General features: G+C 62.3%; 104 protein-coding genes (2 of these 104 only partly in view). 55 read left to right on the forward strand and 49 right to left on the reverse strand.

Translation table 11 applies throughout. The features are described 5' to 3' along the window. Window positions 1-454, forward strand: partial view of a ZIP family metal transporter gene (locus D8M36_RS06670; RefSeq protein ID WP_161970221.1) — the 3' portion only. Its footprint begins 320 nt before the window's first position; the window shows 454 of its 774 coding nt (coding positions 321-774); its start codon lies off the left edge, out of view; the stop codon is at window positions 452-454. 72 nt (window positions 455-526) lie between these two features. Beyond that, on the forward strand, window positions 527-2,761 hold the full coding sequence (locus D8M36_RS06675) for an NADP-dependent isocitrate dehydrogenase (RefSeq protein WP_065247493.1): 2,235 nt from the start codon (window positions 527-529) through the stop codon (window positions 2,759-2,761). A gap of 20 nt (window positions 2,762-2,781) precedes the next feature. Here D8M36_RS06675 and D8M36_RS06680 read toward each other — a convergent pair whose 3' ends face one another. The 3 genes from D8M36_RS06680 to D8M36_RS06690 form a co-directional block, all read right to left on the reverse strand. Continuing rightward, window positions 2,782-4,692, reverse strand: a complete 1,911-nt coding sequence (locus D8M36_RS06680) for a potassium transporter Kup (RefSeq protein WP_074297382.1) — start codon at window positions 4,690-4,692, stop codon at window positions 2,782-2,784. 151 nt (window positions 4,693-4,843) lie between these two features. Beyond that, on the reverse strand, window positions 4,844-5,338 hold the full coding sequence (tpx, locus tag D8M36_RS06685) for a thiol peroxidase (RefSeq protein WP_074297383.1): 495 nt from the start codon (window positions 5,336-5,338) through the stop codon (window positions 4,844-4,846). 111 nt (window positions 5,339-5,449) lie between these two features. Beyond that, window positions 5,450-6,457, reverse strand: a complete 1,008-nt coding sequence (locus D8M36_RS06690) for a PPK2 family polyphosphate kinase (protein WP_065247490.1) — start codon at window positions 6,455-6,457, stop codon at window positions 5,450-5,452. Between the two features lie 421 nt (window positions 6,458-6,878). Here D8M36_RS06690 and D8M36_RS06695 point away from each other — a divergent pair, with 421 nt between their 5' ends. After that, complete coding sequence (locus tag D8M36_RS06695; protein WP_065247489.1) at window positions 6,879-7,337, forward strand: hypothetical protein; 459 nt, start codon at window positions 6,879-6,881, stop codon at window positions 7,335-7,337. A 185-nt stretch (window positions 7,338-7,522) separates the two neighbouring features. Here the strand turns inward: D8M36_RS06695 and D8M36_RS06700 are convergent, their stop codons facing one another. Then, complete coding sequence (locus tag D8M36_RS06700) at window positions 7,523-8,809, reverse strand: MFS transporter (protein WP_238638407.1); 1,287 nt, start codon at window positions 8,807-8,809, stop codon at window positions 7,523-7,525. 1,260 nt (window positions 8,810-10,069) lie between these two features. On the opposite strand from D8M36_RS06700, the gene D8M36_RS10350 reads away from it, so the two are divergent. Further along, on the forward strand, window positions 10,070-10,333 hold the full coding sequence (locus tag D8M36_RS10350) for a ribbon-helix-helix protein, CopG family (RefSeq protein ID WP_065247487.1): 264 nt from the start codon (window positions 10,070-10,072) through the stop codon (window positions 10,331-10,333). A gap of 385 nt (window positions 10,334-10,718) precedes the next feature. Here D8M36_RS10350 and D8M36_RS06710 read toward each other — a convergent pair whose 3' ends face one another. Then, window positions 10,719-11,978: an MFS transporter gene (locus tag D8M36_RS06710; RefSeq protein ID WP_065247485.1), complete on the reverse strand. Its 1,260-nt coding sequence runs from the start codon at window positions 11,976-11,978 to the stop codon at window positions 10,719-10,721. A gap of 185 nt (window positions 11,979-12,163) precedes the next feature. Here D8M36_RS06710 and D8M36_RS06715 point away from each other — a divergent pair, with 185 nt between their 5' ends. Next, on the forward strand, window positions 12,164-13,099 hold the full coding sequence (locus D8M36_RS06715) for a DUF808 domain-containing protein (protein WP_126847729.1): 936 nt from the start codon (window positions 12,164-12,166) through the stop codon (window positions 13,097-13,099). Between the two features lie 19 nt (window positions 13,100-13,118). On the opposite strand, the gene D8M36_RS06720 is transcribed toward D8M36_RS06715, so the two are convergent. Then, window positions 13,119-13,631 carry a phosphoribosyltransferase gene (locus tag D8M36_RS06720; RefSeq protein WP_065247483.1) on the reverse strand — a complete coding sequence of 171 codons (513 nt, stop codon included), beginning with the start codon at window positions 13,629-13,631 and terminating at the stop codon, window positions 13,119-13,121. A 224-nt stretch (window positions 13,632-13,855) separates the two neighbouring features. Between D8M36_RS06720 and D8M36_RS06725 the strand changes: the two genes are divergently transcribed. After that, window positions 13,856-16,483, forward strand: coding sequence for an MMPL family transporter (locus D8M36_RS06725; protein WP_126847731.1), 2,628 nt, complete (start codon window positions 13,856-13,858; stop codon window positions 16,481-16,483). 53 nt (window positions 16,484-16,536) lie between these two features. Then, complete coding sequence (locus D8M36_RS06730; RefSeq protein WP_126847733.1) at window positions 16,537-17,181, forward strand: hypothetical protein; 645 nt, start codon at window positions 16,537-16,539, stop codon at window positions 17,179-17,181. Window positions 17,182-17,190: 9 nt separating this feature from the next. Here the strand turns inward: D8M36_RS06730 and D8M36_RS06735 are convergent, their stop codons facing one another. Continuing rightward, the gene (locus D8M36_RS06735) at window positions 17,191-18,426 is read right to left on the reverse strand and encodes a threonine/serine exporter family protein (RefSeq protein WP_161970223.1); all 1,236 of its coding nucleotides are present in this window, start codon (window positions 18,424-18,426) and stop codon (window positions 17,191-17,193) included. A 354-nt stretch (window positions 18,427-18,780) separates the two neighbouring features. Here D8M36_RS06735 and D8M36_RS06740 point away from each other — a divergent pair, with 354 nt between their 5' ends. Beyond that, entirely contained in the window at window positions 18,781-20,379 is a 1,599-nt protein-coding gene (locus D8M36_RS06740) for an inorganic phosphate transporter (protein ID WP_126847736.1), read from the forward strand. Here D8M36_RS06740 and D8M36_RS06745 read toward each other — a convergent pair. Then, window positions 20,376-20,906: a GNAT family N-acetyltransferase gene (locus D8M36_RS06745; RefSeq protein WP_161970224.1), complete on the reverse strand. Its 531-nt coding sequence runs from the start codon at window positions 20,904-20,906 to the stop codon at window positions 20,376-20,378. The two genes, D8M36_RS06740 and D8M36_RS06745, sit on opposite strands and share 4 nt — an antisense overlap. A 257-nt stretch (window positions 20,907-21,163) precedes the next feature. Between D8M36_RS06745 and D8M36_RS06750 the strand changes: the two genes are divergently transcribed. Continuing rightward, the gene (locus D8M36_RS06750) at window positions 21,164-22,096 is read left to right on the forward strand and encodes a DUF2382 domain-containing protein (RefSeq protein ID WP_126847740.1); all 933 of its coding nucleotides are present in this window, start codon (window positions 21,164-21,166) and stop codon (window positions 22,094-22,096) included. 153 nt (window positions 22,097-22,249) lie between these two features. Here D8M36_RS06750 and D8M36_RS06755 read toward each other — a convergent pair whose 3' ends face one another. Next, on the reverse strand, window positions 22,250-22,678 hold the full coding sequence (locus tag D8M36_RS06755) for a tetratricopeptide repeat protein (protein WP_126847742.1): 429 nt from the start codon (window positions 22,676-22,678) through the stop codon (window positions 22,250-22,252). A gap of 344 nt (window positions 22,679-23,022) precedes the next feature. On the opposite strand from D8M36_RS06755, the gene D8M36_RS06760 reads away from it, so the two are divergent. The 4 genes from D8M36_RS06760 to D8M36_RS06780 all read left to right on the forward strand — a co-directional run bounded on the left by D8M36_RS06760 (window position 23,023) and on the right by D8M36_RS06780 (window position 26,116). Next, complete coding sequence (locus tag D8M36_RS06760) at window positions 23,023-23,556, forward strand: hypothetical protein (RefSeq protein ID WP_126847744.1); 534 nt, start codon at window positions 23,023-23,025, stop codon at window positions 23,554-23,556. A 544-nt stretch (window positions 23,557-24,100) separates the two neighbouring features. Beyond that, window positions 24,101-24,811, forward strand: a complete 711-nt coding sequence (locus D8M36_RS06770) for an ASCH domain-containing protein (protein WP_126847745.1) — start codon at window positions 24,101-24,103, stop codon at window positions 24,809-24,811. 62 nt (window positions 24,812-24,873) lie between these two features. Further along, a complete protein-coding gene (locus D8M36_RS06775; RefSeq protein ID WP_126847747.1) occupies window positions 24,874-25,662 on the forward strand; it encodes a class I SAM-dependent methyltransferase in 789 nt (262 codons plus the stop codon). A gap of 100 nt (window positions 25,663-25,762) precedes the next feature. Beyond that, window positions 25,763-26,116 (forward strand): VOC family protein, encoded by a 354-nt coding sequence (locus D8M36_RS06780; RefSeq protein WP_126847749.1) that lies wholly within the window; start codon window positions 25,763-25,765, stop codon window positions 26,114-26,116. Window positions 26,117-26,248: 132 nt separating this feature from the next. Here D8M36_RS06780 and D8M36_RS06785 read toward each other — a convergent pair whose 3' ends face one another. The 5 genes from D8M36_RS06785 to D8M36_RS06805 all read right to left on the reverse strand — a co-directional run bounded on the left by D8M36_RS06785 (window position 26,249) and on the right by D8M36_RS06805 (window position 31,059). Beyond that, on the reverse strand, window positions 26,249-27,040 hold the full coding sequence (locus tag D8M36_RS06785) for an ABC transporter ATP-binding protein (RefSeq protein WP_126847751.1): 792 nt from the start codon (window positions 27,038-27,040) through the stop codon (window positions 26,249-26,251). Continuing rightward, entirely contained in the window at window positions 27,037-27,984 is a 948-nt protein-coding gene (locus tag D8M36_RS06790; protein ID WP_161970225.1) for a FecCD family ABC transporter permease, read from the reverse strand. The genes D8M36_RS06785 and D8M36_RS06790 overlap by 4 nt, the downstream gene beginning before the upstream one ends. An 83-nt stretch (window positions 27,985-28,067) precedes the next feature. Further along, window positions 28,068-29,015 (reverse strand): FecCD family ABC transporter permease, encoded by a 948-nt coding sequence (locus D8M36_RS06795; RefSeq protein WP_238638408.1) that lies wholly within the window; start codon window positions 29,013-29,015, stop codon window positions 28,068-28,070. Window positions 29,016-29,057: 42 nt separating this feature from the next. Further along, the gene (locus D8M36_RS06800; RefSeq protein ID WP_126847756.1) at window positions 29,058-30,110 is read right to left on the reverse strand and encodes an iron-siderophore ABC transporter substrate-binding protein; all 1,053 of its coding nucleotides are present in this window, start codon (window positions 30,108-30,110) and stop codon (window positions 29,058-29,060) included. 52 nt (window positions 30,111-30,162) lie between these two features. Continuing rightward, window positions 30,163-31,059, reverse strand: a complete 897-nt coding sequence (locus D8M36_RS06805) for a siderophore-interacting protein (protein WP_126847758.1) — start codon at window positions 31,057-31,059, stop codon at window positions 30,163-30,165. Between the two features lie 216 nt (window positions 31,060-31,275). Here D8M36_RS06805 and D8M36_RS06810 point away from each other — a divergent pair, with 216 nt between their 5' ends. From D8M36_RS06810 to D8M36_RS10415, 8 genes are all read left to right on the forward strand, one after another. Continuing rightward, window positions 31,276-33,867 carry an excinuclease ABC subunit UvrA gene (locus D8M36_RS06810; RefSeq protein WP_126847760.1) on the forward strand — a complete coding sequence of 864 codons (2,592 nt, stop codon included), beginning with the start codon at window positions 31,276-31,278 and terminating at the stop codon, window positions 33,865-33,867. 438 nt (window positions 33,868-34,305) lie between these two features. Then, window positions 34,306-34,587: a type II toxin-antitoxin system RelE/ParE family toxin gene (locus D8M36_RS06815; RefSeq protein WP_096883180.1), complete on the forward strand. Its 282-nt coding sequence runs from the start codon at window positions 34,306-34,308 to the stop codon at window positions 34,585-34,587. Continuing rightward, window positions 34,574-34,876 (forward strand): HigA family addiction module antitoxin, encoded by a 303-nt coding sequence (locus tag D8M36_RS06820; RefSeq protein WP_065247466.1) that lies wholly within the window; start codon window positions 34,574-34,576, stop codon window positions 34,874-34,876. Before D8M36_RS06815 ends, D8M36_RS06820 begins: the two co-directional genes overlap by 14 nt. A gap of 136 nt (window positions 34,877-35,012) precedes the next feature. Then, window positions 35,013-35,294: a nucleotidyltransferase domain-containing protein gene (locus D8M36_RS10485; protein WP_375545358.1), complete on the forward strand. Its 282-nt coding sequence runs from the start codon at window positions 35,013-35,015 to the stop codon at window positions 35,292-35,294. A 309-nt stretch (window positions 35,295-35,603) separates the two neighbouring features. After that, window positions 35,604-37,130: an Abi family protein gene (locus D8M36_RS06830; RefSeq protein WP_065247465.1), complete on the forward strand. Its 1,527-nt coding sequence runs from the start codon at window positions 35,604-35,606 to the stop codon at window positions 37,128-37,130. Between the two features lie 106 nt (window positions 37,131-37,236). Beyond that, complete coding sequence (locus tag D8M36_RS06835; protein ID WP_126847762.1) at window positions 37,237-38,661, forward strand: ApeA N-terminal domain 1-containing protein; 1,425 nt, start codon at window positions 37,237-37,239, stop codon at window positions 38,659-38,661. Between the two features lie 330 nt (window positions 38,662-38,991). Further along, window positions 38,992-39,162, forward strand: a complete 171-nt coding sequence (locus D8M36_RS10150; RefSeq protein WP_164497577.1) for a hypothetical protein — start codon at window positions 38,992-38,994, stop codon at window positions 39,160-39,162. Then, the gene (locus tag D8M36_RS10415) at window positions 39,110-39,388 is read left to right on the forward strand and encodes a HepT-like ribonuclease domain-containing protein (RefSeq protein WP_082991051.1); all 279 of its coding nucleotides are present in this window, start codon (window positions 39,110-39,112) and stop codon (window positions 39,386-39,388) included. Before D8M36_RS10150 ends, D8M36_RS10415 begins: the two co-directional genes overlap by 53 nt. Before the next feature lie 114 nt (window positions 39,389-39,502). Here the strand turns inward: D8M36_RS10415 and D8M36_RS06845 are convergent, their stop codons facing one another. Next, window positions 39,503-41,665, reverse strand: a complete 2,163-nt coding sequence (locus tag D8M36_RS06845; protein WP_126847764.1) for a KAP family NTPase — start codon at window positions 41,663-41,665, stop codon at window positions 39,503-39,505. A 186-nt stretch (window positions 41,666-41,851) separates the two neighbouring features. Between D8M36_RS06845 and D8M36_RS06850 the strand changes: the two genes are divergently transcribed. After that, on the forward strand, window positions 41,852-42,247 hold the full coding sequence (locus D8M36_RS06850) for a GNAT family N-acetyltransferase (RefSeq protein ID WP_065247461.1): 396 nt from the start codon (window positions 41,852-41,854) through the stop codon (window positions 42,245-42,247). 101 nt (window positions 42,248-42,348) lie between these two features. Here the strand turns inward: D8M36_RS06850 and D8M36_RS10355 are convergent, their stop codons facing one another. Beyond that, window positions 42,349-43,323, reverse strand: a complete 975-nt coding sequence (locus tag D8M36_RS10355; protein WP_082991050.1) for a GNAT family N-acetyltransferase — start codon at window positions 43,321-43,323, stop codon at window positions 42,349-42,351. A 512-nt stretch (window positions 43,324-43,835) separates the two neighbouring features. Here D8M36_RS10355 and D8M36_RS06860 point away from each other — a divergent pair. Together D8M36_RS06860 and D8M36_RS10360 are read left to right on the forward strand one after the other, a co-directional pair. Continuing rightward, window positions 43,836-44,378 (forward strand): DUF488 domain-containing protein, encoded by a 543-nt coding sequence (locus D8M36_RS06860; protein ID WP_034372426.1) that lies wholly within the window; start codon window positions 43,836-43,838, stop codon window positions 44,376-44,378. 439 nt (window positions 44,379-44,817) lie between these two features. Beyond that, complete coding sequence (locus tag D8M36_RS10360) at window positions 44,818-44,946, forward strand: hypothetical protein (protein ID WP_034372423.1); 129 nt, start codon at window positions 44,818-44,820, stop codon at window positions 44,944-44,946. A gap of 93 nt (window positions 44,947-45,039) precedes the next feature. Here D8M36_RS10360 and D8M36_RS06870 read toward each other — a convergent pair whose 3' ends face one another. Beyond that, the gene (locus tag D8M36_RS06870) at window positions 45,040-46,563 is read right to left on the reverse strand and encodes a SulP family inorganic anion transporter (protein ID WP_065247460.1); all 1,524 of its coding nucleotides are present in this window, start codon (window positions 46,561-46,563) and stop codon (window positions 45,040-45,042) included. Between the two features lie 197 nt (window positions 46,564-46,760). Here D8M36_RS06870 and D8M36_RS06875 point away from each other — a divergent pair, with 197 nt between their 5' ends. The 5 genes from D8M36_RS06875 (at window position 46,761) to D8M36_RS06900 (ending at window position 51,976) form a co-directional block, all read left to right on the forward strand. After that, window positions 46,761-47,144 (forward strand): MerR family transcriptional regulator, encoded by a 384-nt coding sequence (locus tag D8M36_RS06875; protein WP_034372417.1) that lies wholly within the window; start codon window positions 46,761-46,763, stop codon window positions 47,142-47,144. Window positions 47,145-47,386: 242 nt separating this feature from the next. Next, window positions 47,387-47,893: a flavin-dependent oxidoreductase gene (locus tag D8M36_RS06880; protein WP_238638409.1), complete on the forward strand. Its 507-nt coding sequence runs from the start codon at window positions 47,387-47,389 to the stop codon at window positions 47,891-47,893. A gap of 27 nt (window positions 47,894-47,920) precedes the next feature. After that, window positions 47,921-48,280, forward strand: coding sequence for a Cd(II)/Pb(II)-sensing metalloregulatory transcriptional regulator CmtR (gene cmtR, locus D8M36_RS06885; protein WP_126847766.1), 360 nt, complete (start codon window positions 47,921-47,923; stop codon window positions 48,278-48,280). Continuing rightward, window positions 48,277-50,169, forward strand: coding sequence for a heavy metal translocating P-type ATPase (locus D8M36_RS06890; protein ID WP_126847768.1), 1,893 nt, complete (start codon window positions 48,277-48,279; stop codon window positions 50,167-50,169). The genes cmtR and D8M36_RS06890 overlap by 4 nt, the downstream gene beginning before the upstream one ends. A 1,411-nt stretch (window positions 50,170-51,580) precedes the next feature. Further along, window positions 51,581-51,976: a VOC family protein gene (locus tag D8M36_RS06900; protein ID WP_106507303.1), complete on the forward strand. Its 396-nt coding sequence runs from the start codon at window positions 51,581-51,583 to the stop codon at window positions 51,974-51,976. A gap of 103 nt (window positions 51,977-52,079) precedes the next feature. Here the strand turns inward: D8M36_RS06900 and D8M36_RS10365 are convergent, their stop codons facing one another. The 6 genes from D8M36_RS10365 to ychF all read right to left on the reverse strand — a co-directional run bounded on the left by D8M36_RS10365 (window position 52,080) and on the right by ychF (window position 57,001). Beyond that, window positions 52,080-52,421 (reverse strand): GNAT family N-acetyltransferase, encoded by a 342-nt coding sequence (locus tag D8M36_RS10365; RefSeq protein WP_274542647.1) that lies wholly within the window; start codon window positions 52,419-52,421, stop codon window positions 52,080-52,082. A gap of 12 nt (window positions 52,422-52,433) precedes the next feature. Continuing rightward, entirely contained in the window at window positions 52,434-52,628 is a 195-nt protein-coding gene (locus D8M36_RS10370; protein WP_238638410.1) for a hypothetical protein, read from the reverse strand. Next, complete coding sequence (locus D8M36_RS06910; RefSeq protein WP_126847772.1) at window positions 52,625-53,050, reverse strand: type II toxin-antitoxin system VapC family toxin; 426 nt, start codon at window positions 53,048-53,050, stop codon at window positions 52,625-52,627. Before D8M36_RS06910 ends, D8M36_RS10370 begins: the two co-directional genes overlap by 4 nt. Continuing rightward, window positions 53,047-53,280, reverse strand: a complete 234-nt coding sequence (locus D8M36_RS06915; RefSeq protein WP_126847773.1) for a FitA-like ribbon-helix-helix domain-containing protein — start codon at window positions 53,278-53,280, stop codon at window positions 53,047-53,049. The genes D8M36_RS06910 and D8M36_RS06915 overlap by 4 nt, the downstream gene beginning before the upstream one ends. A gap of 221 nt (window positions 53,281-53,501) precedes the next feature. Further along, entirely contained in the window at window positions 53,502-55,715 is a 2,214-nt protein-coding gene (locus tag D8M36_RS06920; RefSeq protein WP_161970227.1) for an AAA family ATPase, read from the reverse strand. 200 nt (window positions 55,716-55,915) lie between these two features. Beyond that, window positions 55,916-57,001 carry a redox-regulated ATPase YchF gene (gene ychF / locus D8M36_RS06925; protein ID WP_126847777.1) on the reverse strand — a complete coding sequence of 362 codons (1,086 nt, stop codon included), beginning with the start codon at window positions 56,999-57,001 and terminating at the stop codon, window positions 55,916-55,918. A gap of 89 nt (window positions 57,002-57,090) precedes the next feature. Here ychF and D8M36_RS06930 point away from each other — a divergent pair, with 89 nt between their 5' ends. The 7 genes from D8M36_RS06930 (at window position 57,091) to pcp (ending at window position 67,107) form a co-directional block, all read left to right on the forward strand. Next, a complete protein-coding gene (locus tag D8M36_RS06930) occupies window positions 57,091-58,290 on the forward strand; it encodes a DNA recombination protein RmuC (RefSeq protein ID WP_126847779.1) in 1,200 nt (399 codons plus the stop codon). A gap of 127 nt (window positions 58,291-58,417) precedes the next feature. Further along, window positions 58,418-62,980 carry a lamin tail domain-containing protein gene (locus D8M36_RS06935; protein WP_126847781.1) on the forward strand — a complete coding sequence of 1,521 codons (4,563 nt, stop codon included), beginning with the start codon at window positions 58,418-58,420 and terminating at the stop codon, window positions 62,978-62,980. Window positions 62,981-63,128: 148 nt separating this feature from the next. After that, a complete protein-coding gene (gene xseA, locus D8M36_RS06940) occupies window positions 63,129-64,412 on the forward strand; it encodes an exodeoxyribonuclease VII large subunit (protein WP_238638411.1) in 1,284 nt (427 codons plus the stop codon). Window positions 64,413-64,433: 21 nt separating this feature from the next. Then, entirely contained in the window at window positions 64,434-64,703 is a 270-nt protein-coding gene (locus D8M36_RS06945; protein ID WP_126847783.1) for an exodeoxyribonuclease VII small subunit, read from the forward strand. Window positions 64,704-64,808: 105 nt separating this feature from the next. Beyond that, entirely contained in the window at window positions 64,809-65,522 is a 714-nt protein-coding gene (locus D8M36_RS06950) for a DUF969 domain-containing protein (RefSeq protein ID WP_126847785.1), read from the forward strand. Continuing rightward, window positions 65,519-66,448: a DUF979 domain-containing protein gene (locus D8M36_RS06955; protein WP_126847787.1), complete on the forward strand. Its 930-nt coding sequence runs from the start codon at window positions 65,519-65,521 to the stop codon at window positions 66,446-66,448. The genes D8M36_RS06950 and D8M36_RS06955 overlap by 4 nt, the downstream gene beginning before the upstream one ends. Window positions 66,449-66,462: 14 nt before the next feature. Next, window positions 66,463-67,107 (forward strand): pyroglutamyl-peptidase I, encoded by a 645-nt coding sequence (pcp, locus tag D8M36_RS06960; RefSeq protein WP_126847789.1) that lies wholly within the window; start codon window positions 66,463-66,465, stop codon window positions 67,105-67,107. 77 nt (window positions 67,108-67,184) lie between these two features. On the opposite strand, the gene D8M36_RS06965 is transcribed toward pcp, so the two are convergent. Both D8M36_RS06965 and D8M36_RS06970 read right to left on the reverse strand, forming a co-directional pair. Beyond that, window positions 67,185-67,826 carry a hypothetical protein gene (locus D8M36_RS06965; RefSeq protein ID WP_126847791.1) on the reverse strand — a complete coding sequence of 214 codons (642 nt, stop codon included), beginning with the start codon at window positions 67,824-67,826 and terminating at the stop codon, window positions 67,185-67,187. Window positions 67,827-67,832: 6 nt separating this feature from the next. Further along, window positions 67,833-68,378, reverse strand: a complete 546-nt coding sequence (locus D8M36_RS06970; protein WP_161970228.1) for a DUF4245 family protein — start codon at window positions 68,376-68,378, stop codon at window positions 67,833-67,835. Window positions 68,379-68,529: 151 nt separating this feature from the next. On the opposite strand from D8M36_RS06970, the gene D8M36_RS06975 reads away from it, so the two are divergent. Then, a complete protein-coding gene (locus tag D8M36_RS06975; RefSeq protein WP_126847795.1) occupies window positions 68,530-69,471 on the forward strand; it encodes a carbohydrate kinase family protein in 942 nt (313 codons plus the stop codon). A 1-nt stretch (window position 69,472) separates the two neighbouring features. Then, complete coding sequence (locus tag D8M36_RS06980; protein ID WP_126847797.1) at window positions 69,473-70,885, forward strand: class II fumarate hydratase; 1,413 nt, start codon at window positions 69,473-69,475, stop codon at window positions 70,883-70,885. Between the two features lie 6 nt (window positions 70,886-70,891). Here the strand turns inward: D8M36_RS06980 and D8M36_RS06985 are convergent, their stop codons facing one another. Together D8M36_RS06985 and uppS are read right to left on the reverse strand one after the other, a co-directional pair. Further along, window positions 70,892-72,205, reverse strand: coding sequence for a PhoH family protein (locus tag D8M36_RS06985; RefSeq protein WP_126847799.1), 1,314 nt, complete (start codon window positions 72,203-72,205; stop codon window positions 70,892-70,894). 182 nt (window positions 72,206-72,387) lie between these two features. Continuing rightward, window positions 72,388-73,161 (reverse strand): polyprenyl diphosphate synthase, encoded by a 774-nt coding sequence (gene uppS / locus D8M36_RS06990; protein ID WP_126848028.1) that lies wholly within the window; start codon window positions 73,159-73,161, stop codon window positions 72,388-72,390. A gap of 131 nt (window positions 73,162-73,292) precedes the next feature. Between uppS and trhA the strand changes: the two genes are divergently transcribed. Next, window positions 73,293-74,069 (forward strand): PAQR family membrane homeostasis protein TrhA, encoded by a 777-nt coding sequence (trhA, locus tag D8M36_RS06995; RefSeq protein WP_238638412.1) that lies wholly within the window; start codon window positions 73,293-73,295, stop codon window positions 74,067-74,069. On the opposite strand, the gene D8M36_RS07000 is transcribed toward trhA, so the two are convergent. Then, complete coding sequence (locus D8M36_RS07000; RefSeq protein ID WP_126847803.1) at window positions 74,066-74,335, reverse strand: hypothetical protein; 270 nt, start codon at window positions 74,333-74,335, stop codon at window positions 74,066-74,068. The two genes, trhA and D8M36_RS07000, sit on opposite strands and share 4 nt — an antisense overlap. After that, entirely contained in the window at window positions 74,332-75,174 is an 843-nt protein-coding gene (gene mca, locus D8M36_RS07005) for a mycothiol conjugate amidase Mca (RefSeq protein WP_065248689.1), read from the reverse strand. Before mca ends, D8M36_RS07000 begins: the two co-directional genes overlap by 4 nt. A gap of 190 nt (window positions 75,175-75,364) precedes the next feature. Between mca and D8M36_RS07010 the strand changes: the two genes are divergently transcribed. Together D8M36_RS07010 and greA are read left to right on the forward strand one after the other, a co-directional pair. Further along, entirely contained in the window at window positions 75,365-75,772 is a 408-nt protein-coding gene (locus D8M36_RS07010) for a DUF4307 domain-containing protein (RefSeq protein WP_065247432.1), read from the forward strand. Window positions 75,773-75,995: 223 nt separating this feature from the next. Further along, complete coding sequence (gene greA / locus D8M36_RS07015) at window positions 75,996-76,484, forward strand: transcription elongation factor GreA (protein ID WP_065247431.1); 489 nt, start codon at window positions 75,996-75,998, stop codon at window positions 76,482-76,484. 141 nt (window positions 76,485-76,625) lie between these two features. On the opposite strand, the gene D8M36_RS07020 is transcribed toward greA, so the two are convergent. Further along, window positions 76,626-77,900, reverse strand: coding sequence for an AI-2E family transporter (locus tag D8M36_RS07020; protein ID WP_126847806.1), 1,275 nt, complete (start codon window positions 77,898-77,900; stop codon window positions 76,626-76,628). A gap of 125 nt (window positions 77,901-78,025) precedes the next feature. Between D8M36_RS07020 and D8M36_RS07025 the strand changes: the two genes are divergently transcribed. The 3 genes from D8M36_RS07025 to D8M36_RS07035 are packed head-to-tail and all read left to right on the forward strand — an operon-like array spanning window position 78,026 to window position 82,428. After that, window positions 78,026-79,843 (forward strand): hypothetical protein, encoded by a 1,818-nt coding sequence (locus D8M36_RS07025; RefSeq protein ID WP_126847808.1) that lies wholly within the window; start codon window positions 78,026-78,028, stop codon window positions 79,841-79,843. A 33-nt stretch (window positions 79,844-79,876) separates the two neighbouring features. Continuing rightward, on the forward strand, window positions 79,877-80,665 hold the full coding sequence (locus D8M36_RS07030) for an ABC transporter ATP-binding protein (RefSeq protein WP_065247428.1): 789 nt from the start codon (window positions 79,877-79,879) through the stop codon (window positions 80,663-80,665). Continuing rightward, entirely contained in the window at window positions 80,650-82,428 is a 1,779-nt protein-coding gene (locus D8M36_RS07035; RefSeq protein WP_126847810.1) for a hypothetical protein, read from the forward strand. The genes D8M36_RS07030 and D8M36_RS07035 overlap by 16 nt, the downstream gene beginning before the upstream one ends. Before the next feature lie 405 nt (window positions 82,429-82,833). Here D8M36_RS07035 and D8M36_RS07040 read toward each other — a convergent pair whose 3' ends face one another. The 7 genes from D8M36_RS07040 to glmS form a co-directional block, all read right to left on the reverse strand. Further along, window positions 82,834-83,376 (reverse strand): PKD domain-containing protein, encoded by a 543-nt coding sequence (locus D8M36_RS07040; protein ID WP_238638413.1) that lies wholly within the window; start codon window positions 83,374-83,376, stop codon window positions 82,834-82,836. Between the two features lie 469 nt (window positions 83,377-83,845). After that, on the reverse strand, window positions 83,846-84,523 hold the full coding sequence (locus D8M36_RS07045; protein ID WP_126847812.1) for a DUF6318 family protein: 678 nt from the start codon (window positions 84,521-84,523) through the stop codon (window positions 83,846-83,848). 195 nt (window positions 84,524-84,718) lie between these two features. Then, window positions 84,719-85,159, reverse strand: coding sequence for a GNAT family N-acetyltransferase (locus D8M36_RS07050; RefSeq protein ID WP_238638414.1), 441 nt, complete (start codon window positions 85,157-85,159; stop codon window positions 84,719-84,721). 74 nt (window positions 85,160-85,233) lie between these two features. Further along, window positions 85,234-85,950, reverse strand: coding sequence for a tRNA (adenosine(37)-N6)-threonylcarbamoyltransferase complex dimerization subunit type 1 TsaB (gene tsaB, locus D8M36_RS07055; protein WP_126847816.1), 717 nt, complete (start codon window positions 85,948-85,950; stop codon window positions 85,234-85,236). A 1-nt stretch (window position 85,951) separates the two neighbouring features. After that, window positions 85,952-87,718 (reverse strand): alanine racemase, encoded by a 1,767-nt coding sequence (alr, locus tag D8M36_RS10205; RefSeq protein ID WP_126847818.1) that lies wholly within the window; start codon window positions 87,716-87,718, stop codon window positions 85,952-85,954. Then, window positions 87,715-88,164 (reverse strand): holo-ACP synthase, encoded by a 450-nt coding sequence (locus D8M36_RS07065; protein ID WP_065247422.1) that lies wholly within the window; start codon window positions 88,162-88,164, stop codon window positions 87,715-87,717. Before D8M36_RS07065 ends, alr begins: the two co-directional genes overlap by 4 nt. A gap of 43 nt (window positions 88,165-88,207) precedes the next feature. Then, window positions 88,208-90,076 (reverse strand): glutamine--fructose-6-phosphate transaminase (isomerizing), encoded by a 1,869-nt coding sequence (gene glmS / locus D8M36_RS07070; RefSeq protein WP_126847819.1) that lies wholly within the window; start codon window positions 90,074-90,076, stop codon window positions 88,208-88,210. A gap of 71 nt (window positions 90,077-90,147) precedes the next feature. On the opposite strand from glmS, the gene coaA reads away from it, so the two are divergent. Next, window positions 90,148-91,155 carry a type I pantothenate kinase gene (gene coaA / locus D8M36_RS07075; RefSeq protein ID WP_126847821.1) on the forward strand — a complete coding sequence of 336 codons (1,008 nt, stop codon included), beginning with the start codon at window positions 90,148-90,150 and terminating at the stop codon, window positions 91,153-91,155. A 197-nt stretch (window positions 91,156-91,352) separates the two neighbouring features. Here the strand turns inward: coaA and glmM are convergent, their stop codons facing one another. The 5 genes from glmM to truA all read right to left on the reverse strand — a co-directional run bounded on the left by glmM (window position 91,353) and on the right by truA (window position 96,713). Continuing rightward, on the reverse strand, window positions 91,353-92,726 hold the full coding sequence (glmM, locus tag D8M36_RS07080) for a phosphoglucosamine mutase (RefSeq protein WP_126847823.1): 1,374 nt from the start codon (window positions 92,724-92,726) through the stop codon (window positions 91,353-91,355). Window positions 92,727-92,793: 67 nt separating this feature from the next. Further along, window positions 92,794-94,386 (reverse strand): aspartate:alanine exchanger family transporter, encoded by a 1,593-nt coding sequence (locus D8M36_RS07085; protein ID WP_238638415.1) that lies wholly within the window; start codon window positions 94,384-94,386, stop codon window positions 92,794-92,796. 87 nt (window positions 94,387-94,473) lie between these two features. Continuing rightward, window positions 94,474-94,965 (reverse strand): 30S ribosomal protein S9, encoded by a 492-nt coding sequence (rpsI, locus tag D8M36_RS07090; protein WP_065247418.1) that lies wholly within the window; start codon window positions 94,963-94,965, stop codon window positions 94,474-94,476. 44 nt (window positions 94,966-95,009) lie between these two features. Further along, a complete protein-coding gene (gene rplM / locus D8M36_RS07095; protein WP_126847825.1) occupies window positions 95,010-95,453 on the reverse strand; it encodes a 50S ribosomal protein L13 in 444 nt (147 codons plus the stop codon). 354 nt (window positions 95,454-95,807) lie between these two features. Continuing rightward, window positions 95,808-96,713, reverse strand: a complete 906-nt coding sequence (gene truA, locus D8M36_RS07100) for a tRNA pseudouridine(38-40) synthase TruA (protein ID WP_126847827.1) — start codon at window positions 96,711-96,713, stop codon at window positions 95,808-95,810. A 36-nt stretch (window positions 96,714-96,749) separates the two neighbouring features. On the opposite strand from truA, the gene purD reads away from it, so the two are divergent. From purD to pflA, 5 genes are all read left to right on the forward strand, one after another. Then, complete coding sequence (gene purD, locus D8M36_RS07105) at window positions 96,750-98,054, forward strand: phosphoribosylamine--glycine ligase (protein ID WP_126847829.1); 1,305 nt, start codon at window positions 96,750-96,752, stop codon at window positions 98,052-98,054. Then, a complete protein-coding gene (locus tag D8M36_RS07110; RefSeq protein WP_126847831.1) occupies window positions 98,051-98,965 on the forward strand; it encodes a phosphoribosylaminoimidazolesuccinocarboxamide synthase in 915 nt (304 codons plus the stop codon). Before purD ends, D8M36_RS07110 begins: the two co-directional genes overlap by 4 nt. A gap of 158 nt (window positions 98,966-99,123) precedes the next feature. Beyond that, complete coding sequence (locus tag D8M36_RS07115; protein ID WP_065247414.1) at window positions 99,124-101,241, forward strand: pyruvate formate lyase family protein; 2,118 nt, start codon at window positions 99,124-99,126, stop codon at window positions 101,239-101,241. Between the two features lie 99 nt (window positions 101,242-101,340). After that, window positions 101,341-101,592, forward strand: a complete 252-nt coding sequence (gene grcA2 / locus D8M36_RS07120) for an autonomous glycyl radical cofactor GrcA2 (protein WP_055089418.1) — start codon at window positions 101,341-101,343, stop codon at window positions 101,590-101,592. A 164-nt stretch (window positions 101,593-101,756) separates the two neighbouring features. Beyond that, window positions 101,757-102,623: a pyruvate formate-lyase-activating protein gene (pflA, locus tag D8M36_RS07125; RefSeq protein WP_126847833.1), complete on the forward strand. Its 867-nt coding sequence runs from the start codon at window positions 101,757-101,759 to the stop codon at window positions 102,621-102,623. Here pflA and D8M36_RS07130 read toward each other — a convergent pair. Next, window positions 102,620-103,363 (reverse strand): MBL fold metallo-hydrolase, encoded by a 744-nt coding sequence (locus D8M36_RS07130; RefSeq protein ID WP_126847835.1) that lies wholly within the window; start codon window positions 103,361-103,363, stop codon window positions 102,620-102,622. The two genes, pflA and D8M36_RS07130, sit on opposite strands and share 4 nt — an antisense overlap. 117 nt (window positions 103,364-103,480) lie before the next feature. On the opposite strand from D8M36_RS07130, the gene purS reads away from it, so the two are divergent. After that, window positions 103,481-103,738: a phosphoribosylformylglycinamidine synthase subunit PurS gene (gene purS / locus D8M36_RS07135; RefSeq protein WP_126847837.1), complete on the forward strand. Its 258-nt coding sequence runs from the start codon at window positions 103,481-103,483 to the stop codon at window positions 103,736-103,738. Then, entirely contained in the window at window positions 103,738-104,466 is a 729-nt protein-coding gene (purQ, locus tag D8M36_RS07140) for a phosphoribosylformylglycinamidine synthase subunit PurQ (RefSeq protein WP_074297668.1), read from the forward strand. The genes purS and purQ overlap by 1 nt, the downstream gene beginning before the upstream one ends. On the opposite strand, the gene D8M36_RS07145 is transcribed toward purQ, so the two are convergent. The 4 genes from D8M36_RS07145 to D8M36_RS07160 form a co-directional block, all read right to left on the reverse strand. Then, entirely contained in the window at window positions 104,463-105,638 is a 1,176-nt protein-coding gene (locus D8M36_RS07145) for a class I SAM-dependent methyltransferase (protein WP_126847839.1), read from the reverse strand. The genes purQ and D8M36_RS07145 overlap by 4 nt on opposite strands. An 84-nt stretch (window positions 105,639-105,722) precedes the next feature. After that, window positions 105,723-106,979: a formamidase gene (gene fmdA / locus D8M36_RS07150; protein ID WP_126847841.1), complete on the reverse strand. Its 1,257-nt coding sequence runs from the start codon at window positions 106,977-106,979 to the stop codon at window positions 105,723-105,725. Between the two features lie 45 nt (window positions 106,980-107,024). Then, the gene (locus D8M36_RS07155; RefSeq protein ID WP_126847843.1) at window positions 107,025-107,312 is read right to left on the reverse strand and encodes an FmdB family zinc ribbon protein; all 288 of its coding nucleotides are present in this window, start codon (window positions 107,310-107,312) and stop codon (window positions 107,025-107,027) included. A 150-nt stretch (window positions 107,313-107,462) separates the two neighbouring features. Then, window positions 107,463-108,404, reverse strand: coding sequence for a MaoC/PaaZ C-terminal domain-containing protein (locus D8M36_RS07160; protein ID WP_126847844.1), 942 nt, complete (start codon window positions 108,402-108,404; stop codon window positions 107,463-107,465). Window positions 108,405-108,492: 88 nt separating this feature from the next. On the opposite strand from D8M36_RS07160, the gene purL reads away from it, so the two are divergent. The 3 genes from purL to D8M36_RS07175 all read left to right on the forward strand — a co-directional run bounded on the left by purL (window position 108,493) and on the right by D8M36_RS07175 (window position 114,073). Continuing rightward, on the forward strand, window positions 108,493-110,787 hold the full coding sequence (purL, locus tag D8M36_RS07165; protein WP_126847846.1) for a phosphoribosylformylglycinamidine synthase subunit PurL: 2,295 nt from the start codon (window positions 108,493-108,495) through the stop codon (window positions 110,785-110,787). A gap of 93 nt (window positions 110,788-110,880) precedes the next feature. Then, window positions 110,881-112,920 (forward strand): S-layer homology domain-containing protein, encoded by a 2,040-nt coding sequence (locus tag D8M36_RS07170; RefSeq protein ID WP_126847848.1) that lies wholly within the window; start codon window positions 110,881-110,883, stop codon window positions 112,918-112,920. After that, entirely contained in the window at window positions 112,907-114,073 is a 1,167-nt protein-coding gene (locus D8M36_RS07175) for a polysaccharide pyruvyl transferase family protein (protein WP_126847850.1), read from the forward strand. Before D8M36_RS07170 ends, D8M36_RS07175 begins: the two co-directional genes overlap by 14 nt. A 111-nt stretch (window positions 114,074-114,184) precedes the next feature. Here D8M36_RS07175 and rplQ read toward each other — a convergent pair whose 3' ends face one another. Both rplQ and D8M36_RS07185 read right to left on the reverse strand, forming a co-directional pair. Further along, window positions 114,185-114,703: a 50S ribosomal protein L17 gene (gene rplQ, locus D8M36_RS07180; protein WP_126847852.1), complete on the reverse strand. Its 519-nt coding sequence runs from the start codon at window positions 114,701-114,703 to the stop codon at window positions 114,185-114,187. Window positions 114,704-114,733: 30 nt separating this feature from the next. After that, window positions 114,734-115,343, reverse strand: the 3' portion of a protein-coding gene (locus tag D8M36_RS07185) for a DNA-directed RNA polymerase subunit alpha (protein WP_055089393.1). Its footprint extends 392 nt past the window's final position; 610 of the gene's 1,002 nt are visible here — the last part of the coding sequence; its start codon lies beyond the right edge, outside the window; its stop codon occupies window positions 114,734-114,736.

Consider the following 115,343-nt stretch of genomic DNA (forward strand, 5'->3'; position numbering starts at 1 on the left):
AGCACTTTTGCGCACGGGCCTCATCACGGCTCTCGCACTCACCGCGCACAACATTCCCGAGGGGTTCGCGACGTTTTCGAGCGCACTCCAGGACACCGCGTTCGCACTCCCGCTCGCTGGCGCGATCGCGCTGCACAACATCCCCGAAGGGGTCGCCGTCGCCGCCCCCATCCTCCACGCGACGGGGTCACGAACGAAGGCCATCGCCGCGACAGCGCTCTCGGGGCTGTCCGAACCAGCCGGAGCCCTCGCGCTCTACGGGCTCCTCACCGCCACGGGGCACGCCGCGAACCTCGAATGGGCAAACCCCCTCATCGCAGGGGTGATGATCGCAATCAGCGCGGTCGAGCTCCTCCCCCTCGCCTACACGCACTCTCGGCTCACGCGAACCCTCACGTGGTGTGGCATCGGTGCGCTTGTCATGGCGGCGAGCCTATGGGCGCTCGGCGGCTGAGCACGAGGTTTGCACCCCGCCGCGGCCTGGTACGTTTGAGAAGTTCGTGACCGTCACCGCGAGGAGAAACTGATGTCCGCCATCATGTACACCATCACTGACGAAGCCCCCATGCTTGCGACCGCCTCGCTCCTGCCAATCGTGCGTGGCTTCGCCTCGAAGGCTGGCGTCGACATCGAAACCCGCGATATTTCACTCGCCGCTCGCATCCTCGCCGCATTCGCGGACCGCCTCCCCGAGGACCAACGCGAACGTGATGCACTCGCCGAGCTCGGCGCCCTCGCGCGCACCGCAGAGGCGAACATCATCAAGCTTCCCAACATTTCGGCCTCGGTTCCGCAGCTCAAAGCCGCGATCGCCGAACTTCAGGCACGCGGTTACGACCTCCCCGACTACCCGGATAGCCCCGAAACCGACACCGAACTCGACGTCCGCGCGCGATACGACGCCGTCAAAGGCTCCGCCGTCAATCCGGTGCTCCGCGAAGGCAATTCTGACCGCCGCGCGCCGCGTGCAGTCAAAAACTTCGCGAAGGCCCACCCGCATCGCATGGGCGAGTGGAGTACCCACTCGCGCACCGAGGTCGCCACCATGAGCGAAGGTGACTTCCGCTCGAGCGAACGAAGCTTCGTCGTTCACGGCGACAAAACCTTCCAGATCGTCCATGTCGCCACCGACGGCACCGAAACGATCCTCAAAAACGCCGTGACTGCCGAGGATGGCGACATTATTGACGCAAGTGTCATGAGCATCGGTGCCCTGGAGCAATTCCTCACCGCTCAGATTGAGAGGGCCCGCGAGCGCGACGTTCTGTTCTCGCTCCACCTCAAGGCCACGATGATGAAGGTCAGTGACCCCGTCATCTTCGGTCACGCGGTGCGCGCGTTCTTCCCCGAGGTCTTCACGCGGTTCGGGGCAAAACTCGAGGATGCGGGACTCTCGGCAAACAACGGTCTGGGCGCGATCCTCTCGGGCCTCGAGGCGCTCGATGCCGAGACCGCCGAGGCGATTCGCACGCTTGTGAGTGACCGCCTCGCCGAGGGGCCCGAGCTCGCGATGGTCGACTCGGATCGCGGCATCACGAATCTTCACGTGCCGAGCGACGTCATCGTGGATGCGAGCATGCCCGCGATGATCCGCACGGGCGGAAAAATGTGGGGGTCCGACGGCGCCCCGCACGACACGCTTGCCGTCATTCCCGATAGCTCCTATGCCCCCATCTACCAGGTTGTGATCGACGATTGCCGCCGCCACGGCGCGTTCGATCCGGCGGGCATGGGAACCGTGCCGAACGTCGGCCTCATGGCGCAGAAAGCCGAAGAATACGGCAGCCACGACAAAACTTTCATCGCCCCCGCAGACGGGCGAATCGAGATCCGCTCGACATGCGGGTGCCACGACGCGGCGCTGACATCGCACACCGTCCAGGCCGGCGATATTTTCCGCGCGTGCCACACAAAGGATGCACCCGTGCGAGACTGGGTGGCTCTTGCCGTGCGTCGTGCACGCTTGAGCAACACTCCCGCATTTTTCTGGCTCGATCCCGAGCGCGCGCATGATCGAGAGATCACAGCGAAGGTCGAGCATTACCTTGGCGAGGAAAACACGGACGGTCTCGATATTCGAGTGCTGAGTCCCGTCGAGGCGATGAAGGAAACCCTGGAGCGCACACGTGCCGGGCTCGACACGATCTCGGTCACGGGAAACGTGCTTCGCGATTACCTCACTGACCTCTTCCCGATCATGGAACTCGGCACGAGTGCGAAAATGCTCTCGGTCGTGCCGCTCATGGCGGGCGGTGGCCTGTTCGAGACCGGTGCCGGTGGCTCCGCACCGAAGCACGTGCAGCAGCTCATGAGCGAAAACTACTTGCGCTGGGACTCGCTCGGCGAGTTCCTTGCGCTTGCCGAATCACTCAGGCATCTCGCGCGCCACGACGGCAATCGAGAAGCCGAGGTTCTCGCGAACGCGCTCGACCGCGCAACGGAAACCCTTCTGAACGAGGGGAAGTCGCCCGAACGCCGCCTCGGTGGCATCGACAATCGCGGCTCGCATTTCTTCCTCGCGCTTTACTGGGCGCGCGAACTCGCGTCACAGACGGACTCCCCCGTGCTCGCTGAGACTTTTGCGCCCGTCGCGCATGACCTGAGCGAGGCCAAGGAACAGATCGAGCAAGAACTTCTCGAGGTTCAGGGCTCACCCGCAGAGATAGGCGGCTACTACCGGCCTGCCCCTGAATCAACAGCAGCGGTCATGCGCCCCTCGGCGACGCTCAACGCGATCATCGACCAACTCGCTGCGCGCTAACGCGCCCGCCTCGAGCTTCCCTAGAAGCGCAGGTCGGTCTCGACTCCCATCGAACGCGCGACCGGCAAATGGAAGTGGTCGCTCGCGCGCGCCTGGTTCTTGAACATGACGCGGAAGAGTTTCTTCGCGACGAGCGTTGCGAAGGACGCAGGCGCAAGCACGAGGTTGGCGCGCGCTGTCACGAACCACGTGGATTTCAATCGCTGATTGCTCCAACGCTCGCTCGCATCGGGGCACGAGGCGAGAAGACGCATCGCCTTCGGCACGTCCAGGTGTTCCTTGAAGCCGAAGTGGACGTTCACGCATTCGACGCCGTCGGGCACGCCCGGGACGTCCAGAATCTTGATGCGATCTTCCGCGTTCACGCGCGGAACGGGCTCGGTCGTCACCTCGGCAATCACGACGCGCGAGTGGATCGCGCGATTCACGCGCGTTTGCGTGAGAAGCGCGAGCGGCGGTGTATGGACATCCTGGTGGAGGTACACGACGGTTCCCGGGAGCTTTTGGAGCTGCTTCTTTTCCGTGCGCGCCACGAATTCCTCCCACGTACCGCACAGGTCCCGGCGGCGCTCACGAAGGCGATCGGCGCCGAAACGCCACACGTGCATTGTCGCAATGCACAGCGCCGATACGACGAGGGGAATCCACCCTCCCGTGAACACCTTCGCGGCATTGGCCGCAAACAGGAAGAGCTCGGCGCTCGCAAAGAACGCGGCTACGACGATCACCTTCCACAGCGCCCACTTTCGCACGTAGCGGAGGTAGAGGAACAGAAGGGCAGTCGAGAGGAGGAACGATCCCGAAACGGCGATGCCGTACGCGCTCGAGAGCCCCTGCGAGGAGCGGAAGGCAAGGATGAGTACGAGTGCCCCCACGCACAGTAGCCAGTTCACACCGGGCACATACACCTGTCCCTTGTGTTCGCTCGTATACGTATGCGATAGGCGCGGAAGTAGACCGAGGCGCTGCGCCTGCATCGACACGCTGAATGCCCCCGCAATCACGGCCTGTGAGGCGATGATCGTCGCGAGAGTCGCGAGGATGACGACTGGAAACTGCAGCGAGTGAGGCACAAGATCGTAGAACGGGTGGCTCGCGTTGCGTTCGCGAAGTACGAGCGCCCCCTGCCCCAGATAGTTCAGTGCGAGGCACGGAAAGACGAGCACGAACCACGCCCTCGCGATCGGCCCTCGGCCAAAGTGCCCCATATCCGCATACAGTGCCTCGGCGCCCGTCACCGTCAGCACAACAGCGCCAAGTGCAAAAAATGCCAAGAGCGGTTCCGTCACGATGAAGCCGAGAGCGTGATGCGGAGAAAGCGCCCCGATGATTTCCGGAGTCTTCACGATTGACAGCACGCCGAAGGTCGCGATCACAAGGAACCACACGATCATGACGGGCCCGAACGCGCGTCCCACGACGCCCGTTCCCCACCGCTGAATGCTAAAGAGGGCAAGCACGAGCACGAGCGCGATTGGCACGACGAGCGGTCCGAGGGCGGGAGAGGCCTCTTCCAAACCTTCCACAGCCGACAGGATCGAGATGGCCGGGGTGATGAGCGAATCGCCGTAAAACAAACCAGCCGCACACATACCGAGCACCATCACCGCGCCGAGCAGACCTCGCGTGCTCGCGTTCGACAGGACGGATGTCAGAAGCGCCGTGAGCGAGAGCTCACCACCCTCACCGTCGTTGTCGGCACGAAGGAGCACACCTATGTACTTGATGGAGACCGTGAAGGTGACTGCCCACAGCACGAGGGACAACGCGCCAAAAATATGTTGGGGATCAGGGGGAAGCGGGTGGCCGTCGGCCTCTGTGAAGAGCGCTTGGAATGCGTAAATCGGCGAGGTGCCGATGTCTCCGAATACAACGCCGAGGGCGGCGACGGACAGTGCAAAAATACCTTGTGAACGGGCGTGAGTTGTCATCACGAGCGACGAGTCTAACCTGGCCCCATGGGTCAAGAAACCGTTAAGGCTGTCTCGTGGCTCACGAATCCGTAAGGCCGTACAGCGGCTATCAGGCCCACATACGAAAGCGCCCCGGCACACACCGGGGCGCTTTCGTACTGTCGCGAAATCAGAGAGCCGCGAGTGCAGCCTCGTAGTCGGGCTCGTCATCGACACTCGGCACGAGCTGCGAGTGCACAACCTTGCCGGTTTCGTCGGCAACGAGCACGGCACGAGCGAACAGGCCGGCGAAGTCACCGTCGGACAGCACCACGCCGTAGTCCTTGCCAAAGCTCGAACGGAAAGCCGAGAACGTGTGGACGTCATCGAGGCCCTCCGCGCCACAGAAACGCTCCTGCGCGAACGGAAGGTCAACCGACACACCGATCACGACGGTGTTGTCGAGCGAGGACGCCTTCTTGTTGAACGTGCGCAGCTGCGCCTGGCACGTGGGGGTGTCCACGGAAGGGAAGATGTTCAGCACGATGCGCTTGCCGGCGAAGTCGTCGAGGGTGACATCGCCAAGGTCAGCATTCGCGAGGATGAATGCGGGAAGCTGATCGCCAACCTTGGGGAGCTCCCCGTTCGTCGACACGGTTGCGCCTTCAATGGTGACTTCTGCCATCGTCAATCCTTCTTTCATCGCTATGTCCGGCCGCGACCTGCGGCCCTGCCACGTCTCGTACAGTAGAGCCGCCATCTGACCGTTGCCAGAAAGCGGGATGCCTTCGCACGCCTACGCCTTCTCCGATTTCATACGCTCAATGGCCTTCTTCACATCAAAGTCGGCTTTCGGATAAGCGGGGGCGATGCGTTCGAGAGCATCGGTCAGAAGCTGCTGAACAGCCAGTCGCGCGTACCACTTTCGATCCGCGGGGACGACGTGCCACGGGGCCCACGGCGTGTGCGTCTCGCGGATCGCGGCGTCGTACGCATCCATGTAGGCATCCCAATGCTCTCGTTCGTCGAGGTCGCCCATTTTGAACTTCCAATGCTTGTCCTCACGCTCGAGGCGCTCGAACAGCCGCTCCCACTGCTCCTCCTTAGAGATGTGAAGCATGACCTTCACGACCTCGTAGCCTCGTTCCTCGACGAGTTGCTTTTCAAACCTGTTGATGTCGCTGTAGCGCTTCGCGAGAGTCTTGTCATCTGCCCACCCGTGGACGCGGTGAATGAGCACGTCCTCGTAGTGCGATCGATCGAACACTCCAATGAAGCCCGGCTCAGGAAGCGCTCGGCGAATACGCCACAGGAAGTGGCGATTCTTCTCTGTTGCCGTTGGCGCCTTGAAGCCCTTGATCCGTACGCCCTGCGGGTCAACAGCGCCCACCACGTGGCGCACGATTCCGCCCTTGCCGGCCGTGTCCATGCCCTGAATCACGAGAAGGACACGTCGGCCATTGTCCTGGCCACGATGCTCAGCCCACAGCCTCTCCTGGAGCTCACTGAGGTACGCGGTGCGGGCGGCGAGGATCGCTTTGCCGTCCTGCTTGTCGCCGTCAAAGTCGAGCCGCGCCTTCGTCGAGAGGTCGCGCACGGAGGTGAAGCCCTCAAGGTCGAGCGGGAGCTCGTGCCCGCGCGGGCGCGCGTCCACATAGGTGCCGTCCTCGACGATGTCGAGCGCAGCATCACTCACCTTTAGGTGTTTCTTTGCCTGATCGAGAACGATCTGTTCGCGCTGTTCACGCACGGGCGCCTGAGCGCTCTTAGTGCTCTTTTTGCTCTTCTTGTTCTTTTTGGCCATGCCTTCAGTCTAGGAAGCGGCGAGGGGCCCTCCCTAACCCACGCTTACTTCGAGGCTCGCCTGTGCCTGAGAGCGATGAAGCGCGTCACGATGAGGGCACCGAGGGCGATGGCAGCCGTCGACACCCAGACCACCGCGGCAGCCGAGCGGAAGAAAACCGGCGCCGAACGCGCCCCATAAAATCCGCGCCCTCGACGACACGGCAGGCACCCCACATGCGACCTCCCCTTCCGTCGCCCCCCAAAAAACCGCACGCAAGCTCCATAAACACGGCCAAGGCTCTCAGACAACCTCATCATCGACGCCTAGGAACACCCCTACCGCATCGCGCACGCGTAATTCACATGACTGTCAGGCATAAAATGGCGTCTCCTGATAGACAATGTTTGACCCGGCTGTATCACGTATCGAAGGGGATTCGGTGAAGAAGAAGTTATGGTCAACGATTCTGGCCTGCGTATCCATCGTCCCACTCCTCCTATCCCTCCAAGGCTGCGGCGACGCCCTGAGCACGGAGATACATGCCGATGACTCACCGCAAGTATTGTCGAAAGCTTGGGGGATTGACGTCCCCGCCTCTATGACTACTGAAGAGTTTTACAGCAGCGATGTAGGGTTCACAGGCGACGGAGACTATCTACGCGTAATGAAGCTGCCCAAGGCAGACCAAGTTGGGATGTGGGCTCCAGCTAACTTCCAAGAATCGCCAGATGAATGGGTTGGTACGACCGTCACCACCAACTCGAACGCCCCATTCAAACTGGACGATTTCAGTGATCTGCGGTGCCATCCGGTCACCAAGAGGGAAGATGGGTCTTATCTGATGCTCTGCTACAGCAGAGCATCAGATAATTACTATTCCTTCGAATCGATATTCTAAATCGATCCATCTTTAAACGCTAATCACTATCGGGTATGGCCTTCCCCCACGCCCGAGCACAACCCACCTCGTCATCCCCACCGAACGCAGCGTATTACGCACCTTCGGCTCACGCTGACAGGTCGAAACGTTTTGAAAGTACTCGGACCACTTGCCTTAGGACGACGCGGGTTGATGTAGTGCCACTAAGCGGACTGGCGTGTGAGGACGATGTAAGCGGTAACTGCCGCGGCGGTGAGTATTGGCCAGATAATGAGGGGGACGGTGATCGCGCCAACATCGGCGAGAACGCCTCCAAGGAGTGCAGCAAAGGGGACAGTGCCCATCGTTACCATGCGCATTGCCGCGCTCGTGCGGCCGAGGTACTTCTTATCCACCGCTTTTGCTACGTATGAAAACCCAGCGATGTTGGCGATGGTGAGGGTAAAAGCCCAGCACACTGATTTAATGAGAAAAAGGGTGTGCGCCCACGATGGGATGAGGAGTGCCAGAATCGGCAGACACGCCACGATTGCTTGCGTGATGGAACTCCAAATGTAGAGCGTTCGCACAGGGATAGCATTCATGACTCGGGGCGCGATCACTGCGGCGAGGATCCCTACTGCCGCGGAAACCGTTCCAAGGATGCCGAAAAATGGCATTCCAAGATCCAACACGCGCAGGATCACCACGCTAACCATTGAGTCGCTCAAGGCGAGGCCAACGTTGCCTGCTGAAATCAGACATACAGCACCGAGAAGGAAACGGTTGGTTCCAAGAATTCGGAAACCGTCGGTCAGTTTCTGCGAGAGAGGTCGGTTGTCTTTTCCGGGATGCGTCGATTCACTGCTCTCGTCCGCTGAGTGGATAGTCGTGTTTTGGTTGCTAGAGAACTGCTGCTGCCTGAGACGTTGCAGTATTCGTAGCGCAAAGAATAGAGATAAGGCAAAGAAAAGGATGGCGACACCGGTAGTTGGGGTAGTGCCGAAGAAGGTCAACGCTAGGCCGGCTGCCGCAGGCGCGATGACCCCTGCAATGGAATCCGCCATCGCCATCCTAGACACAGCGTTTTCGATCCGGTCGTCAGCCCTGGCGATAAAGGGCACGAGACTCGTTTGGGCATTTTCCGAAGCAATTATCGACACCCCAAGGAAAAAGACGATTGCCATGAAAAACACAGGATTTTCCAGCCCAAAGTGGAGACCGAGGCACAGGGATGCGCCGAGAAGTACCTTGAGTGCAAGGGAGAGCGCTAGGACTGTCTGCGGTTTGTAGCGGTCAACCAGAAGCCCGATGGGGAGCGCCAAGAAGATTGCAGCTCCCGCCTCGAGGAAGTCCAGAACCCCTATCTGGGTGGTAGAGAAGCCAAGGAGTGAAATTGCGATGATTGACATGGAAGAGTCAACAAATTCACGCCCGGCAGCATCGCTTGCGTTAGAAGCTTGGAGAGAACGTAAGAGATATCGTTCTGAGTTTTCTTGTATCAAGATCACTTACTATCTTTACTCAGGGCATGCAAAGCCCTGGGGGCGTTCTTATACTCAATGATGACATCTAAGTTCGGTGCATATCTGACATCCTCAACCAAGCTGGCGGGAGTGCCAAGTTCTTTGCGACGCTCCATGAGTGCCTTTCTAAGATCGCTTTGCAGCTGCAGAGGCGAGCGATCCGAATCTTCAGCTTGCGCCGGAGCGAGCCCCAGTACACTCCCCCATCAGTGCTGCTCCAACTAGAGTGTTTCGAGAGTATTTACTCTCCGCACTAGCCTTTCGGTAACTAGAAGCCGACAGGGAAGAAGAGCCCAGCCACCGCAATTCCGACGACAATTGCACTCAGTGTGAACCCGGCTCGAAGCCCTCGCCTCACGCACATCCCGAGGCTCAATATTGCCAGAGCTCCGCAGATGACCAGCCCCGTGGGGATAATTCCCCCTCCAAGGCTGTTTAGCCATCCCACCAAACCTGCAGGGGGAAACCGCACACACATGATGACCAAGGCTAGGGACACTGGAATATAAGCAATCCAGTTTTTTCCTGCTTCCCGCTCACTGAGTCGGTGGGTCGCCTGTGCATCCATCCATCGCTCCATGTGGCGAGAATAACACTCACCCCTCGCTTACGTTACGTAAATCAAAAAGTCATCAGCCGACTTCGGGACCCAGCGACGCAAAACAATGCGCGGCAGCCGATAGGCCCAGTGAAACGATGCCCTTTGTTAGGCGAATTTTCCGCACCGCCCGCGGCAAGATCGTGTGGGGACAGTTAACTCTCCATCTTGCATCGCTGGCTAGCGCGTCGACCAGGCGTCGATTCACGCCACCACGCTGCGGGCTGTCACCTGGCGGACAATCGCCGCACACCACTCACGCGGCGCTCGACCTCGAAAAGAAGCCCCACAACACCACCTGTAATGCTTTACAGCTATACAGCCAACGAACTCCCAGGCAGGAACGTTGCGTCGAGCGCACGCGGACGAGTCCCCTCCGCCACTTAAGCTCGAGAGGCTCCTTCATTGTGCCCCAGTCTCCAACTCGCCAGCATCTTAAGCGCCACCCTTCTCCGCTGCACAAAGCGCGCAATCGTGCGGCAGAAGCTCGCCAACCTCCGCACCCCCAGTGCGCTTTAGGCCACCAGAAGACGGCGGTCCACCAGCTCGTGCCCCACCTTTTCCCTAGCACGGTGCGCGTAAGCAAGTTCGATGCAGTGCACCGCACGTCTAGACAGCACCCACCACTTTCGTATGACAATAGTGGCGTGGGTAAGAAAAGAATCATCCACGGCCGAGAAGTAAGCGAAGGCCAAGTGCAGGCCTGGGCCGACGAAGCCGAGGCTGGATACGACGTTGAAGAACTCGCCCGTCGTTGGGGCCGCCCACCACGCGCCGAGAAAGCCTCCAAAGTCATCCCCACACGCTTTTCTGACGATGAATTAGCCAGCCTCATGGAACGCGCTGAACGCGAAGGGATCGACCGTTCGACAGCAATCCGCGCCGCCGTCAGGCAGTGGGCCGCCGCATGATGCCTGCTCCCTCCGTTCCGCGCGTCGGCGGGGTTCTTACAGCCGGGCTAGCAGCCCTTACACTTGGGTTCTTGCTTATCGAGGGCGACGTAGAAATCGGCGCGGTGACCATCCCTCACAATCCGCTGTGTGGGTGGTGTGCTGTCGCCGCAGGGTTTTTGTTCATGCTCGCTGCCGCACTGATCTACGTGCGGGGCAGAAAGAAGTAGTGCCCTGAGCTGCGAAGCCGGGGCGCCAGGGTTACCGAGACGTTGAGTTTTGCGACAGGTCCGAATACGCGCCGCGCACTATCGGCAATCACCAGCCCGTGAGCACGATCAGTGCTCTTTTTGTTCTTCTTGCCCTTTTTAGTCTAGGAAGCGGTGGTGCCCTCCCCGACTCACACTTACCTCGTGGCTCGCCTGTGCGTGAGTGCGATGAACCGCGTCACGATAAGGGCACCGAGGGCGATGGCAGCCGTCGACACCCAGACCGCCGCGCGAAGCCCGGCGCTATCCACGATGAGGCCACCAATGATCGCGCCCCCACCGATCGAGATGTTGAATGCCGCGCTATTGAGGGCAGTGCCCGCCTCGACCCGATCCCCCGCCTCAGCGTTGACGAGCGACTGAATCGACACTGAGGCCATGCCGCCAAAAAAGCCCCACGCAGCGATGATGAGAAGAGCATTGACGGGGGCGGACATCACGGTCGCGACGAGCGTCAGCGAAAGCGCCGTACCCACCGCAAGGACAAGAACCGCCAGGGCAGCCGAGCGTTTGATGAGCGGGCCCGCGGCGAAGTTTCCGATGAGGCCGAGCGCCCCGTAAAGCAGCAGGTACATGCTGATCTTTTCGAGATCGACGTGGGCAAAGTCTTGAAGGATCGGGCTCACGTAGCTGTACGAGACGAACTGGCCGGTCACGATAATGAGCGTCAGCACAAATGCGTAGCGCACGCCGCGGATCTTTACAGCGCCGAGGGTCGAGCGCACGGTTTCCACCGCGGCCGACTGCACGGGCCTGACCATGGCGACCATCATGAGGCCCACGACGAGGGCGAGAATACCCGTGGCAGCGAACGCTCCGCGCCATCCGAGCACCGTTCCGAGCCACGTCGCAAGAGGCAGGCCAAGCACGAGCGCGCTCCCGTTCCCGGCAAACGCAATGGTCAATGCAGTCGTGCGGTCCTCTTTTTTCACCTGGCCAACCGCGACGAGCGGAAGCACGGGCCAGTTCATCCCGATGGCAATCCCGGTGAAAATGCGCGAGGCAAGAAAAAGCGGCCACGAGGTGGAAAAGAAGGAGATCGTGCAGCTCACGACCACTGAGAGAAGAGCGAGTAGCAGCACGGTCTTGCGGTTCAAGGAGCGAGTCACGCTCGGCACGAGCAGGGCCACAACGCCCGCGATCACCCCGGGGAGGGTCACGGCGAGTCCGACGGTTCCTCGGCTCACACCGAGGTCGTTGGAGATAAGCGTAAGCACGCCAATGGGAAGCTCTTCGATGGTGATAAGCGTGAAGATCCCGAGAGCCAGCGCGACCACCGCGATCCAATTCGAGCGCTCCGGCTCGCTGTTCGGTGCTGCCTCCGGGAGGGTCGACGGATCGACCTCCGGGTTGATCGCGGGAATCGAGCCTGTCACGGTAGGAGGAACAGCCGACACGGCACACTCCTTCATCGGTATGCGGCAGACACTTCCGGTGCCTGGGCTCACGGATGTTGACCCGCGCAGCGCCCAACACTCTAGAAAAAGTCGGGAGACTCCTCCAAGTTGTGGTGGCGGGATTCACCGCGCAGATACCCATAAAATGGGAGCGCTCTAGACGCGCACACCGGAAGGTTTTCCTTATGGCCATTGGCTTTGCCGCACTGCTCGACGATATCGCCGCCCTCGCGCGCATGGCCGCGGCCAATGCGGACGATGTTGCCGCCGCATCAATGAAGGTCAGCGCCAAGGCAGCGGGAGTCGTCGTTGACGACGCAGCCGTAGCTCCGCAATACGTGCGCGGCGTCAACCCCAAGCGCGAGCTGCCGATCATTTGGAAAATCACGAAGGGCTCCTTGCTCAACAAGGCCATCATCCTCGTGTTCGCGCTCCTTCTTTCGCAGTTTGCGCCGTGGATCCTCACGCCGCTACTCATGCTGGGAGGCACCTATTTGTGCTTCGAGGGCGCCCATAAGATTTGGGAGCTTGTCACCGGCAACAAGGAAGCGAACGATGCCGAGCCCTCCGTTGTGCAGGGTGAGGATGCGGAAAAGAAGGTTGTATCGGGGGCCGTGCGCACCGATTTCATTCTCTCCGCAGAAATTATGGTGATCTCGCTCAACGAGGTCGCTAACCAGCCCCTCGTAGATCGCGCCCTCATCCTCGTCGTCGTCGCGATTGTCATCACGCTCGCCGTTTACGGCGTCGTGGGGCTACTCGTGAAGATGGATGACGTTGGGCTCGCGCTCACGAAACGAGACTCGGGCGCCGCGAAGACGTTCGGCGCATGGCTTGTGCGGGCAATGCCTGTCGTCATGACCATCATCAGCTACGTCGGCATGTTCGCCATGCTGTGGGTTGGCGGTCACATCATGCTCACGGGTCTCGACGAACTCGGGCTGCACGCACCGTACGCCCTCGTTCACCACCTCGCTGAGGGTGTCGAGGGAATCGCGGGCGTAGGCGGCGTGCTCGCCTGGCTCGTCGACACGCTGTGCGCCCTGGTGTTCGGCTTCGCGTGGGGCGCCGTCGTGGCTGGCGTGTGGGCGCTGACCCCGTGGGGGAAGAAAGCCCACTAGCGCCAGCGAGGCCGGCCGACTACTTTTCCGTGGGGGTGACTGGCGGTTCAGCCGACCAGGGGAACACGATCCAGTCGGCGGTGTGCTTCCACACGAAGTGCGGCTCGACGACCGACGTCGGCTTCGAGTACAGGACCGCGGAGCGCGCCTCGGCGCCTTGAGCCTCGAGAAGCTCGAGTACAAGTGCGAGGGTGCGGCCGGAATCGGCAACATCGTCGACGACGAGCAGGCGCTTGCCTTCAATAGCCTCGGTGTCAAGGAGCGGCGCGAGAAGGACCGGATCGGGAAGGGTCTCGTGCACGTCGGTGTAAAACTCGACGTTGATAGCGTCGGCAAGTTTGAGTCCCAGCGCGTACGCGAGGGACCCCGCTGGCAGAAGACCGCCGCGCGCCACCGCAATGATGATTTCGGGCTCGAAATCCGAATCGGCGATGGCCTGGGCAAGCTCGCGACTCGCGGTACCGAAGGTGTCCCACGTGAGGACCTCCTTGACCTGCAGATCGCTCGAGTCGGCGTGGTAGGCGCCAGTCACGGTGTCCTCATTTCCCCGGTATTCCCGGATTTCACCGACGCTTGGCCGGCGGTGTGTGTGTTGTTTTCTCCCCCGTCGGCCCTTCCGGGGCCCACCGGTCGTAGCTCCATTCTAGGGGCGAGATTCGCTAAGCTACTACCGAGTGTATAAACTGGCCATACTCTCGCCTGCAGTCGCCGATCCTCACGGTAGGCACCTCACCAGTGACAACAGCAGGAGCCGCGATGCTTGATTATTGCGCGTCTCTCATCGTGCGCGCGCGACACCTCATCGTCGCTCTTGCGGCATTGTGCGCGGTGTTCTTTGGCGCGTTGATTCCCTTCGTCGGCGTGAATGCCGACATGGCGAAGTATCTGCCGTCCGCATCACCGATGCGCGCCGGAACCGAAGTCCTCACAGATCAGTTCGATGACCCCGATCTTTCGACGTTTCGGGTCATGGTGGATGGACTCGCTGACGACTCGGAGCGCAAAGAGGCCCTCGCTGCCCTCGAGAAGCTTGAGGGGGTTCACCACGTCACATCGTCAACCAATGCCACTCCTGCCGATGGCGACCCAGCCCGATACATCAACGGTGACCACACGCTCTTCGTCGTCTCCTCCGAATCCGACTACGCAGACCCTGCGGCGACGTCCCTTGCCGAGGAACTCTCCGCACTGAGCGAGTCCGGCTTGAACGGGCACTCCCTCACCTTCACGAGCGATAATCCGTCGACGAGCGGTGAGCTTCCCCTATGGATCGCGGCCATAGCCGTCGCCCTGCTCGCCGCGATCCTCATCGCGATGAGTGCGTCGTGGATCGAGCCCCTGCTCTATCTCGCGACGATCGGCATCGCCGTGCTGCTCAACATGGGATCCAACGTCTTCCTTGGCGAAATCGCCGAAGTGACGTTTTCGATTGCCGCGATCCTCCAGCTCGTCTTGTCGATGGATTACTCGATCATCCTCGCCAATCGGTATCGGCAAGAATGCGCCGCGCAGAAACGCCGCGGTGTGGACTCCGTACCGGAGGCGAGCGCAATCGCCATGCGCCGAGCCCTGCCCAAGGCCTTCAGCGCAATCGCCTCGGCATCGATCACGACCATCGTTGGCCTTCTCATGCTCGTCTTCATGAGCTTCAAGGTTGGCGCCGACCTTGGCATCGTCCTTGCCAAGGGCGTGGCGATCTCGATGCTGACCGTTTTCACGGTCCTTCCCGCACTCCTTGTCATGTGCGACGCCTTGATAGCGCGCACCCCAAAACCATTCCTCCACCCCCGCCTGGGCGTGCTCGCACGGCTCGAGCACGCTGCACGATGGGTCGTGCTCGCTGTGTTCATCGCCATCCTCGCGGGATCTGCGTTCCTCCAGTCCCGCACGGAGACGGCGTACACTCTTTCGACCCCCGACCAAGTCGCTGAGCTTTTCGCCCCCGATAACGACATCGTGCTCGTCTACCTCAATTCGAACGCTGAGCACATTTATGAGATTGCCGATGCCGCGAAGCGTGATCCGCACGCGATCAGCGTGATGGGCTACCCCACGACCGTCGGGGAACCGCTCACAAAGGGCGAGATGACAAGCACCCTGGAGGAATTTGAGGGCTCGCACGACTCTGGGAACGCGAGTGGGAGCACGGACGGTTCCGACGGCTCCTTGGCCCTCACCGGCACGGCCCTTTCGATGGTGTATTTCGCCTACCACGACGGGCAGGCGGGAACCATGACGCTACGAGAATTCGTCGCTGCCGCTCGCGAGGCTGAAAGGCTCAGCCAGAGGGGCGAGCTCGGGTCTTTCACCTCGGGCAGCATCGGCCGGTTTGACGGAGTCGATGCTCTCGAGCGCGCACTCGATTCAGGTCAGGTCCCCGGTGACGTTCGAGGCCGTGAGTTCACCCCGGGGCAGCTAGCGTCGGCCTTGAACAGCATGAAGGAGCGCGAGAGCGAGGGCGGCCACTCAGGCGGCGCGAGCGACGCGGCTCCTCTCAACGAGGAGGATCTCACTCAGCTCTTCATGCTGCACCGCGCGCTTCATGAATCGGATCCGTCCTGGACGATGTCGATCGATAACCTCGTGCACTTCCTGCTCGACGAGTCCGGGCAGGGCGGGCGATTTGAGGGGCAGTTGAGCACGGAGCAGATTTCTCAACTCGAGAGCGCCGCCGCAGACATCGCTGACGTTCGCACGCAGTTCGTGGGAACCGAGTTCTCGCGCTTGATTATCCGTACTGACTACCCGAAGGAAAGCCCGGAAACACTCGCGTTCGTCGAGAATCTCGTCAATCGCGCAGACGCCAAGGTTCCCGGTGAGCATTTCTTCGTGGGCGACTCCGTGATGGTGTACGAAATGCGCGAGGGATTCGGCGCGGAAAATGTGAAGATCGCACTTTTCACTGCAGCCGCAATATTCATCATTGTGGCGCTCACGTTCCGCTCGATCGCAGTGCCGGCGATTCTTGTGCTGCTTGTGCAGGTGGGCGTCTTTCTCACCGTGAGCACCGTCGGGCTCCAGGGATACAGCATGTACTACCTCGCGATGCTCATTGTGCAGTGCATTTTGATGGGAGCCACGATCGATTACGCGATCGTCCTCACGACGTATTACCGGGAGGCACGGCAGAAACACGGGGTACGAGATTCGCTTGCGCGCGCCTATGACGGTTCGATTCACACAATCCTCACCTCGGGCCTCATCATGGTGCTGGTGACCGGCGCGATCGGTTTTCTGTTTTCGAATCCGACGGTTGCCCAGATCTGTCGAACCATCGCGATCGGGGCGTTGGCGGCGATCATCCTGATCGTGGGGATCCTGCCGGCGCTGCTCGCCGTTCTCGACCGGGTGGTGGCTCCGAAAGACGCGGCACCGCGCGCATAGGGACACGGCAGCGAAAGGGCACGGCGTCGTTCGAGGCGGCCTAGAATTGCCCTATGGTCATGCATGAGGTGAAGGTTCTCGTCCCCGAAGATCGGCTCGCCGATTTCTACACGCGTTTTGGTACGTGGCTCGCGGGGAGCGACGCCGCCTGGCCCAAGGCGAATGACGACGTGCGCAAAAAGCCCGCGACCGAAGGCGGTGCCCTTGCGGAAACTCGCCCCGCCGCAAGCGCGCCTCAAAGTCCAGGCGGCGAGCGCGCCGTGAACCGAGGCATGGACGAGGCAAAACAGGCGTCGGACCGCACTCCCCCTGTGCCGGAAAACCCGCGCCGCGGCACCGCTGCCATCCGCCCCACCTCGAGTGATCAGGACTTGCTTGACGGTGCCATTGAGTGGTGGCGTTCCCTCAAACGCAACGAGCGAGATATTTTTACCCTCTTTATGGACGCTGCGCCGAACACACTCGGAGCGTCAGAGATCGTCGCAGCGCTCGGGCTCAAGAGCGAACGCGTGATCCCCGGTGTTCTTGCGTGGCCGCGCCGCAAGGCTGCCCGCGCAGGGTTCCCGCTCGCGTGGAAGTTTGAGCACGATGCCGATGGCAGGGCCCACTACGGGCTTCGCAATATGCCCGAAGTGTCGATGAGCGCGACCGAATACGCGACTCTCTTACGCGAGGCGAAGCGCAAGGTCGAGGGCTAGCGACCGCCCCTACCGCGCGACCGCGCGCCACCTCATGATGAAACCATGGGAAAGGATGAGCCCAAAGGTCATTGCCGCGAGGATCAGCAGGGCGGTGGAGAAATCCTGCGCGACGCCGACCACAACAACCGTGTTGGGCCGCGTCGTCAGCTGCACCATCCCCGCAACGGCCCTGAAGAGGTAGATGCCGGGCACAAGTGCAACGATCGCGGCAAATCCGACGCCTGCGAACGACAGCCGTTTGCGGTGCGCAACGGCGCTTAACACGAGCCCGGCGAGAATGCACGCCGCGAGGTCGCCGTTGATGACGTTGACGCCGCACACGACCATGAGAATCCAGCGGCCTGCATGGATAATTCCCCCGACGAGGATGGGCCATGCCGCCTGCGTGAGCGGCATGGAGAAATAGACGCTGAACGCCATTGCGGCGAGCGCTGCCGCGAGCGCATCGACCCACAGCGAAGGCGTGCGAGCTCCTGCCGTAACGGGGAGGTCGCTCCCGACCAAGAGAAGGCCCACGACGAGCCCGCCGCTGATCGCCGCGAGGATGATGCCGCCATACACAAGGCGATGCCACCCCACCGTGACGTTCTTGCCTGTGACGTCGAGCGCGCCGTTGATGAGGTGGGGGCCCGGCACGAGAATCATGGCGGGGCACACCGCCACGAGCCGGGCTGTCGAGGCGATACCGAGGTGGTCGGCGACTCCGCCCAGAATCCCCGCGAGCATGGCAGCCGCAAGCGCCTGGCCTGGCACGGCAATCCCGTGGGATCCGAGCCAGCGTCTCAGAACCCCGCCCACTCCCGCGGCAATCGCCATCAGGACGTAGGACAGGGGGCTCCGCGCCCCGTAGATCAGGGCGAGCCCCCAGGCACCCGCAATGCAGGCGAGGATGAAGAGCCACAAAGGTGCGTGCGCAATCGACGCCGCGTCATCTAGCCGAGAGTTGAGACGCGCGATCTCGCGTTCATCGATGTTCTCGGCGCTCGGCAACGAGTCAATGGCCCGAAGAGTCGCGTTCACACGCGCCATGTTGATCGCCTCGGGTCGCACGTGCACGGTCGTATGAGCAAGGCCGTCGAGATCGACGAGGACGACGCGGTTCCATTCAACGATGCACCTCACCGGCGAGCCGAGCCGAACGCTCAGGGACTCGACCGCGGCGATTGCCTCCGACGTGAGGTGGCCGAACCCCACGAGAGTCCCGGCTGTTGTCGCGAGAGCTCGCACTCGCTCGTCTCGCATGGATCCTTCTCTCTCTTTTCTGCGTCTCGTATGTGAGCGGCCCCGCACCCGACACCACCGGGCGTGCGCCCGTTTAACCCTAGCGCTCCCCATAGATGAAGGTTTCTTCATTTTCGCCTCATGGCAGTTTCATGCATTGCCGGCACTGTCATGGGTGACACCACAACTGAGAAGGAGATCTCCCGTGACCCTCACAGCCATCGACACTCCCTCGGCTCTCGCCCGAGCAGAATCCAGAGGTCATGGCCGACAGACTGGAAAAATCCACCCAAAAGCAAGGTGAGCGTAACCTTTCAGTTGCACTGCCGGCGCATCATGAGGCGGTCCGCCCCTCACCCTCGAAGGATTTTCCCCATGTCTCACGACGTCCTCGACCCAAAGCGCCAGTTCCTTGGCCCCGATCGCAATTGGCACCTCGCCTTCGGCGTCCTCACACTCGGCACTCTCATCTTGTGCATCTACTGGGCGCTGGGCTACACCGACACTGGATCGTGGGGCATCCTCGTCACGACCATCGTCGTGGGCCTGTTCATGGCGTTCAACATCGGCGGCAACGATGTCGCTAACTCGTTCGGCACGTCAGTGGGCGCGGGTACCCTCAGCATGAAGCAGGCGCTCATGGTCGCCGCCATCTTTGAGGTGAGCGGCGCCGTAATCGCCGGCGGCGATGTGACCGAAACTGTGCGCAGCGGCATCGTTGATCTTGAAGCATTTTCGGTGCAGCCGCTCGACTTTGCGTTCATCATGATGTCATCGCTCCTCGGCGCTGCACTATGGCTACTCGTTGCCACGAAGATGGGCTGGCCCGTCTCCACGACCCACTCAATCGTCGGCGGCATCGTTGGTGCGGCCGTGACGCTCGGACTCGTCACGGGCACCGGTGGTTTCGAGATGGTGCAGTGGGGCGAGATCGGCAAGATCGTGCTTTCGTGGGTTGCTTCCCCGCTCCTCGGCGGAATTGTTGCCTACATTCTGTTCGGGGCGATCAAGCGCTACATCCTCGTGTACAACGATGAGGCCGACGACAAACTCCGCCAGCTCAAGATTGACCGCGCCGCACACCGCGAGAAGCATAAGAAGGCCTTCGAACGCCTCACGGAAATTCAACAGATCGCCTACACGAATGCCATGGCGCGCGATGCCTCAACGATTCAGTCAGACCCCGATTACAACGTTGAGGATCTCGACTCGGATTACTACCGCGAGCTCCACGACATCGAAGAGCGCGCCGAGCACATCAACGCCCACCGCGCACTCGATACATGGGTGCCGCTCCTCGCTGCCGCCGGCTCGATCGTGATCTCCTCAATGCTCCTCTTCAAGGGCCTCAAGAACCTCCACCTCGACATCAACGGTGCGGGCAACATCCTCATCATGGCGATGGTGGGTGCTGCCGTGTGGATGGCCGTGTTCATTTTCGCGAAGACGCTTAAGAATGAGGACCTCTCCCGCTCGACCTTCCTCCTGTTCTCGTGGATGCAGGTGTTTACCGCCTCGGCGTTCGCTTTCAGCCACGGCTCGAATGACATCGCGAACGCAGTCGGTCCGTTCGCCGCGGTCCTTGACGTTCTCAAGACCGGGGCGATCTCCGCTGATGCAACAGTGCCCGCTGCGCTCATGCTAAGCGCCGGCGTAGGCCTCATTTGTGGCCTCTGGTTCATCGGCCGTAACGTCATCAAGACAGTCGGTACGGGTCTCACGAAGATGCACCCCGCTTCAGGTTTCGCCGCCGAGCTGTCCGCTGCGGGCGTGGTCATGGGCGCGTCGATGGTGGGTATCCCGGTCTCGTCGACTCACATCCTGATCGGTGCGATCCTCGGCATTGGCCTCGTCAACAAGGCCGCGAATTGGAACCTCATGAAACCGATTGCCCTCGCCTGGGTCATTACACTTCCGGCGGCGGCTGCCATTGGCGCGGTGGGCATCGTGATCCTGCGGGCTGTTTTCGGCTAAACCCGCTTTTCGAACACGGGGTCGCGGTGCACGATCCCTCCCACGACGAAATCGATATCGCCCACGCAGCTGAATCCGTGCTTGCGGTAGAAACGCTGCGCCCGGATGTTGTGGGCATTGGTATTGAGCCATAAACCTTCCGCATGGCGTTCGCGAGCGCGCTCTTCGGCTGCGACGAGGAGGCTGGCCCCCGCTTTGGTGCCGTGCATCTTTGGGTCCGTGTAGCACTTTGACAGCAGGCCCGCGGGATTGAGCGTGACGCCAAGTCCCGGGGAGGGGGAACCGTCGGCTCCAAAAAGCACGAGCGCGTACCCAAGTATTTCGGATCCGACGGTTGCCACGAGCACATCGTGCTCTGGGTGGCCGATGTGCGCATCAAAGTGTGTGGGAGAAAAATTCTCCCGGATATAGGCATCGATATGGGCCCTCTCAAGCGTCGGAGGGCACGCTAAGGGAAAGGTGCGGGCTGCGAGTTCGCTAATAGCGAACGTTTCTGAGGGGCGGGCCTGGCGAACCGTGAAGAGCATTTCCCCATTGTTCCGCACTCGAAACTGGGAGCCCCACGTGTGGCACTCCCAGGGTTCGCACACCATATTCAGCACACAACAAGCATGCATCCATATACCGGTCAGGTGACGTGGAAGAAGTTTCAAGGTCGGCATGGAAGGTTGGATCTCGCTTGGGGCACACAAGAGCTCCGGGCGCTCCATAAGAGACGCTCACGAGCTTCCCACAGTGTCTCGGAAGTCTTACTAAGACAACGTTCGAGGAAAGGACACCAACCATGAACCTCCGCGACCAGATTGACACTCTCCAGAAGGCCACCGTTATCGACCGCGACGGCAACAAGATCGGCTCGGTCGGCCAGGTCTACCTCCACAACAGCTCCGGTGAGCCCTCGTGGGTCACGGTGAACACGGGCCTCTTCGGCACGAACGAAACCTTCATCCCCCTCGACCAGGCCCAGCTCTCCGGTGACCAGATCACCGTTCCCTACGAGAAGGACTTCGTGAAGGACGCGCCGAACATCAGCGAGGACGGCGAGATCACCCCCGAGCAGGAAAACGAGCTCTACCGCTACTACGGCGTGAAGGACCCGGGCTACGGCACCGAGGCCAACGCCAACGCGGGCGAGGCTCGCGACGAGCGTGACCTCAATCAGCAGGGTCTCGCCGATAACGCTGCGGGCAACGAGAGCGCAGCAGGCGTCGGCACCGCCGGCGTTGCTGGCACCGCTGGTGTTGCGGGCGCTGCTGGCGAGCGCGATGCCGCTACCGATGCGAACCGCGAGGGTCACGTCGCTGATGCGGATCGCCGCGAGGCTGCCGACGTTAACGGCGAGCAGAAGATCACCCTCCACGAGGAGCAGGTCAACGTTGGCACCGAGAAGGTCGAGACCGGTCGCGTGCGCCTTCGCAAGCACGTCGTGACCGACACCAAGACCATTGAGGTTCCCGTTGAGCGCGAAGAGTTCGTTGTCGAGCGCACCCCCGCCAGCGGCGACGCCACCGACGCACCCCTCGGCGAGGACGAGGTCGAGGTTTCGATCTCCGAAGAGCGCCCCGTCGTGAACAAGGAGACCGTGGCGACCGAGGATGTCCGCGTGGGCACCCGCACCGTGCAGGACACCGAGCGAGTCTCGACCGACGTTGCACACGAAGAGGTTGCCGTGGACGGCGTTGATGCCGAGGGCAACCGCAAGGGCGACACCATCTGAGCACCCTTAAAGGGCTAAGACTCGAAGAAGCCCCCGACCGCTCGCCATCGCGCGAGTAGTCGGGGGCTTCACTCATGCTCAGCGGTGGACGTACGCTTTCGATCCCATCCGAGACCTAGATGAGCGACGTAAACACGTGCGCTTCGGCGAGATTCACGCGCTTGGCCGCTCGATATATGGCGCCTTGCTGGCCAGAAAATCGATGTACTTCGGGTCTTCGTCGGCAAAAATCTCCGGGCCCGCCCCCATGTACGCGCGCATGAGTTCATCCGCCGCGCGCGGCTCGTTCCCAAGTTCAAACTGCGCCTGGCCGAGGCGCAGGTGAATGAACGGATTGCCGAGCGCCTCCGGGCAGTGCATGCACGTGGTCAAAGCAGCGTGTGCGGTCTGGAAATCCCCGCGCAACACGTGCGCATCACCGATGCTCGCCAGCAGCCATGTCGCTTGCGGCCACTGCGTTTTCGGCTCCGGGAGCAGTAGCCACGCGCGATCGAAAAATTCCACCGCGCCGAGGTAGTCCTCCGCATCCATGCGGTCATTGCCCTGTTCGGCGAGTACGTCGATTTCTTCTTCCCAACCCATTGTGTTCCCCTTCCGCGCGGAGTTGCGGGGACAGCATTACAAGAAAAGCCTGGACGTAATTGGGAGTTGGGGAAGCTCCGACCGAGATCTCGTGGGGCGAGGAAAAGTCGGGGCGTATCGCCCACGTTTGGCACCTCAGCGAGCCATCGGCCGTCATGCCTTCGAGGCGGAGCCAGCCGCGCATCTCCACGAAGACGCCCTCACTACCAAAGCCTTCTTCACTAGTCGACGCCACAAGATACGCCCCGCTACGCAATGCTCATTCACAAGAGGCCGTTTTAGTATCAAGGCACGGCGTACTCATAAAGCCGATCGTGTGCTGACACAACCAAGAAAGGCATGCCATGACCACGATCAAATACTTCGACAACGACGGGTTTCTGGCACTGTGCGAGCCCTCCACCTACGAGGGATTCATCGGCGCGGACTGGACTCTCGAGCAGATCATCACGCTTTTCAATGAGCGCATGCGCGAAGGGAAACTCGTTGTGGCGTATGTGGGCCAGGATGATGCTTTCGGCCGCTTCAAGCTGCGGGAGACCGCCAGCAAGCGGCCCGCAGTGTGGGAGCACACCATGCCACTCAAGGTGGAGCAGGGCCCGGTGTCATTCGTGACCTATGGCGGCCTCACGATGGTGGCACAGTTCAACGACGAACGACTCGACACGCAGACTCGCGACCTCGAGCCGTTGACCGAGCTGGCGCCAGGCAACTACACCGTCACGATTCGACGGCTGTCTAGACGGAGGTCGACCATGTGGAGCAAATTCGGCCCTCTTGCCTACCCGCTACATGAACTCGTGGTCACTCCGGGGCGTATGGCGGAACCCCCGGCCTACTTCCCCGGCGCCAAGCAGCTGGTACCGGGCCTCGAATGAGGATGGCCTCTGCGGCCACGTTCCACGGGTCCACGACTTCGACATCAGTGTGCTAGAAATCTTTCACATTGCGCGTGGCGCAGGTTGCCCCGCGTGCCCGACACATCGCGGCGATCTGGGCGCCTGCGGTGCTGATCGGCGCTCCGGCTGCCTCACGCAACGTCAGCCTCCGGATCCTCACGGCTCTCTTGGGAATCGTCGGGAAAGACGACGGCAAGGTGGAGCAACGTCTGTTCGGCCCCAAGGCAGGAGCTACGCCTTACAGAGAAGCGATCGGACCAAGGATCGCTTTGCGCGATCGTTGGAACTCAGCGCTCAACCGGCTGATGAGCGCGACTCACCGTTTCCGCAAGCGATAACGTGGCGAAAGTGCCATCTTCGCGCTCGGCCTCCGAAAGTAAGAAGGGACCGTCGGATAGCGACCGTCGGACAATAGTTGACGCAGCCCAAGAACTGGCGAAACTCGCATAACCGCAAGGATTCCTGGTCGCCTGGCTTTTGTTTGAGCCGTACCGACCCGCGAGGGCGCTGATACGGTGAGGGCGTGATCACGTCCGAGCTCCGACAGTTGGTAAGTGCCGCATCTGACCATGCCCAACGGGGCAACGATGGTGGCGACCACACGGTGGCCGCTGCCCTTCTCACGCAGTCTGGCCGAACAGTGCTCGGGCTCAACGCATTCCATTTTCTAGGCGGACCGTGTGGCGAGATTTCGGCTCTCGCTAATCACGCCGCCGATTGTGCCGACGACCCCGTTGTCGCCGTCGCCGCTGTCTACGAGCCAACCGGGCAGGTCATTTCACCGTGCGGAAAGTGCCGACAGGTGCTTTTTGACCGCGATCCCGCGATCCAGTGCGTGGTTCGAAGGCCCAACGGGCTTGAGGCCGTGAGTGTTGCGGAGCTGCTCCCCTACGCCTATGATTGGCGTGCCATGGAACGCCCGCAAAAGCTCTATATGTGGGAAGGTTACGAGCGCGCGATCAGGGAAGGAACTAAGCAGCAAACCATCCGAGTCGACGATCCGTTTTACCCCGGCCCGGCACATCTCGTGTTCGAAAAAGACAGCGGTGAGATCCTGACGATCGACGCCACCGTAACCTCCGTGACGCCCACTCGCCGCCGTAACCTCACCGAAGAGCATGCGAGGCGGGATGGCTTTGCCTCGCTGACGGAGTTGCACGAGGCTCTCGAGACGCACTACCCGGGTCTCGCGATGGACGACAGCGTCGACGTCGTGACATTTGAGCTGAAATAAGCAGAGCCACTGAGGGCACACTCCACAGCTACGCGATAACGGTTCTCATGTAGTGTGTGGGCATGGCCTCCCCTAGCGACATCTGGTCCGCGTGCGACTACGCCCCGACTGCTGCGCGCCTCCGCCCCGTCTCCATACTCGTTGCCGCCGAACTTTCGCGCCGCACGGCAAGCCCCGCAGCTGTCGTCGACATCGGATCCGGCCATGGCGAAGGCGTCGCGGAGCTCCTCAGCCGCGGCTACTCCGTGACCGCGATCGAGCCAACCGCACGGATCCGCACGATCGGGCAGCGGCACGCACCTGGGGCCGCATGGCTTGGCACTCAAGGTGAGGCAACCGGATTGGAGGATTCCGCCTACGACGCATTGACAAGCACGTTTGGCTCCATGTTCTGCGATCCCGTAGCTGGCCCCGAAGAGTGGGCTCGCATTCTGCGTCCCGGCGGCACGCTTGTGATGGCCACGTGGGACCTCGATGGTTTTCTCGCCACGATGACCGACGCAATGTCGGAAGCCGTGAGCCCCGGCTCCTCGACGCAAACTCCACCCCATATGGCCTGGGGAGTCGGCGACGTGGCGCACGAGCGCTTGTCACCGTGGTTCGACCACATCAGCATCGAACACCTCGACCTGGATTGGTCATTCGAAAGCGTCGAAGAGGGTATGCAGCTTTACCGAGAAGGAAGCCCGACGCACGCTTGGATGGCCGACAATGCCGGTGCCCGCCGAGAGGCTCTTTGGACCGCGCTGCGCGATCACCTCGAGGCCCACGCCGATGATTCCGGGCGGATCGACTCCACGACCGGCTACGCACTTGTCACTGCCCAGCGTCGACGTGACACGGGCCGATAACGACTGAGGCGATAAAGCAGAATCCCACGGCGCGCCGTTGGACATTTACCTACCTGCGATTAACAGGCAGAAGCAACGACACACAGGTACGATGCGGACTATGCGTGACGCAACCTTTGCTATCCGCCAGGTAACCTTCGACTGCGACGATCCCTCTAAGCTCGCTGAATTCTGGGCGTCCGCCACAGGATGCGCTATCGCCGCCGACTACGGAGACTTCGTTTTGCTCGACTGCACTCCGGCACTCGGCTTTCAGCGCGTTGAAGACCCGACTCCCGGTAAGAACCGCGTGCATCTCGACGGCGGCGGGGTTGAACGCGAAGCTTTAGTAGAGCGCCTCAAGAAGCTAGGCGCCACCGAACTCGGCAGTCATGAAGCACCGGGACTTGTGTGGACCGTTATGCAGGATCCGGAAGGCAACGAGTTTTGCGTGGGTGGCCCTACCCCTGGTTAGACCCCGATCGGGACTGTTCAGCATCTCCTTGTTTCAGACCGCAGTCCACTCCGTGCACACCGAGCTTGGGGTCCGCATTTCACCGCCTTGAGCCGTCGGATTCGAACGGCCCAAGGGGCTGCACCGGCTAGTTCACAGTCGGTGTTTGCGAGCAAGCGGAAGAACCACCGGCCCGCGCGGATCCTCGAGGTCCACGCGGCATTTGATTCGGTAGGTCTTCTCCACATTCTCCTCAGTGATCACCTCGGCAGGAGATCCCGCGGCAACCAATCGCCCTTGGTTCAGCATAAGCACGTGATCGGCATAGGCAGCTGCCTGGGGCAGATCGTGCAGAACGGCCATGACCGTACGACCTTCATCGACCAGGTCGGAGCATAGATCGAGAAGTAAGTACTGCGCCGAGAGGTCCAGAAATGTGGTCGGCTCATCCAGCAGGATGACCGGGGTGTCCTGGGCAAGGACCATCGCTAACCAGACGCGCTGCCGCTGGCCACCAGACAGCTCGTGCACGTGCCTGCCGACGAGGTCGGCAACTCCGGCGCGTTCAACCGCCCGGTTGATGGCCTCTTGGTCACCGGGGGCGCTGCTCCTGAGAAACGAGTGGTAGGGGTGGCGGCCACGCGCCACGAGTTCGCCCACGCGCAGACCACGTGGAGCCACCGTGGTCTGCGGCAGAAGGCTGCAGGTACGAGCCAGTTGTCGACGCCCCATGCGGGCAACATCGTGGCCGAGCACCGTAACACTGCCTTCGTCGGCCGGCCGCACCTGGGCCACGGCGCGCAACAGGGTCGACTTGCCACACCCGTTAGGACCGATGACGACGCTGAAGCTTCCCTTCGGTACCGTGGCACTAAGGCGGTCAACAGCGGTCAGGCCACCGAAGCGAATGGTGAGCTCGTTCATATCGATCGCCGAACTGGTCATAATGAGCCCTCTCGGATTTGTGAGAAGAGAACAGCGCCAAGGAAAAGCCCTCCGATCAGGGCTGTGAGTACACCCACGGGAAGCCCGGCCAGAAACGCCACGCGTTGAATGGCGAGGTCCGCCAAACACACCGTCGTCGCGCCAACTAACGCCGCGGAACCCATCGCCGGCCGCCCGGTCAATCCACGAGCCAAATGAGGAGCAGTGAGCGCCACGAAGGCGAGCGGGCCCGCCGCTGCCACTGCACCCACCGTCAACAGGATTCCCACGAGCAACGCGAAAGAACGCGTCTTGGCCGGGCGCGATCCGAGACCGTAGGCCACATCGTCGCCAAGGCTGATGAGATCGAGATCAACACGCAGCCCCAGCGCCACCGGCCCCAGCGGGAGGAGCACTGACCAGACGACCAGAGCATCACCCCAGGTTCGCGCGGTCAGCGACCCCGTGAGTGCGGCCGCGAGAGCCATCGCCTCGGACTGGCGCGAGAAAACCAAGACAAACTGCGTCAACGCGGTGGAGGCCGCTGCAATACCGATCCCTGCGACGATCACCGCGCCGGGATTACGGAAGCCTGTTGTCGTGGCCCACGGGATGATGAGGCCGGCCGCAAGGGCACCACCCAGTGCGCCCAGACTGGTCGGAACATTGAGCGCACTCGCCACCGCCATTCCAGCTCCAGCTGCGGTGGTAATCCCAATGACATCGGGGGTGACAAGTGGATTCGCAGCAGCGCGCTGGAATAATGCTCCTGCCAGTCCCAGCGCCGCACCCGCCCCGACCGCCACGGCAAGGCGCGGTCCGCGCAGTGTCGTCAGAGCGAGGCTCCCGCGTCCGGTGAGGAGATCGAGCAAAGCTTGCGGTTGACGTGTAATGGGAGTGCCGAGCCTGCCAACGGCCAGCGTCCACGCGCAGGATGCCACTAGAGCCAGCACGAGGATCGCCACTGCGAAGACATGCCGGGTACGGCTGCGCTGGGCGAGGCGGGCCGCGAGGTCTTGATTCGTAGCGAGGGAGGTGGGGGCCGCGTTCACAGCGCACCTCGTGAGCGGCGGACTACTGCAAGCAGCAAAGGCGCACCCAAGAGCGCGGTCACAACACCAACAGGTACCTCAGCAGGACGCAGGACCAGGCGTCCAATCACATCAGCTAGCAGCATGAGCACCGGCCCAATCAGACAACACAACCCGATGAGCGCACGCGCCGAGCCGCGGGCTAACCGTCGGGCCAAGTGCGGTGCAGCGAGACCGACGAAGACGATAGGGCCAGTGATCGCCGTCGCGGCCGCGGTCATCAGAGCCACCGCAGTGAGAGTGAGGGCGCGCACAAGTGCAGGATGGTGCCCCAGGCCCGCGGCCACTTCGTCGCCAAGAACCACGGCGTCCAGCCCACGTCCCAGGGCAAACAGCCCCACGCCCGCGACTGCGATCACCACCACGGGCCACCAATCGAGGAAGTCGCCTACCGCCAGCGATCCCGCCGACCAATAGCGCAACGCGTCAAAGGCTGCCTTGTGGCGTAGGCTCACGGCCTGCGAGTAGGCAACGGCGACTGCTGTCGTCACGGCCCCGGCAAGTACCAACCTGGTGGCATCGGGGCCACGCCCGAAACTGCCAAGCACCATCACTGCAACCGTGGCCACCGCCGCTCCGGCGAAGGCTCCCCCGACGAGCTGGAGGCCAGCGAGCCCGGGGATCGACGCGACGGTAACGATTCCAGCTGCTGCACCACTTGTCAGCCCCAGTACTCCCGGATCCCCGAGGGGATTACGAGTGACTGTCTGGATCGCAGCACCGGAACTGGCGAGGGCGGCACCCGCAACCAGCCCGCACAAGGTGCGTGGGACACGCGCTGCCAGCACCTCCCGCACGTGGGGGTCGCCTCCACTTCGGAGGGCGTCCACCAGATCGGCGACTCCGATAGCTTTGCTACCCAGGGCGAGACTCAATACGCAGGTGATGCAGAGCGCTGCCGCCACGAGAGTAGTGGCGAACAGGATACTCCTACGGATCGGCAAGGGCTAACCCGCCAATTTCGCAACGGCCTGATCGATGAGGTCAGTGAGACGCGGAAGGCTCCACGGCACGGTGAGCGGGTTAATCATGCTTATTGCCGTGACGAGCTGCTGGTCGGTCGGCTCCACCACGCTGCCACGTTTGATGGCAGGGATCGATGAGTACAGCTTCTGCGAATTGACCTGTTTCTTCGTCGCGTCATCCACGTTCCACGTGAAGATGAGGTCAGAGTCCTTAAGCTTGTCAGCATTCTCGAGACCGATGAGCGCCCAATCGGATCCTTCGTTAACCGTGATGGTATCGATGATCGGGTCGACCGTCAGACCGAGCACACTGATCAAGGCCACCCGTTGTTCCGTGGGACGAAAAATGCCAAGCGTCCCCTGGCCTTGAGTGTAAATGTAACTGAAGGTCGTGCCCTCCCAATGCGGGTGCTGAGCAGCAGTATCGGCGAGGGTTTTCTTGATATCGCCGATGAGTTTGTCGCCGTCACTGGGTCGCCCGAGCGCCTTGGCCACCATACGAATCTCGCCATCCCAGGTGGTGGTCCAGGCAGATTTCTCGTAGGCGACAGTCGGGCAGAACGTGGTCAGCTGATCGTACTGCTTCTGAGTGAGCCCTGACCACGGGGCAAGGATCAGATCGGGCTCGAGCTCCGCGATGGCCTCGACGTCGAGTTGCTCGCCGCCGGCGAGCAGAGCTGGAAGAGACCGACCCGCTTTCTCGAACGCTTCCCGGATCCAGGGCAAGTGTCCGTCTTTGTCAGCTCCCCAGGTATTGACTTCGACGCCAACCGGGTAGACCCCCAAACCAATAAGAGCTTCGGCAGCGCCTTGTCCGATGGTGACAATTCGCTCGGGTGCCTGCTGAATGGTCGTGGAGCCCAACGCGTGGCTCATCGCGACGGGGAAAGTGCCCGCCGACGCAGTTTCGGAGGTTGTCGACCCAGCACTCGAGCTGTCACTGCCGCAACCGGTGACGGCAAGCAGCGAGAAGGCTCCGGCCAGGGCGAGCAGCCCGCGACGAGGCATGCGGAGATGCAGATCTGAGGGATACATTTCTGGTGTTCCTTTGGGGTTATGCGGGACCGACGCGGTCGCGCGGGGATGGCTAGGATTCGGCGTGCCCTTGACGCCAGTAGCTCATGAAGGCCACCCGATCGCGGGGGCAGCCGCGTTCGCGTACGAGGAAGCGGCGCATACGTTGCACTGCCCCTTTTTCACCTGCCAACCAGGCGAAATGCTCGCCGTCGACATCACCGGCGGGTTCGTCCCATAGGATCCCAGCATCATCGTCAAGGTCACCGGCCGCTACGCTTTCGGGCGCTTCGGGCGCTTCAGGCGGCCACGTCAGCGTGCGAAGTTCACGTTCGAGCAGGCTTCCGGGAGCCTCACCTTCGCGGCACAACACTCTCACGTCAACCCCGGGCGCGGCAGTGAGAGGCCAGGTGTCCTCGGGGGTCGGCATCTCGACCAGGATGGTGCCGACGGTATCTGGGGCCAGCGAGGCGGCGATGTTGGCTATAGCCGGTGCCGCGGTTTCGTCGCCAGCCACCAGGATTTGCTTGGCACTGCCCGGATGCCAAGCCAGGCCAATCGTGTCAATGTCCTTGACCTCGGCGCGGGGGACGGCAACGACGAGCCGATCGCCAACAGTTACGGTTTCGATCCATCGCCCCGCGGGGCCGCTGGTGCCGTGGCGAACCACATCGACGTCGAGCTCAGCCAAGTCTGGGCGCATTGCCCGTGCCGTGTATGTCCTCACGGGCGGCTGATCACTTGGCGGTAACGACACGAGGGCGTCATACCAGCCCGGGATACGCGGGATGTCCTCCAGTGCGTCACCGTGGTATCGGGGCAGCACGAGCTTGATCCGACGGTCGAGGCAAAGCGGAGCGGCCTTCTTAAGTTCTTCTCCGCTCAGGGTGACTCGACGCATCGAGGGGCACAGGTCGCGCACTGCGTCGACGCGGACTTCAACCGCGGTATACGAGAGCTTTGATCGCATGCCGCACAACGTACCACAATTAGGCAAGGCTCGCCTTACTTAATTCATTCGCACCCTTCGCCGCAACGGCACCCGGGAAAACGAAGCCCTCACAGATCTCAACTGATGACAACCGACTACCTCGTTCCGAGTCGGGCAGATCGCGAAAGCGTGATGCCACACCGATGGCAACCTCTATCGATAAGGGACACAGGACGCGAGGTTAAAATAGCCAGCATGCCCCACTCCACGCCCGAGTCACAGGCTCCGCATGCTTCGACACGTGCAGATCATGATCCGATGATCCGGGTGCGTGATGCGCACCTTCACAATCTGAAACACGTCGACGTCGACCTACCCCGGGATACGCTCGTGGCGATCACCGGTGTATCGGGGTCGGGAAAGTCGAGCCTGGCCTTCGGCACCATCCATGGGGAAGCGCAGCGTCGCTACCTAGAGTCTGTCTCCCCCTTCGCGCGCCGCCTCATCGGTGGCGCGGTCAACCCGCGCGTGGGGTCAATCGCAGGCCTGCCGCCGACGGTGGCGCTACAGCAGTCCACCACCCTCGGTGGGGCCCGCTCCTCTGTGGGCACGATCTCGAATATCTCAAATAGTGTTCGGCTGCTCTTTTCCCGCTCCGGCAGCTATCCAGAAGGTATGCGCGAGCGACTGGAATACGGCAGGCTCCACTCCGACGCCTTCTCCCCCAACACCACTGCCGGCATGTGTCCCGAATGCCAGGGAACCGGAACCGTGCACCGGCCGACGGAAGAGTCGATGGTGCCGGATCCCAGCCTATCGATCTGGGACGGCGCGATCGCCGCGTGGCCGGGAGCGTGGTTGGGCAAGAACTTCCGGGACATCTTGGGCGCCCTCGGCTACCCGCTCGACATCCCGTGGCGAGATATTCCGCAAGAGGACCGCGACTGGATCCTGTTCACAGATGAGCGACCGGTGGTCACCGTCCACCCGGTTCGGGACGAAAACGCCGTGCATCTGTCATATCAAGGCAAATGGCGCTCGGTTGCCACTTACCTCACCGACTCTCTGGCGGAGACGGGATCAGATAAGACCCGCCGCCGAGTGCTCTCCTTCATGCATTCATCGACGTGCCCCACCTGCGAGGGCCGTGGTTTCCAGCCGGATACCTTGAAGGTCACCTACGCCGGCTACGCCATCGACGAATTCAACGACTTGGCTTTGAAGGACCTGCTGACTGTGCTGGAAGACCGCCTCGAGCACTTGGCGGGGATCGCGAAACAGCAGTGGAACGAACACGACGAGGCCGAAGAGCTACTGCTCGATCAGGTGCTGCCCACGGTGCGTGCGGCGATCGAGCTGGGGCTGGGGCACCTGAGCCTCTCCCGCCCGGCACGGAGCTTGTCAGCGGGCGAGCACCAGCGCCTGCGACTGGCCTCCCAGTTGAACTCGAACCTGTTCGGCACCACCTACGTGCTGGATGAGCCTTCGGCAGGCCTGCACGTCGTGGAGCGGAAGGCGGTCTCCGAGCTGCTGCAACGCTTCATCGACGCGGGTAATTCGGTGCTTCTGGTCGAGCACGACATGTCTCTCGTGGCGAAATGCGATTGGATCGTGGATATCGGCCCCCGCGCCGGTGAGCGCGGCGGGGAGCTGGTGTTCTCCGGCCCTACCGATCAGTTCCGCGCTCGGGCAGAGCAACTGAACTCGCCCACTGCTACCGCCCTGAACGAGAGCTTCCCCGAGCTGACAGACACCCCGTCCGGAAGTGGTGAATCCATCAGCCTTCGCGGCGTGCACGCGCGCGCCTTCGACGGGGTCGACGTGGACTTCCCGCTGGGTGCGCTCACCGCGGTCACGGGGGTATCCGGTTCCGGCAAATCCACCCTGGTCACCGGAGTGCTGGCCGACGTGGCATCCCGCGCGGCTAAGCAGGTGGTCGGCGCCGACGAGGTCTCGGACGAGGATCCGGATGCTGACTTCACGGCAGGCTCCGACCCGACCCGGGATTTCCGGGTGGAGAGCGCAACGGGGATCGATAGCATCCGTCGGTTAGTCCACATCACCCAGAAGCCGATTGGACGCACGGTGCGTTCCACCGTCGCGACCTACACGGGCCTTTTCGACTACGTCCGCAGGCTGTTTGCTGACACCCCGGAGGCGAAGCAGCGGGATATGTCGGTGTCGGACTTTTCCTATAACACGAAGAAGGGCCGCTGCCCGGAGTGCGATGGCGCGGGCAGCATCGAGGTCGAGCTGGTGTTCCTGCCCGGCACGTACACCACCTGCCCGGTGTGCCACGGCAAGCGCTATAAGCCGGAGATCCTCGAGGTGCAGTGGGGTGGCCGCAGCATCGCCGATATCTTGGCACTCACCGTGGACGAGGCGCTCGAGGTCTTCGCCGAGGAGCCGAGGATTCTGCGCACCGTCGAATTCCTGCACGCACTCGGCCTTGGCTACCTGCGGCTGGGGCAGGGGTCCCCGGAACTCTCGGGCGGGGAGGCGCAGCGCATCAAGCTGGCCTCCGAAATGCAACGCGGCTCCAGTCGTAAGCACAGCCTGTACCTCCTGGACGAGCCTACGACGGGGCTGCATCCGGCGGACGTGGATCTATTGCTGACCCAGCTACGTCGCCTGGTCGATGACGGCGCGACGGTGGTCGTCGTCGAGCACGACCTTCGAGTGGTCGCGCAGGCCGACCACGTCATCGATGTCGGCCCGGGAGCCGGAGATGAGGGTGGCCAGATCCTGGTCACCGGAACACCGGCGGCGGTCGCCCAGCATGCTCTGGATCCGGATTCACGCTCGGTGACGGCCAAGGTGTTGGCCGATCGAGCCGGCGTGAACTGAGCCTGAGCATCTCATCACCAAAGACCCAGCCGCCCAATTATGACGGTGCGTGCGCTTTAGGTCTTCTTCCGTAAGGCGCCAGCCTGTCGCGGTGTCGTCGCAATCGAGATCCAATAGTCGAGCTGTGCGGGCTGCCGTCTGAGGCGACCTCAATCCCAACACGAGGCATGCCCGCGTCGTGGCCAGGACAATCTCCATATTTCTCAGAGGCCAAGATCGACTAAGCCTCGTACATGCCACGACTCACCAGTCATGCTGCTGGCAATGGCTTCACGGTCCTCACGCGGGCGCGCGATGACAGGGGCACCCGTAGCAAAATCGAGTGAGACTCGGAGCTCAATTGCACGGCTTCAACAGCGCTACATGTTAAACTGGAATTCGGTGGAGTTCCGGTTTAACGTCTAGCGTTAATAACGGCCTCCGTTATAGACTGGCTCCATGATCAGATCGTTCGGCGACAAGGCGACCGAACGGCTGTGGCGTCGTGAGCGCGTGCGGTCCATCGATCCGAGGATCCATCGCGTCGCACTGCGCAAGCTGCGTCAGGTGGGGTCCGCGGAGTCTCTCGAGGACCTCCGGGTCCCGCCCGGCAACCGGCTCGAGGCCCTCAAGGGTGATAGGGCCGGGCAGTACAGCATCAGGATCAACGACCAGTGGCATATCTACTTCGTGTGGAGCGACGCCGGACCGGAGGAGGTGCAGATCGTTGACTACCACTGACAGGATCGAGCCGATCCACCCGGGTGAGGTCCTCATGGAGGACTTCATCGGGGGCTTCGGCATCACGCAGAACAAGCTCGCCGTCTCGATCGGGGTTCCGCCGCGGCGGATCAATGAGATCGTGCACGGCAAGCGGGGCATCACTGCCGACACCGCACTGCGGCTCGCGAAGTACTTCGGCACGTCGGCGGAGTTCTGGATCAACCTGCAGAGCCACTACGAGCTGGATCGTGCGGAGGACCTCGCGGAGGAGCAGATCGCGGCGATCACGCCCCTGCAAGCCGCGTGAAGTTCGGGGGGAATGGACGCCGACGAGGTCGTCCGTGTCATCGACTGGCTCGACGAGCGCTCTGCCGTCTATCAGGTGAACGGGGGGCTGGGCTGTTGATGCCCTTCTTGGAGCCCAGTCCAGAACGCACGGCGACCTGGATGTCTTCGTTGACGCGACGGAGGTGGATCCCCTCATCGAGTGGCTGTCCGATCGCGGGTATGAGGTCGTCGAGGACTGGCGGCCGATCCGTGTGGAACTGCGATCGGACGATCGGGCCGTGGACATCCACCCGATGGAGGTGGATGCAGCCGGTGACGGTGTCCAGAGAGGCTTCGGGGACGAGACATTCGCCCATTGTGCGCGCGATCGTGCCGAGGGGATGAGATTCGAGGTCGTCCCGTGGTCGTCGCGTCTGCGGCGAGGCTCATGGAGCTGAGGTTGGGATACGAGCTCCGACCTGAGGACCATCACGATCTCGAGCTGCTCCGGGACCTGGTTGGGGGCAGGGGATGAGCGACTGTCGACGCGACTCGACCGAAGATGGTTCTCCGTGCCGGAACGTGGTGGAGCGGAGATTTTTGCTCTAGCATCTGGTCAGCGAAGAGACAGCACGAGCGCGCAGTGTTTGACCTGCGCAGGTGGAACCCGTATCCTCGAGGTAACACGGCAGGCTCGCTTCTCTAGATGAGACGCGGGTCTGTTCTCTTTCTACCCCGGGTGCCGGGGAGATCAGGACGATGCGCACGTGACGACGCCGGACAGCACCTACGCCAAGCCGTTCCTCACGGTCCCCGAACAGATCCGGCGGTTACGCGGTCGGGGCATGGATTGCGGCGACGACGCCTACGCGGCCGAGATCCTGCAGCGCTACGGCTATTACCGGTTGTCGGGCTACTGGCACCTCTACCGCGACCGGCCCGCACCACCCGCGCCCCGGTTCGACGACGAAGGCCGGGAGATCCGCCTGGACACCTTTGTGGCCGGGACCTGCCTCGCGCACGTGGTCTCCCTCTACGAGTTCGATCATGAGCTCCGCATGCGCCTCGGCGACGTTCTCAGCACCGTCGAGACCGCCTTCCGGTTCTTCATCGGCCACCGGCTCGGCAGGCTCGACGCGTTTGCCCACCGGCATCCCTGGACGCTCGGCGCGACGAGGCAGGAAGATTCCAGCGCGCCGCCCGAGCCGACTGCCGCCTACCGCGAGTGGCTCAAGGAGTACGAGCGACACGAGCAGCGCGCCCGGGGCGACTTCGTCGCGCACTTCCGTCAACAGTACGGACCCCACCTGCCCATCTGGGTCGCGACAGAAGTGATGTCTTTCGGCGTGCTGAGTAGCCTTTACGACCTGATGTTGCAGGCCGACCAGGAGATCCTTGCCGCACGGTTCCAGGTCCACACCGCCGACGACCGCGGAGACCGCGGCGCCCTGAGCAACTGGCTGAACAACCTCAGGAACGTACGGAACATCTGCGCCCACCACGGCCGGCTGTGGAACCGCGCATTCGACGTGACCATCGACGCGCCGGGGCAGGCTCGGAAGGACGCCGACGACCTGCTCGCGCCGCTCGCGGACGACGGAACGAACAACAGGCTCTACGGCGTACTGCTAGTCTTGCGCCACCTCCTGCTGACCATCGCGCCGGAGCGGGGCGACGTCGTGGCCCTGGCCGACTTCATCGAAGACAAGTCCCGCACCGTCGGCTTTGGCATGGAGCAGCTCGGATTCCCGGACGGCTGGCGTAGCAGTCCGATCTGGGACCTTGCCTTCGCGCTGGACCGTTCGCCGATGGCTGCCGCGAGCCTGCTCGACCGAACCGAGTGCATGACCGCCGCCGAGACCCGTGCGTCGCTGACGGGGGCGGAAGTTATCGACGAGGAGCGGACTCGTACCCCGGTGCAGGCAGCGCGGGCGAAGAAGGCCGCCCAGCGCAGCCTGCTGCGTACCTACCTCAAGCACGACGTCGTGATCGAGGTCGAGCTTGGAGGGACGAAGTTCTACCCGGCCTTCCAGTTCCGCGACGGGAAGATCATCGAGGCGCTTGCCGAGATCAACCAGGCGCTCGCCCGGTCCTGCGGAGGCTCGGATCCGACCGACGTCGCCAGGGCGCTCCTGGACTGGTGGCAGACGCCGCGTCCGGACTTGCAGCAGGACGTGGAGGGCTCGGACCGATCACCCCTCGACTTACTGGACTCGGTCACCGAGGAGGAATTCGTCGCGGCGATCGACGAGTCGGATGCCAGGCGCAGCTTCGCTGCATCCGATCTCGGCTGACCGTGATTTCGCTATAGATAGTCCTACGTAGGGGCATGTGGTAGAAATAAGAATTTCCACCTGGAATCTGACCGTAAGACAGGAGGGAGCCCGGACCGGGAACACGATGCCTAATGATCCTCCGAACCTCGACAATGCCGGCGAGTGGGCTGGCGTGTGGTGGCTGCCTGACGCCCCTAGCGAGAAGATCCCGGGTGTTCTCCGGTACGACCCGGAAGATGGTCTCTCTCTGTCGCTGATCGGTACCTTAGAGGATCGGATCTTGACGACGGGCTCGTCTGGATGGGCCGCTGTTCACGAAGGAACCCGCACCTGGGAAGTCATACACGGTACGGCCGAGCGCAGGGAGATCACTCTGCTCGGCTGTGCTCCAAGGAGCACCAGAAGGACCATCGGTGCGCGAGTGGCGAGCCCTGACAAGCAGACCGTGACCGCGACGGTCGCCATCATCGGCGAGCATGCCAGCGGTGACGCGGATCCGGAGTTCGCTGGGGCGGAAGTCTCAGTCGAGGATCTGAGTCTCTGGGCAGCGTCTTCTGTGTTCGAAGAATTTCTCGGGGCTCCCGACGGCAAGATCGACGGGACCGGGGGTATCTCGGTGAAGCCGGTCGAGGCGCAATCGGTTGTGGTCGACGGCACCGAGTATCGCCTTCAGCACACCCATACGCTTCCGCACTTCGACCAGCGCAAGGGCGGCTCTGTCGGGCGTATGAGTGACACCGTGTCCATCCGTATCGCGCCCGCCGAACCATTCTCGCTGAATGGTGCTCAGTCGGCGGCGAGCCTGGTGCAGGACCTGATCTCCCTGGCGACGCATCGCGCAGCGGGAGTGATCTGGCTCCGATTGGAAGTGGCTGGTTCCGAGTCGCAGCTGCTTGACGGTCAGACCTTGCCGCGCCGACGTGCCGATGTACTCTATTCGCCCGCCGCACTGGGCAAGCATGATGCGAAGGTCGTCGATCACCACCGAATGTTCTTCACCTGCGGATCGATCCCGTTTGAGGAGGTCATGCCCCTATGGTGCGAGGCCCATGGCCGCTTGCAGGCAGCTACAAACGTGATCTTGGGCTTGCGTTACGCACCGGCGCGATTCGTCGAGAACAATCTTCTGACGGCAGTCTGTGCTGCCGAGGTGTTGCACCGTAACCTCCGCACCGACGAGAAGCCGTTCCCCAACGCGGAGTGCAGGGCGAGGCGAAAGGCGATGCTGGCGCAGGTTCCCCATGAGCACCGAGGCAGGTTCAAGGGGGCCATCCGCAACGACCCGAACCTCCGTGATCGGCTCCACGCCCTCGCCGCGCGACCCGATCAGGAAGCGATCGCAGAGCTCTTACCGGATGTCGATCATTGGGCGAAGAGGACGACGCACGCCCGCAATGACCTCGTGCACGAGGGCAGAACGCCCAACCATTCCATCGGGGAGCTGATCGCCGTCGTCGAGGTGACGACCGCGGTCGTGATCCTCAACGTCTTGCACGAGCTCGGATTGCCGGCGGGGCGGCAGCGAGAGATCGTGCGGGAGCACCCGTAACTGAGGGCCACGGTCCGTACCGCCGCCGAAAGGCTGGTTCCCTCCCCCAACCCTTAGACGCTCTGCGATAGCCACTACTTCGGAACCTCCGTGACTCTGCGGTCCGGCCTTTTGGTGCGAGGCGCGTGTGAGCATGCCTTATCGCTCGTTCGTTGAGTGCGTCATGGCGGGCGGGCGAGAGGACCGGCTGTAAGTGGCGGTAGTGCGTCAGTGCTGCCTACTGCGGCGGCGAGACGGGAGAATGTCGGCAACCCTTAGGGACGCGGTGGAGTTCTGCTTCAATGTCTAAGCTCCATGTCGACGTGCTGCCGGTCCCGTTACCCGGGACGCATGGCTGAGACCGTCATGACACCCGAGACGCTTGCCGTCGGGATGGACCCCGCGGAGGGGAATCTTCTGATGCGTGCGTTCGGTCTGCTCGAGGAGAGTCGCGCGCTGTTCGGGCGCGATGACATCGACGTGTTTCCTGCCCAGTTGCTCAGGCGTCCGGTCACCGCTTAGGCGCTCACCGAGGCGGTGCCGCTGTGAGTCGCAGTCAGGCGAAGCCGTGAACCATCTTCCCGATGAGATCACCGGCACGCACCCTGAGATCACGTGGCCGCAGACCTGGGGTTCTCGCAACATCCTGGTGCACCAGTACTTCGACGGCGACGTGGCTCGCGATCTCGTCGAGACTCATCTGCCGCCTCTCAGCAAGCTGCTGCGGTGTCACATCTCTGCTGACTGACGGTGCGGCTCGAAAGGTTATTCGGCTACGGAACGCGGTCAGTTTTCGTTTTGCCGTCTAATCTTTCCCCTCGCACTCGGATTGGAAAGCCATGGGACCAGACAACGTCGCTTGTCACGAGTCGCTTCCGCTGGCTTCTTTGGCGTCCGCCTCTCTCGGTGAGATTAGCGGCTTGGTGAACTGTCGACGGTATAGCCAGCCAGTGTCGGGACAGTCGCTCACATCCTTTCTCTCAACCGACCGTGCTTCTACCCCGGTGATCCTCGTGAAGAGGGCCCCGGAGAATGACGCATATGAGGGTCGCCCGGAGCCTCCGATTATGTAAGAGAAATTGACGAGCCTCGCCGCAATGTCTTCGAGAGAGAAATCGTCAGATTTTAGGCCATTCGCAATGTCGGCCCGAAAGCGTTCCAGGGTCGGCGACTCGGCGATGACGTCATAGAGGAAACTGTTGCCTGCTTGTGGCTTCGATTCGTCACCCTGGCGGAGATCATTCAGCAAAATCGATGACAATCTATCGGCCTCTCGATTCAGCGCTTCGCGCAGAGTCTGCGCAGTTTCATCATTGAGCGCTTCTATGTCGCGGTTCGCAGTCGTAATTACCTGGGTGCGACGGTGAATATCGGAGCATGCCATCAGCGCGCGATCAATATCACTCTTAGGATTTGCGTCGACAAGACGACGGATCAGCGTCGCAGCCCAGTGTGTTAAGTGGACTAAGTTGGAAGTCAAAGAACTCAGCCTGTCTTCGGCATCATTGACAAGGGTCATGCCGACGGTTAACAACTCCAGCGTGACTGGACCGGAGGGACCTTCGTGGTACGGCAGCTCTCTGATATCTGGGTATAGCGAGCGGATCTTGCTCAGCGTCAAGGTCACCCGTGATTCGTCGTCGGCCGAGAGCAGCGAACATAGATTGGCGCCGAGGCCGACGGCCGCCTCCTCAATAGCTCGGCTGACGATGGCGTCGGGTACGTCGTGTTCAGGGATAGCTTGCGCAAGGTACCGATCGAAGTAGTCGGGATGCGCGAACCGTCTGGGCGCAGCGCGGGAAGGGCTTGGGGCGCGAGTTGCAGGAAAGAGAACAGCTAGAACCTCGCGAGCATCTCGACGATCCGTGTCGCGATCGAGGACTTCAAAGAGTTGATCCCAATCCGGCTGTTCTACCTCACGTCTGCCGAAGCTCGCTATCGAAGGAGACGAACGGGTTAGTTCACTCTTCCACGACTGCAGTCGGGCGAAGACGTCGGGAAACTGAGTCTTGAGGAAGACGGTCAAGATGAGGTCCACATCATTGATCTCACTGAGATCGTGGCTCCTGAACTGCTCGCGAACTTGCGCCAGGAATCGCTCAATGGCGCGCGGCGTATTGAGTTGGGAGGGCATGGTTGACAGGATGATGTCACCGAACCGGTTCCTGTCGAAGCTTGTCTCGACACGTTCCTGGGTCAAAATCTCCGTCAGCCCGGCGTCCAGCATTTTCACGATCTGGCTCGTGAGAAGGGGCGGGATACTCAGTGGATACTGAACTATCTTCTCCATGAACGCCCGAGCCCTAGCCTTCGATGCGTTGGACTGGTCTGGATTCTGCAAGGTCTCGATGAGGGTTTGTTCATCGTAGGCCAAGAGGAAGTCGACACCGGGGAAGCGGCCAAGCAGGCGCACCACTTTGAGAAGGTCGAATAATTCACCGGGCTGGAGACGGTCAATATCATCGACGACGACCAGTACTGGTGTTCCGAGGGTCCGCAGTTCGCTCGCGATCTCGTCGAAGGCTACATTCCACGGTTTCGATAAGCGGGTCTCGAGACTTCGCGTCGCCTCGGCAACTGCCGATCCCGCGACCGGGATCAAGGCTGCAAAAGGCCGCGCAATGTCGGCGTAGGTACTGATCAGGTCACGCAGGTTCTTACTGTTACTCGATTTTGGCGCAACGGTTGCAAGAGAGGAAAAGAACTCGGAAAGCAATCCCTCTGTTCCGGATGTCGCCCAAGGCGTAAACGGGACGACATGCCATCGGTGTTCTTCGGATTTCGTGAGGGAGGTGGTGATCAAGGCGATTACTGAGGACTTACCGCAACCCCAAGGGCCCTCAAGTCCATAGACAACGCTGGATTCCGGGGAGTGGTTCTCGTCGATCAGTCGCGCTATGCGTTGGGCTACCGGTGCACGCTGGAGAGTGTCCTGGTCGGCTGTTGTGATCGGATCGTCTCGCCAACCGAGCGAGGGCTGAGGTTGGTCGGCGGTCGGATGGTACTCGTCCCCAGGTGAGTTCACGCTTAGAGCCTACATGCAACCCGTGATGAGCGGTGCAGCTAGGCATCGGTCGAGACGCTATTCGGCTACGGAACGCGGACGAATTCCGCTTCGCGTGACAAATCTGGCCACAGGCAGCAGGAGTCTGAATTTCTTGGTCGCTCATATTCACTGGCTGGGGTAACTAGCGATCGCTAGGGTGACCTCATGATCACTTATCGGACTGGTGTCGGCTCAGTTGCCCCGAACCAGGTGTCGGGGTTCTTCGTCGGCTGGCCGGTGCCGCCAAGCGCGGAGAAGCTTATCGAGGTCATGGACTCCTCGTATCGGCGGGTGTGGGCGCTCGAAGGGGAACGTGTCGTTGGCTACATCAACGCGATCAGCGATGGTGTGCTCACTGCGTTCATCCCTTGGCTGGAAGTTCATCCTGACTATCAGGGGCAGGGCGTCGGAACGGAACTGGTGAATCGACTCGTCGCCCAACTTGAGGGCATGTACTCGATTGATCTTGCGTGCGATGAGGATCTCATCGGCTACTACGAACGACTCGGTTTCTTCTCATTCACTGCGATGGGGAAGCGAAATCGGGACGTACTGCGCTGAGGGCGCTACGCAGACTGAAATCGGGTACGGAACGCCGCCTAGTTACGGCACCGAAGAGCATGACGGATCACCGCAGCCCAGGTCGTGAAGCTCAGCGATCCTTACAAGGGCATGACCATGAACAAGCAGGGATTGTCCTCACCCCACAGATCAGTCTCCTCCAGCGGCAGGAAACCGCACTTCTCGTAGAAGTGGCGGGTGCGGGCGTATCCAGCGTCGGAATGCGACGGCCCCAAGGTCTTCACTTGGAGCAGCCGGACACCATCGGCACGGGAGGCAGACGCCACGGCCCTGAGCATGGCTGATCCAACGCCCCGACCATGCCAGGCTCGATCCACGACCATGAAGTGAATGTCGGCGGATATTGGGAAGTCGCGGTCGACCAAGGTCACGCCGATGACCTTTCCGTGTTCGTCGCGCACAGACCACGTCTCCATGTGTCGGGCTGCGTCGATGTACTCCTGATTCGCCTCTTCCAGGCCGAACCACTCCGGGACTGTCGCCAGAAGCCGTGCGACGTCATCCGGGAGCTGAGCGTCTCTGCGGCACTCCCAGAGTGACGGACGAGGACGCAATGCGCACATCTTCACGCTGTCCCAGCGTCGGCCGTTCCACAATCGCGCCTCGGGAATCCGGCCACACTCCACGAAGCCGCACCGTCTTGCTGAGGCGATCATCCTCTCGTTGCCTGACCACGTCTGAAGGGTGACGACGTGAGCGGCAGTCTCGTCAAAGATCAGGTTGAGCCACTGGGTAAGCGCTGCTCGGCCGATCCCTCTCCCCCACCAACGTGGGTCGAAGACCACAATGCCAAGCTCCCACCAGCCGCCGCCTGCGGGCTCCTCCTCAAAACGCGAAACGAAACCAACCGGCTCCCCATCGACCTCGATGATCCGACGATCATGACTGCCTAATCCTGCACGCTGCCGCTGATCAAACTCCTCACGGCTGGGGTTCACAGGGGCCTCGAAGTAGGGTCCATCCCACAGCTTCCACTCGGCATCCGGCGTCGCGTGCTGCCAGGTCCACAAGAAGTCGAGAACATCGGCACTCACCGGCCGGAGAGTCACATCCACTCCGCCAGCCTACCTCGGCCGAGACTGGAGACATCAGGCATTTTCGTCTCTCACCCAGATGGTGAAAGCACCATCGCTCGACGGCTCAGCAAACCGAAACTACACATTGAACCTAAATTCGACGACGTATCGTTGCAAAAACACCTTCTCATTCGTGAATAGCAGCTAAAAACCACCACACCCCGCTATGTGCGGCAAAGATAGAGTGCACACCAGGTAGCCTCAGCCCCGCTCCTCGTGCAGCAGCATCCTTAAACAAGACATACATGGGATTCGCCCCACATACGATTAACTCAGGCTTCCGATGTCACCAAAGCGATCCGTTGAAACTTAACCGAACGGTCCGTGCGGAATACTCGGCCATAAATGGGATTTATACGGCGGAAAGGTGGGCGCGAATGCATCAAACGTCCTGTCTGCTACCTCCGCGTTCTACCGGTCCGACCACCTGCCGATGCACGATACCTGGACGCCAATGTTGGTGTAACCGCTTGACGCGTAGCATTGGCGACATGCGCATTTTCACCGTGGGCCACTCCAACCTCGAGTTCGAGGACTTCGCTGAAATGATCAAGGCTGCCGGTGTGGCATCCATCGTGGATGTGCGCAAGCTGCCCGGGTCCAGGAAGTACCCGTGGTTCAACGGCGACCCCCTTGCCGAACACCTTCCTACATGTGGCATCACTTACAGCAGAAGTGAGGGCCTCACCGGGCGGCGCAACGTGTCCCACTCGGTGCCGTTTGAGGTTAACGGCAACTGGCGTAACCGCAGTTTCCACAATTACGCCGACCATGCGCTGGGCGGGGAGTTCTCGGACGCGCTCTCGCAGCTACGGGTGAACGCCGCCGAAACCCCCACCGCGATCATGTGCTCCGAGGCGGTGTGGTGGCGCTGCCACCGGCGTATCATCGCCGACCACCTCATCGCCCGCGGTGACGAGGTTGGCCACATTATGGGCCTGGGGGCAGCCGGGGCGACGGTGAACGAGGCAACGCTCAACGACGGCGCAGTCATCGGCAACGATCTCCTCGTGCGCTACCCCGAGCGGGACTAGCGCGTACCCCAGAGGCCAGGGGTGCGGAAACTCGGACTATGCCTCAGGCGCGACCTACGCCTTGTATTCATGGAGCGCCCGCCCCTTATGAGCAGCAGCATCGGAGGCACACCAGTGGATAGCACGCTCAAACGAGCTTTAGGTTAGGAAATCTGAACCCCTCAATCTAAGAAGACCACCGGGAACCCCGATAGTGCCCCGAAGCATCGAATCGAAAAACGTGCTACCGACTTGCCACGGACCTAGACGTTGAACTTGAAGTCCACGATATCTCGTTACAAAGTCACTCTCTCGTTAACACCACCAAAAGGAGCGTTATCCAATGAAGCGTTCCGATTCTTAAGCTTCGGGCATTACGCCTTCGGTGGCCAGCGCGGGTCATCCGCGGAAAAGATCGCCAAGACTCATCTGGATCGCCCAGGCTGCGAACGAAATCGGCGTGAACGACGCGTCCTTCCGAGTCCACTACTTCGTGCCGCAGGCCTCCGCCCCGATGCCGCTGCTCGGTGCTGTCGCGGCCACCACCAAACACATCGAGGTGGCCAACGGTGTCATCGACATGCGCTAGCGCATCTCATGGTTGTGACGTTGGATAGCGGCTGCCGCCCGCGGCTGCGCCGCGGTTGCCCCCGACGTGACCGACTGGCCCACCCGAGCCCTGTCAGTGACCGTTGCCGAGTCCTCCCGTGAGTCGGGCGTGGAACCCAGTCGTGAACTCGTTCATCCCGACGAGCTCGACCGTCTTGCCGTGCTGTTCGTATTTGGTCTCGATTGCGTCGAGCGCCGCGACGGTGGAGGCATCCCAGATGTGGGATCTCGTGAGGTCGATGATGACTCGGTCAGGGTCGTCGGCGTACTCGAACATGGTGGTGAGGTCGTTGCTGGAGGCGAACAGGAGCTGACCCTCGACTGTGTAATGCGCGATCCGAGCGCCATCCTGTTCAGTGATCTCACGCCTGACGTCGATGAGGTGGGAGACGCGGCGCACGAACATCACAGAGGCGACGAACACGCCGACGACGACACCGACGGCGAGGTTGTGGGTGGCGACGACGACGGCGACGGTGATGACCATGACGGTCGTCTCGCTCTTAGGCATCCGGCGCAGGGTGGAGGGCTTGATGGAGTGCCAGTCGAAGGTACCTACGGAGACCATAATCATCACCGCGACCAGCGCCGCCATGGGGATGATCGCAACAATGTCGCCGAGGACGACGATGAGGGCCAAGAGGAACACACCTGCGAGGAACGTCGAGATGCGGGTCCGGGCCCCGGACGCCTTCACGTTGATCATGGTCTGCCCGATCATCGCGCAGCCACCCATGCCACCAAACAGGCCGGAGAGCAGGTTCGCGACGCCCTGCCCCCAGCTCTCCCGGGTCTTGTTCGAGTGGGTGTCGGTCACATCGTCCACGAGCTTCGCCGTCATGAGCGATTCCATCAGGCCTACCAGCGCCATCGCGAGGGCAAACGGCGCGATGATCGTGAAAGTCTCCCATGTCAGCGGCACATTCGGTATGAACAGCTCGGGAAGGCTGCGCGGCAGCTCACCCTTGTCGCCGACTGCGGGTACGTTGATCGAGAAGACGACCGCGGCGGCGGTCACCAGAGCGATCGAGACCAGTGGGGCCGGTATGACCTTGGTGATCTTCGGTATGAGGACCATGATCAGCAGCCCGACCGCGACGAGAGGGTAGACCATCCAGGGCACGCCGATGAGTTCGGGCACCTGTGCCATGAAGATGAGGATCGCCAGCGCGTTGACAAAGCCGACCATGACGCTGCGCGGGATGAATCGCATGAGTCTGGCGACTCCGAAGACGGCGAGGAGGATCTGGAAGACCCCAGCCAGAAGCACCGTCGCGATGAAGTAGTCCAAGCCGTAGTCGCGGGCGACGGGGGCGATAACGAGAGCGATAGCGCCCGTCGCCGCGGTGATCATGGCGGGTCTGCCGCCGAGGAACGCGATGGACACTGCCATCACGAATGAGGAGAACAAGCCCGCACGTGGATCGACGCCCGCGATGATCGAGAACGAGATCGCCTCGGGAATGAGCGCCAGCGCCACGACCAGGCCTGCGAGAACCTCGCGAGTGAGGATGCGCGGGGTCTTCAGTGCGGTGAGCACCGACGGTTCGGGCCGGTACCGACCCTTGTCTTCTTTGGTCGCAGTGGGCAAGGCCATGCGGTACCTCCATCTGTTCAGGGCGGCGCTCTCAGGCCAGGAGCGGAGAATGTCTGGTGGTGCGCGACAACGCGCGGCTTCGCCTGGCGATAGATCGCCACGGCGGAGGCATGTCCAGTCTCATGTGGACACGAGAGTCAACACTAACGTAACGTGAGAGTTGTGTCGAACTGAGACGATGAGATGAGGAGGCTCTCGTGCCCGAAGCGGGAATGATGCACATCGGAGAGCTGGCTGAGCGGACAGCTCTGTCGCAGCGCACGATCCGCCACTACGACGAGATCGGACTCTTGACGCCCTCCGGACGCTCCGAGGGCGGGTTCCGGCTCTACACTGAGGGCGATCTCGGCAGACTCCTGCTGATCCGGCGCATGAAGCCACTGGGATACTCGCTCGATCAGATGGGCGACCTACTCCGGGCGCTCGACGGCGCAGATGGCGTCGGTACTGCCGCCGAGAGCGCCCGGCGGGCGCTGAACGATTTCCGCACCGACGCGGAGGAACGTCGCGCGAAGCTTGCCAAGCAGCTTGACGCCGCTGACGAGTTCATCGGCCTGCTCACCGCGCACTCCTCGGACTGAGTCGAAACAGACACACGATGCGCTATCTGTGCCAGCGAGGCCACTTCGAAGCGTTCATGGCTACAGTGGACGGCAACGGATTCGCCACCGCCGCACCGCTGGACCGGCAGTAGCCCAACATATTCCAGCCCGGCTCCGCCCTGCCGGTCGTCCCCATGGTGCCCGAGCTGCGTTAGCACATTTCCTACGGCTCCGGCACCCACGCTTCTGTCGAGCAAACCGCCGAGGACGGGCTCAACCTGATGTCGTCCACTCTGGTCTCCGAGACCAACGCCGAGCCCCTGAGCGAAATCCAGGCAGACCAGATCAGTCGCTACCGCGTCGCGTGGAAGACGGCGGACCATGCTTGGACGCCGCGCGCGTCGGTTTCGCGCTCCGTCTTCCCCATCGCTGACGGCGCGGACATGCAGATGTTCAGCATGCAGGCCTCCGGCTCCGATCAGCTGGGCATGCTTCCCGACGTCGGCGCCTCCACCTTCGGTCGCACCTTCGCCGCTGAGCCCGACAAGCTCATTGAGCAGCTCAAAGCCGATCCCGCCGTCATGTCCGCCGACGCCCTGCTCATCATCATCCCCACCGGGATGGGCGTGGACGTCAACGTGAAGATTCTGGAGAACCTCGCCGCCCACGTCGCTCCCGCGTTGGGTGGCAGCCGAACCACAAAGGATCAGTCATCTGCTATCCCATCGAGTAATTCCTGCAGGTCGCAAGCTCTTCGCTTCAATGTCAGTTCAGTGCGTTTGCAATAGTTCAGTTGATGCTGTATAGTTCAGCATATGCTGACTATTGCTTCACGCCTCGACGTCATGAACCGGCTCGGCCGGGCCATGGCGGATCCGACGCGCTCCCGAATCCTGATGGCCCTACTCGACGGCCCGAGCTACCCGGCCATGCTTTCTCGCGACCTGGACCTGACCCGCTCGAACGTCTCAAATCACCTGAGCTGCCTGCGCGATTGTGGCATCGTCGTCGCCGAGCCGGAGGGCCGCAAGACTCGCTACGAAATCGCCGATCCGCACCTCGCGGCAGCGCTCGACGCGCTAGTGAACGCGACGTTGGCTACCGACAAAAACGCCCCGTGCATCGCCCCCGAGTGCTCGGTGCCCGGCTGCGGCGAGAAAGGAGCGGACGCATGAGCTCGGCGTGTGGATGCGAACACGAACCAGCCGCGAATCTCGAAGATCTCGATCGGCCTTGGTGGAAGGACCCCGAGTTGCTACTGCCGATCTTCTCCGGCGTAGCCCTCAGCATAGGCCTGGCATTGGACTGGTCCGACTTGGAGGCGCCCGCGACGGTGCTGTTTTGGGTCGGCCTGCTGCTAGGGGCGTATACCTTCGCGCCTGGAGCAATCCGGAACCTTGTCACGAAGCGAAAGCTCGGCATTGGTTTGCTGATGACGATCAGCGCGGTCGGCGCGGTGATCCTTGGTTTCGTCGGAGAGGCCGCGGCGCTGGCGTTCCTGTACTCGATCGCCGAGGCGCTTGAAGACAAGGCGATGGACCGGGCCCAAGGCGGACTGCGGGCACTGTTGAAGCTGGTACCGCAAACCGCGACCGTGCTGCGCGACGGTACGACGGCCGAGGTCGCTGCGAAGGACCTTGAGGTTGGCGAGCTCATGGTCGTACGCCCCGGGGAGCGGATCGCCACGGACGGCATCATTCGGTCTGGGCGCTCCAGCCTTGACACCTCAGCGATCACCGGAGAATCCATTCCGGAGGAGGTTGCGCCCGGCGACGAGGTGCCCGCGGGAGCAATCAACTCCGCCGGTGTGCTGGAGGTCGAGACGACCGCAGCTGGAACGGACAACTCACTGACCACACTCGTGGACCTGGTCGAGCAGGCGCAGGCGGAAAAGGGCGACCGCGCCCGGATCGCCGACCGGATTGCCCGCCCCCTAGTGCCCGGGGTGATGATCCTGGCGGTGCTGGTCGGCGTGATCGGCTCGCTGCTCGGCGACCCCGAGACATGGATCACCCGTGCACTGGTGGTCCTGGTCGCAGCGTCGCCGTGCGCGCTGGCAATCTCCGTGCCGCTGACGGTCGTGGCCGCGATAGGCGCAGCCAGCCAGTTCGGAGTGGTGATCAAGTCTGGCGCGGCGTTCGAGCGACTCGGCGGCATCCGTCACCTGGCAGTGGACAAAACCGGAACCCTTACCCGCAACCAGCCTGAGGTTACCGGAGTGATCGCGGCAGACGGATTCGATCGGACGCAGGTGCTTTCCTTCGCGGCGGCAGTTGAGCAACAATCGACGCACCCCCTCGCCGCGGCGATCGCGGCAGCGGGGCCCGAAGCGCCCGCTGCCCTGGACATCAGCGAGGAAGCTGGGCATGGCATCGGCGGCACCGTCGAAGGTCGACGGGTACTTGTGGGCAGCCCCCGATGGATCGACGCCGGGCCACTGAAAGCAGACGTTGAGCGCATGGAGTCCGAGGGCCAGACCTGCGTCCTGGTCACCGTCGATGACGCTCTCGCCGGGGCGATCGGGGTCCGCGACGAGCTGCGGCCCGAGGTCCCCGAAGCCGTGCAGGCCCTGCACGGCAACGACGTGGAAGTAAGCATGCTCACCGGCGACAACACTCGCACCGCCCGGGCGCTGGCTGGAATCGCCGGAATCGACGACGTGCGCGCTGAGCTGCGCCCGGAGGACAAGGCAAGCATCGTCGCCGAGCTCTCCTCTAAGACGCCGACAGCGATGATCGGCGACGGCATCAACGATGCGCCGGCACTGGCGGGCGCGACGGTGGGCATCGCGATGGGAGCGACCGGCTCTGACGCCGCGATCGAGTCCGCTGACGTCGCCTTCACCGGCCACGACCTCCGGCTAATCCCGAAGGCGCTGCAGCACGCCCGCCGAGGCAGCAGGATCATCAACCAAAACATCGTGCTGTCTCTGGCCATCATCATCGTGTTGATGCCGCTGGCAATCAGCGGTGTTCTGGGCCTGGCCGCCGTCGTGTTGGTGCACGAGGTCGCCGAAGTCATCGTGATTTTGAACGGCCTGCGGGCTTCGCGAGCGAAACGCTAAGGCTGTGACCGGCAAGTCTCATAAGGGTTAAACCACACGCCAAGCGAACGTACCTTGGGCCAGGCACGTCATTCGAATTCTCGGTCCGTCTCCGTGGAATCGGGATCGTCCTTGGCGGCCTGGCCCTTCTCGCTGCGTGCGGGCACGGGGGCCTTGAGCGAGCCCCCGGCACGTGCCCCATCCGGTCAAGGGCCTCCGAGCGCTCCGCGTCTCGAACGCAGATCGTGGAAGGATCGAACTGCTGAGAGACCAAGCGTCATTGCAAAACTCTTTCCGGCTCGCAATTTGATTAGTTCAGCGGCCTTAATACCGCGGACACTCATTCGAAGTGCTGCCGAGCTTCATCGACACGGCCAGCGACTACCTGGGCAAAGTGTTTGCCAAAGGACCCCACACCCTTCAGCGTTGCCGAGCCCTCGCCGGTCCAGTTGCCGTAACCGACCACATGCAGATTCTTCACCGCGGTTTCGCAGCCGTGCATGAGGCGGCGGGATGGACGAGGGCCGAACGACAACCAGTGCACCCGATCAGGTGGTCGTGGTCGAGCTCGCTCTAGCTATCGAGGATGGGAGTAGGTGAGCTAACCGGGGTTGAGGAGCTCACGTAGATGAGGGAGCGCGATAACGCCTCCGAGGTTTGAGCCGGAATCGCCGCCGAGAATCCAGCGGCAGCTGCGAAAAGAGAGATCGCGGCCACCGACATCACCAGGCAACCAGCGCGACCGCTCGAGTGTGAACCATGTGACCTCCAACGGCGGTCGAATCGAGGTCGAACATCCCTCCCACATGGAATACGCAACGAACGTGCACTGGACGCCTAACCGCGAGGCCATACCGTCGTTCGTAGCTTTCCAGATAGTCGATGGCATTGCGTGTCGGCGGGTACTCAGGGTATTGAGGTAGAGGCCAACCGGGCAAATTGGAGAACTCCGCGGCGGAGAAGTGCGTCTGTGAAGGCCACGCGTGCAACCATGCACCGCCGGGTTCGCCTTGGTTGTCTCAGGCCGAGAAGTCCACTTTGAAGCGCCGCAGGTAGTATGCCGTAGCTAGGCCGGACGGGCCACCATCGACGACGATCGCCGTGTGATGCTCAGCCCATCGATCACCCCTCCATAGTCTCCCGAATGCACAGGGAGGGGAGCTTGGCAGCGTTAGTAAATAAACCCCATCGCGCTCTCGATTCCACAATCCTTCAGCGTCCTTGTCGGCGAACGAATGGATCGCGCTTCAACCTACCCCCAATAACGCGAAGCGTCATTGACGCCCCGCGTTACACGTTAAACCGGAACTCGACCGAGTGACGAAACCGTTGAGCGAGATAGATCAAGCGTGCACAAGCAGTAGAGGGATGCAGCAGGACGGCCGCTAGCTAAGGACCGAGAGCCTTCGACAACCTGGCCTAAACTCCACATATGACCAACCCCGTGCACCACATAGAGTTATGGACCACCGACCTGCACGCGTCCGCAGCTTCTTTCGATTGGCTCCTCCCCCTACTCGGGTGGCAGGCCCAGCACGATCCAAATTGGCCACGAGGAAGGACGTGGACTCACCCAAGCGGGGCATACGTGGTGCTGGAAGAGTCGCCTGCTATCACGGGCCCACACGACCGCATGCGAGCTGGACTGAATCACCTCGCCCTCCGCGCGAAAGATCGAACACTTCTCGATGAACTTCAACGGCAGTGCTCACGCCACGGGTGGACTGAGTTGTTTGCCGACAAGTACCCACACGCTGGGGGGCCTGAGCACACCGCTCTCTTCCTCGAAAACAGCGAGGGCTTCGAGGTTGAGATCGTTATTGAGTGAGTAGCGCACCGCATCTGCGGCTGCTCGTCATGCGGGACCGAATTTACACATTGAACCCAATTTCGACCACGTTCCGGAACAGAGAGCCGTCTTCAGCCAGCGGCTACCAAGCCCGCCCCCGCAGGTCGATGTCGCCCTCTGTCCACATCTCGAGCGGGGCGACCGGCAGGACGAGGATCGGCGGGCCAGGTTCTTGCAAGGCAGGTTCGCCTTCGCACCCGGCCGACCTCTCGCGCGCACTGATCCTCGTCTCCCCGCATGACTCGTAGAACGGGACGACCTGCTCTTGACACCCCGAGTAGCCGATCGGAACATGGCCAAGATCGCGCATCGACTGCGCTGCCCAGCTCATGAGTTTGCTCCCGAGACGCGCCCCTCGTGCGTCAGCGCAGATCGAGACGCCGCCGACTCCCGCGATCGCGAGGGCCTGCGTGCCAACAGTGATCTCGCGACGTCCCTATCCCACGTGGCCGACGACGCGAGCTTCGATCCGCGCCATGATGTGGACATCATGTGGCGCGTAACCGTAGGGAGGTTGCGGATCCCACTCTCCGAACTCCTGGTACTCGCTGCCGAAGAGCTGCCGAGGCCCACGCAGATCAGCCTCGGTGAGATTCCGGTGGGCGAGGACCTCAATCGAACGACGCTTCACGCGTCCACATTCCACGGGTCTACGATCTTGACGCCGGTGTTCTGGAAATCCTTCACATTACGCGTCGCGCACACTGCCCCGCACGCCAGACAGATCGCGGCGATCTGGGCGTCGGCGGTACTGATCGGCGCCCCTGCTGCGTCGCGCGCCGCGAGCACCTCCGCGTATCGCTCCGCCGCGTCAGCATCGAATGCGAGCACCGATCGGCTCCCCCGATACGGCGCTACCGCTTCCTCGATCCCGCGCGCCAACTCGTGTTTGCGTCGGCCTTCCGGCAGCCTTCGGACGCCGGCAAGCAACTCCGCAAGAGTGATGGAGGTGATCGCGACGTCACCTGTCAGAGACACGAGCCACTCGACGACACGAGGCTCCGGCGAGGGTCGAAAGATCTCCGATATGACGTTCGTGTCGAGGACGATCATTCGAAGACCGCAGCCCTTGCGACGTCATCGCGCCTCGGAACGGGCAGCTCATCGACCCCACCGACATCCCGCGCCACAGACAGCAGTGCCATACCGATATGCGGCCTGCGTGCAGCTTTGGTCAGAATGTCGCGAACCTCGGATTCCATGGACCGGCCATGCTCCTCAGCCTGGGCAGCGAGCTGCTGTTTCACGCCGTCGTCCAGACCGCGCACGATGATGGATGACATCACGACCACCTCCTGTGCTATCAGTCATGATAGCGCCAATGGTGAAATGCAGGAAGCAAGAACGAGACTGGAGCGCCTCACCGTTCACATAGATCGACGGGGAATACGGAGCAGGACTCGCTCCTACATTGAACCGAGACCTGACCGAGTAGCCTATGACGATAACTTTCGCCAAGATCACCAAAGCTAGATCGTTACTCGCTAACGACTGGCCTCAGACCCTACCCCATCATCATCCTGTAATGGGCACCGTGCCCGGATTTGTCGAAGATGCGCTCAAAAACTTCGAGATACGTTTGCTGGGTAATTATACTCGGCGAGTAATGGAGGTTCTCGAAGACTCCATGGGAACCTTCGTTAATCCAATTGAATAGGGATCGAAGGACCGGTCGTTCCGCTGGCTCCAAGTGCTGTACAAGATCCTCTTCCCAGATCCCCCCAGCGATTCGGAAGTAGTTCTCGATGATTCTACGCAGGACGTTCTCGAGACCAATAATGCTCATTTGCTCACCCTGAGCGGCGCGTCGAACTTCGGACCAAAGACGCTCATATTCGGTGCTCACCGGATTCTCGGGATGTGACTCAACGACATTGGGGCCCGTCAAACTCTTCCTTATGAGATGGTAACAGCGGCCCGATCCCGCATCGTTGTGCCTGCGCTGAGTCACCTCCTTGTGGAAGTACACGTTATGCGTTAAGACGATGACTTGAGCGACATGATCCGATTTTGACAGCGCTCGGTTAATCAATTCGCGGACAAGTGTGCTCACCATGAAGAGCACGTCGCTGTCGAGACTAGAAATCGGGTCGTCGATCACCGCCAAGATCTTTCCCGGTAATGGGCTGCCATCCCGCCCATTGAGGAGGAAATAAAAGTAGAGGAAGGCGATGAATGTTCGTTCTCCCTCGCTAAGGGAACGCTCATCTAGCGCGACACCGTTGCGCGCCAGCATATAGCCATCCGTAAGCTCGGCGGAGCTGACGATATGGAACGATGTAAATCCAGATCGTCTAAGAAGCTGATTAATCTCTTCGATTACTGGTTGCGATGATTCGACGAAACGCTGCAGACTACGTACCTCATCATTAAGATCACTGATTGCCGACGACGCCTCAGCGATCTTTTCGCGTGTGCAGTCGACCCCCTTCTGCAGTCCCACGGATTTCTTTTTGTACGCCTGAAGTTCCTCGCGGAGGAGTACATCGGCCAGGTATGTCCAGCATTTGGCGGCCAGAACGGGCTTTTCCGCTTTTTGTGACTGAACTAGCCGATTGTGCGCGTCAATTTTGGTGTTGGCTTCGCGGATGACGGCGTTCAGAGCGCCAATCGGAGCACTCGTGGCAGACACTTTCACTAGCTCAGAGGGCGCCCGCAGTTTCCGCTCGAGCAGCTTCGCATTAGCTTCGTTGATTGCCTTCAACGTTCCAAAGGACTTCTGGAACTCAGCCCCATCGAGGTAGCCGCTGGACTCCTCGCTCCAGCCTTCGACAGTGTCACCAATTGATCGAACCCACGACGAATGTGTTGTTGCCAGGCACCTCAGCCGTTCGAGTTGCTCCATGTATCGGTGGTCGAACATCTCCTCAAGCTGCTTAGCGAGATCCTTGGGTGCCGTTTGCTGACAGAACGGGCAAAGCCCATGCGCATTGTCAAGGTGTTGGCGTCCGGCTTGAACCCAGTCCTCATTCCCCAGCTGATCCACAAGTTCGCTGAGTGAAGCTTCGGAGCTGCCCACGATCTTCCGCTCCAGAAGATTAGTGTCGTCACGTTCATCCCATCGGAACTCATCGATTTCAGCGAGCTGGTTTCGGGCTGTTGCATCCGTGTCGAATACCGCTTTAGCTTCAGCGAGAAGTTCTTCAAGCTTAGGCAGGGATTCGGACTCGCCTAGCGGTCCGCGCTCAAGCAGGCGAGTCACAAGCATTTCTTTGCTATTGCCTACGCCGCGTTGGCCGGTGAAGGCGGGCAACAAAGTCGTGTGTTCATCGACTAGTGCACGATACTTTTTCCACGCGGCATTCTTGAATTCCGCCTTTGCGTCAGACTGGTCTGCTTCCGCTTTCTTGTGGCTAGTCTTAGCCCTCTCGTACCTGTCACGGGCCTGAGCGAGCTCACCTCCTGGCGACTCGATCTCTTCAAGACGTTTCTGGGCCTCGACGCTGTTCTCTCCGAGAACGAAGACCCCGGGAATCCGTTTGGACTCGCCCAGTACCTTGTCTACAAAGTCTCTGTTGTAGACCCGGATCATCATCTCAGAATCAGCTTGCCACTCGGGCTCGAGCTGCAGGGAACCATACCCAGCGAAGGCTCGGCTGATCGTCGTCTTCCCGGATCCGTTAGGGCCATAGAAGAAGCTTGCGGGCTTTAAGTCAGTAATCGTTAGCGGCCTCTCACCGAAGCACGCGCCGCCGACGATCTTTACCTCTCGCAGCACGAATTCACCAACTCCATCGAATAGTGGTCCACATATATGCCGAGAGCTGCGTTGACGCTTGGAAGAGGACCTCCGTCTTCAACCCAGGTTGCCGCGACGACCTCCCTAGTCACGCTCGCTCCTCCTTGGGTAACAGAATAGCTAGCAAGCGACCTTTCGGCACTCGAATGGATAGAAGGAATTTCGTCGGTAACTTAGTGTTACACGTTGAACCGGAACTCAACCACGTCGCCGTCTTGCATAACGTAGTCCTTGCCCTCCATGCGCACCTTGCCTCGAGCCTTCGCCTCTTGCATGGAACCGGCGTCGTCAAGCTCGTCGAAGGAAACGATTTCGGCTTTGATGAAGCCGCGCTCGAAGTCGGTGTGGATCACGCCTGCGGCCTGGGGCGCGGTCCAGCCTTTGTGGATCGTCCAGGCCCGCGATTCCTTGGGCCCAGCCGTGAGGTAGGACTGCAGGTTGAGGGTGTCGTAGCCGACCCGGGCAAGCTGGTCGAGGCCGGATTCCTCCTGGCCGGTTGAGGCGAGCATTTCAGCGGCTTCTTCCGGCTCGAGCTCGATGAGCTCACTTTCGAACTTCGCATCGAGGAAGATCGCCTCCGCTGGGGCGACAGCCTTGCGCAGTTCCTCCTGCATCGCGTTATCCGCGAGGCCCTCTTCGTCCGTGTTGAACACGTAGATGAACGGCTTGGCGGTCATGAGCTGCAGCTCTTTAAGAAGCGACACGTCAATCCCGGCACCGTCGGCCCCCTGGAAAAGGGTGCTTCCGGACTCGAGGAGTTCCTTGGCCTTGAGTACCTCGGGAAGGATCGCGGCGTCGATGACCTTGCGCTTCGTGTCTTTCTCGAGGCGCGGAAGGGCGTTATCGATCGTCTGGAGGTCGGCGAGGATCAGCTCGGTCGAAATCGTCTCCATGTCGCCCGCGGGGGTCTCAGAGCCGGGAACGCGCGTGACGTCGGGGTCGCTGAAGGCGCGGGTGACCTGGCAGATGGCATCGGCCTCGCGGATATTTGCGAGGAACTTGTTGCCGAGGCCTTCGCCTTCGCTCGCCCCCTTCACAATGCCGGCGATGTCCACGAAGCTCACGGTTGCGGGCAGGATCTTCTCGCTGCCAAAGATCTCTGCGAGGCGATTCAAACGCGAGTCGGGAAGCGGCACCACACCAACGTTCGGGTCGATCGTCGCGAACGGATAGTTTGCCGCGAGCACCTCCGCACGGGTGAGCGCGTTGAACAGGGTCGATTTACCAACGTTGGGCAGGCCAACGATTCCAATTGTCAAAGCCACGCCCTTCATTCTAGGGGCAGGGTCCGACGCTTGCCTTCCTCAGGGCGTGCCGCACTTTAAATGTCTCACCCCCGTGGTGAGGTAGAAGCATGAACTTTTCGACTCTTGTGACCGTTCTCCTTCCGTTGCTCATCGGGGCTGTTCTCGGAGCCGCGGTCATGTGGATCCTCATGCGCGAGCGGGTTCGCGCGGCTGAAGCCAGGGCTTCCGCGAACGGAGCCGACATCGAAGCACTCGCGGCACGCGCGGTGAACGCGTCGAGCACCCAGCTTCTGCAACTCGCCTCGGAGCGATTTGAGCGCGATTCGGCTCGGCGTGAAGCAGTCGATGCGGCTCGCTCGGAGCAGCTCGCCAGAACCCTCTCCCCCATTTCGGAAACCCTCACGAGTTTGGAACGCTCGGTTGCGCGCACGGAGGCGGCACGCAATAAGGCCGACGGTGACCTCGCCTCACAGTTGAAAAACCTCTCGGAGCGCACGCGCGATCTGGGCATGGGGACGAGCGCCCTCGTGAGCGCCCTCAAAGCCCCCACGAGCCGAGGCCAGTGGGGCGAGGTGCAGCTGCGGCGCATCGTCGAGGCCGCGGGCATGCTCGAGCACACGGACTTCACCGAACAGCTCAGCGGGAAAAACGTGAGCGGGGAGAAGAACCAGCGGCCCGATCTCGTCGTTCATTTGAGCCACGGGCGCACGATCGTCGTGGATGCGAAGGCACCCATGGATGCGTACCTGCGTGCTGCCCAGGCCACGGAGAAAAACGAACGGGCGAAATACCTCGCGGAGCACGCGCGGGCATTGCGATCGCACGTCACGCACCTCAGCTCGAAGTCGTACTGGGCCTCGCTCGGTGACTCCCCCGAATTCGTGGTGCTGTTTGTGCCGAGCGACGGCCTTCTCGCGGGTGCGCTCGAGGCGGATCCAGGGCTGCTCGATGGCGCCTTTACGCTCGATGTTGTGATCGCCTCTCCCGCGACCCTCATGGCGCTGCTGCGCACCGTCGCCCACACGTGGCGCACGGACGCACTGAACCAGGACGCGCTTCGCGTGCTCGAAGCAGGTCGCGAGGTGCATAAGAGGCTCGGCACTCTCGGAGGGCACCTTGCGAAACTCGGCCGTTCGCTCGATTCGTCGGTGCGGGCCTTCAACAACGCGGTGGGTTCGTACGAGGCGCGAGTGGTGCCCGCGGCGCGCTCGATGGAGGAGCTTCACATCGTCGGTGGCGCCCTCGAAGGAGTCGAACCAGTGACCCAGCTCGCACGCGAGGTCAATCCGCACAACCTGAATGCGTGATTTCGACTCGTACATGGCGAGTACAGCGAATAACGACCGTTGCTTTACTGATTTGTTAATTTCCCGGAGCAATTTGGAGGGCGCTTCCCCGCAAATTCCCACCATCCACTTAGCGAAAGTGAAGGGTATGACTCCTCAGTCACGCGGCACGCGCCGCACTCCTGGCATTTACTCCAAGTCCCTCGCGGCAGCAGCGCTCGGCGTTACACTCGTCGCGAGCCCCGCGATCGTTCCCGCCGGCATTGCTCCTTCAACCCTCACCGCTGCCGAAGCAGCCCCCGCGAGCACCTGGCCGCTCGTCGTCACTGAAATTGCACCGAACAATGCTGGCTCGGACCACTACGAGTATTTCGAGGTCACCAACACGACCGACAAAACCCTCACGATCGGTGAGGGCGGCTATTCGTTCGCCTACATCTATGAAGACAGCGATAGCACCGCAAAGGACGTCGCCCTCGCACCTGAAAAGCCGATCGAGCTTGCCGCCGGGGAAACCGTGACCCTGTGGCTGAGCTACACGAGCGATGACGGCAAGGTCGATTCGAGCGCTCACACCGTAGAGGAATTCCGCACTCAATGGGGCATGGACGCTTCCGCCCGCGTCGAGCGCGTCACTGGTCAGAAGGGCATGGCCAACGGCGGCAACCGCGGCATTCGCGTTCTCGACTCGAACAACAAAGAAGTCTCACGCTCCTTCTACCCGAAGGGCTCGGTCGCTGAGGACAAGTCCGCACAGTTCCGCACCCCTGCCGATTCGAGCGCGAAGAGCCTCGAGGTTCTCGAAGGCCCGGCTGCTCCCACCGCCGGCAAGATTGACCCGGCGCAACTTGAGGATCGCAAGGCCGATTCTCAGCCCGAAGAACCGGCGGAGCCCGAACCGGAAGAAAACATCCCCGGCCCGGCGGCTGACACGACCGTCGGCCAGCTCCTCATCACCGAGCTCGTTCCCGATTCCACCAACACCGGAAAAGGTGACGGTTACGAGTTCATCGAGATCTATAACCCCACAACTCAGGCCATTGATCTGAGCGATTATCAGATCGCCTACCAATACCCGGGTGCAGGCCGCAAGATGGGTAACCAGGCCGTGTGGCCCATGGAGCCCGACAACAAGATCGTCGAGCCCGGCGGAACCGTGATCGTGTGGATCAAGAACGGCCACAACGACGACAAGACGGTAGAAGACTTCGCCGCGAACTACGGCGTGGATGCACAGAGCCTCGACATCGTTGAGAGCCACGTGGGCGGCATGGCGAACGGCTCGCTTCGCGGTATGGAGATCCAGACTCGCACCGGCCACACCGTGAGCCGCGTGTTCTATAACGAAGACGGCAACGACGACACCCAGGCTGACCAGGGGATCCACTACAAAGTTAACCCCGACAACTTTATGGTGAACGAGATCAGTGAGATCTCGAAGGCAACGCCAGGTCAGGCAGCACCCGCGAAAGTTCCCTCGAAACTCGTCAAACTCAACGACGATACCGAGAAGCCGGTTCTTGAGGATCACACCGCGAAGTCCTTCGCCCCGTCGAAGGATGCCGAAATCAAGATCAAGGCAAGCGATAACGTCCAGGTTCGCCGCCTCACCGTCTCGCTCCAGTCGAACACCGACGACAAACCGATGGTGAAGGACCTCCTCGCGAGCGAGGACGGCACCTTCTCCCTCACGATCCCCCAGGCGGATCTCACGGGCAAGGAGTACTTCGAATACTCAGTTCTGGCCTCTGACGGCACGAACACCGCGAATCTTGCGCTGACGCGCGTGAGCGTCGACGGCGCCGACAAGGGCCCGGTTCGCCTCAACGTCACCGAGAAGCAGTACGTGAGCGGCACCACCCGCCTCTCGGTCTCGACCCACAACGCTTCTGATCAACGCACCCTCGCGGTCGATGGCACCGAGGTCGAGGCAAACATTCCCTCGCTCGAGAAGGAGCCGGTCTTCGGAATCGATGCGACGCAGACCGATGCCTTCTTCCGCAACGGCGTGCTCGTGAAGGACGAGGTCCTCACGATCTTCGACCAGGGGTTCTACGAAAACTGGGTCACTGTTTCGACCCCGGTTCCGCATAAGTACCTCACCAAGGGCGAGGAACTCCAGGTTGACGTCGCCGCGGGCACGAAGGCGAAGCCGGGCATTGACCCGAACGAGAACAACGACGACTTCAACGCGCGCAACGCTCGCCTGGTACTCCCCGACGGCCGCACACTGCGCGCAGCCGATTACGACGGCGCGAACGGCAAACTCGTTGAAGCGAGCAACCCCGAAAAGATCATCCAGATGGGTGATTCGTCGGGCAAGGTCGAAATCCTCAACGCGAAGTTCATGATTCCGGACGACGCCTACACCGCCAACGCTTACCAGTGGGACACCACGAAGGTTGCTGACGGCGAACACAAGGTTCTCGGTAAGAATGCTGCCGGCGACACTGTTGAGACGACCGTTATCGTTGACAACACCGCCCCGACGATCACGTCCTCGATTGAGGATGGCTCCGAGCAGCGCGGTGAGTTCACGGTGAACTTCGAGGCAACCGATGCCGGCTCCGGCGTTGCAAGCACGACTGCAACATTCGACGGCAAGCCCATCGAGAACGGCGCGAAGCTGTCGAGCCTCACGCTCGCCGCAGGCGAGCACACCTTGACGATCGTCTCGACCGACAAGCTCGGCAACGAGTCGACCAAAGAGATCAAGTTCACGACGCCCGTCGAGCAACCGTCGGCCTCTCTCGCCCCCGAAAACGGCACGGGCCTGAACGCGTGCGTGGACGATTCGGTTTCGGCGACCGCGACCGACCCGAGCAAGGACAACCTCACGGTGTCGTTCCGCGAGGGGTACACGACCTCGCTGAGTGAGGGCACGCTTTCGGGTACCGCTGGCAGTGTGCACGACGCGAACCAAGCGGGCCGCGAGGGCGAAGCGCTGAAGTCGGGCGAGACGACAACCGCTTCCGATGCGCTTCCCTTCCACGAGTTCGCGACCGCTGTGCCGAAGGACGCGGACGAGAACTCCGAGGTGCGCGTGAGTTGGAACGGCGTTTCCAACAAGGGCCAGCGCGTGCGCTTGCTCGTGTGGAACACCGAGAAGAACGGCTGGGAGGAAGTCGCCCACACCCTCACGGACGCCGAGTCCGGCGAGGCGAAGCTCGAGGCCATGGTTCCGCTCAAAGGCCACAGCGTTGACGGGGAAATCAAAGCCATCGTTCAGCAGGGCATCGGCTACGCGGGAGCGAACCTCTCGGATCGCTCGGGTGAAGAGCCCGGTGAACATGCGGACGACACCCCGCGTTCGGACTACGACTACACGTTTGCCGTGGAGACTGACACGCAGTACTACAACGACGACGAAAAGATCTATCATCACCAAGTCGCGATCCACGACTACCTGCTGCGCGTGCGCGAGAAGATGAATCTGCAGTACCTGTTCCACACGGGCGACATCGTCGACAAGATCGATAATGCCGAGGGCTGGGTACGCGCCGACGAGACCTACAAGCAGCTCGACGACGCGAAGCTTCCCTACGGTGTGCTTGCAGGCAACCACGACGTTGGCCACCACAACAACGATTACTCGAAGTACTACGAGTACTTCGGCAAGGATCGCTACGAAAACAATCCCTGGTACGGCGGTAGCTACAAGGACAACCGCGGTCACTACGATCTCGTGAGCGCAGGCGGCCAGGACTACATCATCCTGTACATGGGGTGGGGCCCGGGCGATGAAGAGATCGAGTGGATGAACGAGGTACTCAAGAAGTACCCCGAGCGCACCGCCTTCATCGAGCTTCACGAGTACATGCTCACCACCGGTGGCCTTGGCCCGATCCCGCAGCGAATCTACGACGAAGTCATCGCGACCAACCCGAACGTGCGCGCGGTCATGAGCGGCCACTACCACGACGCTCACACACGCTACGACAAGTTCGATGACAACGGCGACGGCACCCCGGATCGCATCGTGACCCAGATGCTGTTCGACTACCAGGGCCTTCCCGAGGGCGGCCTCGGCTACCTCCGCCTCATGCACTTCGATAACAAGAACGGTCGCATGATCATCCGCACCTACTCACCGTCGCTCAAGGACTACGACTCCGACGACCCGATGTTTGAAGAGGAAGAGGGCAACGTCCAACACTTCGAGGTGCCCTACAGCACGCTCGGAATCAAGCCCGAGGATAAGAACCTCACGACGAACGATGCACGCATCGATGTGCTCACGACCAAGGAATTCGGTCACAAGGATGGCGTCGCCTCCGGCGACACCGTGAGTGTCCCCGCGAGCAATCTGCCCGAGGGCGAGTTCTCGTGGTACACGCTCACGACCGACCCGTACGGCGCGAAGCACTACAGCGAGGTGCGCAGCGCCTCTGTGACGAGGGCCGAGTGCGGCCAGGATGGCGGCACGACCGTCGATCCGGACGGCACGGTCAAGCCCGGTGAGGGCGGAAAGCCCGGCAAGGGCGGCGAGCCTGGAAACGGCAACACCGGCAGCACAGGCGGCGCTGGTTCTGGCACGGGGCATCCGGGCAAGGGCTCGCACGGGTCCGACGCTTCCTCCGCCGCCAGGCCAGCGAAGCCCTCGCATGGGCTCCCGCGCACGGGCGCTGAGGTAGCAGGAATTCTCGCGGCAGGCTTCGCGCTCGTTGCGGGCGGTATCGCGATTCTCCGCTCTCGCCGCTTCTCGCGCTGAGTAGCATGAGCCCCGCTTAAGCGAGCGGTCTATCCAAAGGGCCGGCGCTACCCGAAACAGGGTGGCGTCGGCCTTTCTTTGCCGGTGGATTGTCCACACTAACGGGCGGAGCCCACGGGAACTGCCCCAGTTCTGGCACAGTAGAGATATGGACAAGCGAGGCGTGAACCACAGCCGCATGTACGCAGCGGAGGGAGAGAACGTCCCGGCGCTACCCGCAACGGCAGCGGAAACGACTGCGGAACGCCCGTGGCCCGTAGCGCTCTTGAGCCACAAGGTACGCGATTACGTGAACCGCATGAGCGTTGTATGGGTGCGCGGCGAGCTCGTTCAGGTGAGCCGCGGCAAAGGCGCTCTCGTGTTCATGACGCTGCGCGATACGAAGGACGATGCGAGTTTTTCAGTGTCGATGCGCGCGAGCGCATTCGCCAAGCTTGACCTCGAGCCGCAGCAAGGCAGCGAGGTCGTGGTGCAGTGTAAGCCCACTTTTTGGAGCCGGCGCGGGAGCCTCCAACTCGATGCCTACGACATCCGAGCCGTAGGAATTGGCGATCTTCTTCAGCGCCTCGAACGACTCAAATGCACGCTCTTCAACGAAGGCCTGTTCAACGCTGATCGCAAACGCCCACTGCCGTTCCTTCCACGAACAATCGGGCTCATTTGCGGCCGTAAATCCGCGGCGGAGCGCGACGTGATCGTGAACGCCGAAAAGCGGTGGCCAGCAGTGCGCTTTGCCACGCGTGAAGTGGCAGTTCAGGGCGTGAAGGCGGTAGCGGAAGTGAGTGAAGCACTGCGTGAGCTTGATGCGCGCGAGGACGTCGACGTCATCATCATTTCCCGCGGCGGCGGCTCCCTCGAGGACCTGCTGCCGTTCTCGGATGAATCTCTCGTAAGGCTCGCCGCAGCGGCTCGCACACCGATCGTGTCGGCCATTGGACACGAGGTCGATACGCCCCTGCTTGACCTCGTCGCGGACTATCGCGCATCGACCCCGACTGACGCGGCAAAGACTGTCGTCCCCGACATGGTCGTTGAACGGACGCAATTGGATGAGGCCCGCAGGCGCGCTTACTCCGCGCTTACTTCACGAATCGATCGGGAGAAAGAGGCTCTCGCTGCGGTTCGAGCGCGGCCGGCCTTCGCCGAGCCTCACACGATGATCGAAAGCCACGCCGAAGTGATCGATGGGGCTATTGCCTCGGCTCGCGCATCGGTCACGATTGCTCTCGAGCGCGCCCGCGAGCGCGTGAAAGCACTCGCCGATCAGGCCCGGGCGCTCTCACCACTTCACACCCTTGAACGCGGCTACGCGGTCGTGCAAGGCACAGATGGCTCAGCGCTCACCCATCCGAGCGAAGCGCCGGAGGGCGCTCGCCTCTCCATCAGGCTCGCGGGTGGACGCGTGAGCGCAACGTCGCTCGGCGAGGATTAACAGAAGCTGAAGGGAATAGCTATGGACAACGAGAACGCGAAAGACGAGACGCAACAGCTCCCCGAGGATATTCGGGCGCTCGGCTACGAGGAGGCCCGCGACCAGCTGTTTTCAATCGTGCAAACCCTCGAGCGCAACCAGAGCGGGCTCGAGGAATCGATCGCGCTGTGGGAGCGCAGCGAGCTTCTCGCTCAGCGATGCGAGCAGTGGCTCGACGGAGCACGCGAACGGCTCGACCGCGCACTCGAGCGCCAGCAGGATGTGCCCGACGAAGACGCTTCGCAGGAATAGCGCACGCGAAGAGGCGTCTCACGCCTGTGCACGACTCGACGTCACCGTTTTGTAACGACTAGAGTGACTGCGCACACTTACTTACCGTTATGAGAAAGGCTACTCATGGAGTACCTGAAGCTCATCGGCATCGTGATTATCGTGGTGGGCTTCGTGCTCAAACGAGACACGCTTGCCGTCGTGGTCGTAGCCGGTCTGGTTACTGGCCTCGTGGCTGGGCTGAGCCCACTCGAACTGCTGACCCTTCTCGGCCAGTCGTTCACCGATCAGCGCGTTGCCACGTTGTTTATCCTGACCCTGCCCGTCGTCGGCATCTGTGAGCGTTACGGTCTCAAGCAAAAAGCCGTGGATCTCATCGGGTCCGTCAAGAACGCGACGACCGGTACGGTCCTTTCGCTCTACCAGCTCATTCGCGCCGTCGCGATTGCCTTCTCGGTGCAGCTCGGGGGCCACCCGCAGTTCGTGCGCCCGCTGATCTCGCCGATGGCGGAGGGCGCCGCCGAGGCGAAGTTCGGCTCGATCACCGAGAAGCAGCGCGACTCGATTAAGGGCGCCTCCGCCGCCGCCGATAACTTCGGCAACTTCTTCGCACAGAACCTGTTCCTCGGTGCACCGGGCGTTCTGCTCATCGTGTCGACAATGGCGGAGCAGGGCTACACCCAGGTCACCCCGCTCTCGGTGGCACTATGGTCGATTCCCGTCGCGATCGCGACCATGATCTTCGGCGTCGTGCGCAACTTCCTTCTCGACCGCCGCCTTCGCGCCGAATCGACCTCCGGCACTGCATCGGCCGGCACTGAAGGAAGCGTGAAGGCATGACCCCCGATATCGTGATCGGCGAATTTTTCTTCATCCTCGTCGGCGTGATCTTCGCGATCACAGGCGGCCTGTGCGGGAAAGATGCCGCACTCAAGAACCGCATCCCGGCGGCGTCCTTCTGGTTCATCCTCGCGTTCGCGTTTATCGCCGGCCCGTGGGTTCCGGCGTGGCTCATCGGCATCTGCGTCATTGCGCTTGCCACGATCACCGCCGTGTGGGGCGTCAAGCCCGCCGCGGTGGATCGCCCCGACCCCGCGCACGTTGAGGAACGCGCTTCGAAACTCGGCTACAAGGTCTTTATTCCTGCGCTGTCCCTCGCTGTTTTCGCGCTCGTCGCGGCAACCGTGTACCAGAAACTCGAGATGCCCACCTACCTCGCGGTGGGAACCGGCGCCGTGCTCGCCACCGTCGTGGGGCTCGTCGTCACGAAGGCGCCCGCGAAGTTCGTGGCAGTCGATGGTGCGCGCCTCACGATGGACGTGGGCCCCGTGGGGATCCTTCCCCAACTTCTCGCGGCGCTCGGCGCGGTGTTCACCGCCGCGGGTGTGGGCGAGGTCATCGCGAACACCGTCGCCAAGGTTATTCCTGCGCACAATCCCCTCGTGGGAGTTATTGCCTACTGCGTGGGGATGGCACTGTTCACCGTGATTATGGGGAACGGCTTTGCGGCGTTCTCCGTGATCACCGTAGGCATCGGTATCCCCTTCGTGGTCGCGCAAGGCGGCAACCCGATCGTGGTGGCGGCGCTAGGACTGACAGCCGGCTACTGCGGCACACTTCTCACTCCCATGGCGGCGAACTTCAACGTGGTACCCGCTGTTCTGCTGGAGATGAAAGACAAGTACGGCGTCATCAAATCGCAGGCCGTGACGGCCACGCTGCTTTTGCTTGTCCATATCGTGCTGATGTACACACTCGCGTTCTAACTGGAGGAATTCACATGACTATCCTTGTCACCGCGTTCGACCCTTTCGGCGGGGAAAAAATCAATCCCGCACTCGAGGCCGTGAAGGCGCTTCCCGCCGAAATCGCAGGAGAACAGATCGTCACTGTCGAAGTACCGACCGTGTTCGGCAAAGCGATTGAAGCCGCAACCGCCGCGATCGACGAGCACCAACCAAGCGCCGTGCTCTGTGTTGGCCAGGCTGGCGGCCGCTTCGACATCACGCCCGAACGCGTCGCGATCAACATCGACGATGCGCGCATTGCCGACAACGAGGGTCAACAGCCGATCGATGAGCCCGTGGTCGAAGGCGCTCCCCCCGCGTACTTTGCCACGCTTCCGATTAAGGCGATGGCGCAAGCGATCCGCGAAGCAGGCGTCCCCTCGTCCGTCTCAAACTCCGCGGGCACGTTCGTGTGCAACCACATCATGTTTGGCGTGCTCCATCACCTGGCAACCGTCGGACCCCGCGAAGCACGCGGTGGGTTCGTGCACGTTCCCTTCATCCCCGAGCAGACCGTTGGCAAGCCCGGCCAGCCCTCGCTCTCCACGGAGACGATCACGAAGGGACTCGCTGCCGCTATCGCCGCGATCGTGGAAAACGAAAGCGACGTGGCAACAGCGGAGGGTGCCACGCACTGACGTGTCGTTCTGTCGCGCACGTAGGCGATGATCCCCACGCGGTGTACGGCGGCGCGAGTAGCGGCAGCGTGGCCGTATTACCGCGCTGCCGCGCGTGCGTGAAGAAAAGTGCCAACTACGGCGACAACGAGAGCGACGGCTGCGACACCCGAGACCCACATGCCGATCGCCCCGAAAATAAGGGTGCTTGTGAGGGCCGGCCCGCCCTGCGCAAAGATCGCGACGAGGAGCGGGGCGAAGAGAAGCACAAAGGCGAGGATCCACGCAATGATGAGCCCGGCGGTGCTCTTGCACGTCCGCACAGCGAGAATTCCCGTCAGTGCAAACAGTGCGGCTCCCGCGATGACGCACGCAAGCTGTCCGGTCGTGAAAATACCTCCCCAGGAATAAATCGCCAGAAGCACGGTGGCAATGAGACCGAGCACCACGATGACGGGGGCAAGAGTCGAGCGTCGGCGACGCGCCGGTTGCTCCGGCGCCTTGGAAGGGGTCGCGGCTGCGGATCGCGGAATCGAAGGCTCGACATTCCGCTCAGAGGCGGGTGCAGCTAAGCGCGGCGATGCTGCCGTGGTTGTTGGCGCAGTGGAGGTGGGGTCGTTCAGGGGCGTAAGAACCTCGGTGGGCTCGGCCCCGAGAGTGGCACCCAGTTTCTCGGTGGCGTCCAATTTTTCCGTAGCATCGGCGGCGCCGTGCGGGGCGCGGTGGGAGTTCTCTTTCATAGTTCCTCACTTGTTGACACGGTCGAGGGCGGCCTTCATGAGCGCGACGTGCTCATCTTTCTCCCCCGGCCCGTACACGATGAGCGTCGTCTCTCGAGCGGAGCACACGAGGCCCGTCGCGGCCTTGGTACCCCCACTGTCCTTATCGGTTGAGCGAACCTCGACATTGAGTTGGGCGCATTCGGTGCCCGTGATCTCAAAGTAGTCCGCCTGCGTCACTTTTCCGCGGATTCGAGGGGAGAGCGTGGAAAAATCCGTTTGCGACTGCAGCAGGGTTTCCAACGCACCGGAGGGCGAGGTGTACCGCACTTCCCAGTAGGCCGGCTCGGCCGTCGACATTTGTGCGTCGCGCACCGTGAAACCTTCGGGTTCCGCATCAGCCGCACGAAATCCGAGTGCCTCGCTCGCACGAGCAGCACTCTCTTCCACATTGACGTTGGAGTGCGTGGATGTAGCCGTACCCCTGTCGTTTCGACCGAGACCAACGATCACGACCGCCGCAATCGCCACAACGATGAGATTAAGTCCGATTGCCCACACTAGGTTTCTCACCGAGGTGTTTTTCTTCGTAGGCAGTTCGCGCTTTTTCCGCTGCGGTCTCTCGTGTGATTCGGACATACCCGCATTGTCCCAAATTCCACCGCGGTGCGCGCCGTGACTCTGAGTGATGCGGCTCGTGCTGTGATCTGAAACAATACGGAAGGTGAGCACCTATCTAACAATCGGCGAAGCCCTGACAGACATCGTGATCCGCACCGACGCCCCAACGGCTGAGTTCCCGGGCGGCTCTCCCATGAACGTGGCCGTTGCCCTCGGCCGTCTCGGGCATACGTCGCACCTCCTCACGCACATCGGTGACGATGAGCGTGGACGCGCGATCGAGCACCACGTGGAAGCATCAAACGTTTCGCTCACGCAGGGTTCGATCAAGCCGGGAACGACTACATCGACCGCCGCGGCGACGATCGGCGACGGTGGTGCGGCAACCTACGAGTTCGATATCACGTGGGATCCGGATCCGCGCGATCTTCCCGCACAAGTCGAGGCGGTGCACACGAGCTCGATTGCCGCGACGCTCGATCCCGGTGCCGATACGCTCCGACGTGTCGTTGCGTCGCTTCGCGAGAGCGCCCTCATCTCTTACGACCCAAATGCTCGCCCGAGCCTCATGGGTGATCCTTCGCTCGCGCGCGAGCCGATCGAGGAAAACATCGCGCTCGCCGACATCGTGAAGGCTTCCGACGAAGACCTCGAGTGGCTCTACGAGACGAGCGATATCGATCAAGCCGCCCAGTCGTGGCTTCGCCGCGGGGTGAAGCTCGCGGTCATCACGCGCGGCGGGCAGGGCGCAACAGCATTCACGGCGAGAGGCCGCGTGGACATTCCAGGCGTGCGCGTCGATGTCGCAGACACAGTCGGCGCGGGCGACACCTTTTCGGCTGGCCTTCTCGATGCGCTTTCACGCAAGGGACTCCTCGGCGCTGAAGGCCGGGAGAAAATCGCCGCGCTCGAGGCCACCGAAATCGAAGAAATCCTCTCGCACGCCGCGCTCCTTGCCTCGGTAACCGTTTCGCGCGCGGGAGCGAACCCGCCGTGGGCGCGCGAAATTGCTGACCGCTGCACGCTTTCCCCCGCGGAGGACTGACATGACCGGTACCGAGAACTTTCGCATCGAGCACGACACCATGGGCGAGGTACGCGTTCCGGCCTCGGCCCTCTACGGCGCCCAGACCCAACGTGCAGTCGAGAATTTCCCCATCTCCCATCGCCCTCTCGCACCCTCGAACATCCACGCACTCGCGGAGGTGAAGCGCGCCGCTGCACTCGCCAACGCCGAGCTCGGTGTTCTCGACAACGACCGCGCGACGGCGATCGCACGAGCAGCCGAGCGCGTGAGCGCAGGCGAGTGTGACGCGCAGTTCCCGATCGACGTGTACCAGACGGGCTCGGGCACGAGTTCAAACATGAACATGAACGAAGTGCTCGCCCGTCTCGCAAGCACGGACGCGCTTCTCGTGCACCCGAACGACCACGTCAATGCCTCGCAATCGAGCAACGACACGTTCCCCACCTCGGTGCACCTCGCGGTCACCCGCGACGTCACGGAAAGCCTGGTGCCGGCTCTCGAGGCTCTCAAGGAGGCCCTCGAGCGCAAAGAAGAGGAGTTCGCGAGCGTCGTCAAGAGCGGCCGCACGCACCTCATGGACGCGACCCCGGTCACGCTCGGCCAGGAGTTCGGCGGCTACGCCGCGCAAGTGCGCTACGGAATCGAGCGAGTGACGGCCGCGATCACCCGCACCGCCGAGCTCCCGCTTGGTGGAACCGCCGTGGGGACAGGGATCAATACCCCCGCCGGATTCGCTCCCCGTGTGATTGAAATTCTCCGCGAGCGCACGGGCCTTCCACTCACGGAGGCCCGCAACCACTTCGAGGCGCAATCGGCGCGCGATGCGCTCGTGGAGATGAGCGGCGCGCTGCGCACGCTCGCGGTGTCACTCACGAAGATCTGCAACGATTTGCGCTGGATGGGCTCGGGCCCCAACACGGGTCTCGGAGAAATTGCGCTCCCCGATCTCCAGCCGGGCAGTTCCATCATGCCCGGGAAGGTCAATCCGGTCGTTCCCGAGGCGGTTCTCATGGTGTGCGCGCGCGTCGTGGGCAATGACGCGGCGATCGCATGGGGCGGCGCCCAGGGAGCTTTCGAGCTCAACGTCCAGATTCCCCTCATGGGCACGGCGCTTCTGGAATCAATCACGCTTTTGTCGAACTCCGTGCGCGTCCTCGCGACGAGGACGATCGACGGCATCCGCGCGAACGAGGATCGCGCACGCTTCTTTGCCGAGGCCTCTCCCTCGGTTGTCACACCTCTCAATAGACTCATTGGGTACGAGAACGCGGCGGCGATCGCGAAGCATGCGGTCGCGCATCGCGTTTCCGTTCGAGAAGCGACGATCGCCCTCGGTTACGTCGAGCGCGGCGAGCTCACCGAAGAGCAGCTCGATTCCGCGCTCGACGTGTCGGCGATGACCACTCCCCCGGCCTCAACCCCGGGCGAGTAGCGCAGCTTACGAAATCGGCGCGTCGAGCACGCGGGTCACGAGTTCGGCGACCCTCGAACGCTCGGAACGCTGCAGCGTCACGTGGGCGAAGAGCTCGTTACCTTTGAGCGCCTCGACCACGGAGGCAACGCCGTCGTATCGACCGACGCGCAGGTTGTCGCGCTGAGCCACGTCGTGAGTGAGCACTACGCGCGAGTTTTGGCCGATTCGCGAAAGCATCGTGAGCAGCACGTTCCGCTCGAGCGACTGCGCCTCGTCAACGATCACGAAGGCGTCGTGGAGAGAGCGGCCTCGAATGTGGGTCAGCGGGAGAACCTCGAGGAGGCCTCGCCCGAGTACCTCATCCACGACCGCGCTGGAAACCATCGAGCCGAGCGTGTCGAACACGGCTTGTGCCCACGGCCCCATCTTGTCGTCGTGATCGCCCGGGAGATAGCCGAGCTCTTGCCCACCAACCGCGTACAGCGGCCGGAACACCATGATCTTGCGTTGGTGTCGCTTTTCGAGAACGGCCTCGAGCCCCGCGCACAGGGCGAGCGCTGACTTGCCCGTGCCCGCGCGGCCGCCGAGGCTCACGATGGAGAGCTCGTCGTCGAGGAGGAGATCAATCGCAATGCGTTGTTCGGCGCTGCGGCCCGTCACCCCAAACACATTGCTATCGCCCGGCACGAGGCGCACGTTGCCGCTTGGAAGTACGCGCGCGAGCGCAGAACCACGCGGAGAGGAAAGTTTGAGGCCCGTGTGGGTGCCAAGTTCGGCAAGCTCCGGGATCTCGATGCCCACGTGGCGCGCGCCGTTCTCTTCACTCCACAGCGCTGCCATCTGCTCTTCGGTGATCTCGGCGGAGGTAATGCCCGTGTACGCACGATCGCGCGCGAGTTCCGCGCGGTACTCCTCGGCTTTCAGTCCCGAGGCGCTCGCCTTAATGCGCATCGGCAGGTCTTTTGAAACGAGCACGACCTCGGCCCCTTCGACCTGGAGGTTTTTCGCCACGGAGAGGATGCGCGTGTCGTTGTCTCCAAGGCGGAAGCCGTCGGGAAGGTTCTCGGGGCTCTGGTGGTTGAGTTCAACTCTCAGTGTGCCGCCCTGGGTTCCGAGCGGGAGTGGCTCGGCGAGTGTGCCGTGAGTCTCGCGCAGCTCATCGAGAATGCGCAGGGATTGGCGCGCGAAGTACCCGAGTTCGGAGTGGTGCCGCTTTCCTTCCAGTTCCGTGATCACCACGATCGGGAGCACAACGTGGTGCTCCGCGAATCGAAAGATCGAGTGGGGGTCCGCCAGCACAACGGACGTATCGAGAACATAGGTCAGCGGCGCATTCATAGTCTCTCGCTTTCGAAGTCCTTCCGGTCGCCCGCGACCGGCTATCGCTTCGATCCTTGCACCGCTTTTCGCCGCGCGAGCCGCCTGGCGCGCCGCGCAAGCAAGACGGTCACCGAGCCTTCACCCTGGCGTTACCCGGGGCGGAGGATCATCCCCTGCAGTAACCGCACACACCTTCGCCTTTAAGCGCCGAAGCGACGCTCCCGGCTCGCGTATTCGTCGAGGGCGGCATCGAAATCGCCGCGCGTGAAGTCTGGCCACAACGTCTCGCAAAACACGAGTTCGGAGTGCACGGATTGCCACAGGAGAAAGCCTGAAAGCCGCTGTTCTCCGGAGGTGCGAATAAGCAGGTCCGGTGCACTTTGACCGGCGGTGGAGAGGTGGGTTCCGACGCTACCTTCGCTCACGGCGGTGCGCAGGCTCGTGAGGTCTCCCCCGCGCGCGATTTCCTCGTCGATGAGGGCGTGGACGGCTTCGATGATCTCGCGCCTGCCGCCGTAACCAATCGCCAGGTTGACCTCGAAGGGCGAATTCGGCTCTGCTTTCTCGGTCGCACTTTCCGCGGAGGTCAGCGCATGGAGTCGCTCGGCGAGGGGGGCGGGCAGCACGTTCTCAGCGCACAGAATACGGAGTGGGTAACCCTTGTGGGCGACTGCGCACGCAAGGTCGGTGATGATGTCAAAGAGCTGCGCGAGCTCCGCCTCGGGCCTTCGGAAATTATCGGTGGAGAGCAACCAAAGCGAGAGGATTTCGACACCGCTCTCGCGCGCCCAGTCGATGGCGTCGAGAACTACCGTGGCACCGGCGCGGTGCCCTTCGGAGACCTCGAGCCCCTTCGCACGCGCCCATCGCCGATTACCGTCGAGAATGATGCCGACATGGCGCGGCCCACGCTCCGCTGAAGACGCGGCGGGCGGCGAAGTGTCGGGGTTTCTCGAAGAATTCACGTCCCCCATTGTGGCAGGCGTGCACGCTCTCCCGTGCACGCCGCAAAGGATTGCCACGAGTCCTTCACAAAAGTGGGGTGAACACGTCAAGATTCACCCGCCACCGTGACACCTACGTCACCGTAAGTTACGCTACCGTTATGAGCACTGACCAGCGAGATGCGCAGCGAAGCGAGGCAAGCGTCGGAACTTCCAAGACCCCGACCGCCGGTGAAGCTGTTCCCAGCGCCGGCACCGGAACAAGCGTTCCCGAGCTCCTCGGCGCGTACGGCATTCACCTGCCTACTTTGCCGAATAAGCCGAAGCTGCGCGGCATGATCCACCTGGTGGCCTTTCCCGCCGCGCTCATCGCGGGCATGCTCCTCATCGCGACTGGCTCCACCCTCGCCGTGCGACTCGCAACCGTCGTGTTTATCGTGACCGCTGGCATGCTCTTCGGCGTCTCCGCGACCTACCACCGCGGGACCTGGTCGGTTCAGGGGACGCTGGCGCTCCGGCGCTTCGACCACGCAAACATCTTCCTCATCATCGCCGGTACCTACACCCCGCTCGCCGTCGCGCTCCTCAATCGGCAGGATGCGACCGTGCTCCTCGCGGTGTGCTGGGTCGGCGCCCTCATCGGCGTGGCCTTCAGAATCTTCTGGACGAGCGCCCCGCGCTGGCTCTACGTCCCCGCCTACGTCGCCCTCGGCTGGGTCGCAATCTTTTACATGCCTCAGCTCTATGCCGGCGGCGGCGCGGCCGTCATCGCGCTCATCATCGCGGGTGGCGTCGCCTACACGCTCGGTGCGGTTGTCTACGGCACGAAAAAACCCAACCCCTCACCGGCGTGGTTCGGCTTCCACGAAATCTTCCACTCGTTCACGGTTGTGGGTTTCGTATGCCACCTCGTCGCCGTGTGGCTATCGGTCGTCTAAGAACGCTCAGCCTCGTTACGGCTCTCGCCACGCTCGGCTTCCGCTGCTTCCTCCATGCGGCGCCGAACGTTTTCACGCGCGCTCGAACGGCGCACGCGCCGCGACAAATCGAGCGCGAGGAGCAGCATCGCGACGGCCATCGCAAGAAACACGAAAAAGCCGGGCAGCCCCGGTGTCACCGTCGCGGTCGTCATCTCCTCCATTCCGGGAGGCGTCGTCGCGCCATCGGCAAGGAGAATGACGGGCGAGAAATGCGCGAGAATCATTGGCGAATCCCTTCGAAGAGGTCGGATTCCGGAAGCGTCACGCCGATGCGCGAGTGCCGCAGCTGGAAGTCCTCGGTGGGCCACGCCTCGCGTTTGATCTCATTCGAGACGGCGAAGAAGAAACCATCCGGATCGACCTGCGTCGCGTGCGCGAGAAGCGCAGCATCACGAACTTCAAGATACCGCGAAACGTTGATCCGCGTAGTGATGGGGCGCTGATCGAGGCCTTCAAAGTACTCCATTTGCGCCTCAAAGGGGTTCTCGAGAGCATGCTCGCGCATGTACTTGGCGTACGCGATCATCTGGGCCGGCGGGAACAGCAGCTGATAGTAAATCTTCGCCACCGCCCACGGCTCGCCGAGCTCGGGCATATAGTTTGGGTCCGCCGCCAGCTCGTAGGCGAGCATGCTGATCTTGTGCGTGTGGATGTGGTCGGGGTGGGGGTAGCCCCCGTTTTCGTCGTAGGTCAGCATGACGTGGGGCCGCAGCTCCCGCACGAGCTTCACGAGAGGACGCGCGGCCTCCTCGGGATCAATGAGAGCAAAGCACCCCTGCGGAAGCGCGGGCAGCGGGTCACCTTCGGGAAGGCCCGAATCGATGTAGCCGAGCCACACCTGGTTAATTCCCAAGATTTCTCGCGCGCGGTCCATTTCGCGGTGGCGCACGGCGCTCAAATCGGCATTGGCTTCAGGATCGTCCTTGAGGCGCGGGTTGAGAATGTCACCGCGCTCGCCGCCCGTACACGTCACAACGGTGACCTCGGCGCCCTCGTCGACATAGCGGGCCATGGTTCCAGCGCCCTTAGAGGACTCATCGTCAGGGTGCGCATGAACGGCCATGAGTCGCAAGCGACACGGGTTTTTCTCGACTTCGGCTTCGGGGTGCCCGCCATGCTTCAAGAGTGCCTTGAAGGTCTCATCGCTCGGTGCGAGGGCAGCTTTCGGCACACCCGTCTCCTCTGGCGCCACACCTGCGCGGTAGCGCCCCGTCGTCATTACACAAAGTTCACACACGTGAAACAATGTAGGCATGACTTCCCGCGAGCGCACACTTCAAGAACGCTACGGCGTGAGAAATTCCCCGGAAAAACGCCGCTGGGCGCTCGTGGGGACCGTGGTCATCGCCGTGGGCTTCGTCGCAACCGTGATCTGGGTAGCCTTCGCTTTCATTTCCTCGCAAGCGATCAAAACGAACACGCTCTCCTACCGCCACATCAACGACTCTCGCGTCTCGGTGACGTTCTCCGTTAACGCCACTCCCGGCACGGCGCTCGACTGCTCACTCGAAGCCCTCAATTCTGTACGCGCGCAAGTGGGCTACACGGTCGTGCACATTCCACCCCAAACGAACCGCCTGTCAACGCACACCGCCGAGATCACGACGCAGGGAAGCGCCGTGAGCGGGGTCGTGAGGAAATGTGAGGCAGCGCAGCAATAGCGGTCTCAGCAATGATCCCCGAGCAATCGGAGAAGTCTCGAGAGCTGATGGCCGCATCAACGCGGAACGGCCGCGGCACGATTGCCCCTCAATGTGACGCTGTGGCGAGTGCCTCATCTCTTTTCACGTTCGTTCACTGTATACTTGTGTGACCACTGAGACGTGGATTCGGAGCCCATGGCCACCATGGGGTCCGCATTTTTTTTTGATCCCAAGGAGAACCATGAGCGAACCCAACCAGGGCACCTGGCTCACTCAGGACGCCTACGACCGCCTCGTGAAGGAACTCGAGCATCTCGAGGGTCCCGGACGCACCGAGGTTGTAGAGCGCATCGCGGCCGCCCGCGACGAGGGCGACCTCAAAGAAAACGGCGGCTACCACGCCGCACGCGAAGAGCAGGGCAAACTCGAAGCTCGCATCGCCGAGCTCAAGGCCCTCCTCAAGACCGCTATTGTTGGCGAGACCCCCGCGGACGACGGGATTGTCGAGCCCGGCATGCTGGTCACCATTACGATGGCCGGCAAGGAGCGCACATTCGTGCTTGGCAACCGCGAAATTGCCGAAGGCAAAGACGTCGAGGTGTACTCGCCCGAGTCTCCGCTCGGCGCTGCCATCGTTGGTGCTAAGGCCGGGGACACGGTTGACTACACGGCCCCCAACGGCAAGTCGATTCCGATTGAAATTAAGGCCGCAAAGCCGTACACGGTGTGAGCGGCGAAGTCGCCACACGAACGAAGGGCGTGGAGCCTCCCCCTTGGGAGCGCACTCCACGCCCTTTCGCTTTGCGTTCACTCACGAGAGCGACCGCGCTCCAGACCGCGATAAGCTCTCGTCACTATTGCGGCCTGCGTTTTACTTCTGAGGGATGAGTCGCGCGCGTTCCGCGAGAGTCTTCTTTTGCTCCCGTTCACGGGTCTCGAAGTAGGCGATATTTTTCTCATCGATACCGAGCGAGGGATCGGGGTCGCGGCCGTCAAGGTAGCAGTACAGAGCATTGAGGAACGCGAGAAGCGGAATCGAGAAAAGCGCGCCCGGGATTCCCGCAACAACGGCGCCTGCAGAAACACCGAGGAAGATCGCGAGCGGGTGGAGCTCCACGGCCTTCCCCATGAGGATCGGCTGCAGAATGTTCGATTCAAGCTGCTGCACGAGAATCACGATGCCAAGCATGATGAGCGCGGGGGTCCACCCCTGGAGCACGAACACGAGGAGCATGGCGATTGCACCTGACACGATCGCGCCAACGAGCGGAATAAAGCTAAAGAGGAACACGATGAGCCAGATCGGAACGGCGTAGGGAGAAAGCGCGACCGCTGAGCGCCCCATGATGCCGCTCACGATATCGATGCCGACCATACCGAGGGCAATACCCGTCGCGTCGACTGCCGCAACGAGGATTTGCGTGCGGCAGTATGAGGAAAGAGCCTTCCATCCACGGCGAAAAGCCTCGTGCGTCACGTGGCGTGAGTGAGAGGGCACAAAGCCCAGGAACCAGCGCCAGATATTTCCACCGTCGGCGAGGAAGAAGAACAACGCGAAAAGGCACACGAGCACGCCCGTGCCAAGATTGCCCACCGTACTTGCGGCGCTCGAGGCACCGGAGATGATGCTCGAGGAGTTCTTCTGGAGCTGATCGAGAGCCTCCTTTTGGAGTTGACCGAGGTTCCCGAGTGAATCAAGGTCGATCTTGAAGTACCCCGTAATGTCATTCCACAGCTGCGTGAAACCCGATACTGCTGCCGTGGAAATTCCGTCCCACGAATCTACGAGCTGGCGGCCAGCGAGCACGAACATTCCCACGACCACCACGATGAGGCCCACGAGAGCGATCGCGGCCGACGCCATGCGCGGAAGGAAAGTGTGGGTCGTGAGAAGCTTGACGAATGGCTGGAGCATCGAGGCGAGCAGGATCGCCACGAGCACACTGATGAAAAGGGTCGAGACCATCCCGAAGCCATGAAAGATGAGCCACAAAGCGCCAATGACGACAATGAAGCGCCAGCTCCACGCGGCCGCGCGGCGCAGCCCCATGGGCAGCTCCTCCACTTCGAGGGGAAGGGCGAGATTTTGCCCCTTGCGGCCTGTGGGTTTTTCGGTGGGAAGATTAACGCGCCTAGGCGGTTGCATATGCACTCCAAACAGGTGGGGCCCGGCGCCCACGGCAGCCGAGACGGAAGAACCACAGCGTATCCTACCGAACGGCCTACAGCCCCTCAATCCGTGAGGCACCCCTCTTATGCCACACTGGTGGCATGCGCCAGGAATCGATCTCCGCGACAAACGACCCCCTCCTCTATCCTTGGGAGCCACCAAGCGGCAGCCTCCTTGTGCACAAGATCGAAAGCTCCACGTCGTTCAAGACCAGCCCTCTCAACCCCGTCAAGGAGCGCCGGTTCGGCTTTGCAAACGTGCGCTACAACGACGACGTGTGGTCTTTCGACTCGCTCGCAAAACTCAAGCACCAGCCGTGGGCGGAGTTTCGCCACCTCGTTATCGCGGTTGGCTCAAACGCGGCGCCGTCAGTCATGTGCAATAAGTTCTACCAGCGCAACTGGAACGGTTCGGATTTCTTCCCGATCGTGAAGGCCCGTGTCACGAACATGGCGATTGGCTATTTCGCTTCCGTCGCGCCGCGGGGGTATATCGCCGCGACCCCGCTTCAACAAAGAGGTGCGGAGACGATCGTGTGGGCATCGTGGCTCACGACCGACCAGCTCCGTGCACTTAACTCAACCGAACCTGGCTATTCGTGTCGCGAGGTCAGTGCTGAGGACTTTCCACTCGAGATCCTCTCCATCGCCGAAGACGGTAGCGAGGTCGTTGCCGAGCGCCCCGAATCGTTCTACGTGTATGACGCGGATCAGGGGTACATTCTTGACGCCGATACGCGCGAGGCGAAAATCCTCACGACGCAATCGGAAATTTTCGCTTACTTCCGTGAGCTCTCGAAGCGGAGTGAGTACGCGAGCTTCGCCGAGTTCTTCGCCAAAGACGATCGTGAGATCCAAGAGGGCTTCACCTCCCCCGAAGCTATCGCTCGCTTCGAGAAGCTCCTCGTCGAACACGAGCTGCGCGCCCTCCCTAACCTCGCACCCGATGGCGCTATTGCGCATGCACGTGACGGGTACACCGCGTACGCAACAATCCCCTCGCTCGAGCCTCCCGCGTGGGAGGGAAGCGGCCGCACTCCCTGGCTTCGCGTCACCTCGACGCGCGATGACCTCAATCGCTCGCGCGAAACGAAGGTCGTGGCCCACCCGTCGCTTCGCCAAGACATCGGCACCCACGCCTCGGTCACAACTACCTACCGAAGCTTCCGCAACAACGGTGAACTAGAGACCCGGCCCGGCGTCATCGCGTCCGTTGACTATAGGGACGACGTTCCCGAGGGCACGCTCGAGGCTGACCAGACCATACGTGAATCGCTCGGCATGGGTCTCGGTGAATACGTGCAGCTTGCCCCGGCACGCGTTGCCTCAAATCCCGTTGCGGACGCGGTGTGCCCAACGCGTTACGTCACGGCACGGGTTTACACCGCGGATCATTCGAACATGGAAACGGAGATTGCGCTCGTCGATGCCCTCACGCTTCGACTCCTCGGCATGAAGGATGGTGGTCGACTCGTGATCGAAGGGTGCCCTCACCCGGATGGCCATATTCCTGAGGTGCGTGTGCGCGCGGTAGCGATGAGCGAAGAGGTGCAACGCCGCCACGGCGCTCTCACAAAGTCGAAAACGGGCCTCTACGCGAACCCGACCTCCCACCTTGGTGCGACCTCTGATCTCGCACCGATTCTGCTTGAGAAAAGCCTGCGCAACAGGCTCAACCTCGATTCCTCGCAACTCGGAGTTGTGCGCTTGCGGGCAAGCCGAAAATCGGCCCTCGCCGATGAGCTTCGCGAGCTTATCCTCGTGCTCCTCATCGCGTTCATCGGTGTCCTTTCGGTGTTTTCAAACCCGTACCTCGCGAGCATCGTCACGGTCCTCGTACTCCTCGGGGCTTTCGCCCTCACACTTGTGCGGGTGCGCGGCAATATCGGTGCGGAATCCAGGCGCTCCCGGCGAACCTGAATCGCGCCCATTTCCCCCTGCTACGTTTATGGCATGACTACCATTGACACATCGGTCGATAACTCGGCCGTAACACCAGCACTGTCCATGCGTGGCCTGCGCAAATCCTTCGACGGAACCGAGGTTCTGCACGGTGTGTCGCTCGAAGTTCCGCGCGGATCGTTCTACGCAATCGTCGGCCCCAACGGCGCTGGCAAAACAACGGCCCTGTCGATCGCGACAGGCTTGCTCCGCCCCGACGACGGCAGCGCCGAGGTACTGGGGACCGACGTCTGGTCGCACCCGAACGACGCCAAGGCGCAGATGGGCGTTCTCGCGGATGGGCTTCCGACGTTTGACCGGCTCACGGGCCGCGAACTCCTCACATACGTGGGTCTCATCCGCGGCATGGACATCGACACGGTGAACACTCGCGCGCAGTCACTCCTCGAGGCGCTCGGTCTCGCCGATAGCGAAGGCAAACTCGTCACCGACTACTCCGCGGGCATGACGAAGAAGATCCTGCTCGCGTGCGCCCTCATCCATGCGCCGCGGCTGCTCGTGCTCGACGAGCCACTCGAAGCGGTCGACCCGGTCTCAGCCCACGGCATCCGCACCTTCCTCACCTCGTACGTCGAAGGTGGAGGCACCGTCGTCATCTCGAGCCACGTCATGGAACTCGTCGAGGGCCTGTGCACGCACGTTGCCATCATCGCCGATGGCGAAGTGCGCGCCGAGGGCACGATCGACGAGGTTCGCCGTGGCGGCAGCCTCACAGATCGCTTCATTGAAATCGCCGGTGTCGACGAAGCACAGGGGGATCTTTCGTGGTTGAACCAGTAAACGATCAGGCCCCGGCAAGCGTCGGAACCGAAGAGTTTTTCGACAACCTCGACCGAGAAAGCTCGGCCACCGCCGACGATGGATCGAAGGCAGCGCCAAAGACGACCCCGAGCCTCATGCGATTGCTCCCACGGCTTCAGTGGACGCTGCTCAAGCGCAGTTTCCACAAGAATTGGCCTAAGATCATCGGACTCGGATTCGCGCTTCTGTACGGCGTCGGCGCACTCGTGTTCTTTACGATCGCCATGTCGGGCCTCTTGTTTGCTCCCGCTGACTCGGGGCTTTTTACCCTCGTGATTCGCGCGGTGGGCCTCGGCGCCGTGGTTGTGTGGACCGTCCAGTCACTCTTCCTGTTCGGCGTGGATGACACGCTCTCCCCCGCTCGCTTCGCGCAGTTCGGTCGAGGCCCCAAGGAGCTTTTGAAGCCGATCCTCGTGGCCTCGTTCATTTCGGTCGGTTTCCTTTTCACGGCGCTCGCAGCGCTCGTGGCTGTTGTTCTCGAGGCGATTTGGCTCATAGGTGCACTGGTCTCGAACAACGGCGCCGCAATCTCGACGCCGGGTGCCATCATTGCCCTCATCTCTCTCGTCCCCATGACCGCGCTCGGGCTTCTCCTTTGCGTGCTCATTCCACGCGCGATTTTCGCGTGGACCTCGACGATCCGCATCGCGAAGCGAAAGAAGGAACGACTGCAGGCATTCCTGCTCATCGCCTTCCTCGTCATCGTCTACGGCGCAAACCTCCTTCTCAACTCGGGCGGGGGGATCATGGATGGCATTGCCCGCCTCGCGGGGCCCGTGTACGAATTCCTCCTATGGACGCCTTTCGGCGCCCCGTTTGCGGTGCCCATGGACCTCGCCGAAGGACTGTGGATCGCCGCACTCATCCGTTTTGTTCTCACAATCGCCACCATTTGGCTGTTGTGGCAGTGGTGGGGCCTGAGCTTTGCCGAAGGGCAGCTCCAGGCGCTCAAGGGCGCGAGCCAGGAGCAAGATGCCAAGATCAAACCTCTCGTACCGCGGTTCCTCAAGCCGGGCCCGCTCGGTGCTTCGGCGGGGCGTTCGCTCAAGTACTGGCGCCGCGATACTCGTTATTCGACGGCGCTCATCATCGCGCCGATCCTCGCGATTTTCATGCTCGCGATGAGCGTCGTCGTCGACGGCAACGCTTTTATGGCGTACTTCGCCGTGGCACTCGTGGCGTGGCTTGCCGGCATCACGATCAGCAACGAGATCGGCTTCGACGGCCCCTCCTCGTGGGTCAATATCGTTGCCGGCATGAACAACCGCGCCAACCTTCTCGGCCGCTATGTTGCCCTGGGCGTCCTCATGCTTCCGCTCGTGGTGATCGTGGCCATTGCCGCTCCGCTCCTCCAATCGCAGCCGCAGTTCATCGCGCTCACGGTTCCGGCCTCGCTCGGGTTCGTGGCGAGTTCGTGGGGTGTTTCCCTTCTCACGACGGCGTTCCTTCCTTATCCCGCACCAAAGCCGGGAACGATGAAGAACTCCAGCAGTGGTGGTGGCAGCGGCAAGATGTGGATGACCTTCCTCGCGACGTTTGTTGGCACGTGGCTCCCCCTCGCCCCGAGCATCATCCTCATCGTCGTGGGGCTCAAGCTCGTTCCTGGACTTGAATACGCGGGCGCGGTCCTTGCTCTCGTGATCGGCGCCATCACGCTGTACCTCGGCCAAAAGTTCGCGGTAAAGCACCTCGACGCTCACTACGCGGATGAGTTCCAGAAAATCAGGCGTTTCACCAACTAGCCCCCCACCTGGATTGCATAGGGGTTGTGGGGGTTTGGTGCACCACAGCGGCGCACCTTTCCCTCACTCCCCTTTCTGGATTGCATAGGGTTTGTGGGGGTTTGCCACCTGGAAACGGCGTACTTTCTCCCTTGTCCTGGCACAATGCAGCGTCACGTTCCTCGTGCGGTTGGGTACACGAATTGTCTGGCGTGGGCTGGCCGGTCACACTTCCGTTTGGGAAGGGGAAGGATTCCGACGTTTGCTCGCCTTTCACCGCGACTCCGGCGAACGTCGAGCATTGGCCCCAGCAGTCTTGATCGGCGCTTAACACCCGAGAGCTTCGGGGTGATCTAGGTTCCGCTCTCCACCTTTACAGCTTGTCTGTCGCCAGGGAAGTTCGGGGGATCTGGATTCCTGTGAGCTCTAGCGTTGCTTTTTCGGCTCGGTCAGTGTTTCCACTCGCGCATTCGGATTCACGGGACCCAACGTGTCGGGCCCACGCTCCGGCTCGCGAAGGTACTCGTCAGGAACCTCATCGCCCACAAGGCGTGACTCGCGAAGATCCGAATAGATCCATCGCTTCTCACTCGCCACCTCGATGTTCCCCGCGATCGGCTGCCACGCGCCGCCATTGACCGAGTATTCACCGCTGAACTGCGTCACGAGTGAAACTTCATACCACCCCTGGTGCGCGTATCGCATCGACACGTCTCGCTCGGGGTATGGACGACCGGGAAATGACGTCGTGAGCACCGTGCCATCCCCGAAGTCCCACACATACTTCACCGGGGTCGCCCGCACCCGAACCGCCTGACCAAGCATCTGCATCTCAAAATTCTGCACATCCGATTCCGCCCACGCGATCATGTCGATCCCTATCGGAATCCATCCACCCGGCGGCCCTATGTGCGCGACAAGTGGTTGAACACCGAGCGAACGAAAATCCGACTCCGTCACCACGGGCATCGCCGGCGCCACACCGCCACCGCCCGACGATGGCCGCGAACAACCCGACCACCGCTCCGTACCGAAAACGGGAGCACCTGTGGATGCATCAACATCCCTACCGATACTCATCGACGCGCCAGGGATCGCAGTCGAACACACAACACTTATTCCACTGCACCCCATACCTACAGCCTGCACAGCAAAACTACTTTTATCAGCCCGACAACCCAGATCCGGATCATCAGCCGCAGCCCACACTCGACGAGGACCATCCGTCACCGCATCGCCTTTGCCAGGTGTCATATCCCTTGGACGCTCTATGCGGGGTCCATGACCTGGCGGTGATTTCTTCGAAATACGCCCGACAATCTCTACTCGCTCGTCGGAACCGATAGCAGTGAACTTCTCCTCCTGGTCATCTTCGGCCCAGACCGGGGAGGCAGTCAGCATCACACTTGTCAATAGAGCGACAACGAAACCCAACAATCTACTCTTGCAGATCATCGGCCTTTTCCCATCTGCACGCCAGCACTATCCACGTTCCATCTTTAAAGGCGAGGTGAAACGCTGAGGCTGTTTGAGTTCTGGCAATTGTTTTAGTAGTTGAGTCTTGCTGCCGAACTTGAAGTTCATCAACCGTGAACCAATATTCGGTTTTAGTGAGGTCGTCAGACTTGTCAACGATCCACTCATCATCAAGTTTCACTCTCGCCGGAGTTAGGTATTTACCTTTGTCACGCCACGAGTGAATGTCATTAATTAGTTCGGTGCATTCCACACAACTCGTATGATCGGACACGTCCGCCAGTGGTTCCGTATCACCCGTGGCGTAGCCGTAGTACATCGCGTCAATGAAATACCTCGCCGTCGCTTGCGCCCCCTGATCCGTTGGATAGGAGATGCCGAGGTAATCCGCCTTGTCTGGGGCCTTCAGTGCCTCATTCTCCGGTGGTAGCCCTTTCGTGCGGCCATCGGATTCCGCACCACCGGAGTCCGACGCATCCTGAGAGGGACCACCGCCGGAATCACTAGCAGCCGAGGCGGCGGTGGTGGGCGAAGCAGGCGTCGGACTGCCATCAGCTTTTTCACCCCCGCACCCCGCTAATGCCGCCACCAGTGTCACGACAGCGATCGCGCCGAAAATTTGCGAATGCCCGCTCCGCATGTGCGCCCCTTCCGAAAGCCGGCCGCACTCCCCCGAGCGAGGCCCATGTCACATAGCCAACCATGCGCGTTCGCCGCGCGCAACGGGTGTGACACAAATGTGGACACCGGCTTCCCTCAGGGCCGTCAATCCCCCTCAACCTCTATGCAATTCGGGTAAGGGGCGGGCGGGGGACGGCTCAAACCCCCACAACCCCTATGGAATTCGAGTGGGGAGGGGTTTGTGCATGGCGATCGCATCGATCGGCCCATCGGGGGTGCGGTAATAGCCTCGCCTCACACCGATCTCGGCGAAGCCCGCTCGCACATACAGGTCTCTCGCCCGCGCGTTATCGCACCGCACTTCGAGGAACAAACTCGCGGCGCCTTCCTCGCGCGCACGTTCCTCGCACCACGCGAGGAGGGCACGCCCAATACCCGCCCCCTCACGAATCGTGCCAATCGTTTGCACATCGGCGGCATCGCCCCCAACAAAGATTCCCGCGTAGCCGAGAACACCGCCGGTCTCGTCAACTGCGGCAACGTAGGCGCGGCTCGGGTGGGTGATCTCGTCGAGAACCATGTCGAGACTCCACGCCTCATCCGGGAAGAGCTCACGTTCCAGACGCGCGAGCACAGGAGCATCCGCACGTGTCACACGACGAAGGCTCCACGGCCCCGCACCAGGTCGCATACGCGAAGGCTCAAGAGGCTGCCCAATCGCCGGCATGGCTAGGCGGGTCGGTCGCCGAGACCGAGCGTCGACTTACGGCGCTTTGGCTTCGCGGCATCGGCCTCGCGCAAATAAAGAGGCTCCGTGGAACTGAGATCCTCACCTCGCGCCTCAGCACTCAGCGCGGCCTGGATGAGAAAGCCCGCATCCGCATGGCGCAGCTCGCCCGTGGGTGGCAAGATCTCCGGGTACAAATGCGCGCCGCTTCCCACGAGAACATCGGCGGCGGCAAGACTCGACGCAACCTCTGCCGGCGCAGCGACCCCCGGCTCAAACGTGCGCACAATCTCGCGCGAAGAATCGTCGGAAACATCACCGCTCACTTCGTAGAGCGCCCAGTACACCTCGCGGCGCCGCGCGTCGAGCGCCACCGCGATTGTTTTTGCGTCGGGACTCTCCTTCGCTGCCTCGAGCGCAATCGCGTCGAGACTCGGCAGGCCAATGAGCCGCGCACCGAGGATCGTGGCGATCGATCGCGCGGTCACAAGACCCACACGCAGCCCGGTAAAAGGTCCCGGCCCGCGGCCAGCGACGACGCACGAAATGTCCGCGCGCGACGCCCCCGCCTCGGCGAGCGCCGCGTCGATCATCTCAAGGAGTACCTCGTCGTGGTGCCGCGCACGCTCATCCATGCGGCGCGATAAAACCTGGCAAGCGTCGGCAACCGCCACGCTCACCGCACCCGACGTATCAATTCCCAGCGTCAGATTAGCCATGTCACTCCCCGCCCTGTTCCGGGCTAAAACCAGCCTCGCGCAAATCAATGCCAATGCGCACGAGCTCTTCACGCGTATAACGCTCGCCCACAAACGTCACGCTGAGGCTGCGCTCCTCATCCGTGTCATCCGGGTCATCATCAAGCGGCCCACCCTGCAGGCTCTCTTCGCGATGGAGCTCAACGATCGCGTATGAGCTTGCAAGATGCTCTACGCGGTCGCGGCCCCACTCAACGAGCGTGATCGACGTGTCAAGATCCGAATCGAGATCCAGATCTTCGATATCCCAGTCCTCGTCGAGCCGATACGCATCGACGTGCACAAGATCAGGGCCTTCTGCATTCGCGGGATGCACGCGCGCAATCACGAACGTCGGCGAAGCCACATTGCCGCGAACATCGAGGGCCCGCGCGAACCCTTGCGTGAATGTCGTCTTTCCGGCGCCGAGCGGCCCGTCCAGCACGAAGAGATCGCCGGCCTTCGCATGATGCGCGATCGCGCGTGCGGCACGCCTCGTATCTTCCGCGCCACTCGTGCGCACCGTGAACGACCGCGGCGCCGGGCGGTCACCCTGCACACTCCACGTTCGCTCGGCCGCGTCAGTCACGAGAGGCAACGCCACTCGAGGAACGCGCGAGGAGATAGACGTCAGGATCTCGTACGGAATCGTCCCCGCCTCACGCGCGAGATCCTCCGCAGTCCACACCCCCGGGTAACGCTGAGGGTCGCCGAAAATCACGACGCGGTCGCCGGGCGAGGCGTCAGTTTCGGGCCCGAGATCAAGAACGATCTGGTCCATCGAAATCGTGCCCACTTGAGGGACAAGCCGCGACGTCGAAGTCGTCTGCACGAGCACCTGGAGCCGGTTCGTGAGCCGTCGATCCAGGCCGTCGGCGTAGCCGATCGGCACGAGTGCGAGAGTCGTGGGCCGCTCGGTCACATAGCGAGCGCCATACCCCACGACCTGCCCCGCTTCGACGCGCTTCACAAGCGAGATACGCGACGTCAGTGACATCGCGGGGCGAAGATCCAGATCGGTCTCGACCGGCGAGTAGCCGTACAGCGTAATACCCGGGCGCACCATGTCGTAACGGAACTCCTCGCCCACGAGCGCCCCGGCACTTGCCGACAGGTGACGCAGCGGAATCGGGCCCGCGGAAGCTTCAAGACGCTCGCACATCGCGTCAAACCGCTCAGCCTGCTCTCGCACGCTCGCCTCACCCGGCACATCCGCGTTATACAGATGACTCATGGCACCCGCGAGGGACACGTGTGAGCTCTCGAGAATCGCCGCGCCAATCGCTTCGATCCGCTCGCTACGCGCGCCTTCGCGCCCCATTCCCGTATCGAGCGCGACATGCACGCGGGCGCGGCGCTCGATCGAACGCGCTGCATCGATCACTGCCTCAAGCTGCTCGAGGGAGCTCACCGCGAGGTCTACGCCAGCGCCGATCGCGTGCGGGAGAACTTCCTTGGCCGAAACCGGCTCATGCAGCCACGCGAGGATCGGCACCTCGAGCTCGGCACGTGCGAGGTCGAGGGCTGTCGCGGGGTGGGCAACGCCCAGCCAGGTCGCACCGCCGGCGATCGCCGCGCGTGCCGCCTCCACCATGCCGTGCCCGTAGCCGTCGGCCTTCACCACCGCCATGAGGGCGATGTACTCCGGGATCTCGCCGCGCAGCTGCGCGGCATTGTGCGCGATCGCCTTGAGCGAGACTTCCGCCCGGTTAGGGCTCATAAGAGGGTCGATATCCGGTGTCAGGTTCATGATTGGGGCTCCTCATCCCCGTGCGCCCGCCCACGGTTTCCGACGGTTTCCAGCACAACCATCGCGGTCGCGAGGTTGCCGTCGTGCGAAAGGGACAGGTGCGCGAATCGTACGTCCTGCGCAATCGCGGTCTCGAGCGCGGCGCCGCGAAGCACGAGATAGGGGCGACCGGTCTCCGTGCGGCGCACGATCGCGTCGTGCCACGAGAGGTCACCCGGATTCCCGAGCGCCTTACCAAGCGCCTCCTTGGCGGCGACGCGCGCAGCAAGAGAAGCAAGTTTCAGCTCTCGCTCCTCGGGCGCGAAAAGCCTCTCGCAAAGCCGCGGTTGCCGCTCGAGCCGGTCACCGAGACGCTCGATATCCACAATATCCACGCCGATTCCCGAAACTGCTTCACCCCCGAGGGGCACGAAGCTGTGCTCACGCGCATTCGAGGGGTTCGACATAGTCCCCATTGTAGGTCTGGGCGGTTCACCCTGCCCGAGGCCGTTACTCGACCGTGACCGACTTCGCGAGGTTTCGAGGCTGATCAACGTCGAGCCCCTTCGCCGTGGCAAGCTCACACGCGAAAATTTGCAGCGGGATGATCGTCAGCAGCGGCGCGAACAGGGTGCGCGTTTGCGGGTAACGGATCACCACATCGGCATAGGGCTCGACATCAGAATCGCCCTCTTCGGCAATCACAAGTGTGTGGGCGCCGCGGGCACGCACCTCCTGGATGTTCGAGACGACTTTCGCGTGAAGCGAGTCGCGGCCGCGCGGACTCGGTACAACGATGAACACCGGCTGCCCCTCTTCCACGAGGGCGATCGGTCCGTGCTTGAGTTCGCCCGCGGCAAAGCCTTCCGCGTGAATGTAGGCGATCTCCTTAAGTTTGAGGGCACCTTCAAGTGCGGTCGGGAAGCCCACGTGGCGGCCGAGGAACAGCACGCTCGTGGCATCGACCATGTCACGCGCGAGCTTTTCCACCTGACCGGAGTTGTCGAGGACGCTCTGGATCTTGGCGGGAATCTCCTCGAGGTCGCGCATGATGGCCTCGATTTCGTCCCCGTAAAGGTTGCCTCGCACCTGTGCGAGGAAAAGACCGAGCAGGTAGCACGCGGCGATTTGGCCAAGGTACGCCTTTGTGGAGGCCACGGCGATTTCCGGGCCCACGTGCAAGTAGATGGCGGCGTCGGATTCGCGAGGGATGGTGGCACCACGCGTGTTGCAGATCGCGACGACCTTCGCACCCTGCTCTTTCGCGTAGCGCACCGCCATGAGGGTATCCATCGTTTCACCCGATTGCGAGATGGCAACGACGAGCGTGCGCTCGTGCACGATCGGGTCGCGGTAGCGGAACTCGTGGGCCAGTTCCACTTCGACGGGGATGCGGCACCAGTGTTCGATCGCGTACTTGACGACCTCGCCGGCGTTGGCGGCAGTGCCGCACGCGACCACGATGATCTTGTCGATCGAACGCAAGTGCGAGGGGTCGATGTGCATTTCGTCGAGAACGATCTCATTGTTCTCGAGGCGCCCGAGGAGGGTATCGGAGATGGCCTTGGCCTGCTCGTGAATCTCCTTCGCCATGAAGGAGGGGTAGCCGGATTTTTGCGCGGAGGCCGCGTCCCACTCGATCGTGTACTGCTTCGGTTCGGGAACGGGCGTGCCGTCGAAGCCGATCACGTCGATGCTCTCGGCACTCACGGTCACAATCTGATCTTGGCCGATTTCAACCGCGCGCTTCGTGTGGTCCACGAATGCTGCGACATCGGAGCCGAGGAAGTTTTCCCCGTCACCAAGCCCCACAACGAGAGGGCTATTGCGCCTCGCCGCCACAATTGTTCCCGGGGTGTCCTTATGGATCGCGAGCAGCGTGAACGCCCCCTCGAGACGAGCGACACATGCGCGCATCGCTTCCGTGAGGTTCTCGGCGTTCTCGAATTCGCGTGCGAGCAAATGCGCCACAACCTCCGAGTCGGTATCCGACACGCACTCGTAGCCTGCCTCAGCGAGTTCCTTTTTGAGGGACGCGAAGTTTTCAATGATGCCGTTGTGCACGAGCGCGATCTCGCCGTTCTTCCCGCCGAGATGCGGGTGGGCGTTGACGTCACTCGGGCCTCCATGAGTCGCCCAGCGCGTATGCCCAATGGCCACACTCGAGATCGACGATTCCTGCTCCTCAAGCTTGTCGCGAAGGTTTTGAATCTTCCCCGAGGCTTTGAAGAGCTCGATTTCGCCATCGCCGCACCTCGCGAGGCCCGCCGAGTCGTAGCCCCGGTATTCGAGGCGGCTGAGTCCCCCGAGAACGACCTCACTCGGTCGCGACGACGTGCCCGCTGCGGCGGGTCCTGCATATCCCACAATTCCACACATGCCACTGAGAGTAACGCCCCACCCGAGAAAAAACGGTACTCCGCACTCGCGCGTCACCCTAAACTTAAAGAATGCTCGACCACTTGGACTCTGACGCCTCCTTTGCCCGCGGCCCGCATCAGGGCCGCGCGACACTCGATGACTCCCATCTCACTCCCTTCACGGAGATCAGTCGCGCAGATTGGGCAAGGCTCAGCGACCAAACGCCGCTTCCCATGACACCCGAGGAAGTCAAGGAGATCCGCGGTCAGGGCGACCCCCTCGACTACGCCGAGGTCAACGACATCTACCGGCCCATTTCACGACTCCTCAACCTTCAGGTCATGACCGCGCAACACCTGCGCAACCTCCGCCAGAGCTTCCTCCAAGAGCACTTCCGCCGCACCCCCTTTGTGATCGGGGTCGCCGGCTCAGTCGCGGTTGGCAAATCTACGACGGCGCGCCTCTTGCGTCTCCTCACAGCGCGCTGGCCTGAAACTCCGCGCGCCCAGCTCATCACGACCGACGGCTTCCTCTACCCCACCGCTGAGCTCAAGCGCCGCGGCATCCTCGAACGAAAAGGTTTCCCCGAAAGCTACGATCGCCGGGCACTCTTGCGATTCATCGCCGACGTCAAGAGCGGCAAGGACCGCGTCGAAGCGCCCGTCTACTCACATATTTCCTACGACCGCGTTCCAGGCGAGCGCATCATCGTGGAACGCCCCGATGTGCTCATCGTCGAGGGCCTCAACGTGCTCCAGCCGGCTCGCCCTCGCGCCGACGGCCGCCTCGGTGTTGCCGTCTCCGATTTTTTCGATTTCTCGGTCTACGTCGATGCTAAGGAAGACGACATCCGCCGCTGGTACATCGACCGCTTCCTGACACTGCGCAAAACCGCTTTCTCGAACCCCGAGTCGTATTTCCGCAACTACGCCGATCTCAGCGACACCGAAGCAATCGAGCGTGCCGGCCACGTGTGGGACACAATCAACGGCCCGAACCTCAAGGAAAACGTGCAGCCCACGCGTGGGCGTGCCGACCTCATCCTCCGCAAAGGGCCAAACCACCAGATCCACTCGGTGTTGTTGCGTCGCATCTAGAAGCCACCACCTGCCACCTCGCAAAGCTCCGAGCCTCGTGAGCAGTCCCCAGCCGCTCTCCCCTTCGAAGGCGCCAACCGGAACGATCCGCCTCCCCCGGTCCGCGCTTCTCCACCAAAAAATAAGGTCCGACGGCTGCTCAGCAACCATCGGACCCCAAACTATTGAGGACGTGAACTGCCCTCACACTCGAAGGATCAGCCCTCAAGCGCGAGACGCTCGCGCACGACCCCGGCAAGGCGCTCAGCGACGCTACGGGCGTGCTCGTCCTCGGCTGCTTCGACCATGACACGCACCACCGGTTCAGTGCCCGAGGGGCGAAGAAGCACGCGGCCGGTGTCGCCAAGTTCGGCCTCCGCTTCCTCAACGGCTTTCGTCACGACCGCGTCGATTTGCGCACGGTTCTTGTCGACACCGCTCACGTTGATGAGGGCCTGCGGCATGCGAGTCATGACGCTTGCGAGTTCGCGGGCGCTCTTTCCGGTCTCCTTCATCCGCTGAAGGAGGTGGAGAGCCGTGAGTTCACCGTCGCCCGTCGAGGCGTGCTCGAGAAGGATGACGTGTCCGGACTGTTCGCCGCCGATTGAGTAGCCGCCGAGCGTCATCTCTTCAAGGACGTAGCGGTCTCCAACGGAGGTCTGGCCGAGCTGGATACCATGCTCGCGCATCGCGAGCTTCAGGCCCAGGTTACTCATGACGGTCACGACGAGCGTGTCGTCGGCGAGCTTGCCCTTTTCCTTGAGGGCGAGAGCAAGGATCGCCATGATTTGATCGCCGTCAATCACCGATCCTTCCGCGTCAACGGCGAGGCAGCGGTCAGCATCGCCGTCGAACGCCACGCCGATGTCGGCGCCGTGTTCCACCACGGCGGCCTGGAGCTGTTCAAGGTGGGTCGAGCCGCAGCCTTCGTTGATTTGCCGGCCGTCGGTGCGATCGCCAAGAACGTGAATGCTCGCACCCGCACGCTCGAGAACCTTGGGTCCCGTTTCGAAGGACGCACCGTTGGCGCAGTCCACAACGACGCTCAGCCCTTCGAGGGAAACCTCGAGGGTCGACAGGAGGTGAGAGACGTAGGCATCGACCGCGTTCTCGTACGGGGCGATCGACCCCACCTCTGCACCAAGCGGGCGGGCCCATTCTTCGTGCAGGCGCGCCTCGATCGCATCCTCGACCTCGTCGGGGAGCTTCGTGCCGCCACGTGCAAAGAACTTGATGCCGTTGTCTGGGTGGGGGTTATGGCTCGCGGAAATCATGACGCCGAGATCGGCGCCCGAATCTTTCACAAGGTAGGCGAGGCCCGGGGTGGGAAGCACGCCGGCGTCAAGAACATCAACGCCCGCGGATGCAAGGCCCGCGCAAATTGCGGCGGAAATGAAGTCGCCCGAAGGGCGCGGATCATGCGCGACGACTGCACGAGGCTTCGCCTGGCGCTCCCCGCTATTGCGCGCTTCGAATGCGCCGAATTGCCCAAGAACATGGGCCGCTGCGACCGCCAATTCGACCGCGAGCTCCGCGGTGATGTCCTTGTTCGCGACTCCGCGAACGCCATCGGTTCCAAACAAACGTGCCATGTGGATTCTTCCTTCATCGGGGTGCACGAGGCGTGCAGGAAAACTCTTCGAGTGTAGCGGGGAGGCTTTAGGTGACCATGAACTGCACGAGCAGCAACTGCACAACGATACCGAGGGCATACACGGCGGCATACCCCGATGCCGTGCGCTCATCGTCACGGCCGAGGTTGAGGGCATGCTCGAGAACGACCGACTGCCCCACAAAGGCCGCAACGGCACCAGCCGCGCGCTCGAGACTTACTCCGAGCAGGGCACCGGCAATGGGAACGAGGGGAAGCATGAGCACGAGCGAGGCCGCAGCGACAAGTGCGACCTTGAGACCCGTAATGGTAAAAACGTTCTCGGCAAACGCGGGGCCCGACATTACGCCGACCGCTGCGAGAAATACGGAGAGGCCGAGCTGGCGGATCGTGAGGTTCACGGGCCGCGGAAGGGTCCACAGAATGGGGCCCGTGTGCTCCCACCGGCCAAGAATGAGCCCTACGACGAGGGGCCCCGCCGCGTTTCCGAGCGCGAACGATGCTCCCCCGCCAAGGGGAATCCCCACGAGACCGAGGAGAAGACCGAGCGAAATCCCGAGGCCGAGCGCGAGAAAATCCACGCTATTGATGCGCTTCTCGCTGTCGCCAAGGTACTCGGTGATGCGGCTAATCTCCTCGCGCGGAGCGACGACGCGTACGCGGTCGCCGAGCTCGAGGCGAGTCCAGGGCGAGGCAACCATATCTTCATCTCCCCGGCGCAGGCGTGTGACCATTGCGCCATAGCGCGAGGCGATCCGGGTTTCACGAAGGAGCCGGCCCTCAAGCCGCGGGTTCGAGACGAGGATGCGGCGGTAGTCCACGGCGCTGCGATCATCAAGGAGGCGGTGCTCGGCGCGCTCACCGATCACCTCGAGCGCCCTTTCGAGAGATTCGGGAAATCCCACGAGCACGACTTCGTCGTTTTCGTGGAGCACCGTATCCGTGCGCACGATGGTCATCATGCCGCGACGCAGGAGGTAGGAGGCGGAAACGGTCCCCTCGCGCACTCCGGGCACATCCATCAGCGCGATTGTGGAGGTCACGCGCACGCTCATGTCGCGGATCTGCGCGCCGCGCGGGCGGCCTGGATCCCTGCGGGCGGAGAATTTCGAGCGTATCCGGGGGCTCGCCATCATGAGCGACACGAGCACCATGGGGATAATGACGCCGAACGGGTACGCGATCGCGTAGCCGACGGCTGGAATCGTGGAGTTTCCGGAGGCCCTACTCGCAGCGGCGAGTGCGGGGGTCGAGGTGAGTGTGCCCGTGAATGTGCCAGCGGTGAGTTCCTTGCCAAGACCCGCGAAGGAACCAAGGGCACTCACGCCCAAGGCATAAATCGCATAAATTCCCACCACGGCCAGCATGAGCCGGTACTGCTTGCGCATGTCGCGGAAGAACCCGTTGCCGGCGCTGAGCCCGATCATGTACACAAACAGGGCAAGCCCGAATGTTTGATACGTGCCAAAACCTTCGCCAAGACGAGGGTCGAGCGCGCCTACAGCAAGTCCCACGAAGAGAGCACCAGCCGCACCAAATTGGACCGGGCCAAAACGCACGCGCCCGAGGAGGGTGCCGAGCGCCATCACAAGAAAGAGGGCGAGGAGCGGCTGCTCGGTGAGAATATCGAGAACGACCACGGTTACAACCTTAGGCCCTGACACCGTTAACGCTCGAAGGCGCCACCGATAAGGTGACGCCTTCGATGCAGTGCAAAGGGCTGAGAATCAGCGCTTCGAGAACTGCGGTGCCTTACGGGCCTTCTTGAGGCCGGCCTTCTTACGCTCGATGACGCGAGCATCGCGCGTGAGGAAGCCTGCCTTCTTGAGGGCCGGGCGGTTCGACTCGGAGTCGATCTCGTTGAGCGCACGCGACACGCCAAGGCGCAGCGCACCGGCCTGGCCCGAGGGGCCACCGCCGGAGATGCGGGCGATGACGTCGAAGCGGCCCTGGAGGTCCAGGAGCTTGAACGGATCGTTCACTTCCTGCTGGTGAAGCTTGTTCGGGAAGTACTCCTCGAGGGTGCGGCCGTTGACCGTCCACTCGCCGGTGCCGGGCACGAGGCGCACGCGGGCAACAGCCTGCTTGCGACGGCCGGTGCCGTAGCCGGGGGCGGAGATCGACGAGCCCTTACCTACGGGAGCTTCGTTGGTGGATTCGGTGGTGTAGTTCGAGGCTTCGCCTTCGAACTCCTCAACTTCGGGGGTGGTTTCTGCCACTTGATTTCCTCAGATCTCGTATCGGCGTAGCCGGGCGGGGCCCGTTACTGCGCCACCTGGTCGATGGTGAACGGGACCGGCTTCTGAGCCTGGTGCGGGTGCTCGGGACCCGCGTACACCTTGAGCTTCTTGAGCTGCTGGGTGGCAAGCTTGTTCTTCGGGAGCATGCCCTTGACAGCCTTCTCAATCGCGCGCTCGGGGTTCTTCTCGAGCAGCTCGGCGTACCGAGTCGAGCGCAGACCGCCCGGGTAACCCGAGTGGCGGTAAGCGAGCTTCTGCTCGAGCTTCTTGCCCGTGAGGGCAACCTTTTCAGCGTTGATGATGATGACGAAGTCGCCCGCATCCACGTGGGGTGCGAAGACCGGCTTGTGCTTGCCGCGCAGGAGCTGAGCGGCGTGGGAAGCGAGCCGGCCGAGGACGACATCAGTTGCGTCAATGACGTACCAGGAACGCTCGACGTCGTCGTGCTTCGGGGTGAACGTACGCACTCGTGCCTTCTTCTCTCGTTTAAGTGCTCCGCAACGCCCCTTTTCGGGCGTGCGAAAGCACGGTTCGAATGGACCGTGGACACGCTTCCTTTGGTTTAAAGCATGACCAAGAAATGCCGTGCTGAACCGTGAACCCGGGTTTAGGAGCGGGCGTAAGGCTCAGATGCGTGTGAGGAGCTCTTTCGCGCCGAGCGTGAGAAAGCGGCAGCGGCAGAGCGCGCATCTATGGCACAACAGCCCTCAACTCTAGTCCGGATCCTCGGCGAGGGCAACGGGCCGACGGCTGCCGCGCCCTTGTTTTCCCTCACATTTGAAGAGTGCAGACTCGCTTGGCCTCAGCAACCGCCGAACCATTCACCCGCGCGTGAATGGCACCCCGCGTTTGCCGCGCGTTTGGGTCGCGCGAGCGGCCCAAGCCGACTCCTCCGGATACTCGATGCCCTCGAGCGTGAGGCCCGCGGGAGAGAACATGGGCGCGCTTCCCGCTTCATCACGGCGCGGAATCGTCACGAGGGCTGCCATCCACTCGGCGTCGAGGCGATGCTCCCCCACGGCAACGCTCGCACCAACGATGGAGCGAACCATGTGGTGGCAGAAGGCGTCGGCCGTGACGGTGGCGACTACGAGCCCCTCGTCCTTGCCTGTGTGCGGACGCTCCCACGTGACCGCGTGAAGGGTGCGGATTGTCGTGGCATCCTCGCGGGGTTTGCAGAAGGAGAGAAAATCATGTTCGCCAACGAGCGCGCGCGCCGCGTTGTGCATCGCCTCTGCATCGAGAGCGCGCTTATGAAAGGCAACGTCGCGGCGCAAAGGGTCGCGGCGCGTGTAATCGTCGCAAATGCGGTAGCGGTAGGTGCGCGAAAGCGCACTGAAGCGCGCATCGAAATCCTCGCTCACAACGCATGCTCGGTGAACCGCGATGTCGCTCGGCAGGACAGCGGCGAGGCGCTGGATGATTGACTCCTCGCACGTGCGATCGCTGCGGCCCGGCATGCGTCGCCACTGCTCCTCGAGGATGTCCACGTGCACAACCTGGCCGCTCGCATGCACGCCCGCATCGGTGCGGCCCGCGACCGTGACGCGCACCTTCTCGCGCACGATCTTCGCGAGTCCCGCCTCAAGCTCCCCCTGCACGGTCCGAAGTGCCGGCTGGATTCCCCACCCCTTAAACGCGGTGCCATCGTAGGCGAGGTCGAGACGAACGCGAAGGCGTTTCTCGGGGGCAGGCGAGGGGTCTGGGGCCTTGGGCTCGGTGTTCACGCGAGAAGCCTAGCCCGAACCGCTAGGCTTGAGGGCGTGAAAATTCTCGTAGTGGGCACGGGCGCGCGCGAGCACGCCCTCGTGCGACGCCTCAGCAAAGACTCCTCTTCTCATGACCTCCATGCCGCTCCCGGCAACCCGGGTATGGCCGAGCACGCAACGCTTCACGACGTCCCTCTCGGCGATGGCCCGGCCCTCACGCGTCTCGCGTGCGACCTCGGAATCGAGCTCGTCGTGATCGGCCCGGAGGCGCCGCTCGTCGCGGGACTTGCCGACGAGATGCGCGCGGCCGGTCTCACGGTTTTCGGCCCCTCGAAGACCGCCGCGAAGCTCGAGGGCTCGAAGGATTTCGCGAAGCGCGTGATGAACGACGCGGGCATCCCCACGGCGCGCTCGATCACAGTGACGGATCCCGCCGCACTCGAGGCAGCGATGGATCAGCTCAATCCCGGCGGAAAAGTCCCCTACGTCGTCAAGGCCGATGGGCTCGCGGCAGGCAAGGGCGTTGTCGTGACCGCCTCGCGCGACGAAGCGCTTGAGCACGCTCGCGCATGCCTCACAAGCACCGCCGATGATGCCCGGGTGGTCCTCGAGGAGTTTCTTGATGGCCCCGAGCTCTCGGTGTTCTGCGTGAGCGATGGCGAGCGGGTCACCCCACTCGTTCCGGCCCAGGACTTCAAGCGCGCGTTCAAGGGCGACGAGGGCCCGAACACGGGTGGGATGGGCGCGTATTCCCCGCTTCCCTGGCTCGACGAAGCAGCCGCCATGCGAGCGAGCGTCGAAAAAATTGCCGAGCCGCTCGTGCGTGCAATGCGAGAGAGAGGCACCCCTTTTACAGGGCTTCTCTTTTGCGGCCTTGCCGCAACGCGGGATGGCCTCAAGGTCATCGAGTTCAACGTGCGCTTCGGCGATCCCGAGACCCTCGTGGTTCTCGAGCGACTCGAAAGCGACCTCGGCGCACTATTGCACGCCGCCGCAACGGGGAACCTCACGAAAGTGGCGACCCCCACGTGGCACGAGGAGAGCGCCGTCGCGGTGGTGCTCGCGAGCGAAGGCTATCCGCTCGCGGCGCACACGGGCCGCGAGATCACGGGTCTCGACTCGGTTGAACAGGAAGGCTGTGCGGTCATCCACGCGGGCACAAAACGGGATGCCGACGGCACCCTCCTCTCGAGCGGAGGCCGTGTACTGAGCGTCGTCGCCCGAGAAAACACCCTCGACAATGCGCGCGTTCGCGCGCAATCCGCTATCGCGCACGTGCTGCTTGACGGCTCCCACTACCGCACGGATATCGCCGAACGAGCGGCTCACGGCGAGATCGAAAGGACGGTACGACTATGAGCACGGACGAAAACGGGGCTCTCGTGGAGGCTCCCACTCTTGAGGGCTGGGATCACGCGCTGAGCGGCAAAGTGCGGGAACTCTATGTTCCCCATGGAAGCACTCTCGAGGACGCGAGCGAAGTCCTCGTCGTTGCAACCGACCGCATTAGCGCGTTCGATTACTCGCTCACCCCTGGGATCCCCGATAAGGGACGCATCCTCACGGCGATGTCTCTTTTGTGGTTCGAGCATCTCGCAGATGTCACAGAGAACCACGTCTTGAGCGCGAGCGACGTTCCCGACGCGGTGCGCGGGCGCGCCCTTCGATGCGAAGCGCTCGACATGGTGCCGCTTGAATGCGTTGTGCGCGGGTATCTCACGGGTTCGGGGCTCGCAGACTATCGCCGCGAGGGTGCGGTCGGCGGCCATACACTCCCCGCGGGGCTCGTTGACGGCTCCCGCCTGCCTTCCGCGATCTTCACCCCCTCAACGAAGGCTGAACAGGGCGAGCATGACGAGAACATCTCGGTTGGCGAAGCGCGAGAGAGGCTCGGTGCGAGCCTCGTGGAGGAACTCGAAGATCGCACGCTCGCCGTGTACCGCGCGGCGGAGAGCTTTGCCCGGGAGCGAGGCATCATCCTCGCCGATACAAAGCTTGAGTTCGGCCGTTCGCGACACACCAAAAACATCGTCTTGGGTGACGAAGTTCTCACTCCCGATTCGTCGCGATTTTGGGCCGCTGACCAGTACCAACCGGGCTCCACGCAGCCAAGCTTCGATAAGCAATTCGTGCGCGATTGGCTCGCAAACGAGAGCGGCTGGAGCAAGAATTCCCTGGTTGCGCCGCCCGCACTCCCCGCGAGCATCGTGGAGGCTACGCGCGCGAAATACATCGAAGCTTACGAGCGACTGTCAGGCACCACCTTCTAACCTCCCCAACCCCCTTCCAGACCCCGGCGCTACCATGTGGCCGACGCCACGGAACGGGCTCTAAGTCCCATACATAAATAGGCACCGCTCCTACCGTTTAACTACCAGCACACCTCACGAGCATGCGGCTTAGCCCCCGCCATGGAAGGAAGGCTCACATGACTGCTGTGGAAGAAAAGAACACCGGAGCCCAGGGCGAACAACTCGACCCGTGGCGCGGTTTTAAGTCCGGCGACTGGAACGAGAACATCAACGTTCGCGAGTTCATCCAGCTCAACTACACCCCCTATGAGGGCGACGCCGAGTTCCTCGCGGGTGCGACCGACAAGACTCTTCGCGTGTGGGACACCCTCGAGAAGAAGTACCTCTCGGAGGAGCGCCGCCGCCGCGTCTACGACGTGGATACGAAGACCCCCGCTGATATCGACGCCTTCCCCGCTGGCTACATCAGCGAAGACGATGACGTCATCGTCGGCCTACAGACCGACGTTCCCCTCAAGCGCGCGATGATGCCCTTCGGTGGCTGGCGCATGGTGGAGACCGCGATCAAGGAAGCCGGCAAGGAACCGGATCCGGAGATCAAGAAGATCTTCACCAAGTACCGCAAGACCCACAACGATGGCGTGTTCGACATCTACACCCCGCGCATCCGCGCAGCACGTAGCTCGCACATCATCACGGGTCTTCCCGATGCCTACGGCCGCGGCCGCATTATTGGCGACTACCGCCGCCTCGCGCTCTACGGCGCGGACTTCCTGATCGCCGAGAAGAAGGCCGCGAAGGACGCGGTTTCGGATCAGCCGTTCAGCGAGCACTGGGCCCGCTTCCGCGAAGAGCACGCCGAGCAGATCAAGGCTCTCAACAAGCTCGTGAACCTCGGTGACGCCTATGGCCTCGACCTCCGCCGCCCCGCCGCTACCGCTCAGGAAGCCGTGCAGTGGGTCTACATGGCCTACCTCGCCTCGGTCAAGAGCCAGGACGGCGCCGCCATGTCGATCGGCCGCCTGTCGCCGTTCCTCGACTCGTACATCCAGCGCGACCTCGACGAAGGCCGCATCACGGAGACCGACGCGCAGGAGCTCATCGACGCTCTCGTGATCAAGCTCCGCATCGTGCGCTTCCTCCGCACGATCGACTACGACCAGATCTTCTCGGGCGACCCCTACTGGGCAACCTGGTCCGACGCCGGCATCGGCGAGGACGGCCGCACGCTCGTCACGAAGACCTCGTTCCGCCTCCTCCAGACGCTTCGTAACCTCGGCCCGGCTCCCGAGCCGAACATCACGATCTTCTGGGATCCGAGCCTCCCGCAGGGCTACAAGGACTTCTGCTCGGCAATCTCGATCGAGACGAGCTCGGTGCAGTACGAGTCCGATGAGCAGATCCGCAACCGCTGGGGCGACGACGCGGCCATCGCGTGCTGCGTGTCCCCGATGAAGGTCGGCAAGCAGATGCAGTTCTTCGGCGCTCGCGTGAACTCCGCTAAGGCGCTCCTGTACGCGATCAACGGCGGCCGCGACGAGATGAGCGGCAAGCAGGTCACCGAAGCAGGTCTGTTCGAGCCCATCCAGGGCGAGGGCCCGCTCGACTTCGACGAGGTCTGGCAGAAATACGAAGAGATGCTGGACTGGGTTGTGGGCACCTACGTTGAGGCGCTCAACATCATCCACTACTGCCACGACAAGTACGCCTACGAGGCAGTCGAGATGGCGCTTCACGATTCGGATATCACGCGCACGATGGGCTGTGGCATCGCTGGCCTCTCGATCGTTGCCGACTCGCTCTCCGCCATCAAGTACGCGAAGGTCTACCCGGTTCGCGATGAGTCGGGCCTCGTGGTCGACTACCGCACCGAGGGCGACTTCCCGATCTACGGCAACGACGATGACCGCGCCGACGACATCGCCGCGACCGTTGTCCACACGATCATGTCGAAGATCAAGGCGATCCCGATGTACCGTGACGCGATCCCGACCCAGTCGGTGCTCACGATTACGTCGAACGTCGTGTACGGCAAGGCGACCGGCTCGTTCCCCTCGGGCCACGAGAAGGGCACGCCCTTTGCACCGGGCGCCAACCCGGAGAACGGCATGGATAGCCACGGCATGGTGGCCTCGATGCTTTCCGTTGGCAAGCTCGATTACAACGACGCGCTGGATGGCATTTCGCTGACCAACACGATCACCCCGCAGGGCCTCGGTCGCACGAAGGACGAACAGGTCAAGAACCTGGTCGGCATTCTCGACTCTGGCTTCATCATGGACGACGAAGACTGATCGTCTGAATCCCCACAACGTGAATCGGTCGGGCGCGAGCCCCTCGGGCCCGACCGGTTTTCACCCCACATTTCCATCACTCTGATTGAGGAGAGAACAATGGCAGTCAAGACTTTCGATGAGCGCCTTCAGTCCATGAAGACCAACCGCGCCGAGAACAACATGGAGTCCGGCCTCTACCACGCGAACATCAACGTGCTCAACAAGGACACCCTTGTGGACGCGATGGAGAACCCGGAGAACTACCCGAACCTCACCGTTCGCGTGTCGGGCTACGCCGTGAACTTCGTGAAGCTCACGCGCGAGCAGCAGCTCGACGTTCTCAACCGCACCTTCCACCAGGGCGCCTGAGACACATCACTTCACACGCGTGATGCGCAATAATTAAGCGCATCGAAGCGTTCACCTGTTGGGCCTGGAAGCTCCGGTTTCCGGGCCCAACTTTTTAGGGCGTGTCCCCGACCCATGCGGGCCTCCGATTCCACGCCTTCCACGACTTTGACGAGAGGCGATCCATGACCGAGTCCGCGGGCGCGAGCATCACCCAGGTTGATCTTCCGCTTCATAAGAGGCGCCAGGGCGCCGGAATCGAGGGCCTCGAAGAGTCGCATCTTGAACGCCCCGATCGCCTCCAGGCGGTGCGCGAGGGCGACCTCGCCTCCATCCATTCATGGGAGCTCGTCACGGCCGTTGACGGCCCCGGCACGCGCCTCACAATCTTCTTTAGCGGTTGCCCGCTTCGCTGCCTGTACTGCCACAACCCCGACACATTCGAAGCCAAGAACGGTCAGGACGTCACCGCGGATGAGCTCATCGCAAAGATCAAGCGCTACCGCCGTATCTTCAAGGCATCGGGCGGCGGCATTACTCTTTCGGGCGGCGAAGTTCTCCAGCAGCCTGCTTTTGCGAAGCGCCTCCTCGAGGCAGCGAAAGAGATGGGTGTTCACACCGCGATCGACACCTCGGGCTTCCTCGGCCGCAACGCTTCCGACGAACTGCTCGAATCAGTCGATCTCGTTCTCCTCGACGTCAAGAGCGGCGATCCCGAGGTCTACAAGCGCACGACCGGCCGCGCGCTTCAGCCAACGATTGACTTTGGCGATCGCTTGAACGAGAAAGGGATTGAGGTATGGGCCAGGTTCGTGCTTGTTCCCGGCCTCACCGACGACTACGACAACGTCGAGAAAGTCGCCGACATCGTTGAGCGGTGGCGCTCGAATGTGAGTCGCATTGAGGTGCTGCCCTTCCACCAAATGGGCACCGATAAATGGGACTCACTCGGTCTCGACTACAAGCTTCGCGACACGCGCCCGCCCGAGAAAGAACTCGTGGAGCGCGTGCGTGAACAGTTCCGCGCGCGCGGCGGTTTCGAGGTTCACTAGCGCGGCTGACGCGGGAGCCGCGAGAAGCTCAGGACTCGCCCTTTTCCAGGTTCCGTGCCGCACGGCCAATCCCGCACATCGCATGTGTCAGGGCTGTACGCGCTCGACTGTTTGAGGTAGATCGCGCGCCCAGCGGCCGAAGCGACCCCATCGTGCACGGGGATCGCCACTTTCGGTTTCACGATTCGCAAAAAGTCGATCGTCTCCTGCATTTTCGACCACGGTGCCACGACGGGGAACGAGAGCACGTCGACGCCGATCAACTCGGGATGCGGCACAAGCGAGTCTCCCGTGTGGGCAAAGGTCTGCTCCCCTGGGGCCTCGACAATGAACGCCACGTTTCCCACGGGCGGGATCGCGGGGTGGATCGTCGCGTGCGCACCACCGGCTGCCCGTATGGTCACGTGAGAATTTCCGACGGTTGCTCGCCCACCGGGTGCAAGAGCGGTAAACCGTTCCCGGAAGCGGGAGGTTTCATCGACCTCACCCAGGAGCGTTGCCGTCTGAGGCTCAAGCAGGATGGCCGCCTCGGGATTATTCTCGAAGAGTTTTTCGAGGTAGGCCGGGTGCGCGTGATCGGGGTGCTGATGGCTTACCGCAATCGCGTCGAGACCCTCGAGCCCCGCCACGAGGGGGTCACTCAAGTTTCCGGGGTCGAAGAGAACCCTGCAGGCGTCGGCCCTGCCCTCCCCCGCGTAGGTGACGAGCAGTGCTGAGTGGCCGAAGTGTGTGATCTCCATACCGCCACCGTAGGGGCGAAAGATGAGCGGAGCCCGCACGGACCGGTAGAATCAAGGAGTGCGCAACCCGCGCAGTTTTCGACGACTTTTTCGTGCCTACTGTTTTCTGGAGATGACATGCCCCGCCTCATCGTCGACGTGATGCCGAAACCCGAAATTCTCGACCCGCAGGGAAAGGCCGTTCTCGGCGCCCTCGGAAGGCTCGACTTTGAGCAGATCACTTCGGTTCGTCAAGGCAAGCGCTTCGAACTCAAAGTCGAGGGCGAGGTGACGAGCGAAGTTCTCGAGCGCGTGCGCGAAGCCGCGACCGAGCTCCTTTCCAACCCCGTCATCGAGGACGTCGTTTCGGTGCGCGTCGAGGAGGAGCAGGCCTGATGCCCGCAATCGGTGTGGTGACCTTCCCGGGTACTCTCGATGATCGCGACGCCCTGCGTGCCGTGAGGATCGCGGGTGCAGAGCCGGTGGCGCTGTGGCATGCGGACGACGATCTTCGCGATGTGGACGCGGTGATTCTTCCTGGCGGCTTCAGCTACGGCGATTACCTGCGGGCGGGCGCAATCTCGCGCTTTGCCCCGATCATGGAGCGCGTTGTGGATGCTGCAAAGGGCGGAATGCCCGTGCTTGGCATTTGCAATGGTTTCCAGATCCTCACCGAGACCCACCTGCTCCCAGGCTCGATGATCAAGAACGCGCACCGTACGTTCGTGTGCCGCGACCAACCGCTGCGCGTGGACAATAACCGTACGGCGTGGACGACCGCGTATGAGCAGGGGCAGGTCATCACGATTCCGCTCAAGAACCAGGATGGCCTCTACGTCGCCGACGAGAAGACGCTCGATGAGCTCGAGGCCGAGAACCGCGTGGTGTTCCGCTATGCCGAGGGCGCCGAGGGCGGCCCCGCCGGTTTCGAGGACAACCCGAACGGGTCCTATCGCGGTATCGCCGGCATCACGAACAAGTACGGCAATGTCGTGGGCCTCATGCCCCACCCCGAGCACGCCGTTGAAAAGGGCTTCGGCCCGGATGTTCGTGGCGAGGGCACCCGCACGGGCGTGGACGGACTCGGTTTCTTCGCGTCCGTCATGAACTCGATTCTCGACTAGAGCTCTCCCGTTAGGCGTTCCTTCATCGCGCTCAGCACGGTAAAGGTGCGGTTGCGGCTCACCTCACGCGTTGTGGCGAAGCGCCGATCGAGGAGCGCTCGGTAGCGAAGGTGCGAGTTGTGCACGAGCAGGAGCTCGCCACCGGGCTTCAGGAGGCGAAGAGCCGATTCGACCAGGGGCTCAACAAGGGTCGCATCAACGCGCGTACCGTCGTGGAATGGCGGATTAAGCAGCACGAGATCAGCAGATTCCGACGGTTCCCCGGCAGCGGCATCGTCCCACGCGACCCGCACATCGATCCCCGGCTGCCCTGAGTAAGGCGTGAGAGTGGCCCGGGTTGAACGCACCGCATCGAGGTCGATATCCGTCGCCGTGAGCGAAAGTTTCCCGCCACCGCGTGCTGCCGTCTCGCACATTGCGAGCGAAAGCATGCCGTTTCCACAGCCGAGGTCAAGAACGCGCAGTGGGGCCAGCCCACGCTCGGTCGCGGTCGCGATCCGTGTCGTGGCCGCGCGTGCGAGGGCCTCTCCCCCGCGATCGGCTTTGGCCCCGGAGAAGACTCCCCCGTAGGCGACGAGTTCGCCGCTGCTCCAGGCCGAACGACGCGCGAGGGGCGGGGCGACGCTTTCACCTGGAGCGGAAGCATAGAGCGAGCGGAACTTGCCCTTGCCGCGCAGACCACGGACCTCACCAAAACCGGCCCGGAGTGCATCGTTCATCGACCGCGTCATGTGTTTGGTCGCGCCTCCAAGCACGAGCGTCATCTCCCGATCCATTGTGTGCGCGTGCCGCGCGAGGAACCGGGCATTTTCCTCGAGCGCCGCAAGCGATTTCGGCAGGCGCCCGAGAGCGAGGCTGCCGGAAAAATTGTGCTCGGTGAGGAACGAGCCGAGGTCAAGCGCGGGCGAGTCATCGCCCGCGATGAGCAGGCGGTCGTTCAATTCCCCGCGCCTCCTCGCGGCGGCACGTGCTTCTGCTGCGTGAGCCCGCGAGACACTGCGAACGAATACCCGCGAGCGCCCCTCGATCCAGCCACAAGCCCAGGCCGTGAGTGCACCCGAGCGATCATCGAGTACGAGGATGTCTCCCGGTACGTTTGGCGCATTCTCGGCGGCGTCATGAACGATGAGACGGTCGAGAGCGTCGGCATTCTCCTCAGGGGCGAAGATCATAATGTCGAGCCTACGGCATAGACCGAGGGCGGGAGCTAGCCCTTTCGAGCTGTCTCCCGCCCTCGGCGATGTCACGCGCGTGCGTTACGCATTCGCGGCGCGCGGGGCACCAATGCCCGGATCAATCTTCGGCACGTCGCCGGCGCCGGGGCGAACATCAATGTCGAAGATCGCTGTCGGGATGTACACGGTCGCGCACGAGTTCGGGATATCCACAACACCCGAGAAACGCCCCTCGATAGGGGCGGCGCCGAGCATGAGGAACACCTGTTCGGGACTCCAGCCAAACGTCGTGAGGTAGTCGATCGCGTGGAGGCAGGCACGCTGGTAGGCAAGCTGCGAATCGAGGTAGCGCTGCTCGCCGTCGAGCGTGACGGACGTGCCGGAGAAGGAGATCCACTCGCTGTAGCGCGGCTCGACGTTGCCGGGCATGAAGATCGCGTTTTCCTTGACGTTGTACTTGTCCATGCCGCCGGGAATGACATCGACGTGCACGTCGATGAAGCCCGACATCTCGATGCCGCCACAGAAGGTGATCTCGCCATCACCCTGCGAGAAGTGAAGGTCGCCCACCGAGAAGTGCGCGCCGTCCACGTACACGGGGTAGAACACGCGCGTCCCCTTCGAGAGGTTCTTGATGTCCTGGTTGCCGCCATTTTCACGCGGCGGTGCGGTGCGTGCACCCTCGGCTGCAACGCGGTCGAAGTCCTCGCCCGTAAGAGTGCCGAGCACGGCATCCTTCGGTTCGGGCGGAAGCGCGAGCGGAGGCAAGCGATTCGGGTCGGTCGCGATGAGCGCGGCTTCGCGATCATTCCACTTCTTGAGCAGTTCGTGCGAAGGCGCAGTGCCCATGAGACCCGGGTGGATGAGACCCGTGAACGACACGCCGGGGACGTGGCGCGAGGTCGCGGTCTGGCCGTTGAAGTCCCACACGGCTTTGTACGCATCCGGGAACTGATCCACGAGGAAGCTACCGCCGTTGTTCTTCGCGAAGATGCCGGTGTAGCCCCAGCCCTGGCCGGCGAGCGGTCCCTCGTCTTCCTGCGGGATCGGGCCCACGTCAAGGATGTCGACGATGAGCAGGTCGCCAGGCTTCGCACCCTTGATGTGGAACGGGCCGGAAAGCGCGTGCACCTTGCTCACGGGAGCTTCGAGGATGTCCTGGGCACTGTCGTCATTCTTGATGTCGCCATCGAACCACTCGCGGCAGTCGATGCGGAACGTGTCGCCCGGGTTGACCGTGACAGCTGCGGGAATGTCAGGGTGCCAACGGTTGTGTCCAACGATGTCCTGGTCTTTGAACGATTTCGAAGAATCAAGCGGGAAAAGATTCTTAGGCATTGCGTGTGCTCCTTTGCGTGCTCAATTGCGTACTCACCCGAGGCGTCACGGACGCGGAAGTGCACGATGGCGCGGATCGTGCGACACGGGCGTGGACTTGGCGCCAGGCGAAGAGGGAAGCGACGAATGAACCTGAGGCTCATATGCGCTGCGGTTCGCCGAATCAATCGCGTTCGTCAGGGCCGGATTGAGCGAACGCACCGCGGGGGCGCTCACGAGGCGCTTCGCGGTGTTTTCGCACTCGGGGCACTGGCGTTCTCGAGTCGTGCTGCTCATGGGCAACAAGGCTTCGCTGAGGTGACCTTCACCGCACCGGAACTCGTACAGGGGCATGGCACTCCTTCGTCCGCACCTTCGGGCGGTAAACCTGCGGCACCGCCCCTTGCCTTTGCGCGTTTCACACTAACGCGCACCTCAGCAACGTTCCTGAACCCTCCTGAGCCTCTCCCCTACTCCCGGCAGCTGCCGGCACTGATGAAGGCGTTACGTCGACACCAGGGTGCGCACACGCCCGGAAAAATTGAGGCGCACCGTGCGCTCGGCAGGCGTCGGACCCCGGAGACTGAAGCCCGAAAACGCGACCGACTGGCCTGCGGCGGGTGCCATCTGCTGTTGCTCGCGCTCGTAACGCACCCACACGGTCGAGGGAAGAGGCGGAAGCGAGGGCACCTCGAACTCCCACAAAAGAGGTGAGCTCACGCTCGGGCTAACCTCACTCAGCGCCCGGGAACCAAGCAGCATGCCGTGCGCGAGCGGGGCTGAGGCTCCAAGCGCCCGTGCACCGAGGGCGCTGATATGGATCGGGTGTGCATCCCCGCTCACTCGCGCGAATTCTCTCCCGATCCCCGCGGGAAGCTTCCACCGCGAGCGCGGCGCATGCGAGGCAAGCGGATGTCGCTCACTCCTCATCGCCTCACCGTCTCGCGGCTCTCGACTAGCCGAGCCCCGCAAGACGTACGTTGACACATTCGTCGCGAGGATGTCTTCGCCCCGTGAAAACACCGAGACGATCTCGCACATGTGCCCGCGCGGCGTGTGCGACACCGATCCCGCACGCGCTTCAATATCGAGCTTTTCCCCCACGTGCACGGACCTGTGCAGGAGAAGAGAATTCTTGACGTGCACGAGCCCGAGAGCGGGAAGCGGGAAACGCGGGCGCGCCATGAGGGCGAGGCCCAGAGGCTGCGCGAGAGCGTGCACGAATCCGGGGTGAGCGACGTGTGCGTCAGGCCACGGATCCCGGCGATGCGGGGCTACGAGGCGCGCATAGCGCACCGCGCGTGCGCGGTCCACACGCACCCCGCGCACAATGTAGCGAAGATCGGGGAGTTTTTCGGACCGCGCAATGGGCGCGCGCGTAAGAATCGCCGCCCACACAGCTGCAGCGCTCGGAACTCGCGCAAGGGTCTTCGTGGTAGGCGACATACCCCCACTCTTTCATCCCGCGCCGTTTCGTGCGAGGACGTAAAATGCAAGGTGCTGAGAACAACCGACACGGAGGACAGCCGCCAGCATGAACACCCACGAGCCAGACACGATCGAACGGGCCCTCGAAACCCCGAACGAAACGCAGCCGTGGGCCGACCTCGGCCTCAAGGAAGAGGAGTATGCGAAAATTCGCGAAATCCTCGGCCGCCGCCCCACGAACGCCGAGCTCGCCATGTACTCCGTCATGTGGTCGGAGCACTGCTCCTACAAATCCTCGAAAGTGCACCTCAAGCAGTTCGGCCAAAAGCAAACCCCTGCAATGAAGGAAAACCTCCTCGTAGGCATCGGCGAGAACGCTGGCGTGGTCAATATCGGGGATGGCTGGGCCGTGACGTTCAAGGTCGAGTCTCACAACCACCCAAGCTACGTCGAGCCCTATCAGGGAGCCGCGACCGGCGTGGGCGGCATCGTGCGCGACATTATTTCCATGGGTGCCCGCCCCGTCGCCGTCATGGACCAATTACGCTTCGGCGCGATCGACCACCCCGACACCGCCCGCGTGGCCCACGGTGTCGTCGCCGGCATCGGTGGTTACGGCAACTGCCTCGGCCTGCCCAACATCGGCGGTGAAACCGTGTTCGATCCCGCTTACCAAACGAATCCCCTCGTGAATGCCCTCGCCGTAGGCGTGCTGCGCCACGAGGACATTCACCTGGCCTCCGCGACCGGTGCCGGCAACAAGGTCGTGCTGTTCGGCGCACGCACGGGCGGCGACGGCATCGGCGGCGCCTCAATCCTCGCCTCAGAAACTTTCGAGGACGAGGGGCCGGCGAAGCGCCCGAGCGTTCAAGTGGGCGACCCGTTCATGGAGAAGCTGCTCATCGAGTGCTGCCTCGAACTGTTCGCGAAAAACATCGTGGAGGGAATCCAGGATCTTGGCGCGGCAGGCATCTCGTGCGCAACGAGCGAACTTGCCTCCAACGGCGGCTCGGGCATGCACATCGACCTCGAAAACGTGCTCCTTCGCGACCCCACGCTCACGGCCGGCGAAATCCTCATGAGTGAATCTCAAGAGCGCATGATGGCCGTCGTCACGCCGGAAAACCTCGATGACTTCCTCGCGATCACCGATAAGTGGGGCGTTGAAGCTGCCGTCATCGGCGAAGTCACGGGCGAAGGCCGCCTCACGATCGATCACTACGGCAAACGCATCGTCGATGTCGACCCCACGACAGTCGCACACGAAGGCCCCACCTACAACCGCCCCTACGCGCGACCCGCGTGGCAGGACGGCCTCGAGGCCGACCGCGCCGAAGATCTTCCCCGCCCCGCAAGCACGAAAGAACTCGTCGAGCAACTGTGGTCCCTCACCACGTCCCCGAATCTCGCGAGCACCGCGTGGGTCACCGACCAGTACGACCGCTACGTTGGCGGCAACACCGCGCTGGCCATGCCCGACGACGCGGGGGTACTCCGCATCGATGAAGAAACCGGCCGTGGTATCGCGATTGCGACCGACGGCAACGGCCGCTACACGATGCTGAGCCCGAGTGAAGGTGCTCGTGCCGCACTCGCCGAGGCCTACCGCAACGTCGCGGCAGTGGGCGCGCGCCCCCTCGCCGTGACCGATTGCCTCAATTTCGGTTCGCCCGAAGACCCCGACCGGATGTGGCAGTTCGTCGAAGCCATTACGGGGCTCGCCGACGCTTGCCAAGAGCTCGAGGTCCCCGTGACCGGTGGCAATGTTTCCCTCTACAACTCCACGGGCGAACCCGGACGCCTCAACTCTGCGATTCACCCGACACCCGTCGTTGGCGTTCTCGGTGTATTCGACGACGTTGCGACCCGCGTGCCCTCCGGCTGGCACGAAGAAGGCCTCGAGATCTACCTCCTTGGCGACACCCGCGAGGAGCTCTCCGGTTCGGCATGGGCCGACGCCATCCACTCCCACCTCGGCGGCACGCCCCCACGCGTGTCTCTTGAGAAAGAAGAAGCACTCGCCTCGGTGCTCATCGGCGCCGCGGAAAAAACCATCGCACAGGCAAGCCATGACCTGAGCGAAGGCGGCCTCTTCCAAGCGCTCGTGGAATCGGCAACTCGATTCGGCGTGGGGGCGAGGATCGACCTGTCCTCACTCACAGAACGCGACACCATCGATGCGTTCACCGCCCTCGTTTCCGAATCGCACGCCCGCGCTATCGTCGCCGTGCGCCCCGAAGATGCCCCCGCTCTCGAGGAACTCGCCAGGGGTGCTTCCGTGCTCGCGGCCCGTATCGGCACGAGCGGTGGCACTGATCTTGAGCTGACAGGCGTCGGAACCTTCCCCGTGACGGAGCTGCGCGAGCGACGCGCACGAACGCTTCCACAGCACCTCGCTTGACCTTCACGCAAGAGCCCACGAGGCCCTTCCCAATAAGAGTCCTCGTGGGCTATGGTGAAGTCGACTTCCCCCTCACACGAAAGCACTTCCCCCATGAGCTTCGAAAAATCCCCCTTTAATCGTCGCGCCCTTTTCAAGATCGGCGCCGTGACTCCCCTCGCTGTCGCGGGCGTGGGCGCAGTTGGCATGGGCCTCGCGCTCGCCGACGGTTCCCCCGCTCCCAGCGGAGGCGACACCGCCGTTGTGGATCGCGACCTCGCGCGCACGTCGACCGTCGATACCCAAGGCGCCTCCGAACAGAATCCCGAACTTGACGGCACCCCCGCCAAACAGGTCGCGGGCTACATCACCATGGCTGCCGCCACCTGGCCCGATGACATCGACGCACCAGACGTCGTGGAGTTCCAGGGTCAAGACGTGAACACTGGCGACTTCAGTGACTGGATCAGCGCCGAGCTGATGACCGACATTGAGGAGAGGGCTACCGACGCCGTGTGGATCGGCCCTTCGAGCGCAGTCAATGTTCGCGCCTACCGTGACGGCCAAGATATCTCCGAGCAGCTCACCGTCCATCTCATCACGACCTCGGAAGCGGGTAGCGACGTTCGTCTCGCCTCGAGCGGCGGAGGCACCGGCATCACCCGCATCCTTCCGGCAACCGTGACGCCCGCCACCGGGGCGCCCACGTTCATCACCCGCCAAGAATGGAACGCGGGCACGGTCAAGGCCTCCCGTTTGAGCTACGCCAAGGAACTCAAGGCGATCTGCATCCACCACACCGGCGGCTCCAACACCTACACGCAGGCGCAGAGCCCGCAGCTCGTGCGTGGCATGTTCACTTACCACACCACAACCCTCGGCTGGGCCGACCTCGGCTATAACGTGGTCGTCGACAAATACGGACAAATCTTTGAAGGGCGCGCAGGTGGCCTGCACCGCAACGTTGCCGGCGCCCACGCCCGCGGCTTCAACACGGGCTCGTGCGGTATCTCCGTCATGGGCGACTACATGAACATTCCCGTGCCCACCGCGGCGCTGGATGCCGTCGCCACCGTGGCCGCGTGGAAGCTCGCCAGCACGTTCACTCAAGACGTCTACGGAAGCGCCGAGTGGACCGTGAATCTTTCCCGCGTGAAGCGCACCGGCACCTACCAGATGCCGAACCTCTTCGCGCATCGCGACGTCAACTACACGGATTGCCCGGGAGACACCTACTACGGTCAGCTCCCCGCTCTGCGGAGCCTCGTGCAACAAAAACTCATCGACTTCAAGAGCCGCTACCCCGAGCACCTCGTTGCCTACGTCAACGGCGGCGGGCGTGGCTCGTTAGGAACCGTGACGCACGTTCGCCGGGCCGAAGGAGCCTACGACGTCACTCGCCTCACGAGCGGGCTCATTCTCACGGCAGGTGGACGCACAACTGCCCACAAGAGCCCCTTCGCCTCCGATTGGAAACCGTCGTGGGGCCGCCCGCTGGACGACACGACAGGCACTACTCAGCGGTTCGAAAACGGCACCGCGACCAAGGCCAATGGGAAGGTGTCGTTCTCGCCGAGCACAAACAGTACGCCCGGCCCGAGGCACTTTATCGACGTACCCGACAACCTGATTTTTGCGCACGAAATCAACACCCTCGCGGACCGCGGCGTCATCCGTGGCTGGCCCGACCGCACATTCCGCCCCCAGATCCCCGTGTGGCGCGATGCCGTCATCGCCTACATGTACCGCATCGCAGGCGAGCCCGCCTACACTCCGCCGCGACGCTCCCCCTTCCTTGACGTCGATCGAAGCCAGCCCTTCTACAAGGAAATCTGCTGGGCACACTCCACGGGCCTCACAACGGGATGGAAGGTCCGCGGAGGATGGGAATTCCGCCCGTACCAACCGATTCTCCGCGACGCGATGGCAACATTCATGTTCCGTGCCTCGGGAGAAAGCCTCGCGAACGTGCACTTCAGCGGCTTCAAAGACGTGAATTCCTCGCTCATTTTCGAGAAGGAAATCAAGTGGATGGGCTGGGCGGGCATCTCTCGCGGATGGGACGACGGCACGTACCGCCCCTTCAACAACACGACGCGAGCCGAGCTCGCGGCCTTCCTTTACCGCTACATGGAGCGACGTGGCCTTCTCTAAATTTCTCTCGCGGCAAAAGCCGCCGGCACCGTCCTCCGCTGCTGTTGCCGATCCGGCACACAACGATTTACGGGGCGACGGCGAGCGAATCTATCTCGTCTCTATGGCGAGCTATCCAAACTACGGTGACGAACTCATCGCCCGAACCTGGCTTCGGTATCTTGCCGAAGTAAAACCGGCAGCAGAAGTGTGGCTTGATTGCCGCCACCCCGCGTCAGCGTCGGTGCTCTTCCGTGGCGACCATCCGCACCTCACGACGACCGATACCCTCTTTCGCGTACTCGATCTCGCGTCTCAAGAATGGGAACAGCGAAGCATTACCGGTATCGTCACGGACTTGGGAAGCCCGCTGTTTGACCTCCAAATCGCCGAAATGAACCGTGCGACAACCCTCCATCTCCTTGGAGGCGGCTTCCTTAACAGCCAGTGGCCTCTGAACCTCGGACTGCTCGAGGGCATGCGCGCGTCGGCCGCTGTGTCGGGGGCCCGGCTCATCGCCACGGGGCAAGGCCTTACCCCGAATGCAGGAGCCGATTTCGACGGCTTCGCACACGTGAGCGTCCGCGACCGCGAAAGCGCCGCGCTCGCTTCCCTTGAGGCGGGCCTCGACGATGCCTTCCTCGGGCTTCCGCCCGCAGGCATGCCGCTTGGTGACGTCAACGAGGTTGTCGTATGCGTGCAGTCTGACGCCATTGGCGAGGACAGCTTCCAAGGGTTCCTCGACGTTGTCGAAGACGCGCTCAAGGATCCTGCATTGAAGCACACCCGCCTCACGTACGTAGAAGCGTTACCGGGGGCCGACTACCGAGGGTACGAGGCGCTTAGTCAGCGTGGAGTGAACTTTGGTCGCTTCGTACCGTTCAGCGAGTTCTGGACCGCACCATTCCGGTTTGCTCCCGGACAGTTCTGGATCACGTCGCGTTTCCACCACCACCTCGTAGCCGCCTCGCGAGGCGCTCGTGGCTTCGCCCTCGTCGATTCCGGCGAGTACTACTCAACGAAGCACGGCTCGCTCATCGAACTTGGCTCAGGGTGGCTTCCCGTTCACCCTGGCGAAACCCTTCCCGCTGTTGCCGATACTCAGGGGCAACACGGATTCGACGAGGCTCACTCGCAAAAGCGCCGCGAGGCCGACGCTCTCTATAGAAACTAGTGACGTCACCGGGCCTGGTTTCGACGCAAACTACGCCTCACACGAGAAACGGCCCGACTCCCCTTTCGCGGGGTGTCGGGCCGTTTCTTCTACGTAAAGAGGAGCCGAGGCTCAGTCCTCGGTCTTTTCCGAGATCTCTTCGGAGGTCTCCTCAGCGGTGTCCTCCGAAGCGGTCTCCTCAACCTTGGTCTCCTCAGCGGGAGCCTCGTCAGCCTTCGCGGAAGCCTTGGCAGCGCCTTCCGCTTCCTTCACGACGGCCTGCTTCGGCGAGTACTCTTCCTCAACGAGCTCGAGGAGTGCCATGGGGGCGTTGTCACCCTTGCGGTTCTCGAGCTTCGTGATGCGGGTGTAGCCGCCGGGGCGCTCCGCGAACTTCGGAGCGATCTCGGTCATAAGAAGGTGCGCAGCTTCCTTGGTCTTGACCGTCTGCATCACGCGGCGGCGGTTCGCAAGGTCGCCCTTCTTCGCCTGGGTGATGAGGCGCTCGGCAAGGGGCTGAACGCGCTTCGCGCGGGTCTGCGTCGTAGTGATGGCACCGTGCTCGAACAGGGCGGTCGCGAGGTTCGCGAGAATGGCCTTCTCGTGAGCCGGGGACGAGCCGAGTCGAGCGCCCTTAGTGGGTGCAGGCATGTTGTTTCTCCTCGAAGAAAAAGATGGAAATCAGAACTGCTCGCCGAACTCGTCGTCGCCGTACGAGTCAAGAACAGTGGAAGGATCAAAGCCGGCCGGGGAATCCTTGAGCGAGAGGCCCAGCTCAGCGAGCTTCGCCTTCACCTCGTCAATGGACTTCTGGCCGAAGTTACGGATGTCGAGCAGGTCTGCCTCGGAGCGGTTGGTGAGTTCACCGACGGTGTACACACCTTCGCGCATGAGGCAGTTGTACGAACGAACCGTGAGGTTGAGGTCGTTGATCGGAAGCGCCAGATCAGCGGCGAGAGCCTGGTCGGTCGGCGAAGGGCCAATCTCGATGCCTTCGGCTTCCTGGTTGAGCTCCTGAGCGAGACCAAAGAGCTCCACGAGGGTTTTGCCCGCCGACGCGATGGCGTCGCGAGGTGCGATCGCCTGCTTCGTTTCGACATCAATGATGAGTCGATCGAAGTCGGTGCGCTGCTCAACACGGGTTGCCTCAACCTTGTACGTCACCTTGAGAACGGGCGAGTAGATCGAGTCAACCGGAATGCGGCCAATCTCGCCCTCGGCGCCCTTGTTCTGCTGGGCCGAAACGTAGCCGCGGCCACGCTCAACGATCAGCTCAACCTCGAGGCGGCCC

It is taken from the genome of Dermabacter sp. HSID17554 (genome assembly GCF_003989295.1).
Taxonomy (GTDB): domain Bacteria; phylum Actinomycetota; class Actinomycetes; order Actinomycetales; family Dermabacteraceae; genus Dermabacter; species Dermabacter vaginalis.

Coding starts and splice junctions, on each gene's coding strand:
- alr (WP_126847818.1), bottom strand. CDS start 87,718: ATGAACCTGACACCGGATATCGACCCTCTTATGAGCCCTAACCGGGCG.
- pflA (WP_126847833.1), top strand. CDS start 101,757: ATGACCGAGTCCGCGGGCGCGAGCATCACCCAGGTTGATCTTCCGCTT.
- greA (WP_065247431.1), top strand. CDS start 75,996: ATGAGCGAACCCAACCAGGGCACCTGGCTCACTCAGGACGCCTACGAC.
- D8M36_RS06735 (WP_161970223.1), bottom strand. CDS start 18,426: ATGCGAGACGAGCGAGTGCGAGCTCTCGCGACAACAGCCGGGACTCTC.
- D8M36_RS07155 (WP_126847843.1), bottom strand. CDS start 107,312: ATGCCCCTGTACGAGTTCCGGTGCGGTGAAGGTCACCTCAGCGAAGCC.
- D8M36_RS07170 (WP_126847848.1), top strand. CDS start 110,881: ATGAGCTTCGAAAAATCCCCCTTTAATCGTCGCGCCCTTTTCAAGATC.
- D8M36_RS06915 (WP_126847773.1), bottom strand. CDS start 53,280: ATGTCATCCATCATCGTGCGCGGTCTGGACGACGGCGTGAAACAGCAG.
- D8M36_RS07025 (WP_126847808.1), top strand. CDS start 78,026: ATGCGCCAGGAATCGATCTCCGCGACAAACGACCCCCTCCTCTATCCT.
- D8M36_RS06930 (WP_126847779.1), top strand. CDS start 57,091: ATGAACTTTTCGACTCTTGTGACCGTTCTCCTTCCGTTGCTCATCGGG.
- D8M36_RS06725 (WP_126847731.1), top strand. CDS start 13,856: ATGCTTGATTATTGCGCGTCTCTCATCGTGCGCGCGCGACACCTCATC.
- uppS (WP_126848028.1), bottom strand. CDS start 73,161: ATGGGGGACGTGAATTCTTCGAGAAACCCCGACACTTCGCCGCCCGCC.
- D8M36_RS06800 (WP_126847756.1), bottom strand. CDS start 30,110: ATGTATCCCTCAGATCTGCATCTCCGCATGCCTCGTCGCGGGCTGCTC.
- D8M36_RS06935 (WP_126847781.1), top strand. CDS start 58,418: ATGACTCCTCAGTCACGCGGCACGCGCCGCACTCCTGGCATTTACTCC.
- D8M36_RS10415 (WP_082991051.1), top strand. CDS start 39,110: ATGACATCGACGTGTTTCCTGCCCAGTTGCTCAGGCGTCCGGTCACCG.
- D8M36_RS06880 (WP_238638409.1), top strand. CDS start 47,387: ATGTCGTCCACTCTGGTCTCCGAGACCAACGCCGAGCCCCTGAGCGAA.
- D8M36_RS06860 (WP_034372426.1), top strand. CDS start 43,836: ATGCGCATTTTCACCGTGGGCCACTCCAACCTCGAGTTCGAGGACTTC.
- D8M36_RS06675 (WP_065247493.1), top strand. CDS start 527: ATGTCCGCCATCATGTACACCATCACTGACGAAGCCCCCATGCTTGCG.
- D8M36_RS06745 (WP_161970224.1), bottom strand. CDS start 20,906: ATGCTCTTCACGGTTCGCCAGGCCCGCCCCTCAGAAACGTTCGCTATT.
- D8M36_RS07130 (WP_126847835.1), bottom strand. CDS start 103,363: ATGGAGATCACACACTTCGGCCACTCAGCACTGCTCGTCACCTACGCG.
- D8M36_RS06785 (WP_126847751.1), bottom strand. CDS start 27,040: ATGACCAGTTCGGCGATCGATATGAACGAGCTCACCATTCGCTTCGGT.
- D8M36_RS06900 (WP_106507303.1), top strand. CDS start 51,581: ATGACCAACCCCGTGCACCACATAGAGTTATGGACCACCGACCTGCAC.
- D8M36_RS07040 (WP_238638413.1), bottom strand. CDS start 83,376: ATGCCCGTGGTGACGGAGTCGGATTTTCGTTCGCTCGGTGTTCAACCA.
- D8M36_RS06955 (WP_126847787.1), top strand. CDS start 65,519: ATGACCCCCGATATCGTGATCGGCGAATTTTTCTTCATCCTCGTCGGC.
- pcp (WP_126847789.1), top strand. CDS start 66,463: ATGACTATCCTTGTCACCGCGTTCGACCCTTTCGGCGGGGAAAAAATC.
- D8M36_RS06945 (WP_126847783.1), top strand. CDS start 64,434: ATGGACAACGAGAACGCGAAAGACGAGACGCAACAGCTCCCCGAGGAT.
- glmS (WP_126847819.1), bottom strand. CDS start 90,076: ATGTGTGGAATTGTGGGATATGCAGGACCCGCCGCAGCGGGCACGTCG.
- D8M36_RS07115 (WP_065247414.1), top strand. CDS start 99,124: ATGACTGCTGTGGAAGAAAAGAACACCGGAGCCCAGGGCGAACAACTC.
- D8M36_RS06805 (WP_126847758.1), bottom strand. CDS start 31,059: ATGCGATCAAAGCTCTCGTATACCGCGGTTGAAGTCCGCGTCGACGCA.
- D8M36_RS06775 (WP_126847747.1), top strand. CDS start 24,874: ATGGCCTCCCCTAGCGACATCTGGTCCGCGTGCGACTACGCCCCGACT.
- D8M36_RS06755 (WP_126847742.1), bottom strand. CDS start 22,678: ATGGGTTGGGAAGAAGAAATCGACGTACTCGCCGAACAGGGCAATGAC.
- D8M36_RS06980 (WP_126847797.1), top strand. CDS start 69,473: ATGACCGGTACCGAGAACTTTCGCATCGAGCACGACACCATGGGCGAG.
- D8M36_RS06715 (WP_126847729.1), top strand. CDS start 12,164: ATGGCCATTGGCTTTGCCGCACTGCTCGACGATATCGCCGCCCTCGCG.
- D8M36_RS06815 (WP_096883180.1), top strand. CDS start 34,306: ATGATCAGATCGTTCGGCGACAAGGCGACCGAACGGCTGTGGCGTCGT.
- D8M36_RS06850 (WP_065247461.1), top strand. CDS start 41,852: ATGATCACTTATCGGACTGGTGTCGGCTCAGTTGCCCCGAACCAGGTG.
- purS (WP_126847837.1), top strand. CDS start 103,481: ATGCCCCGCCTCATCGTCGACGTGATGCCGAAACCCGAAATTCTCGAC.
- D8M36_RS07030 (WP_065247428.1), top strand. CDS start 79,877: ATGACTACCATTGACACATCGGTCGATAACTCGGCCGTAACACCAGCA.
- grcA2 (WP_055089418.1), top strand. CDS start 101,341: ATGGCAGTCAAGACTTTCGATGAGCGCCTTCAGTCCATGAAGACCAAC.
- D8M36_RS06750 (WP_126847740.1), top strand. CDS start 21,164: ATGAACCTCCGCGACCAGATTGACACTCTCCAGAAGGCCACCGTTATC.
- trhA (WP_238638412.1), top strand. CDS start 73,293: ATGAGCACTGACCAGCGAGATGCGCAGCGAAGCGAGGCAAGCGTCGGA.
- tsaB (WP_126847816.1), bottom strand. CDS start 85,950: ATGGCTAATCTGACGCTGGGAATTGATACGTCGGGTGCGGTGAGCGTG.
- D8M36_RS06730 (WP_126847733.1), top strand. CDS start 16,537: ATGGTCATGCATGAGGTGAAGGTTCTCGTCCCCGAAGATCGGCTCGCC.
- purL (WP_126847846.1), top strand. CDS start 108,493: ATGAACACCCACGAGCCAGACACGATCGAACGGGCCCTCGAAACCCCG.
- D8M36_RS06680 (WP_074297382.1), bottom strand. CDS start 4,692: ATGACAACTCACGCCCGTTCACAAGGTATTTTTGCACTGTCCGTCGCC.
- D8M36_RS06985 (WP_126847799.1), bottom strand. CDS start 72,205: ATGAATGCGCCGCTGACCTATGTTCTCGATACGTCCGTTGTGCTGGCG.
- mca (WP_065248689.1), bottom strand. CDS start 75,174: ATGGCCGTTCATGCGCACCCTGACGATGAGTCCTCTAAGGGCGCTGGA.
- glmM (WP_126847823.1), bottom strand. CDS start 92,726: ATGGCACGTTTGTTTGGAACCGATGGCGTTCGCGGAGTCGCGAACAAG.
- D8M36_RS06950 (WP_126847785.1), top strand. CDS start 64,809: ATGGAGTACCTGAAGCTCATCGGCATCGTGATTATCGTGGTGGGCTTC.
- D8M36_RS06760 (WP_126847744.1), top strand. CDS start 23,023: ATGACCACGATCAAATACTTCGACAACGACGGGTTTCTGGCACTGTGC.
- coaA (WP_126847821.1), top strand. CDS start 90,148: ATGCTCGACCACTTGGACTCTGACGCCTCCTTTGCCCGCGGCCCGCAT.
- D8M36_RS07145 (WP_126847839.1), bottom strand. CDS start 105,638: ATGATCTTCGCCCCTGAGGAGAATGCCGACGCTCTCGACCGTCTCATC.
- D8M36_RS06870 (WP_065247460.1), bottom strand. CDS start 46,563: ATGGCCTTGCCCACTGCGACCAAAGAAGACAAGGGTCGGTACCGGCCC.
- D8M36_RS06780 (WP_126847749.1), top strand. CDS start 25,763: ATGCGTGACGCAACCTTTGCTATCCGCCAGGTAACCTTCGACTGCGAC.
- D8M36_RS06890 (WP_126847768.1), top strand. CDS start 48,277: ATGAGCTCGGCGTGTGGATGCGAACACGAACCAGCCGCGAATCTCGAA.
- D8M36_RS07045 (WP_126847812.1), bottom strand. CDS start 84,523: ATGCGGAGCGGGCATTCGCAAATTTTCGGCGCGATCGCTGTCGTGACA.
- D8M36_RS07010 (WP_065247432.1), top strand. CDS start 75,365: ATGACTTCCCGCGAGCGCACACTTCAAGAACGCTACGGCGTGAGAAAT.
- D8M36_RS06835 (WP_126847762.1), top strand. CDS start 37,237: ATGCCTAATGATCCTCCGAACCTCGACAATGCCGGCGAGTGGGCTGGC.
- D8M36_RS07065 (WP_065247422.1), bottom strand. CDS start 88,164: ATGTCGAACCCCTCGAATGCGCGTGAGCACAGCTTCGTGCCCCTCGGG.
- D8M36_RS06910 (WP_126847772.1), bottom strand. CDS start 53,050: ATGATCGTCCTCGACACGAACGTCATATCGGAGATCTTTCGACCCTCG.
- D8M36_RS06740 (WP_126847736.1), top strand. CDS start 18,781: ATGTCTCACGACGTCCTCGACCCAAAGCGCCAGTTCCTTGGCCCCGAT.
- fmdA (WP_126847841.1), bottom strand. CDS start 106,979: ATGCCTAAGAATCTTTTCCCGCTTGATTCTTCGAAATCGTTCAAAGAC.
- D8M36_RS06810 (WP_126847760.1), top strand. CDS start 31,276: ATGCCCCACTCCACGCCCGAGTCACAGGCTCCGCATGCTTCGACACGT.
- rplQ (WP_126847852.1), bottom strand. CDS start 114,703: ATGCCTGCACCCACTAAGGGCGCTCGACTCGGCTCGTCCCCGGCTCAC.
- purQ (WP_074297668.1), top strand. CDS start 103,738: ATGCCCGCAATCGGTGTGGTGACCTTCCCGGGTACTCTCGATGATCGC.
- D8M36_RS10150 (WP_164497577.1), top strand. CDS start 38,992: ATGGCTGAGACCGTCATGACACCCGAGACGCTTGCCGTCGGGATGGAC.
- tpx (WP_074297383.1), bottom strand. CDS start 5,338: ATGGCAGAAGTCACCATTGAAGGCGCAACCGTGTCGACGAACGGGGAG.
- cmtR (WP_126847766.1), top strand. CDS start 47,921: ATGCTGACTATTGCTTCACGCCTCGACGTCATGAACCGGCTCGGCCGG.
- D8M36_RS06690 (WP_065247490.1), bottom strand. CDS start 6,457: ATGGCCAAAAAGAACAAGAAGAGCAAAAAGAGCACTAAGAGCGCTCAG.
- D8M36_RS07000 (WP_126847803.1), bottom strand. CDS start 74,335: ATGATTCTCGCGCATTTCTCGCCCGTCATTCTCCTTGCCGATGGCGCG.
- D8M36_RS07160 (WP_126847844.1), bottom strand. CDS start 108,404: ATGTCGCCTACCACGAAGACCCTTGCGCGAGTTCCGAGCGCTGCAGCT.
- D8M36_RS07020 (WP_126847806.1), bottom strand. CDS start 77,900: ATGCAACCGCCTAGGCGCGTTAATCTTCCCACCGAAAAACCCACAGGC.
- D8M36_RS07110 (WP_126847831.1), top strand. CDS start 98,051: ATGAGCACGGACGAAAACGGGGCTCTCGTGGAGGCTCCCACTCTTGAG.
- D8M36_RS06965 (WP_126847791.1), bottom strand. CDS start 67,826: ATGAAAGAGAACTCCCACCGCGCCCCGCACGGCGCCGCCGATGCTACG.
- xseA (WP_238638411.1), top strand. CDS start 63,129: ATGGACAAGCGAGGCGTGAACCACAGCCGCATGTACGCAGCGGAGGGA.